Origin of the sequence: Lentzea miocenica (assembly GCF_033949945.1) — a bacterium.
GTDB lineage: Bacteria > Actinomycetota > Actinomycetes > Mycobacteriales > Pseudonocardiaceae > Lentzea > Lentzea miocenica.
Genome location: NZ_JAXAVW010000005.1, coordinates 1 through 114,059 on the forward strand (window position 1 = coordinate 1; position 114,059 = coordinate 114,059).

Genomic DNA, 114,059 nt, shown 5'->3' on the forward strand with positions numbered 1-114,059 from the left:
GGCCTGTGTCGAAGTCCGGCCCTAGAGCGTCCAGTCGATGTCGGCGTAGATGGCGGCGTGGTCGCTGGCCGCGTGCACCTCGTTGGTCATGGTTTCGTAGACGTCCCAACGGTTCTTGGTCCGCGGCCCGCGCCACACGCCCTTGCGGAAGATGCCGCCGCCGATCGCCTTGGCGAACAGCTCCGGGGTGAGCAGGACGTAGTCGATCTTGCCCTTCTCGTTCACGCCGCGGTACGTGCCGAGGCGGTTGTCCCAGTCGAAGTTCGAGTGCTCGCTGATGTCACGCAGGCCGGTGCGCTGGAACAACGGCCGGAGGGCCTCGCTGTCCGCGGTGTCGTTGAGGTCGCCGACGACCGCGATGTGCTCGTGGCCCTCGTCCCGCAGCCGGTTGACGATGCGGGCGATGCGGACCGCCTGGCGGAACCGGCGGCGGGCGCCGATCGGGTCGCCGGGGGAGCCGTAACCCTTGGACTTCAGGTGGTTCACCAGCACGACGACCTCAGGGCCGGAGGGGGTGCGGACGTGGTACTCGGCGCAGTCGCGGGAGAAGATCACGCCCGAGCTGTCCTTGGCGTACACGTGTGTGCGGATGGTGATGACCTCGTGCGAGTCGCGCGTCAGCAGGCCGACGTTGATGCCGCGCTCGTCGTTGCCGTCGATGAGGTGCACTTCTTCGTAAGGGGTCCAGCCGACGTGTTTGAGCATGCTGGCGGAGAACATGTGCAGCAGCTCGCGGGATTCCGCCTCCACGACGCCGAGCACGCTGGCGCCGACGTCGCGCATCACCTGGGCGGTGTGACGCGTGGCGAGTTCGCTGATGGGTTCGGTGGTGAGCTCGACCCAGCCGACCCACGACTCGCGACCGCTTGCCACGACGGTGGTTTCGCCGGTGCGGTGCCGTGCGAGGAACCTGCCGCGGATGCGCCGGAGGATCGCGAACTTGCTCCGGTCACTTCGCAGCAGTTCCAGCGTTGCCAGGTGTTCCTTGAGCTCTTCCTTGACTTCCGGGGTGTAGGTCTCGGCGGCGATCAGTTCGTTGAACCGGGCGTGGGCGGCCAGAATCGGGGCCGCGTGCTTGGTCGCGATGCGGCCCATCACTTTTGGGCGCTCGAACATGTTCTCCACGTTGAACGACCCGATTCGCGTGATGCTCATCAGTTCCAGGGTCGCATGTGGATATACGCGTGCCCTGGTCTGGTCGGGTGATCTTTCGCGGCGGAAGAGTGTGGGGAAGGCCCCTTGGGCTGGGCTGCCGGTGTCAGTGGTGACCGGGGCCTTCCTGCCAGGACGACCTTGCCCGTTTGATCAAGGATGAACCTAGGATGAACCTTGAATCCGCTGCTGAGGGGTGAACGTGGAGTTCGGGCTGCTCGGTGCCGTGGAGGTGCGCGACCGGGGCGCGTTGGTCGAGATCGGGCACGTCCGGCAACGGTCTGTGCTGGTCGCGCTGCTGGTGGAGGAAGGAAGGCCGGTACCGGTCGACCGGCTGCTGGACCGCGTCTGGGGCGAACGGGCGCCGCTGCGGGCCCGCGAGACGCTCTACGGGTACGTGTCAAAGCTTCGTAAGCTGCTCGAACTCGACATCGAGCGCACGCCCGCGGGCTACCGGCTGACCGTCGCACCTGAGCAGGTCGACCTGTTCCGCTTCCGCGCACTCGTGCGGCAGGGCGCGCTCGACGACGCGCTCGGGCTGTGGCGGGGGCAGGCGCTGGAAGGGCTCGAGTCGGAGTGGTTCGACGCGCTGCGGGAGAGCCTGCACGCCGAACGCGTCGCCGCCGAACTGGATCGCAACGACCTGGCGCTCGCGGGCGGCCGGCACGCCGCGCTGCTGCCGGCGCTGCGGCAGTCGGCTGACGACCGGCCACACGACGAACGCCTTGCCGCGCAACTGATGCTGGCGCTGCACCGGTCGGGCAACGACGCGGAGGCGTTGCGGCACTACGACACCATGCGACGGCGCCTGGCCGATGAACTCGGCGCGGACCCGAGCAAGCCGTTGCAGGACGTGCACCAGCGGATCCTGGCCGGCGAACGGCACGGTACGGGTCCACGGCAGTTGCCCGCGCCGCACCCGTGGTTCACCGGTCGCGCGGACGAACTGGCCGCGCTGGACACGTCCGGCACCGTCGTGATCACCGCGATCGGCGGCACGGGCGGCATCGGCAAGACCGCACTGGCGCTGCACTGGGCGCACCAGCACTTCGACGCGTTCCCGGACGGCCAGCTCTACGTGAACCTGCGCGGCTTCGACCCGTCCGCCGAGCCGACACCGCCGGAAACGGTGCTGCGCGAGTTCCTGGAGGCGCTGGGCGAGGACACGATCCCCGCCGGACTGGACGCCCGCGCCGCCCGGTACCGCGGCCTGGTCGCGGGCAGGCGGATGCTCGTGCTGCTCGACAACGCCCGTTCCACCGAGCAGGTCGTGCCGCTGCTGCCGGGTTCGGACGTGACGGTGCTGGTCACGAGCCGCCTCAAGCTCGCGGGACTGGTGGCGGGCCACGGCGCCAGGTCGGTGTCGCTGGACGTGCTGCACCCGGCCGACGCCCACGAGTTCCTCACGGCACGGCTGGGATCGGCGCGGGTCGCCGCCGAACCAGGGGTGGTCGCGGACCTGGTCAGCTGGTGCGGCGGGTTGCCGCTGGCGTTGTCGATCGTCGCCGCGCGGGCCGCAATGGAACCGGACTTCCCGCTCGCGGTGTTCGCGGAGGAACTGCGGGAGCAACCGCTCGACGCGCTGGACGCGGGAGAGATCGGCACGAACCTGCGGGCGGTGTTCTCGTGGTCCGTCGCGGCACTGTCGGACGAGGCGGCGCGCGCGTTCGGGCTGCTGGGGACCGTGGGCACGGCGGACGTGAGCCTCGCCGCGGTGGCGGCACTGCTGGACCTGCCGGTCGCGAAGGCACGCATGGTGGTGCGGGAGCTGGAGAACGCGCATCTGGTGCAGCAACACGTGCCTGGCCGGTATCGGATGCACGACCTGGTCGGGCTGTACGCGGCGGATCTGCCGGTGGACGCCGGCTCGCGGCTGGCCGACTTCTACGCGGCCGCGGTGCGGGCCGCGGCGATGGCGCTGGAGCCGTTCAAGGCGTTGCCCGAGCACGAAAGCAGCCACGTGCTGGCGTTCTCCGGAAGTGCCGCGGCCATGGCCTGGTTCGACGCGGAGCACGCCTGCCTGCTGACCGAGCAACGGCAGGCGTTGGAGCGCGGCGCGTTCGACGTGGCGTGGCTGCTCGGCCGCGCGCTCAACCCCTACCACCTCCGTCGCGGGCGCACCTCCGACGACATCGATGCCTGGCTGATGGCGTTGCGGGCCGCGGAAGCGCTGGGAGACGAGACCAAGCAGGCGACCGCGCACATGTGCCTCGGCGCGGACTACGTCGAGATGGGCGAGTCGGCGTTGGGGCACAGCCACTTCGAACGCAGCCTGGAGCTGTTCGCGCGCACCGACGACCACGCGGCCCACGGCGCCGCACACCGGTCGATGGCGTGGGCGGCCGAGTTCGAGGGCGACCTGGAGAAGGCGCTGGAGCACTCGTTGCGGGGGCTGGAGAAGTTCCGCGCGGCCGGTTCGGAGATCCGCGAAGCCGAGGCGTTGAACGAGGCCGGGTGGCGATACGCGTGCCTGGGTCGCTACACCGAGGCTCGTACGTTCTGTGAAGACGCCTTGCTGCTCAACAACAAACTCGGCCACTCCGAAGGCACAGCGGCCACTTTGGACAGTCTCGCGCACATCGCCCACCACGACGGCCGGCACGCCGACGCCGTCGCGCATTACCGCGAGGCGCTGGCGTTGTACCGGGAGCTGGACAACTCGGCGGAGCAGGCGACCGTGCTGGAGCACCTCGGTGACGTGCACGCGGCCGCGGGGGACGGCGCTGAGGCACGCGAGCAGTGGGAGCGAGCGCTGGAGCTGTACGAGAAGCAGGGCCGCACCACGGAGGCGACGGCCCTGGCCGCTCGTCTCTAGACCTTGCTCATCTGACGTCCGCTCTCGATCAGTTCGTCCGTGAACGAGTCGAGGGCCTGGGCGAAGTCGCGCTGGTCCGGCTCGTGCCAGTCCTCCAGCTGGTCGAGCAGCCACCGCCGCCACGCCTGCACGAGCTGCGCGAACACGTCCGCGCCCTCGTTGGTGAAGCGGTAGCCGTCGTCGTTGAACGTCAGGTGCCCGGACCGCACCAGCTCGCGCGCGGTGGGCTCGAAGATGCCGCCGGGAACCTTGGTCATCTCGGCGATCTCGTCGAGCGTGGCCACGCCGTCGTCCGTCGACGCCCGATACACGCGGCCGAGCAGCCAAGCCTGTTCCAGCGGCAGATCAACGCCCGAACGCCGCAGCACGGCCAAACCGGGGTCGTCCTTGGACTTCGACACCACCGTCGAGACGAGCTTGCGCAGTTCGTCGTAGGAGTTCGAGGGCGGCGCGGCGAAGCTCTCGCCCACACCGCTGTTGCCGGCCGCGGCGGCACGACTCGTGTCCCGCAACTGGACCTGCGGCAGGAAGAACGCGACGAGCAGCGCGACCAGACCGATCGGCGCGGCGATCAGGAACATCATCTGGATGGTCTCGGCGTACCCTGCGACGATCGGCGCCTTGATGGCCTCGGGCAGCGCGTGCACCGCGGCGGGGCTCGCGATCGCGCGCGGGTCGACGCCCTGCGGGATCACCAGGTGCTTGGGCAGCTGGTTGGCGTAGATCGTGCCGAAGATCGCGACGCCGAACGAGCTGCCCATGGTGCGCAGGAAGCTGATGCCCGAGGTGGCGACGCCGAGGTCGGAGTAGTTCGTGGTGCTCTGCACGACGATCACCGGCACCTGCATCACCAGGCCGATGCCCGCGCCGAGCACGACCATGAACGCGCCCATGACCCAGTAGCTGGTGCCCGCGTCCAAATAGGACAGCAGGAAGATGCCGACGGTGAGCCCGGCCGACCCGGCGATCGGGAACGCCCGGTACCTGCCGGTGCGGCTGATCGTGTTGCCGGTGAGCAGCGCCGTGGACATCAGCCCGGCGATCAGCGGCAACATCCACAGCCCGGACGCCGTCGCCGACTCGCCGCGCACGTACTGCAGGTAGATCGGCAGGTAGGTGATGCCGCCGAGCATCGCGAACCCGACGACGAAGCTCAGGATGCCCGAGACCGTGAACACCCGGCTGCGGAACAACCTCATCGGCAACATCGGCTCGGCCGCACGCTGCTCCACCAACACGAACGCCACCAGCAGCACGATCGACCCGGCGGCCATCCACAGGATCGTCGGCGACGTCCACGCGTACTCGGTACCGCCCCAGCTCGTGACCAGCGTCAACCCGGTCGCCGCGAGCGCGATCAGCGCGATGCCCGCGTAGTCGATCCTCGGACGCCCCTCCGCCTTGATCGTGGGCAGCGCCGCGATCGCCACCAGCACCACGGCGATGCCGAGCGGGATGTTCACGTAGAACGCCCACCGCCAGCTCAGGTGGTCCACGAACAGCCCGCCGAGCAACGGCCCGGCCACCGTCGCGATGCCGAACACCGCCCCGGCGAACCCCTGGAACTTGCCGCGTTCCTTCAACGGCACGACGTCCGCGATGATCGCCGTCGAGGTGACCATCAGCCCGCCCGCGCCAAGACCCTGGACCGCGCGGAACGCGATCAGCATGCCCATCGACTCCGACCAGCCCGCGAAGAACGACCCGATCAGGAACAGCGCGACGCTGATCACGAACGTCTTCTTGCGCCCGTACAGGTCACCGAACTTGCCGATGAGCACCGTCATGATGGTCTCGGCGAGCAGGTACGACGTCACCACCCACGACAGGTGCGCGCCGCCACCCAGGTCGGCCACCATCGTGGGCAGCGCGGTGGACACGATGGTCTGGTCGAGTGCGGCCAGCAGCATGGCGAGCAGGACGGCCGCGACGACGAGGTTCCGCCTGCGAGTGTCGATCATCTCGGGCACCGGGCGATGATCGCGCAGGATCGGCGACCTCGCAGAGCGGGAGATGCCAGCACCGGCCGCACGCAATAGGGTTGACGGCGATCACGTGAAGGAGGCCGTCTTGATCTTCATCACCGCCAAGTTCCGCGTCCTGCCCGAGCACGCGGACGCCTGGCCCGAGATCTCCAGGAACTTCACCGAGGCAACGCGCGCCGAGCCCGGCTGCCTGTGGTTCGACTGGTCGCGCAGCCTTGACGACGCCAACGAGTACGTGCTGGTCGAGGCGTTCCGGGACGGGGACGCGGGTGGCGCGCACGTGCGGTCGGAGCACTTCAAGAACGCGCAGAAGGAGTTGCCGCCGTACCTCGCGGAGACGCCGCGCATCGTCAGCCAGGCCGTGGAGCAGGACGACTGGTCGCTGCTGGGCGAGATGGAGGTTGCGCCACGCGGGTGAGCATTGCTCAGATCGTTTGGCGCAAGACCTTTCCTCCGTTGAGGATGTCCCGATGGACGCCTTCGTGGAGTTGTCCGCCGAGCTGACCGGGTTCTCGGTGGAGGAGCTGAGGTCGACCGGACTGGTCGAGCAGTATCGCGCGCTGGCGCGGGACGCGTCGCACGCCGAGATCATCGAGCTCTGGTACACCGGCGTCTGGCGCGGGGTGATTCCCAGCTCCCGCGCCTACGCAGAAGGACTGGCGTGGAAGGCCGTCGGGGTCGCCCCACCGGGTACGAGGGCACCGGGCTTCGGCAGCTGGGAGCACAGACCCAGAAGCAGCGTCCGGTGAGGGCCGTCGTCGTCGGTGCCGGGTTCGCCGGCTCGCTGATCGCGAAGGTGCTGGGGGACAACGGGTTCCAGGTGCTCGTGCTCGAAGCGGGAGCGCAGACCGACCACGACGAGGCGCTCCGGAGGTTCCAGACCGCACTGGTCAAGACACCGCTCGCGCCGTACCGGAGCACCGTCGCCGCGCCGTCGAGCGAGTACGTGATCAACACCGGGCCGTACGCGTACTCGAGCCCGTACCTGCGGATGAACGGCGGCACCGGCACCGCGTGGACCGGGATCACGCCCCGGATGCATCCCGAGGACTTCCACGCCGCCGACCTCGGCCACGGTCGCAACTGGCCCATCTCCTACGACGACCTGGAGCCGTACTACCGCGCCGCTGAGTGGGAGATCGGGATCTCGGCCGACGCCGACGAGCAACGCCAGCACCTCCCCGTCGCGGACGGCTACCGCTATCCCATGCACGCCTTGCCCCGCACGTACCTCGACCACGCGATCGCGTCCGTTGTGGACGGTGCGAGCATCGACGGGCACGAGCTGCTGGTCGTGGGCACACCGCAGGCGCGCAACGGCAAACCGACGGCCGGCTACCGGCCGGACGGCAACCTGTGCGCCGGGTACGCGAGCTGTGTGCCGATCTGCCCGGAGCAAGCCAAGTACACGCCGCACCGCACCCAGAAACGCTGGCCTCCCAACGTCGAACTGCGCACCAGGTGCGTCGTGAACCGGGTCCACGCCGACGAGTTCGGGCGCATCACCAAGGTCAGCTACCAGCGATACGAGGACGACACGACCGGCAGGCACACGCGGCACGAGGAAGAAGCGGACGTGGTCATCCTCGCCGCGCACGCCATCGAGAACGCCAAGCTGCTGCTGATGTCCGGGCTCGCGAACAGCAGCGACCAGGTCGGCCGCAACCTGATGGACCACCCCGCGCTGCTCACGTGGGCACTCATGCCACACCAGATCGGCCCGTTCCGCGGACCCGGCTCGACCACGGGCATCGAGGCCTTCCGAACCGGTCCGCAACGCTGCACGCGGGCGCCGTTCCGCGTCGAGATCGGCAACTGGGGCTGGGGCTGGTCGGCCGGCAGCCCCGACTCCGACACGGCCGAGTTCGTCGCGGCGGGCCTGCGCGGCAAGGCACTCCGGCAGGCCGTGGCAGACCGGGTCGGCCGCCAGTTCGCGCTCCAGTTCGAGATCGAGCAGGAAGCCGACCCCGCGAACCGCGTCACGCTCGCAGCGGACCGCGACGCACTGGGCAACCCGCGGCCGAGCATCCACTACGGACTGTCGGACTACGTGAAGGACGGCCTGCTGGCCGCGAAGCGGGCCTCGGACCAGATCTTCGAACTGCTCGGGGCCGACGACCACACGTCGTACAAACCGGACGACGACCAGTACTTCGAGCACAACGGCGAACCGCTGCGCTACTGGGGCGCCGGGCACGGCGGCGGCACGCACGTGATGGGTGCTTCGAGGCGGGACTCGGTGGTGGACCAGTGGCAACGGTGCTGGGACCACCCGAACCTGTACGCGGTGGGCTGCGGCAGCATGCCGTCGCTCGGCACGTCCAACCCGTCGATCACGATGGCCGCGCTGGTGTTGCGAACGGCCGACCACCTCGTGTCACGCCGCGTTCAGCTGAGCCAGGCGGCGCACCTCGCGCACCACAGGGGAGCGGGTGAAGGCTGACGACACGTCATCGCTGCAAGACCGATGTCGCGGGAGATCGGCAGGAGAACCCGTGGACGTGGTCCCTGGAGCCGGGCTTGCCGCAGGTGTGCTGACCGTGGCGGCGAGCGCCGGTATCAGCCAGCACGAACGCGACCAGCCTGGAAAAGTTCACCTGGCCATGATGGCGGAAATGTCGAAAGCTCCGTGACGCCGATCGACGCAGGGGTGGCAGTGGTCGAACGCTGCCAGTCGACACCGAGGAGAGAACATGCGGTTCATGCTCATGCACCGGGTCCAGGAAGACGATCCGGCTTCGTGGGAGCCGAACGCCGAGCTGATCGAGCGGATGAACGGGTTCATCGACAAGCTGACCGCGAACGGCGTCCTGCTCGGCGCTGAAGGCGTGCAGAAGGTCGGCTCGGTCGTGCGCAGGCGCGGCACCGCGGTCAAGTCCATCGACGGGCCGTTCGCCGAGGCCAAGGAGGTCGTCGGCGGGTTCGTGCTGATCAACGCGAAGGACCTCGCCGAGGCCACGGCCGTGGCGGAGGAGTACATCACCTGCTTCGCCGGCGTCGAGGAGATGTCGGTCGAGGTGCGTCAGGTCGCCGAGATGGAAGACATCGAGCCCTACCTGAACAAGTAGCGCAGTTCGACGACGAACCACTCGCCGTCGAGCGAGCACGGTCCGCCGGGGTGGAGCCGCACGTCCTCGGTGTCGAGGGCGGCGAGGACGTGCGGCCCCTCCAGGTCGAGCGAGGAGTCCGCGACGGTCCACACGGTGACGTCGTCAGCCAAGATGTCCAGCGGCGCCGAGACGTCGAGCGGCTCCGGCAGGTTCTCGCCCAGGTCCTTCAGTTCGACGAGCCGGTTGCGGTAGAAGGACGTGCCGATGTTGGTCAGCCGGTGGACGGGCGACACGGGCCGGTAGACCGAGCCGCCGCGGTGCTCCGAGATGAACCTGGGCTCGCTGCCGTCGAGCCAGTCCATGCGGCCTTCCGAGCCGCCGATGCTCAGCACGACGTACGGGTTGTGGTGCAGGTGCCACGGGTGGGTCTCGCCCGGTTCGAGCTGGACCTCCCACACCCTGACCACCGGGTCGTCGTACAGCACGCGCTGGCCGACGTCGACGAGCACGATCTCCTCACCCGACGGCGACACCACCACGTCACCCCTCAAGGCCCACCTCCCGCAGGTACCGGTCCTGGACGTGCCGCCACGAGTCGGCGGTCCAGGGTTCGACGAATGCCACGTGCCCGTCGGGCCTCACCAGCACCACCGCGTCGCCGAGGCCGAAGCGATCACGGACGACCGAACCGGGATCGAAGTAGGCGCGATCTCGCAGGCCCGAGTCGTGCGGCGCGTCCCACCGGCTCACCAAGACCTGACGCAGACCGGGCAGATCGCCGGCCACCGGCGGTCGGCGGCGCGCGTCGGTGAGATGCAGGGCCACGAACGAGTCGCGGCACAGCTCGTGCAGGTGAACGGGGCCGCGCAGGGCGAAAACCCGCAGGTCCGGGACGCGATCTCCGACCCGCAACGGGCCTGCTGAGCGGACCAGCGACCAGTCCTCGCCCAGCCGCACGCCGAGCAACGTGCGGGTCATCGCGTCGCTCCAGCCCGCCACCGAGTCCAGCCGCCGGTCCATCACCGCCCGCGCCGCCTCGGCCATCGCCCCGGAACCGTTGATCGCCACGGGTGCCTGTTCGCGTTCATAGCCACCGAGCAGGTCCGGTGAGGCCCACCCGCGACACACCCACGCGATCCGCCACGGCAGGTTGGACGCGTCGAGCACGCCGGTGTTCAGGCCCAACGCCCACATCGGAGTGATCAGGTGCGCGGCGTCGCCCATCAGGAACGCCCGGCCGCGCTGCCACGACGACGCCACGCGGTGGTGCACCGTGTAGACGTTGCTGCCGAGCACTTTCAGCTCGTCGACCTCGCCGATGAAGTGAAGTGCCTTGTCGCGCAGCTCGTCGGACGTCGGCTCCGGGCGTCCGGGCGCCAGTGGGAACACGAACCGCCAGCAGTGCGGCTGTCGCACGAGGACCATCCACTCCTCGCGGTCGCCGAAGTAGGCCAGGTACGGGTAGTCGCGCGGATTGCCGATGTCCAGATCGCACACCAGGTCGACCAGCATGTACCGCTGCTCCAGCGTGTGCCCGTCGACGTCCACCCCGAGCCGTTCGCGCACGGTCGAGCGCCCGCCGTCGCAGCCCAGCACGTACGCCGCCGCGAACTCCACCAGGCCGTCCGGCGTCTCCAGATGCAGCGTCACGCCACCGTCGTGTTGAGAGAAGTCCACCAACCGGTGCCGCAGTCGCAACGCTCCGGGAGCGCGCTCTTCCAGCACCTCCGCGAGCACTGGCTCCAGCTCGTGCTGCGGAATGTTGATGACGAACGGAAACCGCGTCTCGTCCGCCAGAGCAGCGGTGAACACGCTTCCGGTCGAAATCCCGGTCGCCCGGTCCAGCTCGCCGATCTCGTCGATCCGCAGCGACGCCTCCAGCACCGGCCCTAGCGCGTCGTAGCGGTCGAGAACTTCCAGCGTGCGCGTCAGAATCGTGCCCGCTTTGGTCTCGCCGGACAGGTCGTTCCCCGCCTCGAAAACCATCACCGGCACCCCGTGCGAGACCAGCCCCAGCGCGGTGATCAAACCGATCGGGCCCGCGCCGATCACGGCCACGGGCAGATTGGTCGTGTTCATCCGTCCTCCCCGACCTCTATGTTCGACCGTGAGGGCGCCTTCGGGGGAGGGGATCATGAGGAAAGCGGTTTCAGCTGTCCTGCTCGCGATCACACTGGCCGTCGCGGCCTGCGGTGGATCGCCGGAGCCGGCGGCGGCGAAGACCAAGGTCAGCTATCTGACGTCGTTCAGCACGTTCGGCCGGGACGCGTACGCGTACGTCGCGCAGGAGAAGGGTTTCTTCGAGCAGGCCGGTCTCGACGTCACGATCACGCCGGGCACCGGCAGCGTCGACGTGCTCAAACTCGTCGCGGGCGGACGCGCGGACTTCGGCATCGCGGACTTCACCGCCACCGCGATCACCATCGCGAAGGAGAAGCTGCCGGTCACCACGGTCGCGGCCATCCACCAGCGCTCGCTCGCCGCGATCGTCGCGCTGGAGGGCAGCGGGATCTCCAAGCCCGCCGACCTGGTGGGCAAGAAGATCGGCGACCAGCCCGGCTCCACGAACCAGGTGATGTTCCCGGTCTACGCCAAGGCGGCGGGCATCGATCCGGCGAAGGTCCAGTTCGTGCCGTCCGCACCGCCCGCGCTTCCGCAGCTGCTGGCGGCCGGGCAGGTCGACGGGATCGGGCAGTTCGTCGTCGGCAAACCACTGATCGAGGCCGCGGCGAAGGGCAGGAAGGCGGTCGTGCTGCCGTACGGCGACCTGGTTCCGGACCTCTACGGCAACGCGCTGGTGACGTCGAAGGAGATCGCGGCGAACAAGGCCGACCTGGTGCCCAAGTTCAGGGACGCACTGCTCAAGGGCCTGGAGTACGCGATCGAACACCCGGACGAGCTCGGCCGGATCCTCAAGAAGCACCAACCGGCCCAGGACGCGGGCGTGGCCAGCGCCGAGGCCGGGCTGATGGCGTCCTACGTGAAGCCGTCCGGGTTCAGCGGACCCACCGGCGAACTGACCCAGCCGCGGGTGGAGAAGATCATCAGCACGCTCGTGGACGCGGGCGCGATCCCCGCGGGTTCGGTGCGTCCCGACGACCTGGCGTCGTTCGGACTGGCACCGAAGTGATCGGTCTGCACGGCGTCTCGCACACCTTCGGCAGCGTCGCCGCGTTGGCAGGGATCGGCCTGGAGGTGGGCGAGCACGAGTTCGTCGCGGTGATCGGGCGTTCCGGCTGCGGCAAGTCGACCTTGCTGCGCCTGATCGCCGGTCTGCTCAAGCCTTCGGAGGGCCACGTCCTCGTGGCCGGGGAGCGGGTGGAGAAGCCTCGGCGTGACGTCTCGTTCATGTTCCAGCGCCCGGCGTTGCTGCCGTGGCGGTCGGTGCTGTCGAACGTGCTGCTGCCGATCGAGATCTTCGGCCTGGCGCAACGGAAGTACCGGGACCGGGCGCACGAGCTGCTGGACCTCACCGGGCTCGGCGGGTTCGAGGAACGGCTGCCGCACGAGCTGTCCGGCGGTATGCGGCAACGGGTGTCGCTGTGCCGGTCGCTGATCCAGAGCCCGCGGGTGATGCTGATGGACGAACCGTTCTCGGCGCTGGACGCGATCACCCGGACCGAGCTTTCCGAGGAGCTGCAACGGGTTCAGCTGGAACTGCCGCGCACGGTCGTGTTCGTGACGCACTCGATCGACGAGGCCGTGCTGCTCGCCGACCGGATCGTGGTCCTCAGCCCGCGTCCCGGCCGAATCCACCGGATCGTCGACGTCGACCTGCCCCGGCCACGCGCGCTGGGGCAGGTCGAACTGGACGAGGTGAGCCGGGAGTTGCGCGAGCTGCTGGCGGAGGTGACGGCGTGAAGGTCGTGCTGCCGGTGCTGGGCCTGCTGGCGATCATCGGCGCCTGGTGGCTCGCGACGATCGTGTTCGGGATCGAGCCGTTCCTGGTGCCGTCGCCGGCGGACGTCGTCGCCGAGTTCCTGGAGGTGCCCGGCTACCTGCTGGAACAGTCGCTGATCACGTTGTGGGAGGCCGTGTCCGGCTTCGGGCTGTCCATCGTGATCGGTGTGCCGCTGGCGTTGCTGATCGTCGGCTCGACGGTCCTGGAGCGGATGTTCTACCCGCTGCTGGTCGCGCTCAACGCCGTGCCGAAGGTCGCCATCGCGCCGATCGTGGTGGTGTGGTTCGGGTTCGGCATCTCCTCGAAGGTGCTCATGGTGGTGCTGGTGTGCATCTTCCCGATCGTCATTTCGACCGCGTCCGGCATGAAGTCCACGCCGGGCGAGCTGGTCGAGCTGTTCCGGTCGCTGGACGCCTCTCGCCACCACGAGTTCTTCAAGCTGCGGCTGCGGCACGCGGTGCCGCAGATCTTCGTCGGGCTGAAGGTGTCGATCACGCTGGCCGTCATCGGGGCGGTGATCGGCGAGTTCGTCGGCTCCAGCGCCGGACTGGGGTACGTGATCAGCCTGTCCGGCGGCAGCGCCAACACCTCGCTGGCCTTCGCGGCGATGGCGCTGCTCGCGATCATGAGCGTCGCGCTGTTCTACGGCCTGAGCTACGCCGAACGAAAGCTGGTGCCCTGGTCGGAGGAGCACCGCGTGGTCTAGCGGGCCAGCCGGTCCAGCAGTTCGCCGAGCAACGCGCGCTCGCCCGGCGTGAGGTCGCCGGGGTCGACGTCGACCAGTGCGCGCAGGGTGAGCGCGGTGCTCGCCCGGTCATGAGTCTCCGCCCCGGTCGCGTGCAGCACGCCGGCGAGTGCCGCCTCGCGGACGCCCGCGGACAGCTCTGAGTCCGGTTCGGCCTGCGTGATCAGGGTCAGCGTCACGCCGACGTTGGCGGCGAGCACCTGTTCCGCGGCGGTGTCCGCGGGCACCTTCAGCAGGCCCTGGGCGGCGGCTTCGGTGAACCTGTCTCGAAGGGCGGCGTGCGCGGGAGCGGTGACGGCACAGGGCTTTCCCGGCTCGGCCCGGCCGTAGAGCAGTCCGTAGAACGACGGGTGCTCCAGCCCGAACCGCACGTGCCGGTCCCAGCCCTCGCGCAGGTCACCGAGCGGGTCGCCGGAGCTCTCCACCGCGACGTACTGGGTGAAACCATGGTTGAGCACGGCGTCGATCAGGCCCTGTTTGCTGCCGAAGTGGTGGTACAGCGTCGGTGCCTGCACCCCGGCGCGTTCGCACACGGCCCTCGTGGACACCTTGCCGCCGCTCTCCAGCATCTCCGCCGCGGCGAGCAGGAGCCGATCCCGTGCGTTCTGCATGTCGCTATAGTAGCTTATGTAGCGCTACATGAATCGCTATAGCGGAAGGTGAAGTCTGATGAAGACCTGGTTCATCACGGGAGGGACGCCCGGCGGGTTCGGGATGGCCTACGCCGAGGCCGCCCTGGAGCGGGGAGATCGGGTGGTGCTGACCGTTCGTCGCCCCGATGAGCTGCGCGAATGGGCTTCGCGGTACGGCGACCGGGTGCTCGTCCTGAGCCTCGACGTCACCGACGCCGACCAGGTTCGCGCGGCGGTCGCGGTGGCGGAGGAGCGGTTCGGCGGGATCGACGTGCTGGTCAACAACGCGGGCCGCGGCTGGTACGGCTCGGTCGAGGGCACCCAGGACGACACGGTTCGGCTCAGCTTCGACCTGAACCTGTTCGCCGTGGTCACGCTGGTGCGGGCGGTGTTGCCGGGCATGCGGGCGCGGGGCGGCGGCTGGATCGTGAACATGTCGTCGCTGGCCGGTCTCGTCGGTGTGCAGGGGTTCGGCTACTACTCGGCGGCGAAGTTCGCGCTCGAAGGCCTGTCGGAGACGTTGCGCCAGGAGGTCGAGCCGTTCGGCGTGCGGGTGCTGGTCGTCGAGCCGGGATCGTTTCGCACCAAGGCGTATGCAGGCTTCCAGAACGCGCCCGTGCACGAGACCGTCGACGCCTATCTGGGGTTGGTGGACGGCATCCGTGCGGCGTTCGTGGACCAGGACGGCAAACAGCCGGGCGATCCCGAACGCGGAGTGCGCGCCGTGCTCAGTGCGATGGACGCACCCCAACCGCCGCAACGGCTGGTGCTCGGCGGCGCCGCGTACGACGCCGCCGTTGCCATGCACGAAAATGCACTCGTTGAGCTCCGCGCGCACGAAAAGCTCTCGCGCGGCGCCGACTTCTAGTTGGCTGCGCCACCCGCGGCGAGCCGCATCAGGTCCGAGTCGAAGTCGATCGACAGCTCGGTGCCGCCCGCGCTGCCGAACTCGTGCTGGTAGCTGCCCCACGACTCGTCGCGCACCTGCTTCTCGAACCCGGAGGCCATGAGCACCACCAGTTCGAGGGCCGCGCGGTCGATGCGCTTGTTCAGCCCGGGGTCCGTCCAGTCCTCGGTCGCGGCGAACAGCGACGTCGGCACCACGACGGTCCGCAGGTAGGCGAACAGGCCGCGCATCTGGTCGTCGACCACGAGCGCGTGCCGGGCCGTGCCGGCGGTCGCGGCGAGCACGACGGGCTTGGCGATCAGCAGGTCGTTGTCCAGGATCTGGAAGAACGACGTGAACAGCCCGCTCGCGCCCGCCTTGTAGACCGGGGTGCTGGCGACGATGCCGTCCGCGTGCTGCAGGGCCGTGATCGCCTTCTGCAGCTTCGCGCCGATGTGGTTGGACACCAGGGCGTTCGCGATCTCGCTCGCCAGCTCGCGCAGTTCGACGGTCTGGATCTCGACGGTGAGCTGCTTCTGCTGCCCGAGCGTGGCCACGCGCTGGGCGACGCGGTCGGCGAGCAGGCGCGTGGACGACGGGTCGCTCGTGCCGGCCGACACCATGACGAGCTGCAACTGTGTCGAAGACTGCGGCTGTGCTGTCATCTCTCCTCGTTCTCCGCCAGCTTGCGAGTGATCGCGGCGAGCTGGTCGAGTTCTTCCGGCGTGAGCACGCTCAGGGCGCGCGTGACGCTGCGGGCGTGCGGGCGGCCGATCTCCTGCTGGGTCTTCCGGCCGGCCGGGGTGAGCGACAGGCGCACACCCCGGCGGTCACCGGGATCTGGGCAGCGGTCCACCAGCCCGCGGTCGACCAGGCGGTCGACCATGCGGGACAGGGCGGGCTGACTCAGCAGCACGTGGCGGTTCAGCTCACTCATCCTGAGTGGACTGCCGCACTTGGACAACGTGTAGAGGACGTCGTACTCGCGCATCGTCAGGTCGCCCCAGACGTCCTCCGCGTTGAACTGCTTCATCAGCACGGCGTAGGCCCTCATCAGGGACTCCCACGCCTCGTTCGCCCGGGTCATTCGGTGTCCTGGTAGGGCGAGCCACCCGTGACGTTGTCACCCCGGTTGGCGTTCGGCTTGGGCTGACGGGCCGGCTGGTCGCCGTACTTCTCCTTGAGGCGCACCGCGTGCGTCGGCGGCTTGGCGGTCTCCGGGTCCTGCCGCGCCTCGATCTCCTTGCGCAGCACCGGAACCACTTCCTCGCCCAGCAGGTCGAGCTGGTTGAGCACCATCTTCAACGGCAGACCGGCGTGGTCCATCAGGAACATTTGGCGCTGGTAGTCGCCGAAGTGCTCGCGGAAGGTCAGCGTCTTGTCGATGACCTGCTGCGGGCTGCCGACCGACAGAGGCGTCATCTCCATGAAGTCCTCCATCTTCGGCCCGTGCCCGTAGACCGGCGCCTCGTTGAAGTACGGCCGGAACTCCTTCAGCGCGTCCTGCGACCGCTTCGCGATGTACGCCTGACCGCCGAGACCGACGATGGCCTGCTTCTCCGTGCCGTGGCCGTAGTGCGCGTACCGCTGCCGGTAGAACTTGATCAGCCGCATGTAGTGCTCTTTCGGCCAGAAGATGTTGTTCGCGAAGAAGCCGTCACCGTAGAAGGCGGCCTGCTCGGCGATCTCCGGCGTGCGGATCGAGCCGTGCCACACGAACGGCGGCAGGTCGTCCAGCGGCCGCGGCGTGGAGGTGAAGCCCTGCAACGGGGTGCGGAACTTCCCTTCCCAGTCCACGACGTCCTCGCGCCACAACCGGTGCAGGAGGTTGTAGTTCTCCAGCGCCAGCGGCAGGCTCTGCCGGATGTCCGCGCCGAACCACGGGTAGACCGGTGCGGTGTTGCCACGGCCCAGCATCAGGTCCATGCGGCCCTTCGACAGGTGCTGCAACATCGCGTACTCCTCCGCGATGCGCACCGGGTCGTTGGTGGTGATCAGCGTCGTCGCGGTGCTGACGATCAGCCTCTCGGTCCTCGCCGCGATGTGGGCGAGCAGCGTGCTGGGCGCGGACGAGAAGAACGGCGGGTTGTGGTGCTCGCCGATCGCGAACACGTCCAATCCAACTTCCTCGGCCTTCTCGGCGATCTGCACGATCGCGTCGATCCGCTCGGCCTCGCTGGGGGTCTCGCCGCTCACCGGGTCCCTGGTGATGTCGCTCACCGAGAAGATTCCGAACTGCACGGCACCCGCCTCCTTCTGTCCTCAAGTTCCATGCGTTTGCATCTACCTTAACGCACGGGTGCCCGAGCTATTCCCATTACCCTGATCACATGCTTGAGGTGCGGGACGTCCGCAAGAGCTACGGCGACGACCCCGTGTTCACCGGCCTCCGCTTCACCGTCGCGGCGGGAGAGGCCGTGGCGATCGAGGGCCGCAACGGTTCCGGCAAGTCCACGCTGCTCAAGTGCCTGGTCGGCGCCGAGACCCACGACGCGGGCGAGGTGCTGGTCGGCGGAGCGGTGCGCGACGAGGCCTCCGCGTCGTTCCGCGCGCTGACCGCCGCCCTGCTGGACGACGCCGACTACTTCCCGGACGTGTCCGTCGTGGAGCACCTGCGGCTGGTCGCCTGGCTGCACGGCACGCCGGAACCCGAACGCGAAGTGCTCGACGTGCTGGGTGAGCTGGGCCTGTCCGAGGTGCGTGACCAGTTGCCGCCCACGTTGTCGAGCGGGCAGCGGCACCGGCTGGGCCTCGCCTCGTGCTTCGTGCGGCCACGCGGCCTGCTGATCCTGGACGAGCCGGAGCAGCGGCTCGACGTGCAGGGACGCACGTGGCTGCGCGAGCGGCTGAAGGCGGAGAAGGCGGCCGGGGTCGCCGTCGTGTTCGCCTCGCACGACCGGGATCTCGTCGACGCGGTCGCCGACAGCTCCGTGCTCCTGTGATCCCGTCGGCGGGCGAGGTCCGGCACCGGCTGAGGCGTCCGCCGCCACCGTGGCGGTTCCGGCTCGCCCGCCTCTACGAACGGCTCGTCACCACGGCGATCTTCGGCGCGATCGCCTGGGGTGTCGCGTTCAAAGGGCTGGAGAAGACCGGGCAGCAGGGCGCGAGCGAGTGGACCGCGCTGTGGTTGTCCGTGCTGGCGGCGGTGGTGCTGCTCAAGGTGCTGCTGGCGTTCGGGCCGGTGTTCGCGGGCCGTGACCGGATGTTCTGGGTGCTGGCCTCGCCGGTGGACCGGGCCGCGCTGCTGATGCCCCGTTTCCTCGGCCTGCTCGGGCTCGGCGCGGCGGGTGGCGCGGTGTGGCCCGCCGCTGTCTTCGGTGTGGTGGGGGCGACCGCGCCGCCAGGGCCGTTGCTGTTCACCGGTGCCGCCGCGGTCGGGATCGCGGTGGTGGCGAGTGCCGTTGTCCTGCAACGGTTCCGGGTGCGCCCGCAGACCTGGCTGAGCGTGCTGGCCGGGGTGGCCGTGCTCGCGTTGTTCCTGCGGCCGGACTTCGCTGCCGTCGAGGCGGTCTGGCTGACTCCGGTCGCGCTGGCACTGGTGGTGGTCGCGGGTTTGTCGTTGCGGCGGCTGAACCGCGCGGACCTGGCCGCCGGAGCGTCGCTCGCCGCCGCGGTGCGGGTGTCGGTGGCGTGGCTCGACCTGGCGTTGCTGGGCGGGATCCTCGCCGAACGCCGGGCGCGCGCACTCGGCCGGGTCCGTTCGTCCCGGCTAAGGGGATCCCGGCTGACCGTGCTCGTGTGGACAGACGTGCTGCGTGCCCGCAGAGCACCGTCGAGGTCACCGGCACGATCCTGCTGGCCGCGAACCAGGAGCTGTCACTGGCCTGGAAGCTCCAGTGGCTCGCGACCGACATGTACCCGCAGGCCAAGGACCTCTACGACGCCGCCCTGCTCGCCGGGCACACCACCGTGGACACAGGGCTCGTCATCGACCTGCTGCGGCCGGAGATGGCGGACGAGGCTCTCGACTTCGACCGGAAGTCCGTGCTGGGGCTGGACGGCGTCGACTGGGACAACGCGCCGAACGAGCTGCCGGTCACCAAGGCCGACGAACAGGCCCTGCTGCAACGGATCGCGGCAGCGCTGCGCTAGCTCATTCCTGGGCTAGATCAGCGCGGCGACCTGAGTCGCGGTGGCCACAGTGGACTGCGGGTTCTGACCCGTCACGAACCTGCCGTCCACCACCACCGTGTTCGACCACGGCTCACCCGGCGTGACGCGCGCGCCCAGTTCGGCCAGCCGTCCGGCGACCAGGTAGGGGACGTCCAGGCCGCCGATGCGCTCCTCCTCGTCGCTGAACACCGTCAGCTCCTTGCCGGCGAACACGAACGTGCCGTCGGCCCTGACCGCGCTGAGCAGCCCGGCCGGCCCGTGGCACAGTGCCGCGACGAGCTTGCCGCTGTCGTGGAAGTCCGCCAGCAGCGTGCCCAGGTCCTGGTCGAACGCCAGGTCCGTCATGGGGCCGTGGCCGCCGGGCAGGTAGATCGCGTCGAAGTCGGCCGCCTTCATCGACGCCAGCGTCGCGGGCGCGCGCAGGTCCTCGAGCGACGCGACGGCGTCGTCGAACCTGCCGTCCAGGCTCGCCTTGTCGACGGTCGGCACGACACCGCCTGGTGTCGCCACGGTGACCTCGACGCCGGCCTCGCGGAGCACGCGCACCGACTCGACCACTTCCTCGGCCCAGAACCCCGTGGGGTGGTTCGTGCCGTCCGCCAGCGTCAGCGAGTCGGCTCCGGTCACGACCATCAGTAGCTTCTTCATGCGGCCAATACCATCACGAATCCTTCAAGCGTGTCGGATGAGCTATAAGCTGCCTTATGGCCGAGAAGTTGACAGACCTGGATCTCCTGGCCACGTTCCTGGAGATCTACCGCGGCGGGTCGATCACGGCCGCCGCGACCAGGCGCGGGCTCACCCAGCCCGCGGTGAGCGGCCAGCTCGCCAGACTGGAGAGGGACCTCGGCGAACCCCTGTTCATCAGGGGCGGTCGCGGCGTCACCGCCACGCACCGGGCCGACGAACTCGCTCGACGCGCAGGCCCGCACGTCGACCAGCTCCGAAGCGCTCTCGACCCCGCGCCCGCCCTCGAAGGCACGGTCAGGATCGGGGGAGCGGCCGAGTTCATGACCACCCGCGGCATGTCCGCCCTCACCCCGCTGACCCAGCGGGGGATCCGGGTGGAGATCACCCTCGGCCTGGCGAACGACCTGCTCAACGCGCTCAAAGCCGGACAGCTCGACATCGTGCTGTCCGCGGTCCGCCCCGGTGCGGGACTGACCGCGAGCCCGCTGACCGATGAGGAGTTCCTGCTGGTCGGGCCGCCTCTGCTGGCCAGAACCGTGGATCGTGAGCTGCTCGCCGAGGACCCGGCGCGCGCACTCGAACACCTGCCGCTGGTCGCCTACTCGGACGAGCTGCCGATCATCAGGAGGTACTGGCGCAGCGAGTTCGGCAAACGCCCGAAGAACCCCACGGCGATCGTCGTGCCGGACCTGCGCGCGGTGCTGGCCGCGGTGATCGCCGGTGCGGGCGTGTCCGCGCTGCCTCGCTACCTGGCCGAACCCGCCATCACCGCCGGATCCGTCGAACAGCTGCACCACCCGGAAGTGCCGCCGCTCAACACCCTCTACCTGGTGACCCGCGGAGCTCCCGCCCCGGCCGTGCGAGCGGTGGCCGAGCACCTGAAGGAACGCGACTGGGGCGTTCTCTAGACGCTGCGGAGAACCGAGACCACGATGCCGAGGATCACGGCCTTGTCGCCGTCGATCACCGGGTAGTCGGGGTTGCGCGGCTCCAGGAACACGTGACCGTTGCGGCGCTGGTAGACCTTGACCGTCGCCTCTTCCTCGATCATCGCGGCGACGATCTGCCCGCTGTACGCCTCGTGCGTCTGCCGGACCACGACCATGTCGCCGTCGCAGATCGCGGCCTCGATCATCGAGTCACCGCGCACGCGCAGCGCGAACACGTTGCTGCCGCGCCCGACCAGCCCGCGCGGCAGGTTGAGCACGTCGTCCACGTGTTCGACGGCCGAGATCGGCGTACCGGCGGCGATGTCACCGACGACGGGCACGGAGATCGAGTCCTCCGAGACCCGCGCGGGCGACGGGGTCTCACTCAGGAAGACCCGCACGTCCATCGGCCGCGTCACCGAGCTGCCGCGGCGCAGGAAACCCTTGTCCTCCAACGCGGACAGGTGCTTGGAGACGCTCGACGACGACTTCAGGCCGACCGCCTCGCCGATTTCACGCGTGCTGGGGGAGTAGCCGTGCTCCACCACCCAGTCGCGGATGGCGACCAGGATGTTCTGCTGGCGTTCCGGCAGCACTGTCGTGTCGAGCTCGAGGTCGTCGTAGGCGGTCACCAGGACGATCTTAGTAGTCACCCGATCGTGTTCCTGAAACGAGTTGCCTCTGGGCGAGCCGGGCGGATTCGATCTCCGGATGACCAACGTCTGGACCGGACGGCTCGTTCGCCTGCGCGCGGTGGAACCCGAGGACTGGGAGTCCTTCCAGAAGTTCGACCAGGACTCCGCCACCCAGCGGGCCGCCGACATGATCCACCCGCCGTCGTCGGCCGCCCGGCAACGCGAGTGGGCGCAGAAGGCCGCGCTCCGGCAGGCGGAACGCGACCAGTTCCAGCTGGCGATCGAGTCGTGTGAGGACGGTGCGCTCGTCGGGTCGACGTCGACGCACTCGGTGGACCACAGGGCCGGCCGGTTCTCCTACGGCATCGCGCTCGGCCGGGACCACTGGCGGCGCGGCTACGCGTCCGAGGCGGTGACGTTGCTGCTGGGCTTCATGTTCGGCGAGCGCAGGTTCCACAAGTGCGAGGCGAGCGTGTGGGGCTTCAACGAACCGTCGATGGCGCTGCAGCGCAGGCTCGGTTTCCACGAGGAGGGCAGGCTGCGCGACCACGAGTTCTTCGCCGGGCGCCATCACGACGTGGTGCTGTTCGGGATGACCGCGGCCGAGTTCACGGCACGGCACCCGTACCCGAGCGAGATCTGATCGGACACCCCACGATGTGGCGGTGAGCACACGCCGGGAACGCTCGTGGGGGCTGCGGCCAGGTAGTCATGTGCGAAGCGACGTGGCGCCCGTGGCGCTGACCATCGAAGACGAGGCGCCCGGCGTGCTGGACGAGGCCGCGCTGCTGACTCTCTACGAATCGACGGCCGAGCGGTTGCACCGCTACGTGGCCAGGCGGGTCGGCACCGACACCGCGCAGGACGTTGTCTCTGAGGCCTTCTTGGTGCTCTGGGACCAACGGCAAGGGCAGGCTTACGAGGCCGACGCGGTGCGTGCGTGGCTCTACGGCGTGGCGACGAACCTGCTGCGCGGTCACGTGCGTGCGGAGGAACGCAAGCTGCGTGCGTGGAGCAAGGAGTACGCGGCCCGCACCGACGAAGCCGACATCGGTGACCGGGTGAGCGCCGCGGCGGACGCGGACGTGCTCGCCGGACCGCTGACCGCCTGGCTCGCCGAACTGCGCGTCGAGGAACGCGAGGTGCTGCTGCTCAACGCGTGGGCGGACTTCTCGCCGACCGAGATCGCTGTGGCGCTCGACGTCCCGGTGGCCACCGTGCGCACCAGACTGCACCGCGGGCGTGCCCGGCTGCGCACCAGCCTCGCCGCGACCGACCACGACTTCACCGAGGACAGCCATGTCTGAGCCGACCAAGCCCGAGACCCTCGACCGAGTGCTCGACGCCGCGCTTTCCCGTGCCGGCGACGAGCCCGTCCAGTTCGACGTCGCCGCCGGCAAGGTCGCGCTGGCGGCCGCTCTCAAGACGCGCGCCGAAGTCGCCGAGCCGATCGCCGTCGGTGCCGAGCACCGGCCGCGCCGCCGCACCCGCTGGCTCGCCGCGGCGGCCGCCGTCACCGTGCTGGCCGGTGCCGGCCTGGCCGCGTCGACCGTCGACCTGACCGGCGTCGGCAGCAACCCGGCGTCCGCCGCCGAGGAGCTGATCAAGGCCGCGGACCTCGCCTCCCGCGTCGTCGACCGGCCGGTCGGCCCCGGTCAGTACCGCTATGTGCGCAGCCACTACACCGGCATCACCGGGGAGTGGGGCTCCGACAAGGCGTGGACCACCGACTCGGCCACCGAGGAGTGGATTCCCGCCGACCGCCGCGACGAGTGGATGTTGCGGAACAGGATCTACTCGGTGAAGTGGGTCGACGGCCACGAGGGTGAGGGCGATCCGGAGGCCGGCACCGCGTTCAAGGACGGCGAGGAGTTCCGCGCCAAGTGCGGCATGTACTCCTACTTCGCCGAGGGCTACCCGGACCGCTGCACCGTCGGCTCGTTCCACAACCCGACGCCCGAGTTCATCGCCTCGCTGCCGAAGGACCCGGCGGCGCTGCTGGCCAAGCTCAGGGAGGAGGGCCACGCCGAGGACGCGGGTGCGTTCATGTCGGCTCTGGAAGCGTTGCGGTCGGGTCAGTTCCCCGCCGAGGTGCGCGCGAACATCTTCCGCGCGCTCGCCCAGTTGCCGGGCCTGGTCGTCACGGACAAGCGGGCGAACCTCGACGGCAAGGAAGGCGTCGCGCTCGGCAAGAGGTACTACGACGACTTCACCGAGATCATCATCGACCCGGACAACGGTGACTTCATCGGCACCAGGGAGGTCATCGCCGAGGACCAGTCCGGGGACAAGGGCACCTTGGAGAAGGGCACGGTCCGCAGCTCCTCCGCAGTGACCTCGGTGATCGTGAACTCGATCGGCGCCCGCCCGTAGAACATCTCCCGCGTTCGGGTGCGGGAGGGACATGCAACCCTGGAGTTGCGCATCCTCGGGGGATGTGCAACTCTGGGGTTGCACTTGTTGGCGGACTTCAGGAGTTGTCGTGACCGTGGACCGGATCGAACGCGAGACCGTGATCGAGGCACCGCTGGAGCGGGTCTGGCAGTTGGTGACCGAGCCGGGGTGGTGGGTGGCCTCGACGCCCTCCGGTGTGGCTGTCGAGGGCGAGACGACCCTGTGCAAGAACGAGCGGTACGGCGACTTCCCGGTGCGTGCCGAGGCCGTGAAGCCGCGGAGCTTCGTGTCGTACCGCTGGGCCAGCGCGTTCGAGGGCGAGGAGCTGACCTCTGACAACACGACGCTGGTCGAGTTCACCCTCACGCCGGAGGGTGCCGGCACGCGGCTGCGCGTTGTGGAGAGCGGGTTCGAGGCGCTGGCCGGCTCCGGCGAGCTGCGCGCGAAGGCTCACGAGGACAACGCGAGTGGCTGGGCCGAGGTGCTCGACGCGTTCAAGAAGAGGGCCGAAAGCTAATCTTGGGCGCGTGCCCAAGTCTGCCGATCGTGGTCGCCGCACCCGTGAACAACTTCTCGACGCCGCCGCTCAGTTGGTGGGTGAGGTCGGCTGGGGTGCGGTGACCACGCGGCTGGTCGCCGAACGGGCGGGTGTCAACGCGGCTCTCGTGCACTACCACTTCTCGTCGGTGCCGGAACTGCTGTCGACGGCCGCGCTGCGGTTCGCGTCGAAGATGCTGACCGAGTCCGCGGACGTGCTGCGCGCCGCTGATCCGGCTGCCGGCATCGAGCGGATGCTGGAAGAGCTTTCCCGCTACACCGGCACGGACCCGGAGTCGTTGCTGCTGGCCGAGGCGTTCCTGGCCGCGCACCGGCTGCCCGAGCTGCGGTCGTCGCTGGCCGCGCTGGTCGCCGACTTCCGTTCGAGGGTTGCCGCGTGGCTGCACGACTCCGGGGTGAAAGACGCCGACGCGGTCGCGTTGTTGTTGGGCGCGGCCATCGACGGGTTGGTGCTGCACCGCGCGTTGGACGAGTCAGTCGACTTCCGCGTGGTCGCGGGCCCGTTCCGGCGACTCGTCACGGGCTGACCAGCGGGGTTCGCCGCCGGCCTCGGTGAACGCGGTCAGCGCCTCGACCAGGCCGTGCCGCAGGTGCTCCGGCATGCGCGCCACGATCCTGCTGATCTCGGCCCGCCGGCGTGCCATCACCTCGCCCACGACCCGGCGGCCCTGCTCGGTGACCGCGACGACGATCTCGCGTTTCGTGGCCGGGTTCGGTTCGCGGCCGACCATGTCCGAGGTGATCAGCCGGTCGATCATGCGCTTCGCGGTCGAGGGGTTGACCTCGAGCAGATCGGCGAGCGCCGTGAGCTTCATCGGGCCGCGGCTGTCGAGCAGCACGACCATCCTGAGCTGCGGCAGCGTGAGCGTTTCCTCGACCGCCGCCAGCGAGCGCGCCGACACGGCGATCAGCAGGCGGGACGCGGTGAGGACCGCGTCGGTCAGATCGTCGACATCGCTCACTCCGCAAGTTCTACAGGGCTCGATCAAGATAACGAAACGATAAACATTGCACTGTGCAACGGTCAGCGTGTGGCGGTCTGTCCGTACCTCCCGGCATGCGGACACTCCTCGTCTCCCTGCTGATCCTGTTGCTCGGTGCCCCGCCCGCGTTCGCCCAGCAGGACCTCGGCCCCGACTACGTGCAGACCCGGTTCGGACCGATGGGGCCGGCCGGGCGCGACCTGTTGCAGAAGGTGGCACTCGCCGGGTTGTGGGAGGGCCCCGCCGGGAGGATGGGGCTGGAGAAGTCGGCCAACCCGCTGGTGCAGGAGGCCGGCCGGCACCTGATCGACGGCCACGCCGACCTGGACCGGCGGACCGTCGAACTCGCCCGCACGCTGAACGTGCAGCTGCCGACGCAGCCCAACGAGGCGCAGCAGGGCTGGCTGAACGAGATGGCGGCCGCGCCCGCCCGCAGCCCCGAGTTCGACCGCGTGTTCGCGAACCGGCTTCGCGCGGCGCACGGCGTGGTCTACAAGTTCCTCGCCACCGTGCGCACCGGCACGCGCAACACGGCGATCCGCGACTACGCCAAGGTCTGCATGGACACCGTGCTCGACCACATGACGGTGCTGGAGGCGACCGGGATGGTCGACTTCGCCGACACCGACGCGATCCCGCTGGCCCTGGTCGCACAGCCTTCGTCGGCCGCGCCCACGCCTCCCGCTGCTCGCGCGCCGCAGGTCGTCACGCAGCAACAACAGGAGTCCGGCGGCGTTCCCGACGGCCTCATCGCCTTTGGCGTGCTGGTGGCCGTGGTGGCCGCGCTGTGGTTGTGGAGCGGTGGCCGGAGCAGTCGCAGGATGCACCCCTGATCGCTGGCACGTGTTAAATTGGGCATATGCCTAAGTCGAGTGCCCAACAAGCGTTGGTCGTGGGAGCGGGGATCGCCGGCCTTGCCTCGGCGTGGTGGCTGGAGCGCGCGGGGTGGGACGTGCTCGTCGTCGAACGGGCGCCGTCGTTCCGCGCTGGCGGTTACATGATCGATTTCTTCGGGCCGGGTCACGAGGTGGCGCGGCGGATGGGCCTGCTGCCGGCGCTGGAGGCCCGTCGCGCGCCGATCTCGTCGGTGACCAGCGTGGATTCGCGGGGGAGACGGCGGAGTGAGATCTCCACGTCGGCCTACGAGTCCGTTGCTTCCGGCGTGATCAGCCTGCTGAGGGGCGATCTCGCCGAGGTGATCCGTGCCGATGTGCGTTGTTCGTTCCGTTATGGGGTAACGGTTTCTGCCATCGACGACGGCCGTGTGACGTTCTCCGACGGTTCGGCCGGCTCGTTCGACCTGATCGTGGGTGCGGACGGTGTGCACTCGCGGGTCCGGGAGCTGGTGTTCGGCCCTTCGTCATCGTTCGTGCGGTATCTGGGGCACCACACGGCGGCGTTCTCGGTGCGGGACGCGTCGCTCGCTGCGGAGATCGGTTACCGCTACCAGATGTTGACGGTGCCGGAGCGGATGATCGGCTGCTACGCGGTGCGGGACGGCTCGATGGCCGCGTTGATGTTGTACCGCTCTGCCTCGCAGGAGTTGCCTGCTGATCCAGCGGCCGCCTTGCGCTCTCAGTTCGGTGACCTGGGCTGGGTCGCTCCTTCATTGCTTTCCGCGGTACCACAGGACATCTACTACGACGAGGTGTCCCAAGTGGACATGCCGTCGTGGCATCGCGGCAAGGTCGTGCTGGTCGGCGACGCGTGCGGGGCGGTGTCGCTGTTCGCCGGCCACGGCGCGTCTCTCGCGATGACCGGCGCTTGTGTGCTGGCAGAAGAGCTTTCGGCGGGTTTCGAGGGTGCGTTCGACCGCTACCAGGCCCGGATGAAGCCCGCCGTCGAGCACACCCAATCGTTCGGGCGGCGGTTCATCGGCTGGATGGCACCCTCCTCGCGGTGGCGGATCTCGTTGCGGGACATGGCTTTCCGGCTTTCGGGCCTGCCCGTCGTCCGCAACCTGATCCGCGGCTCGGTGATGCCGGACGTGGACGGCGTCCTCACTCCCGCGGCGCCCGCGAGCCTCCACTAGCGAGCGTCGTACATCTCGCGGTTCACGATCACCTCGGCGATGTGCTTCTCCGCCCACCGGCACAACACCAGCAACGGCTCGTGCAATGTGAAACCGAGCTCCGTCAACTCGTACTCAACCCGCGGCGGCACCTCCGCGAACACCTGCCGCGTGACGATCCCGTCGCGCTCGAGGTCCCTGAGCGTCTCGGTCAGCACCTTGCCGCTGATCCCGTCGATGCTCGTCCGCAAGTCCCCGAACCGCATACGTCCGTTGCCCAGCACCGTAACCACCATCGCGGTCCACTTGTTGGCAATGCGCGCCAAACTGGTCCGCGAAGGACAGGTAGCCGCGAGCACGCTCCAGTCCGGCACCGTCTGTGACATGGCGCACACCCGCCCATTAGTTACGTTGAGGTAATTGGTTACTTCTAGTGAGCATAGGGCAACACCAGCACAAAGGAGAAACCATGACCACCCCGCTCACCGTGGCCACCACCTACTTCGACGCCCTCGAAGCAGGCGACTTCGCCACCGTCGCCGCCCAGTTCGCCGCCGACGTCGTGTGGCACCAGCCAGGCGCGAACCAGTTCTCCGGCACCCACCACGGCCCCGAAGCCGTGGGCGCGATGATCGGCGGCATGATGACCGTCTCCGAGGGCACCTTCACCCTGCGCCGCAACGCCCCGCTGATGGTCAACGGCTCCACCGTCGCCGCCCCGGTCCACTGGACCGCCAAGCGCTCGGGCGCCGAGATGGACGGCGTGGGCGTGGACCTGATGCGGGTGGCCGACGGCAAGGTGGCCGAGGTGTGGCTGTTCACCGCCGACCCGGCCCAGGAAGACGCCTTCTGGGGCAAGGCCTGACCCTTTCGGGCCGTAACGACGTCGGGCCGTGGCGCGAGATCTTTACATGTCCGCGCCACGGCAATACCCCGATGTGATGGTGTCGTCGACCTTCGCCGACCTGCGCGAACACCGCGCCGCCCTGATGAGCGCGCTGCAGGGGCAGGAAATGTTTCCCGTGGCCATGGAGTCCGACTCGGCCCTGCCGGCCGGCACCGTCCTCGACTCGTCCCTGCGGAAGGTTCGCGAGGCCGCCGGTTACGTCGGCATCGTCAGCCATCGCTACGGCCAGATCCCGGTGTGCGACGCCAATCCGGACGGGATGTCGCTCACTCACCTGGAATACCGCGAGGCGGTTCGCCTGGGGCGTCCGATCCTGATCTTCATCATGGGTGACGACCACCCGGTGAGAGTCGCGGACATCGAGCGGGATCAGGTCAAGCAGGCGAAGCTGGACCAGTTCCGCGAGGAGGTCAAGCTCGCGGACGGCGAACTGCATCGCGTCTACCGCGTGTTCACCAGCCTCGAAGACTTCACCTCCGGCGCCACTCAATCCGTGTCCGAACTCCGCAGACTGCTGGAATCCGAGCCGGCCTCAGTCACTCCGTCCGCGCCTGATGGCATCTCCGCCGCACCGGAGCTGTACGCGCGCCCCCGGTACCTGGGCTCGCATTCGTTCGTGGGCAGGCAGGAGCAGCTCACGACGTTGAGCGAATGGGCGAGTGCGGCGGAGTCCCGGACCGTGCTGCTGTTCGAGGCGATCGGCGGCACCGGCAAGAGCATCCTCACGTGGGAGTGGATCAACCACTACGCGCCCGGCGTGCGCGACTGGGCAGGCCGCTTCTGGTACTCGTTCTACGAGGCCGGCGCGGTGATGGCCGACTTCTGCCAGCACGCCCTTTCGTACATGACCGGCCGGCCGCTGGAGGAATTCACCGGCGAAGCGCAGGACGAACTCGGTGAACAACTGCTTCGTCAGCTGGAGTCCAAGCCGTGGTTGCTGGTGCTGGACGGTCTGGAACGCGTCCTCGTCGCCTACCACCGCTACGACGCCGCGCGGCTGCTCGACGAGGAGGCCGGTGCCACCGACGAGATCGGTGACCGGCACCCGTGCGAGGCGATCCGGCCTGAGGACGAAGACCTGCTGCGCAGGCTGGCCGCCGCGGCGCCGTCCAAGATCTTGATCAGCTCGCGGTTGGTGCCCAAGGTGCTGCTGAATCACGCGTCCCAGGCGATTCCCGGTGTCCTGCACCAACAGCTGCCCGGCCTGCGTCCTGCCGACGCCGAGGCCTTGTTGCGTGCCTGCGGCGTGACGGGTGACAGCAGGGCGATGCGCACCTACCTCCAACGGCATTGCGACTGCCACCCGTTGGTCACCGGAATCGTGGCGGGCCTGGTCAGCGACTACCTGCCCGCGCGCGGCGACTTCGACGAGTGGGCCGGCGACGCCGATGCCGGAGGCAGCCTCGACGTCGGCGAGCTCAACCTGGTGCAAAAGCGCAATCACATTCTCCGCGCGGCGGTGTCCGCGTTGCCGGAACCAAGTCGCCGGCTGCTGTGCACACTGGCGATCCTGTCCGAGGCCGTCGAGTACGAGACGCTGCGCGCGGTGAGCCCGCTGCCGTCGTCCGCCAAACTCGGCCGTGCTGTGTCGGACCTGGAGCAGCGCGGCTTGTTGCAGTACGACTGGTCGACGCGGCACTACGATCTGCACCCGGTGGTGCGCGCGGTGTCCGCGAGCACCCTGCGCCCCACGGATCTTCGGATTCTCGGCCAGCGAGTGGTGGACCACTTCTCTGTGGGCGCGCATGGAACGTACCTGCATCTGAGAAGCGTTGACGAACTACGCAGTCACATCACCGTTGTCCGCACTCTGCTGCAGATGGGGAAGCTGCACACCGCGTTCGGCTCCTACATCAACGGACTGGGCCCGGCGTTGCTCTTCAAGCTCGAGGCAGCTCCGGAAGCCCTGTCATTGCTTCGGCCGTTCTTCGAACACGGCTGGACCAGAGCAGCATTGGTGGACAAAGAGTTGACACGGCTCCAGCGTGCTCGGCTCTGCAACGATGCGGGAGCGGCGTTCAACAAGCTCGGAGATCATGATCAGGCGCTGGCCCTGTACCAGGTCGCTGTGGAGGAGCGACTGGACTATGAGGACTGGTCGAACAGCGCTATCAGCCTGACGAACGTTTCGATCGCGCTGCACCGGCAGAACCGTCGGGCGCGCGGACATTTCGTGGCGGAGCTTGCTCTGCAGCTGGCTGAGCTGTCAGGCATCCCTGGAGCGTTGTTCATGGCCCAACTGCAGTTTTTCGTGTCACTAGGGGCGCTTGGCGATACTGATGCGGCGATAGCTGTGTGGCCGGCGCTCGACCTGAGGCGAACGTGGGATGTACAGGGCACCAACGCGGGAGACGCAGAGCTCGCTTACGCCGAGTTGATGTTCGACCAGGGTGTCCACTCCGATCTGAGGCTGGATGAGATCGAAGCCGTCGGTCGGCTGCACGGAAAAAGATTTGTCGTCCGGGGCGCGCGACGGCTACGAGGCCACCTTCACCTGAAACGTGCGGAGTGGGCGGCCGCCGCCGCCGAGTTCGAGGCGGCTGTCAGCTCGGCCCGGCACTGCGGACTGCCCTGTTCCGACGACGAAGGCCTGCGCGCGCTGGCACGTGTTCACCTGGGCCAGCTACCGGACGCGCGAGCAGAAGTCGAAAACCTCACCAGCAGCCATTTCGTGCTCGCTCAGCTGTGGCAGGCGATCGGCGATCGGGAGCGGGCGATCGATCACGCACTCGCGGCACATCGGTTCGCCTGGGCCGATGGCGAGCCGTACGTCCGCCGGTTCGTCCTGGACGAGGTCATCCTGATGCTGAAGGAACTGGAAGTGGCGATTCCCGTCCTGCCGCCCTACGACGCCGCGAAAGACCCACAGCTGCCGTTGGAGAAACGGGTTGAGGAAGTCATCGCAAAGCTACGTGCCAAGAAGTCACGATGATGACGCCGCGGCAGTACTTCGGTGTCGTCGTGTCCAGCACGTACGAGGACCTGCGCGAACACCGGGCAGCGCTGATGAGCGCCATCCAGGGCCAGCAACTCCACGCCGTGGCAATGGAATCCGACTCCGCGCGCCCCATCACCGTGATCGAGTCGTCGTTGCAGAAGGTGCGGGACGCGGCGGCCTACATCGCGATCATCGGCCGCCGCTACGGCTCGATCACCGCGTGCCCGGAGAACCCGGACGGGCTTTCGCTGACACACCTGGAGTTTCGCGAGGCCGTGCGGCTCGGGCGGCCGATCCTCGTGTTCATCATGGGCGCCGATCACCTCGTCACCGAGGACGGCATCGAGCTGGACCCGGACAAGCGCGCGAAGCTGGCGGCCTTCCGCGAGGAGGCCAAGTTCGCGGGCGGCGAGGTGCACCAGGTCTACAAGGAGTTCAACGACCTGGCCTCGTTCGCGATGGCGGCCACGCAGTCGATCGCCGAGCTGTGCCGCATGCTCGACGCGCCCGCTCCCGAACCGCCGGCTGTGAACGAGGACCACATCCCGGTAGCGCCGGCTCTGTACGCCAGGCCGCGCTACCTCGGCTCGCACGAGTTCGTCGGCCGTGAGGCACAGCTGACGACGTTGAACGACTGGGCGCGGCCTGCCGGGCAGCACTCCGTGCTCCTGTTCGAGGCGATCGGCGGTTCCGGCAAGAGCATCCTCACGTGGGAGTGGACGACCCGGCACGCGCCGGCTGTGCGCGGGGACTGGGCCGGTTGCTTCTGGTACTCCTTCTACGAGGCCGGCGCGGTGATGGCGGACTTCTGCCGGCACGCCCTCGCGTACATGACCGGGAAACCGCTGAAGACGTTCGAGGTCAAGAAGCAGCTGGAGCTCACCGAACTGCTGCTGCACGAACTGGAGTCGCGGCCGTGGCTGCTGGTGCTGGACGGGCTGGAACGCGTCCTGGTCGCCTACCACCGGCTGGACGCCGCCCAGGTGCTCGACGAGGAGGCGGGCGGCTCCGACGAGATCGCGCATCGCGACCCCACGACCGCCATCCGGCCGGAGGACGACGACCTGGTGCGGCACCTGGCCGACGCGGCACCGTCACGGATCCTGATCACCTCCCGGCTCGTCCCGAGAGTGCTGCTCAACCAGTCCAGCCAGCCGATCCCCGGGGTGCTGCACGAACGCCTGCCCGGTTTGCGGCCGGCGGATGCCGAGGCGCTCATGCGCAACTGCAGGGTGCGGGGCGACTCGGCGGCGATGCGGTCGTTCCTGCAACGCCACTGCGACTGTCATCCGCTCGTCACCGGCATCGTGGCGGGACTGGTGAACGACTACCTGCTCGCCCGCGGCGATTTCGACAGGTGGTCGACCGATCTGAACCACGGCGGGAGCCTGGAGATCGGCGAGCTCGATCTGGTGCAGAAGCGCAACCACATCCTGAGGAAGGCCGTCGACACCCTGCCGAGGGTCGCCCGGAAGCTGTTGTCCACCTTGGCATTGCTGCCGGGCGCGGTCGACTACGCGAGGCTCGACGCGTTGAACCGGCGCCGGTCCAGCGAGAAGGCGGTGTCGGATCTGGAACGGAGAGGACTGCTCCAGTACGACCTGCAGACCGGGCAGTACGACCTGCACCCGGTCGTTCGCGCGGTGGTGGCGGACGGCCTGGGCGCGTGGGATCGGAGGCGGCTCGGCAATCGGGTGATCGACTACTTCTCCGCCCGCAGGGCCACCCGATACGAGGCCGTCAGCAGCCTGGAAGAACTTCGCGACGACATGACTCTGGTCCAGACGCTGGTGCGCAGGGGCCGGTTGAACGCGGCCGCCGATGTCTACTTCGGAGGGCTGGACGAGGTGCTGAGGTACCAGTTCGAATCCGTTCCGGAGATGTCGGCGTTGCTCCGTCCCTTCTTCGGTGCGGAGTGGTCGTCCCCGTCGCCCAAGTTGTCCGCCAGAACTGCTTCGCCCCTGGCGAATGACGCGGCCAGCACGTTGAGCCGGCACGGAGATTTCGAGCAGGCGCGAAAGGTGTGGGAGGTGGCGTACCGCCTGGCTGTCAAAGGCGGTGACCACTACGAGGCCGTGGTGATCCTTTCGAACATCGCCCTCGCACTGCACTCGGTGAACCGGCTGGCGGCATCGTGGCGCATCAGGCGGTTGAACCTGAACGTGGCGGAACGCGTAGCGGACGTGAGGGCCGTGCACTGCGCCCGTTCGGATGTCTTCGAGTGGCTCGCCTCGGTCGGCCGGGTCGAGGAGGCGGAAGAGATGTGGCGCATCCTGCTCACGGGAGGCGACGATGATGATGACCGCTTCCTGCGGAGACAGAAGTGTGAAGCCGCACTTGTGCATGCCTCTCTGCAGTTCGAGCGTGGCCTCCTGACTGACGACGAGTTGGCGAAGGTCGAGGCAGCAGGCAGACGCACCAACTACCGATACATGATTCGAAGTGTGCATCTGCTGCGCGGATGGTTGTGCGCGCAGGGCGGCGATTGGCCTGGTTCCGCTGCCGCGCTGAGCGAGGCGGTGCGGATGGCACGTGAAGTCGGTCTCCACGCCTCGACGTCGGAAACCAGGCTCGCTCTGGCACAGACCCACCTGGACCAGCTGTCCGATCCGGCACAGGTGGCCGACCAACTGGCCGCGCACAGAGATCCGGACGATCAGGCGCTGGCCGAGCTGTGGCTCGTGATCGGTGATGCCGACAAGGCCCGCGACCACGCGCTCGCCGCGTACCGGTGGGCGTGGGCGGAGGGCGAGCCCTATGTGCGGGCCCTCGACCTGGAACGAGCGAAGCGACTGCTCGCGAAGCTGGACGTCCCGGTCCCGGTTCTTCCGCCTTACGACCCCGCCAACGACCCTGAGCTACCGGTGGAGGCCGTGGTTCGTGCGTTCCTGAAGTCGCTGCGGAGGTGAAAACGGCGGGTCTGCCACCCGTTCGGGCTAGATCACGACAGACTGTGCGGCGTGGAACGGGAACGCAGGTGGGCGGACAAGGGTGAGGCCATCGGCCACGGCGTGAGCTGGCTCGCGCGGTGGAGTCTGCGGGTGGCGCTGGCGGCGCTCGGCTTCTGGATGGTCGTGTGGGTCATCGGGCAGCTGTGGGTGGTCGTGATGCCTGTGCTGCTGGGGCTGCTGATCACGACGGTGCTGTGGCCGCCGGCCAGGTGGTTGATGTCGAAGGGGCTCAACTCGGCGTTGTCGGCGACGATCGTGCTGGTCGTCGGGCTGGCGGTGCTGGGTGGTGTCATCGCGGCGATCTCCACTTCGATCGCGTCCGGTGTGCCGGAGATCGCGCAGAGCGCGCAGAAGGCCGTCACCCAGCTGCAGGACTGGGCCTCGGGGCCGCCGTTCAACCTCAAGGACACCGACCTCGACCGGTTGATCGCTCAGGGCGTCGACCAGGTCAAGTCGAGCATCGGGTCGATCGCGAACGGGCTGCTGACCGGCGCCGGCGCGGTGACGTCCGGTGTCGTGACCGGGTTGGTGGCGCTGTTGCTGGCGTTCTTCTTCGTGAAGGACGGCATGCGGTTCACGCCTTGGGTGCGCGGGCTGATCGGTGAGCGCGCGGGCGGGCACGTGACGACGGTGCTCGAGCGGGTGTGGGTGACGCTCGGGTCGTTCATCCGCAGCCAGGCGATCGTGTCGCTGATCGACGCCGTGTTCATCGGGCTCGGGCTGGTGATCCTGGGCGTGCCGCTGGCGATTCCGCTGGCCGCGCTGACGTTCCTCGGCGGCTTCATCCCGATCATCGGCGCGTTCATCGCCGGTGCGCTGGCGGTGCTGGTGGCGCTCGTCAGCAACGGGCTGACCACGGCGATCATCATGCTCGTCATCGTCATCGTGGTGCAGCAGGTCGAGGGCAACGTGCTCCAGCCCATCCTGCAGTCGCGCAGCCTGCGTCTGCACGCGGCGGTGGTGTTGCTCGTGGTCACCGCGGGTACCAGCATCTATGGCATCGCGGGCGCGTTCTTCTCGGTGCCGGTCGCCGCGGCGGTGGCGGTCGTCATGCGCTACCTGGGCGAGGTCATCGAGGCGAGGTCGGTCCCCGTAATGGACACGTCACATCCTGACGGGGATGAACCGGCCGAGACCGAACGTTCTCCGGAGTGAACACCGAGCAGAGGAGCATCACTGTGACGGAGAAGGCTGTTCTCGCGGGCGGCTGTTTCTGGGGCATGCAGGACCTGTTCCGCCGCCACCCCGGCGTCGTCTCCACGCGCGTCGGCTACACCGGCGACCCCAGCACGCCGAACGCCACCTACCGCCGCCACGGCAACCACGCCGAGGCCATCGAGATCGTGTTCGACCCCGAGCAGTTGAGCTACCGGCAGGTCCTGGAGTTCTTCTTCCAGATCCACGACCCGTCGACCCGCAACCGCCAGGGCAACGACATCGGCGCGGGCTACCGCTCCGCGATCTTCTACACCGACGACTCGCAGAAGCAGATCGCCGAGGCGACGATCGCGGACGTCGACGCCTCCGGGAAGTGGCCGGCCAAGGTCGTCACCGAGGTCACCCAGGAGTCGGACTTCTGGGAGGCCGAGCCAGAGCACCAGGACTACCTGGAGCGCTACCCGAACGGCTACACGTGCCACTACGTGCGGCCGGAGTGGCAGCTCGGCGAGCGTTGATCGAGATCGTCGCGCTGCACGTCTCACCCGTGCACGCCTACGAGGGCCGTCCGTCGGACGGCCCTCGTCCCGATCCAGGGCCTGTTTCCCGCGACCACGTGGTGGTGCGGGCCGGGCTCGGGATCGTTGGCGACCGCTACTTCAACCACCCCGCGCACCGCAACGCCGCCGTCACGCTGATCGCCGCCGAGTCGCTCGACCCGTGGCCGGTGGACCCGTTGGTGGCGCGGCGGAACATCGTCGTGCGCGGGTTCGATGTGGACTCACTGCCCCGCGGCACCGTGTTCAGCCTCGACACCGGTGATGGGCCGGTGCGGTTCGAGGTCCATCGACCGGCCAACCCGTGCGCGTGGATGGATTCGGTCATCGCGCCGGGTGCGTTCAAGGCGTTGCGCGGCAAAGGCGGCATCCGGACCGTGCCGCTCGACGACGGGGTGCTGCGAGCAGGGAAAGCCGCATTGGCCATAGTGGGCGCATGAAGTGGTTGCGCCGCAAGCCGACGATCATCACCGCCGGCAGCCTCGTCGTGGTGCTCGCCGCCGCGGCGACCCTCTGGAACATCAGCAGCTCCCGCACGTTCCAGTTCTTCGGCGAGCTGGTCGACCGCGTCGAAACCACCGACAAGGTGGTGGCGCTCACCTTCGACGACGGCCCGGACCCTGCCGGCGCGCAACAGGTCCTCGACGCACTCGACGAAGAACAGATCAAAGCCACGTTCTTCCTCATGGGCCGCGACCTCCAGAGCCACCCCGACCTGGGCAGGAAGATCGCCGAGGCCGGCCACGAGATCGGCAACCACACGTACAACCACGAACGAATGGTCGGCGTGCTGCCCAGCACCGTGGCCAGGGAGATCGAAGACACCGACGCGCAGATCCGCAGAACCGGCTATCAGGGCGACATCCACTTCCGCCCGCCCAACGGCAAGAAGCTCTTCGCCCTGCCGCACTACCTCCAGGAACACAACCGCAAGACGATCATGTGGGACGTCGAACCGGACTCCGCGGGCACGCCCACCGCACAGCAGATCGAGCAGGAAACCCTGAGTCGAACCAAACCGGGCTCGATCATCCTGCTCCACCCCATGTACGGAGGCCGCGACCAGACCCGGCAGGCCCTCAAGCCGATCATTCGCGAGCTAAAGGAGCGCGGCTACCGGTTCGTCACCGTCTCCGCGCTCCTCAACCAAGCGTGACGATCAGATCAGGTCGGCCAGCTCCACCCGCCGCAGGAACTCGCTCCGCACCCGGTCCGCCACCGCGTTCACGACCTCCGCGCCGTCGGACGAAGGATCGATGTGGACCCGGAACGGCGGCTTCGAAGCGCCCACCACCGAGACGATCGCGTCGGCGACAGCGGTAACAGAAGCCCACGAAGGTTCCAGCTCGGCCAGGCGAGCGCCCACCTGGTCCATCAGGCCGGGGTAGAACTCCTCGTACGCCGTGGCGACGTCCTCATCGGCGGGGGAGCCGCTGTGCGCGAAGTGGTTGGTGCCGTGGGTGAACGCGCCCGGCACGACGATCGTGGTCTCGATGCCGAACCGCAGCAGTTCGGCGCGGTACGACACGGCTACCGCGTCCATCGCCGCCTTGGCCGCGAAGTACGGCGCCAGGTACGGAGGAGTGCCGCCACGCGTGGAGCTGGAACCCACCCACACGACGTGGCCGGAGTGCTGGCTCCGCAGGAACGGCAGCGCGGCGCGGTTGACCCGTTGTGTGCCAAGGACGTTGATGTCGTAGAGAGCGGCATACTGCTCCGGTGTGAACGCCTCGGCCGGGCCGGTGACCATGTGGCCGGCGTTGTGCACCACCACGTCCAGGCGGCCCTGCTCGGAAATGATCAGCTGAACAGCCGCGTCTGCCGACTCCTGGGACTGCACGTCGAGCTCCACGGCGTGCACGTCGACGCCGTTCTCGGCACCGAACGCGCCGAGGTCGGCGACTGCGGGAGCGTTGCGGCCCAACGTTTCCCGCATGCCCGCGTAGACGGTGTGGCCCGCGCGAGCCAGGGAACGAACCGCGAGAGCGCCGAAACCGCTGGACGCCCCGGTGACCACGATGACCTTGCCCATCAGATGATGCCTCCGTTCGCACGAATGGTCTGGCCGTTGACCCAGCGGGCGGGGCCGGCCAGGAAGGAGATGACCTCGGAGATGTCCTCGGGCGTGCCGATGCGCTCGAGCGGCGCCGCTTTGGCGAGGTTGTCGATCGTCGCCTCGTCCTTGCCGTCCAGGAACAGCGCTGTGGCGGTGGGGCCGGGGGCTACGACGTTCACGGTGATGTCGCGGCCGCGCAGCTCGCGGGCCAGGACCAGGGTCAGCGCCTCGACGCCGCCCTTGGACATGGCGTAGGCGCCGTACTGGGGGAACCGCAGGCCCACGACCGACGACGAGACGTTGACGATCGCGCCTCCGTTGCGCAACCGGCGTGCGGCCTGCTGGGCCACGACGAAGGTGCCACGGGCGTTGGTGCGCATGATGCGGTCGAAGACTTCGAGGTCCATGTCCGCGACCGTGCCCAACGGCATGATGCCCGCCGAGTTCACGACGACGTCGACGCCGCCAAAGGTCTCGGTCGCCAGGTCGAACGCGGCCGAGAGAGCCACCTCGTCGGCCACGTCGGCCTGGGCGGCGATGGCCTGTCCACCGGTCGCCTTGATCTCCTCGACGGCCTTGTCGGCCTCTGTCTTGTTGCTGGCGTAGACGATGACGACGGCCATTCCGTCGGCGGCGAGGCGCTCGGCGGCTGCCCGCCCGATACCCCTCGATCCGCCGGTGACGATCGCAACGCGAGTCATTTCGGTACTCCTAGCTGGTGTTTCCGTCGCTAACACAATCAACGTATCACCGGTATCGAATCGGCGCTACCCCAGATGTGTTATCGTCGTTACATGGACACGAGAGAGCGTCTGGTGAAGGCTGCGGCCGACCTGCTGATCGAGGGCGGCAAGGAAGCCGTCTCCACGCGCGCGGTGGCAACGGCCGCGGGTGTGCAGGCGCCGACGCTCTACCGGTTGTTCGGGGACAAGGACGGCCTGCTGGACGCCGTCGCGGCCTTCGGCTTCTCGGACTACCTCGCGACCAAGCACGCGATGGGCGCCAGCGACAACCCGGTCGACGACCTGCGTCGCGGGTGGGAACTGCACATCGGGTTCGGCCTGGCGCGGCCCGCGTTCTACCTGCTGATGTACGGCGAGCCGCGCAAGCGTGCGGCGCGGCTGGAGGCGGACGCGATGCTCCGCGAGATCATCAGCCGCATCGCGACGGCGGGACGGTTGACGGTCCCGGTCGAACAGGCGGCGCAGTTCGTGCACGCGGCGGGCATGGGCGTCGTGCTGTCGCTGATCGCGACGCCGGAGCAGGACCGCGACCTGGAGCTGATCACGTTCTCCCGGGAACAGGTGATCAGGGCGATCACGACGGACGCCTCACCGGACGAGCCGACGGACATCCCGAGCCGTGCGATCGCACTCCGGGAGGCACTGGAAGAGGACCCGCCCCTGATGCTGTCTCCAGCGGAACGGGCCCTCCTGGCCGAGTGGCTTGATCGCGTGGCTAAGTGACTACGCGTTCGGGTCGAACGGGATCCCGGCCGGCTTGGCCTGGCCGAGGTTGTAGTTGAACGCGCTGTCCTTGATGCCGAGACCGGCACTGCCGAAGTTCGCGTTCACCAGGATGTCGCGCACCCCGGCCGGGAACCGGTCCCAGCTGACCAGGTCCGGGTACTGGTAGACCCCGTAGTGGTTCTCCGCCTGCTCGTTGTAGCCCGCGAGCCGGAAGCAGTGCGTGCTGGCGCCGTCCTTGTGGTAGATGATCTTCGCGTGGGTGCCTTCCCACTGCACCTTGTCACGCGAGTAGGTGCTGTACTTGCCGTGCGCCGACGTCGAGACGTACTGGGCGACGTCGTTCTGCACCCAGATCACCACGTGCTCGATGTCGTGGCGGTGGCCGCAGCAGTCCCAGCCCGGCACGGCCTGGTCCTTCTCGAAGTACAGGTCGTACAGGTAGGCACACCAGCCGTTGTTGCACTTGGAGCGGCTGTAGGAGTTCGTGTTGTCCAGATCGGACCGGTCGTGGCAGTTGCCGTTCAGCGCGCCCGAGTTCTTCAGGCCCGGTGCCACCTGCCCGGTCGGCGAGATCGCCGGGGTCGGGTAGCAGCCGTCACCGTCGTAGTCGAACGCCGGCTGCCACTTGCCGTCGGCCTCCGCGTAGTTGGCAGGGATGGCTTGAGGCGGGTCGGCGAGCGCGATGCCGGGGAGCAGCGCGGTGATCAGGAGCGCTCCGGCGAGCGCGGGTAGGAGTTTCCTCAACAGAGGCCTCGATTCCGGGGGAGCAGGGGAAACGGAGAGGCGTGCGAGGCAGAAGGTGGTACATGAACCACCTTCACGTCTAGGTAGTTGGCCAAATCTTTGCCGTACCGGGAATTTGACAACCCCGCGACGGAATCGATCACGTCCCGGGGTCGCGCTCTCATCAGCCCAGCTGAGCCCTCGTGCGGGGGTCGTCGCAACCGGATTTCGCAACGCGGGCTCCACCTCCGCGTAACCGCGAGTTCTGAGGCTTCACATCCGGGCGGAGCCGACTTTCCAGTAGCCGCTGAACATGATCGCCTTCCGGTCCACCCCGCGGTCCTTCACCAGATGCCGCCGCACCCCGGTCGCGAGCCCGGACTCACCGCAGGCCCACCCGTACTCCACAGTGGACAGAGCCTTGTCCTGGATCGCCCTCACCACCGCGGAACCGGGTTCGTCGGTACCGCGGAACACCCACTCCGCGTCGAGGTCGATCCGGTACGACTCGTCCGGCACCTCGACGAAGACGTGCATCGGCCGCGTCTCCACCTCGAGGATCGCGGAGAGCGCCGGCAACGCGGTCTCGTCAGCCACCAGCAGCACGGCGCCGGACGACGGCGGCCGATAGGCAGAGCCGCCCGCCCGGAAGCCCGCCTTGTCGCCCGCGATGGCACGCCGGGTCCAGCGCGTGCCGGGGCCCGCGTCGCCGTGCACCACGAAGTCGACGTCGATCTCGGCGGCGTCGGGCCGGTGTGCGCGGATCGTGTACCAGCGCAGATCAGGTCGGTCGTCCTCGGGCATGGCGCGCAACGAGGAGCGGACGTTGATGCGGTCGTCGGCCGGCATGACGAGTTCGCGGCCGGTCGCCATCAGCAGGCCGAAGTACTCGTCGGGGCCCGTTAGTGCGAACGAGGCGAGTTCCGGCGCGTGGAAGGTGATCCGGCGCATGTGCTCGCTGAGCTCGGTCACCGCCGTGACGGTCATGACGAACTGGTCGAAGACCTCGCGGCGGTTCGCGGGGGCCATCAGCAGTTCGGCGGCCTTGGTGGCGGCCTTGAGCGTGAACCTGTCGAGGGCGGAGTAGCGCGACATGCCGAGCAACCTACACCTTTGGTTAGCCTTACCTAAGCCCTCAGGCGAAATCGGCCGGCCGGATGCACACTGCGTGACATGTTTCCCAGGACCGCGCGGGAACGGTGGTGGTGCGCCGAGCCTGAGCAGAAGAACCGCAGCCAGGCGATCGGCCTGCGGCTCGCCATCGCCTATCACGAGAAGGACGCCGAGAGCGTCGAGCGGCTGCTGCCCGCGGACGACGACGAGATCGGACTCGTGATGGGCTCGCTGGAGAACGGGCTGCTCGCGCTCAACCAGATCTACCCGCCCGGCCCGCCGGACGAGGTCTGGGAACGCGTCACCCCGATCATCGACGCCGCCGCACCCAAGGGTGTCGCACCGCGCACACGGGCGATGCTCGCGGCGATGTCGCACGCCATGTACAACGCCACGCTCGGTGAGGTCTACGAGCGCAAGGAGCAGGATCCGTACACGGGTGCCCACTTGTTCGCCGCGATCACGGCGATGCGGGCGAGCGAGCGGGAGGGCAGCGTCGAGCGGATGCAGGCCAAGGCCGACGAACTCGACCCTTCGTAGCGTCTACCTGCGACGACACGGTTGAGGTGCAACTAACAGCCACCCCGACGTGCATGCCCATACATCGTCGTGCATAATTCTCAACGTGTCCAAGGTGCTCACTTCACTTCCCGCCGGCGAACGCGTCGGCATCGCCTTCTCCGGTGGTCTCGACACCTCTGTCGCGGTCGCGTGGATGCGTGAGAAGGGCGCTGTGCCCTGCACGTACACCGCGGACATCGGTCAGTACGACGAGCCGGAGATCGAGACGGTCCCCGGTCGCGCCGGCACGTACGGTGCCGAGATCGCGCGGCTCGTCGACTGCCGCGCGGCGCTCGTCGAGGAGGGGCTCGCGGCGCTGGCCTGCGGCGCGTTCCACATCCGTTCCGGCGGCCGCGCGTACTTCAACACGACCCCGCTCGGGCGCGCGGTCACGGGCACCATGCTCGTGCGCGCCATGCTCGACGACGACGTCCAGATCTGGGGCGACGGCTCCACCTACAAGGGCAACGACATCGAGCGGTTCTACCGCTACGGCCTGCTCGCGAACCCGTCGCTGCGGATCTACAAGCCGTGGCTCGACGCGGCGTTCGTGACCGAGCTCGGTGGCCGCAAGGAGATGTCCGAGTGGCTGCAGGAGCGTGACCTCCCGTACCGCTCCAGCACCGAGAAGGCCTACTCGACCGACGCGAACATCTGGGGCGCGACGCACGAGGCCAAGTCGCTCGAGCTGCTCAACGAGGGCATCGAGATCGTCGAGCCGATCATGGGCGTCAAGTTCTGGGACCCGTCGGTCGAGATCGCGACCGAGGACGTGACCATCGGTTTCGACCAGGGCCGCCCGACCACGATCAACGGCAAGGAGTTCGGCGACGCCGTCGACCTCGTGCTGGAGGCGAACGCCATCGGTGGCCGCCACGGTCTCGGCATGTCCGACCAGATCGAGAACCGCATCATCGAGGCCAAGAGCCGCGGCATCTACGAGGCGCCCGGCATGGCGTTGCTCTACATCGCCTACGACCGCCTCGTGAACGCGATCCACAACGAGGACACCGTCGCCCAGTACCACAGCGAAGGCCGCAAGCTGGGCCGGCTGCTGTACGAGGGCCGCTGGCTCGACCCGCAGTCGCTGATGATCCGCGAGTCGCTGCAGCGCTGGGTCGGCTCCGCGGTCACCGGCGAGGTCACGCTGCGGCTGCGCAGGGGCGACGACTACTCGATCCTCGACACGGCGGGCCCGGCGTTCAGCTACCACCCGGACAAGCTGTCGATGGAGCGCACCGAGGACTCGGCGTTCGGCCCGGTCGACCGCATCGGCCAGCTCACGATGCGCAACCTCGACATCGCGGACTCGCGCGCCAAGCTGGAGCTCTTCGCGGGCCTCGGCATGGTCGGCACCCGCCAGTCGGCGCTCATCTCGGCCCAGGTCGAGCCGACGCAGCTGATCGGCGAGGTGCCCGACGGCGGCGCGGAGGCCATCGCCTCGCGCGGTGAGGTGTCGGCGGCCGACGAGCTGCTCGACTCGGCGGCCATGGAGTCGGGAACGGACTGAACCCGGCGGGTGGGCGGGGTGATCACCTCGCCCACCCGGTCCGCGTCAGGTCTGCGGCCACATCGAGTAGACGACGTTCTCCCCGTCGGCGCACACGACCTGGGGCATGATGCCCTCGGTGACCTGGTTGCACGACAGCGATCCGATCTCGACCGGTGGCAAGCCCTGCTTCGGTTCCTGGCGTCCGGCGTAGTAGTCGAACAGCACCGCCGCGGCCTGGTCGCAGTTCAGCCTCCCCTGCGGGGTCTCCACCACGACTGCCAGCATCGGTTTGCCGAGGGCGCCGGTGAAGGGCCGATCGCAGAACTGCGAGGGCAGGCTCTCGTACTGCTCGGGCGGCACCCCGTTCAGGGCTGTGGTCCTCGTGGTGGCCGACGGCTGAGCGGTCTCCTCCTGACCGGTTGGCGGAGCAGTGGACGACGCGGTGCCCGATCCGGAACCGGAGCCGGTGATCTCCGAGGAGCAGCCCGCCGCGAGTACGGCGAGGAACACAGGCGCGATCAAGAACCTCATGCCTGCGGGTCGTCTCCTGCTTCGCCATCGTTACCCCGGTCCAGATGCCCGACGGCTAGTCTTGCGCTCGTGTCGATCAAGGCGGAGTGGGCGCGGCCCGCTGTACTGCTGAACCCGCTCGAGGGCGAACCGACGGACGCCGACAGCCACATCGGCGGCCCGATGCTGTGGCCGATCGACGAGCCGTGGCCGTGGTGCGACGGCAGCCGGCACGACCCGCGGTCGCCAGGCGTCCCCGGCCAGGACATCGCCGATGTGGGCATGCCGTTCGTCGGCGCGGTGCAGCTGTACCAGCGCGACTTCCCGGAGCTGCCGTTCCCCGACGGAACCGACGTGCTCCAGGTGTTCCTGTGCACCCTGCACCACGACCTCGACGACATCTACGGCCCGGACGTGCGCCTGGTGTGGCGTGACTCCGCCAAGGTGGTCGAGCTGATCGAGGAGGAACCGGAGCCGCCGGTCCAGGAGGAGATCTACACCCCCACGATCAACGTGCTCGAGCCGATCCGCTTCACCGAGTACGCGCACTCGTACGACCGCCCGGAACACCTGCGCGACGCGGACTGGCCCGAGACGTCGAGCGGCACGAAGATCGGCGGCTGGACGTGCTGGTGGCAGACCGGCCCGATGGAGTTCCAGTGCCGGGAGTGCGGCACGGCCCAACGGCAGATGCTGTCGCTCGGCACCAGCGAACCGTCCGGTGACAACGTCGAGTGGTCGTTCGGGCGGGACGGGAACCTGAACATCTTCACGTGCCCTCAGGACGTGCACCACCCGGTCACGCTGCACATTGACTGACCTGAACGAGCTGGCCGCCGAGCTCGGTCTGTGCCCCGTCGAGTTCGCCGACACCGGCGCGGACTTCCTGGTGCTGCACGCGGAAGACGACGACGGCGCACGGTGGATCCTGCGCGCACCTCGCCGTGAGTGGCCGTCGAAGCGCATGGGGGCGGAACGGGCCCTGCTCGACCTCATCGCGGATCGGCTGCCGGTGGCGGTGCCGCGATGGCTGCCGGAGGTCGAGCACGTCGCGGTCTACCGCACGCTGCCCGGCGCCGTCTCCGACCCGCCGCCCGAGCGGTACTTCGAGGACATCGCACGGTTTCTCGCCGTGCTGCACGCCATCCCGCAGGACGAGGCCGCGCGGACCGGCATCGACGTGCGCGAGCCGGACGCGATCCGCGAGACCATCGCGGGCAAGATCCACCGTGCCCGCGCCGAGCTGGGCCTGTCGGACGCGTTGTGGCACCACTGGCAGGAGTGGCTCGCCGACGACGAACCGTGGCCGCCGCGGTCGGTGCTCGTGCACGCCGACATCAAGCCGGCGAACACGTTGGTGGACAACGGAAGGCTGTCCGGCGTCATCGACTGGACGGACTCGCTGGTGGGCGATCCCGGCGCCGACTTCCGCAGGCTCGTCGCGCGGTTCGGGCGGCTCGACGAACTGCTCGACGCCTACGCGCGGCACGGCGGTGTCACCTGGCCCGGAATGCGGCGGCACATCGAGGAACGCGTCCGGATGGCGCCGGTCGACACCGGGCTGTACGGCATCGTCTCGGGCCAGGACCACTACGTCAGGACCGCTTTGGAACGGCTAGCGCAAGTCCGCCCAGCAGGATGAGCAGGATTCCGGCGAACCACGTCATCACCGTGGTGGGAGCGAGGAACCGGGTGGCGAGACCGATCGACAGCGACGGCACGCTCAACCCGAGGTAGGCGATGAAGAACAGGCCCGCCAACGCCTCCCCGCGCTTCGCCGGTGCCGCCATCGCCGCGACCGCGCCGATCGACGCCTTGAACTGCACGCCCGCGCCCACACCGGCGATCGCGCCGCCGACGAGGAACAGCGCGAAGCTCGTCGCGTACATCCCTGCCACCACGAGCAGCACGCCGATCGCTTGTGCGCCAAGGCCGATCGTCCGCAAAGCGCTCAACGGAAGGCCGCCCAGCACGGTCTGTGCGACTGCGGCGCCGCCGAACACGATGAAGACCACCAGGCCGGCGAGCAGGCGGGACGGGTGGTGCAGCTCACCCGCCACGAAGCCCGGTGAGACGGAACGGGCGCAGGCGATCCACGAGACCCTGACGGGCGTGGTGCTGGAGGGAGGCACGCCGGACGACGTCGCGCAGCTCCTCGCCGGTCAGCTCGGCGGGAGCGTGACCGTGCTCGACAGGGCCGCCGGACATCACTCCGGCCGCGTCACGACCTCGGTCGACGCCGAGGGAGTCGCGCACAGCGTGGCTCCGATCCGGGCGGGTGACAGCTACCTCGGCGCGTTGTCGTGGAGTCGCGAAGCGGTGCAGGGCCGCGGTGTCTCGGACGACATGGACCTGCGCACACTCGAACGGGCCACGCACATCCTCGGCCTGCTGATCCTCAAGGAACGCGCCGTCGCCGACGCGAGCGAACGGCTCAGCGGCGAACTGCTGACCGAGCTGATGGTCGGCAGCCCCGGAATCAGCCCGTCCCAGCGCTCACGCGCCCAGGCCCGTCAGATCGACGCCGACCGGCTGAACCTGGTCCTCGTCGCGGACTCGCCGGCGTCCTCCACCGACCTCGTGCGCCACCTGCACGACATCGCCAGGGACCGTTCCGGACTGGCGGGCGAGCACCTCGGCCGGGCCACGATGATCGTGCCCAGCGCGGACCACGACCACACCGTCGAGGAGGTCCACCGACGGCTGCGGCGCGCGTCGGGCGCTCCCGTCATCGTCGTGGGGGAGCGGGCGGTCAACCACGACTGGTCGCGCGCGTTCACCCTGGCCGGCCGGTGCGGCGCGGTCATGCGGGCGCTCGGGCACACCGATCGCGGCGTCACGACAGGCAGGTACGCCCTCTACGCGTTGATCTTCGACGTGGACCGGGCCGCCGAACTCGACCGCTTCCTCGACACCTCCGTGGGTCCGCTCGTCGACTACGACCAACGGCGCGGTACCGATCTCGTCGGAACCCTCGGCGCCTACTACGACCACCGTGCGAACGTCGCGGCGACCGCACGCGCGTTGCACGTGCACGTCAACACGCTCCTCAAGCGACTGGACCGGGTCAGCGACGTCCTCGGTGCCGACTGGCGCACCGAGAACGACCTGGGGCTCCAACTCGGGCTTCAGCTGTACCGGTTGCGAAACCTCACGTAGTGGCGCGCAGGGCGCTCTTCGACAGCTTCCCGGTGCCCGTCTTGGGCAGCGCGGCCCTGAAGATGACCTCGTCGGGCAACCACCAGACGGCGACCATCGGCGTGATGTGCCGCAGGAGTTCCTCACCCGTCGCGGCGCTGCCGTCGCGCAGGACGACGTAGGCGACGGGACGTTCCACCCACCGCGGGTCCGGGCGGGCGACCACGGCGACCTCGACCACGTCGGCGTGCGAGGCGATGGCGCTCTCCAGTTCGACCGAGGAGATCCACTCGCCACCGGACTTGATCAGGTCCTTCATCCGGTCCACGAGCCGCAGGTAGCCGTCGGCGTCGATGGTGGCGAGGTCGCCGGTTCGCAGCCAGCCGTCGGCGGTGAAGCTGTCACCGGAGTCCACGAGGAAGTAGGCACTCGACACCCAGGGGCCCGCCACCTGGAGCTCTCCGACCGCTTTGCCGTCGCGCGGCAGCTCCGCGCCGGTCTCGACGTCGGCGATCCGCAGGCGCACGAGCGGCAGCGGCTGGCCCTGGGAGGCGCGCACCGCCACCTGTTCCTGCGTTGTCGCGTCCCGGTGCCGGGTGCGGGTGCCGCCGATCGTCCCGACCGGACTGATCTCCGTCATTCCCCAGGAATGCGTGATGGGCACGCCGAGCGCGTCGCGGTAGGCCTCGGACAGCGCAGGGGCGATCGCGGAGCCGCCGCCGAGCAGGAACCGCGTGGCGCTCAGGTCGTGCGACCGCAGTCCGGGAACCAGGCTCGTCCACACCGTCGGCACGGCACCGGCGACGGTGACCCGTTCGGTCTCCATCAACCGCAGCAGGTGGGCCGGATCCGAAGAAGGACCGGGGAGGACCAGTGAGGCGCCTGTCATCATCGCGCCGTAGGGGAGACCCCAGGCGTTGGCGTGGAACATGGGCACGATCGGCATCACGACGTCGCTCTCGCACAGGCCGATGAACCCGGCCGCGAGCGTTCCCAGGCAGTGCAGGATCGTCGAACGATGGCTGTAGAGCACGCCCTTGGGTGGCCCGGTCGTCCCGGACGTGTAGCAGAGCCCGGCGGCCAGGTTCTCGTCCGCGAGCGTGAACGAGTCCTCGAACGAGCCCTCGAGCGGATCGGCTCCCGCGACCAGTTCGTCGTAGTCCAGGACGCGGGGATCGGCCGGGATCACCGCGTCGCTGCCGTCGGGCAGCACCACCCAGTGCCGCACCTTCCGCATGCGGTCGGCGCTGGGCCAGATCCGCGGCAGCAGCGCCCGATCGACGAACACCACGTCGTCCTCGGCGTGGTTCACGATGTACTCGAGGTGCTCCGCCGAAAGCCGGATGTTGATCGAGTGCAGCACCCGCTTCGTGATCGGCACCGCGAGGTACAGCTCAAGATGACGCCGCGTGTTGCTGGCGAACGTGCCGACGCGGGCGCCGGCCGGGACGCCGAGGGAGTTCAGCGCCGTGGCGAGGCGCCGGGTCTGCTCGGCCACCTCGGCGTACGTGACCCGCTCTGTTCCGGCCGTGACGACCAGCTTGTGCGCGTGGAGACGCTCGGCCCGCTCCAGGATGTGCGCGATGGTGAGCGGCCGAGGTTGCATCAGCCCGTCCATGAGAAGTCACCCTAAGTGCGCATTCCGGCGGACAAGAGGGGAGAACCTTCCACTCATTCGCCTGTCCTGGCAGCGACTTCTCACACTCGACAGGCGTCGCACGCCAGGGTGATCAGGTCGGTCAGGTGCTGCGGCGGCTGGTCCTTCCACCACGCCAGCCACACCGGGATCGGCGGCGCGTCCACCACCGCTCGATACGCCACACCCGGCCGTGGGTTCAGGCTCGCGGTGGCCTCGGACGTCATGCCCACGGCCTGCCCGGCGGCGATCAACGTCAGCCACTCGTCGACGCTGTGCGTGTTGCGCACGACCGCGGGTGCCTTGCCCGGCTGCCACAGGTCCAAAGTGGTCGTTCCGGTCCGGTCGTCGACCGCGATGCCGTACCGCGCCAGGTCCGCCAGCTTCAGCGAACGCTTGCGTGCCAACGGGTTGTCCGTCGCGACGACGCCGTAGCGCCGTTCGGTGCCGAGCAACGCCGTCTCGAACCGCGGATCGTCGAGGGCCTTCCGCACGACCGCGACGTCGGCGGTGCCCTCGGCGAGCCCCGCGGTCAGCGAGTTCGACTGGACGAACACCAGCGGCAGGCCGGGATGTGCCGCGGCCCAGGCCTTCTGCACGCGCCGGGTGTGCTTGCCCAGCGCCGACCAGGCATAACCGATCCGCAGCTCCGTCGACGACTGCGACGCGATCCGGTGCAGGTGCGCGACCTCGTCCAGCACCCGCCGCGCCCCGGCGAGCACCTGGGTGCCGGTCGACGTCAGCGCGACGTGCCGGGTCGAGCGTTGCAGCAGCCGCACACCCAGCGATGCCTCCAGCGCGGCGATCGCGCGGGACACCGACGCCTGGGTGAGGTCGAGTTCCCTTGCCGCGTCGGTGAACGTGCCCGCGTCGACCACCGCGACGAACGCTCGGAGCTGCCGCAGATCCATGCGCCCAGCGTATAGGTGACACGGCTCATGCATTTCCCGCATCGATGCCGCGACCGCAGGCTGAGCGGCATGAAGAGCATCGGTGGATTCGCGACGATGACCGCGAGCGCGGCCAGCAACCAGCTCGGCGCCGCCGTGGGCGCCCACGCGTTCGCCACGATCGGCCCGGCCGGTGTCGTGGCGGTGCGCCAGTTCGTGGCGGCCGCCGTGCTGCTCCCGATGGCTCGGCCGGACCTGCGAAGATTCACCTGGGCGCAGTGGTGGCCGACGATCGCGCTCGGCCTGGTGTTCGCCACCATGAACCTCAGTCTCTACCTGGCGATCGACCGCATCGGCCTCGGTCTCGCCGTCACGCTGGAGGTGCTCGGGCCGCTCGGCGTCGCGCTGGCCGGTTCGCGCACCCGTCAGGACTTCCTGTTCGTGCTGATCGCGGCGGCCGGTGTGTACGTGCTGGTGCTGCCCGGCCCGAGCAGCGACTACCTCGGGGTCGGGCTCGGCCTGCTCGCGGCGGGCTGCTGGGCCGCGTACATCCTGCTCAACCGCCTGGTCGGGGCCCGGTTGCCCGGTCTGCAGGCGCCCGCCGTCGCGACCGCGATGTCGGCGACGCTGTACGTCCCGGTCGCGGTGCTGCTGGTGGTGCAGGGGAAGCTGACCGGGGTGTCGATCCTCTACGCGGTCGGCGCGGGCGTGTTCTGCAGCGTCGTGCCCTACGCGGTCGACGTGATCGCGCTCAGGAAGGTGCCCGCGCGCCTGTTCGGGCTGGCGATGAGCGTGCACCCGGTGCTGGCGGCGCTGGCGGGGCTCGTGGTGCTGGGGGAGACGCTCGAACTCCACCATTGGGCTGGAATCTTGCTCGTCGTCACCGCCAACGCACTCGCGGTGACTTGCTCGAAGTGGTCTGGATCACCTACCGTTCAACCTGAAATGTGAATCCCATTCACTTAGCGGGGTGCTCATGCGGACCAAAGTCTTGACGGTCGTCGCCGCACTGACCGGTGCGGTGCTGGTCAGCGGCCCGTTCGCGTGGGCGGAACCCGAGCCCTACCTCGTCGGCCGGGGCATCTCCGACGTCACCGGCCCGGCCGCCGAGAACGGCATGATGGGCTACTCCAAGTTCGACCAGAAGACGACGGGCATCTCCCAGCGGCTGCGGTCGCGGGCGTACGTCGTGGTCGACCGGACCACCGGCAAACGGGTCGCGTACGTCAACGCCGACCTCGCGATGATCTTCCGCGCGGTGCAGGAGGGCGTGCTCGGCAAGCTCCAGGCCAAGTACGGCAACACCTACACGCGCGAGAACCTGCTGCTGTCCGCCACGCACACGCACTCCGGGCCCGGCGGCCAGTCGCACAACCTCGCCTACAACCTGTCGATCCTCGGCATGCAGCCGCAGGCGCTCGCGGCCGTGGTCGACGGCATCGCCGAGTCGGTCGTCGAGGCGCACGAGGACCTCAAGCCCGGTTCGATCAGCCTCGGGTTCGGCGAGCTCACGAACGCGTCGGTGAACCGCTCGCGCGTCGCGTTCGACAAGAACCCGGACAAGGGCGCGTTCCCCGCCGGGATCGACCCGCAGATGACCGTGCTGAAGTTCAAGCAGTCCGGTGACGACGTCGGCGCGATCAGCTGGTTCGCCACGCACAACACGTCGATCACCAATGCGAACACGCTGATCAGCCCGGACAACAAGGGTTACGCGGCGTACCAGTGGGAGCACGACGACGAAGGTGTGCGGTACCTGGACAACACCGCGGGCTTCGTGGCGGCGTTCCCGAACACCAACGCCGGCGACATGTCGCCGAACCTCAACCTCAAGCCCGGTTCCGGCCCCACCGAGAACGAGTGGGAGAACACGCGGATCATCGGCGAGCGCCAGAACCGCAAGGCGCAGGAGGTCTACCACGGCCCGCAGGCCGCGGTGTCCGGTGGCGTCGACTCGCGGATGCGGTTCGTGGACATGTCGACCGTGCAGGTCGACGGCCGCTTCACCTCGAACGGTCAGCCCGGCTCCACGTGCTCTGGAGTCGTTGGTGCGTCGACGATCGCGGGCAGCGTCGAGGACGGCCCGGCGATCCCCGGCTTCTCCGAGGGCATGCAGTCGCCGTGGAAGAAGCTGTTCGAGCCGTTGCAGATGGAGGTTCCGCAGTGGTTGCGGGACTGCCAGTTCCCCAAGGCCTCTTTGGTGCCAACGGGTCTGATCGGCGCGACGCCGAACATCGTGCCGCTGCAGCTCGTCCGCATCGGCCAGCTGCACCTCGTCGCGATGCCGGGTGAGGTCACGATCACCGCGGGTCTGCGCATCCGCAAGGCGGTGGCTGCCGAGCTGGGTGTGCCGCTGCAGAACGTGCTGATCCAGGGCTATGCCAACGACTACAGCCAGTACGTCACCACTCCGGAGGAGTACGACTCGCAGCAGTACGAGGGCGGCTCGACGCTGTTCGGCCGCAACACCACACCTGCGTACCAGCAGGAGTTCGGCAAGCTCGCGGCGTCGATGAAGGCCGGTTCCACTTTGCCCGCCGGCCCGAACCCGGGCAAGCCGCCGTTCACCGACATCAACCTGCAGACCGGTGTCGTGCTCGACGACAAGCCCGCGGACAAGAAGTACGGCGACGTCCTGATCGCGCCGAAGCCGTCCTATGGGCGCGGCGAGACCGTGACGTCCGTGTTCGTCACCGGGCACCCGAAGAACAACCTGCACCGCAACCACACGTTCCTCGAAGTGCAGCGACAGGTGAACGGCCAGTGGGTGCGCGTCGCCGACGACGGTGACTGGTCCACGCGCTACAAGTGGGAACGGGTCGGCATCGCGTTCTCGAACGCCACGATCACCTGGCAGATCCCGGCGGACACGCCCGCCGGCACCTACCGGATCGTGCACCACGGCGACGAGAAGAGCGGCTGGACCGGCAAGATCACCGGCTTCACCGGTGCGACCACGGGCTTCACGGTCGCCTGAGCGACGTGAGCGTTCGGCCCCCGTCGGATTCGGCGGGGGCCGAACATATTCCCGGTCGCGATGAGGCGACAGTTACGTTGTGCACGATTTAATCGTGCAATAGCTTTATGGCATCCGATCCGAAGGAGCAGCCATGAAGCGCCCAGTCCTCGAGCCCGCCGCCGCCGAGTTCGCCGCCGCCACCGCCCAGCCGCCGTTCCTGTTCGAGATCGCCCCGGAAGAGGGCCGCAAGGCCGTCGACGAGGTGCAGTCGGGTTCCGTCGAGAAGCCCGAGGTCGACGAGCAGTGGGTGGAGCTGGACGGCTTCAAGGTCCGCGTGATCAAGCCTGCCGGTGTCGCGGGCGAGCTCCCCGTCGTCCTCTACATCCACGGCGCCGGCTGGGTGTTCGGCAACGCCCACACCCACGACCGCCTGGTCCGCGAACTCGCGGTCGGCGCGGGCGCGGCGGTCGTGTTCCCGGACTACTCGCTCTCGCCGGAGGCCCGCTACCCGGTCGCGATCAACCAGAACTACGCCACCGCCCAGTGGATCCAGAGCGACGGCGCCGCGTACGGCCTCGACGCCTCCCGCGTCGCGGTCGCCGGTGACTCGGTCGGCGGCAACATGGCGGCGGCGTTGACGTTGCAGGCCAAGGAACGCGGCGACGTCGCGCTGTTGGCCCAGGTGCTGTTCTACCCGGTGACCGACGCCTCCTTCGACACCGACTCGTACCTGCAGTTCGCCGAGGGCTACTTCCTGCGGCGCGACGGCATGCAGTGGTTCTGGGACCAGTACACGACGAACCCGCTGGAGCGCGCCGAGATCACCGCGTCCCCGTTGCGCGCCACGACCGAACAGCTCGCGGGTCTGCCGCAGGCACTGGTGATCACCGCCGAGGCCGACGTGCTGCGCGACGAGGGCGAGGCCTACGCGGACAAGCTGCGCGAGGCTGGCGTGCCCGTCACCGCCGTCCGGTACGCGGGGGTCATCCACGACTTCGTGATGCTCAACGCGCTGCGCGGCACGCACGCCGCCGAGGCCGCGATCAACCAGGCCGCGGCGTTCCTGCGCAAGGCCCTGACGAGCTGACCGTCACCCGAGGTGGTCGTTCGCTCCGCTGACCCAGGCGATGTAGCGGTCGGCGGAGCGGCGCACCGCACCCTTGGCGTCGACCAGCACCGAGCCGCCCAGCAGTGAGTACAGGCGTTCGAACGGATGCGGTTCGAGCCGGTCGACGATCCGCCGCACCAGCCCGGCGGACAGCGGGATCCGGTTCGGATAGCTCCGCATGAACGTCACCCAGCCCGTGTCCGGCACCGGCACGATGGTGTCCCCGACGAGCAGGGTGCCCTTTCCGTCAGAGCCGGCGGCGACGTGGGCGACCGCGGCGCCGGGGAAGTGCCCGCCCGCTTCGACCAGGGTGATGCCGGGCAGCACCTCCTCGACGCCTGACCACTCACCGATCACCGGGTCCTCCCGCCGCACCCACCGCCGGTCGGCGGCGTGCACCAGGACCGGGACGTTGCCGAGCCGGTGACTGAGGCTCACCTGCGAGCCGTACATGTGCGGATGGCTCGCCACGATCACCGCGGCACCGCCCAGTTCGGTGATCTTGTCGAGCAACGGCTGGTCGACGTGGTTGGGCGGGTCCCACAGCAGGTTGCCGTGCGGCGTCTGAACCACGAACGTCCACTGGCCGATGCCGAACTCGGGTTCCCGGTGCAGCCGGTGGACGCCCGGCTCGACCTCCTGGTGCACCAGTTCGTGACCGTCAGCGGCCAGTTCGTCCAGCGTCGTCCACACCTGGCCGGACTCGGGCACGTATTGCCGTTCGTCGGCGCAGATCTCGCAGACACCCGCCGGGGGTTGGGCGCTGTCGGGGTGTTCGACCCCGCACGTCCCGCAGATCCAGATCGTCATGATCCAAGTCTTCAACCTCCAGCGAGGTCGAGGTCAAGCACATCGCTCAGGGGTTGATCCGCAGCGTCTTCTGGACGGTGAACGGCGTGCCCTGCTGGCAGGTGGTCATCGCCCCCGGCTCGGCCCGTCCCGTCACCTCGATCTCGGCGCCGGCCACCGCGATCGCGGGGTCGGCGCCGAGCAGCAGGTACTGCGCGGTGCCGGTGTTCAGGACGAGACAGCCCAACTCGACGCCGGCGGACACTGTTCCCCGCACGGTCATTCCCGGCTCCAACGCCCGTGACGGCGTCGTGGTCAGCGGCGCGGACGAGGGCGGCAGCGGAGCCGGGATGCTCGGTGTGGACGTGTCGGAGGTCGGAGTGCTCGATCCCGGTGTCAGCGGTGGCGGGTTCTGAGCTCCGCAGGCCGACAGCACCAAGCACATCACCAGCACGGGCAAGCCGCGCATGACGTCACCTCCGATGGACCACGGCGACCGGGCACGGCGCGTGGTGGAGCACAGCGTGGCTCACTGAACCCAGAATTGCACGCTTCACCGCGCCACGGCCGTGGCTGCCCACGGCAACGAGCGCGGCGCCATCGGCCGCCTGGAGCAACGCCCGTGCGGGTGCGTTGAACGCGACTTCCTGCGCCACGTGCACCTCGGGGTGGCGGGCGACGTGGGGCGCCAGCTGTTCTTCGAGCAGTTTCGCGAGGTCCGCGCGGACGTGGTCGACGTCCCCCTCCGGCAGTTCGGCCCAGGCGACGTCGTTGAAAGCGTGGACGGCGAGCAGTTCGCGTCCGTGCCGCGCGGCGAACGCGAAGGCGAACTCGATGGCGTCCGTGGAAGTCTCGGAGCCGTCGATGCCCACGACGACACGACCGTCCACGGGCCCAGAGCGCGTGACGACGACTGGACGTCCGCCGATCGACACGAGTTCGGCGGCGGTGGAGCCGAGGACCATCTCGGCGATGCCGGTGCGGCCCGACGAACCGAGCACGAGCAGGTCGCCGGGTTCCGCGGCGAGCACGTCGACGGCGCGGCCGAGTCGCACGTTCGTGGTGACCTGGAGATCCGGCCAGCCCTGCCTGATCTCGGCCGCGAGCTCGGCCAGGTGGTCCTCGGCGGCCTTGCTCATCGTCTCCTCGGTGACGAACTCCGGGATCGGGGTGGACATGGGGGTGAAGACGGGCTCGGGCAGCGGCGCGCGAACGGCGTGCACGACCTGCAGGTCCGATCCGCAGCGTGAGGCCTCTTCCGCGCCCCAGAACGCGGCTCGCTTGGCGAGATCGGAACCGTCGAACCCGACCACGACAGTGGACATGAGAAACCACCTCCAGCCAGGGCATACCCAGCTGGAGGTGGCTTCAAATGTGACCTACCGATCTAGTTGATGACGAACTGCGTCCCCGGCTCCCTGACGATGTCGCCGTCGGCGGAGTTGGTGATCGTGACGTTCGTCAGCCGCGCCGAACCCCTGGCCTGGGCCATCGCCAGGATGCCCGCGCCGTTGTTCGACCTGTCGATGCGCACGTTGGTGATCTGCACGTCCGGCATGCCGCTGCCGCCGCCCTTGAACTGGATCCCGTCGAAGGTGGAGTCGAGGATCTCGGTGTCGCGGATGACGACACCGGGGATCGCCAGGTTCTGGGAGAACAGCGTGATGGCGCCGAACTCCTGCGCCTCACCCCAGAACGCGCCACCGGTGCGGTAGAGGGCGTTGTTGGCGAGCAACGTCGTGCCCCCGAACGGCAACGGGTCGTGGTCGGTCGCCAGCATGATGCCCGGGTAGTTGGCCGTGTCGGAGATGATGTTGTTCTCCGCGCGGTTGTTCGAACCTCCGTAGATCGCGATTCCGTTGGCGCGCCACGGCAACGCGATGGTGTTGTTGAGGAACGCGTTGCCGCTGCCGACATCCACGTTCTGGTCCTTCACGTACTTCGACGCCCACACCGCCAGCGCGTCGTCGCCCGTGGTGCGGAACGACGAGTTGAACACCGTGGAGTTGCGCGTGCCGTTGGTGAAGTTGATGCCGTCGGCATAGGTGTCGCGGATGCGCATGCCGTTGAACTGCAGGCCGTCGCCGGGATTCCAGCGATCCGGCAGGTTGGTGTAGTCGCGGCCGACCCAGACACCGACGTTGGCGTGCTCGATCCACACGTTGGAGATCTTCGTGTTCTTGCCGAACCGCCCGTTGAGGCCGACGCCACCCTCCGCGCCGCCGTCACCGCCGCGGATCCGGCCGGAGCCGAAGATCGCGATGTCGGAGATCTGCGTGTTGTCGTCGATGTCGAACCCGAAGTTGCCCTCGTGCGGGTGGTTGATCGTGTCGGCGTCCTGCGGCTGGATCAGCGAGAACAGCTGCGAGTGCCACATGCCGGCGCCGCGGATCGCGACGTTGCGGATGCCGACCTGGTTGTCCCCGCCGCTGTTGAACACGGTCAGGATCTTCTTCTCCTGGCGGAACTTGCCCTCCGGGATCCAGACGCAGGGGATCTCCCCGTTCTGGTCGGCCGTCACGGCACGCTGCAGGGCGTCCGTGTCGTCCGTCTGGTCGTTGGGCGTGGCCCCGTACTGCGTGATGGACGCGCACTCGGCGGGCTTCTGCGCGGCCGGCGCGACCTGCTCCAGGTCGATCAGGTCGATGACGTAGAACTGCGCGCTGTCACCGGCGTCGCGCTGGAGCTTGAACCGGGTACCGGCCGGGTAGGAGTTCGCGAGCAGCTGTGAGGTCTCGTCGAACAACCTGCGGGCGTCGCCACCCGGCCGGTTCGTGAGGCCCTCGGGGTCGTCGGTGGTGCCGTAGAGCCAGCTGTGGCGTGACGACAGGGTCAGCTTCTGCACGAACTGGTCGTTCGCGTACAGGCTGATCGTCGCCTCCTGGCCACCGCCCGCGGCGGCGTCCGGGATCGAGTTGCGGACGACGATCGAGTTCGTGCTGACCGTCGAGGTGACCTCGACGAACTGGCCCTGGCTGTCGAGGCGCACCGACTTGCGGCCCGAGGACTCGGAGCCGAAGTTGGTGTGCCCGAACGTGCGCTTCGCGTCGGCCTGCAGCAGCGTGCCCTGGTAGCGGCCGCTTTCGGCTTCGTAGCTGGTGAACGGAACCGAGGCGCCGCGTCCGACCACAATGGACTGGGTCGCGGTGTTGTTGGTCTCGTTGGTCTCCGCGACCTGACCGGTCGCGTCGGCGGTCGCGGTGGCCGTGGCCCCACCGTTCGTGGCGGTCCACGTGCCGACGTTGACCGTCACGGTCTGGCCGGCGTTGATGGCGGAGGTGTTGGCGGTCAACGTGCTGCCGCCGACGGCCACGCGCGTCACCGAAGCGCCTGCCGCCGACGTGCCGCGGTTGTTGACCTGCACCGCGAACGTCACCTGCTGGCCTGCCGCCGGCGACGACGGGTTCGGCGTGATGCCGGTGATCTGCAGGTCCGGTCCGGGCGCCTGGCCGACGACCAGGGGAGTGCCGGAGGTGAAGGTGTTGTTGCCCTCGTTGGTCTCCGCGACCTGGTTGGCCGGGTCCACCGCGGCCGCGGCCGCGTAGGACCCGGCACCCCGCCGACCCGCGTCGACGCTGACGCCGGCGGTGGCTCCAGGAGCGAGCCCGGCGACCTGTGCGGTGCCCGCGACGGTGCCGCCGAGCGTGACGTTGACGGTCGTCGCGCCGGACGCCACGGTGCCACCGTTGCGCACGGTGGCGGTGAGCCGGATCGCGTCCGCCTCGCTCGGGCTGGCCGGCGTCCACGTCAGGTTCGTGACGGTCAGGTCAGGAGCCGGCGCGGCGGCACCGAACACCTCGAACTCGGCGACCTGGCCGCCGGGCGCGCCGGTGTTCGAGTAGAAGTGCAGCCGCACGTCCGCCGCGCGACCGCTCACCGGGATGGTGACGGTGTTGCCGGTGGCCGGGTCGAACCGGTAGTCCGCCCGTGCCTTCAGGGTCGCGAACGCCGTGGCGCTCGACTCCCGGCCCAGCACCTCGAAGTTCTGCGTGCGGGCACCCCACACGCCGTCCGGGTTGAGCTTGACGACGACCGAGGTCACGTCCGCGTTCGAGCCCAGCTTCGCGGTCAGGTGACCGGGGAAGCCGTTGGACTCCCAGTACGTGCCGGTGTTGCCGTCGACGGCGTTGCCGGGCACGAAGTCGTGCACGTGACCGGACTCCTCGACCGGCTTGCCCGCCGCGAGGTTGTCGCCGGTGGGCGGCGGGTCGACGGGCCCGGACTCGCCGTGCACCTCGAACTCGCTGAGCTGACCCGCGGGCCACGCGGTGTTCGCGGTGATCGTGACGCGCACGTACCTGACGCTGGTCGCCGCGAAGTCCAGCGTCACCGTGTTGTTCGAGCCTGGCGCGAACGTCCGCCCGCCGGAGCCCACGATGTCGGTGAACTGCGAACCGTTCGAACTCCCTTGCACGGCAAGGGTCTGCGTGCGCTGCTCCCAGTTCGAGGGCAGCCGCAGCACCACCTTGCTGACGTCCTTCGCGGCACCCAGATCGGCCTGGATCCACTGCGGGAACACGGCGTTCGTGCTCTCCCAGTAGCTGCCCTGGTTGCCGTCACCGGCGTTGCCGGCGCCGTACGGGCCGTTGCTGCTCGACGCGGTCAGGTTGGCCGACAGCCGGACGACTGCTGCTCCTGCCGTTGGGGTGAGACCGAAGAGGGCCAGTGCGGTGACGAGCGCAGGAATGAACGCAGCACTCACCGCACGCCTCAATAGCGTGTTTTTCATTGAATTGTCCTTCACGGCAGGGAAATCAGTTGATGTTGATCGTGAAAGTGGAGGTCGTGTTCCTGATGTCCTGGAAGTTGTTGCTGAACCGCAGGCCGTTGAACGTCACCGAACCCACGGCGGGACCCTGGCCCGGTTCGGGCATCTCGTTGGCCCACAGGCCGAACCCGGACTTGGCGTCGAACTGGTCGCCGCTCTTGCGCGCGCCCGAGATGCTCACGTTGGACAGCACCGTGTCCTGGAAGATGTTCTCGGCCGCACCGTTGTACTTGGTCTGGAACATGATTCCGCTGTACGTCGGATCGATGATCTCGACGTCACTCACCCGGATCCCGGTGTACTTCTTGGAAGCCGAGAACATCCAGATCGCGCCGAACGTCTGCGCGCCCCAGAAATGCCCACCGGAACGCACCAGCGTGAGCCCGCTGAACGTCGTCGGTTCCGGCCCGAAGTCCTCCATCGGATAGCCGAAGTCGAGCGAGCTGATCGTCACGGCGGAGTAGGTGAGCGTGTCCGCCACGTAGATGTTGCGGAACGTGTTGAGCTTGCCGCCGTAGACCGCGAGACCTGCCGCGCGCCAAGGAGTCGTCACCGAGAGGTTCTCGAAGACGTTGTTCTGCTGGCCGCTGCCACCGCTGTCGGTCGCGGCGAACAGCGCGAAGGCGTCGTCACCGGTCGAGCGGGCCTCGATGTTGGAGATCCGGTTGCCCGCTGAGCCGTTCGTCATGTTGAGGCCGTCCGCGTACATGTCGCGGATGCGGCTGTCCCTGATGACGTTGTTGTCGACGTTGTTGCCCCAGAACAGGCACATCATGTGCTCGACCCAGATGTTCTCGATGGTCATGTTCTGCACGCCGGCGAAGTTGAACACCTTGCCCGGCCCGTCGTTGCGCTGCGTGTAGTTGCCGAACACGGCGAACCCGCTGAACGTCGACCCGCTCGCGGACGACTGCGCGTCGAACCCGATGTCGGTGTTCTCCTGCGTGAGCGGGGCCTGGAACCTGGTGAACCAGGGCCCGGCGCCGATCACCCGGATCGCCTTGCCGTAGACGTTGAACTTCTGCTGCGTCTGGTAGGTGCCCGCGGGCAGGTAGACGCCGATCAGGTTGCCGGTCGTGTCCATCCGGACGCGGTCGAGCGCGTTCTGCACGTCCTGGTGGGAGAACCCGGCGGGCACGGCATAGCGTGCGGCGTCAGGATTTCCGGCCGCCGACACCTGTTCGAAGTTCACGAAGTCGATCGCGTAGTTCGTGGTGTTGGCCGCGTCCTTCTGCAGCTTGATCTTCGTGCCCGCCGGGAACGTCGAGTTGAGCATGACGTTCGCCTCGTCGTAGATGTGGCGCGGGCCGCCCGCTCCCGGCGAGTTGCCGGGGCTGGCTTCGTTGCCGTAGAGCCACATGTACTTCGACGTCAGGTCGATGGCCTTGTGGAACTGGCCGTTGACGTAGACGTTGAGGTTCGAGGTGATGCCACCGCCGCCCGAGCTGTCCGGGATCGAGAACCGGGTGACCAGGGTGTTCGTCGGTCCACTCGTCGTGAACTCGACCGACTGGCCGTTGCCGTTCAGCGTGACGGCACGGCGGCCGGACGCCTCACCGGCGAGGTCGCCGATCGTCCTGTTGGGACTGAGAACCTGCGCGCCACCACCGATCGTGGCGTCCTCGGCCTCGACGTGCTGCCACGGAACGCTGGCACCGCGGCCGATGAACAACGACTGCTCGCTGGTGTTGTTGCCCTGCTTGGCCGGGATCTCGTTGCCGTCGTTCGCGATCACCGTGCGGACCGTGTACCGGCCGTCGGCGGCCGGCCAGGTGCCGAGGTTGACCGCCGCGGACGTGGCACCGGCGTTGATCGTGCCGTTGTGGCTGCCGGTCAGCGTGCGAACGGTCTGGCCGCTGCTGTTGAGGATCGTGACCGTGATGCCGTGCGCCCCGGCGGCACTGTTGAGGGTGCCCTGGTTCTTGATCGCGACGGTGAACGTGGTGTTCTGGCCGTTGCTGGGGTTGCTCGGCGACCAGGTCGGCACCGCGACCAGGTCGGAACTCGGGACCGGCGTGACCACGAGCGCGTCCGGGTGCAGCCGCGAGTTGTTGGTCTCGTCCTGCTCCGCCACCTTCTTGGTCTCGTCGACCTTGGCGGTGTACTGGTACGAACCCTCCGGACGCGCCGGGATGGTGGTGCTGACGCCTCCTTGCGTACCCGCCGCGAGCGCGCCGACCTGAGCCGTGCCGACCGCGGTCGTGCCGAGGAAGAACGTCACGTCGGTGGCAACGCTGGCCGCTGTGCCCGCGTTGCGGACGGTGGCGTTCAGCGTGATCTGGTCGGTCTCGACCGGGCTGACCGGCGTGAACGACGTACCCGTGACGGTGAGGTCGGGGTTCGGGGCAGGGGTGCCGAACACCTGGATCTCCGCCACCTGGGCGCCGGGCGCGCCGGTGTTGGACGTGAACCGCAGCTGGACGTCGGCGACCCTGGCGGAGACGCCGATCGTGACGCTGTTGCCGCCGGCCGGATCCCAGCGGTAGTCGCGACCCGCGACGAGGCTCGTGAAGCCGGTGGCGTTCTGCTCGCGACCGAGGACCTCGACGTTCTGCGTGCGCGCGCCCCACACCGAGTCCGGGTTGAGCTTGACCGCGAGCGAGCTCAGGTCCGCGTTCGATCCCAGTTGGACGGTCAGCGTGCCGGGGAACCCGTTGGACTCCCAGTAGGTCTGCACGTTGCCGTCGTTGGCGTTGGCCGCGACGAAGTTGTGCACGTTGTGGTTCGCCGTGACGGGCTTGCCCTGGGCCAGGTTCGTACCGGTGGCACCCTCACGCGTCACCGAGTTGCTGGCGGGGGACTGGTTGCCCGCCGCGTCCTTCGCGATCACGTGGTAGGTCACTCGCAGCCCGTCGGGCTGGCTGTCGGTGTAGGTCGTACCGGTGACCGTGGTGCGCAGGCTGCCGTTGGCGAAGACGTCGTAGCCGGTGACGCCGACGTTGTCCGTGCTGGCGTTCCAGGTCAGCCTGATCTGCCCGGACTGCGGCTGCGTGAAGGCGAGGCCCGCCGGCGCGCTTGGTGCCTGCGTGTCACCCGTCGTGGGCCCGTGCACCTCGAACTCGCTGAGCTGACCAGCGGGCCACCCGGTGTTCCCGGTGATCCGCAGCCGTACGTACCGCGCGGTGGCGGCGGTGAAGTCGACGGTGACGGTGTTGCTCGCCGCCGGGTTGAACTCATAACCCTTGGCCGCCACCAGATCCGTGAAGTTCTGGCCGTCCGTGCTGCCCTGCACCGCGAACGTCTGGGTGCGTGCGCCCCAGTCCGCGGCCGGCAGCTTCAGCACGACCCGGTCGGCCCTGATCGCGGACCCGAGATCGGCCTGGATCCACTGCGGGAACGCGTTGTTCGCGCTCTCCCAGTACGTGCCCTGGTTGCCGTCACCCACGTTGTTGGGGGTGTAGCCCTGGTTGACACTGCTGGCGCTGTAGCTCGCCTGCAACTTGGCGCTGGCGGCGGCTTCCTGGACTTCCAGTTCGGCCGTGGTCCTGGTGGCGCGCACGTGCCGGGCGAGCGTCGGGTCGACCTGGAACGTCACCTTGCCGTTCTTGAAGGTGTGCGGCTGTTCCGCGACGAGTGTCGACCAGCCTCTGCCGTCGAGACTCGTCTGCACGGCGAACGTCTCCGTGCCGTCGCGGGACGCCTTGAGCGTGACCTGGCCGATGCGGGTCTGCTTCCGCAGGTCCACGCTGACCGCCGCGGCATGTGCGGCAGGGGAGACGGTCAACGTGGCCGCGGTGGTGATCAGTACGACTAAGGGGGCTAGCAGGGAGCGAGCGCGTGTCGTCGATGACATGGCGTGCTTGGCCCTTCTCGGTGGGGACGCGAGGGGGTGTGGCGCGCCTCACCGTAGAAGTGACTAGCAGATTACCGCAATATCTCGACGTGATTGCGCAAATTTGCGACATCGCCCTCTGAACAGGAAAGACGTGTCCCGGTTCGGGTACCTGAACCCGGTGGTGGGTGGCACAGGGGCGATCACCAGCGGCGGCTCTTCGTGCCGTGTCGTCGGTTCGAACCCGAACGTGCCTGATAAATTGATTTGATCTCGATACGCCCGCTTGCGCCGGCTTGCTGCGGGTTTGCGGATCTTTCGCAAGGCTTGCGCAAACCTCAGAGCTTCGCGAACAACCTTCTGGTTCGGTTCAGCGGATCCAGCCTGTGCTCACGCCGCCGTGCACGATCATCAGTCCTTCGCTTCGCGGACGTCCGCTCCCAGCTCGGCGAACGCCTTGAAGTCCTGCATGTGCTGTCGCGACTGCTTGCGGAAGGCGCCGGGCATCAGGACCCCCACCAGCCGCATCAGCAGGCCGCTGAACCGGTACTCGTTCTCGCTCACCCAGAGCGTCGTCTCCGGACCTGCTTCGGTCAGCCGCTCGCGCGCGGCGCTCCACATGCCCTCGCCGAGGATCTCGCGGTCGAAGTGGACGACGCTCCCTGCCGGGATCTCGCGCAGGTCTGCCGGTTCCCTGCGCGTGATGGTCTCGGTGCCCTCGAACTTCTGCTGCCCCATCTGCATCACGACCCGCGACTTGGTGCCGACCTGCCCGTGCGCCCCGCTCAGCGGCTCGTGCAGCACCAGACCCCGCAGCCACTTCGGCATGTGTGCCGGGTCGGCGAGCAGCTGGACCACCCGCTCCAGCGGCAGCGCGATCTCGATCGAGACGGTGTACTTCATGGCGGTGCGCTCCAGGGTTCCGGAGTGGACGGGCGTCGCCAGCATCCTCGCCCAGTCGACGACGGAAGTGGAAGGAGGTACGCCAGCCGTCCCTTCGCTCAGAGGTGCACGGTCATGCCGACGGTGGAGGACGTGCCGGGAGGCCCGCGCGCTCGTTCGTCTTGTGGGCTCGGGAGCGCGCGGGCCGGTTCATCAGCGGAGCAGGTACGCGTTGACGATCGTCTGCTCCACGGTCTGGCCGTTGCCGGACGCCTTGGCGCGCAAGGAGACCGACTTGGCGTCCTTCGGGTGGGCCAGGAGTACCCGGCCCAGGGTGACGGGGGTGCGGCGCCATGTCTTGCCGTTGTCGTAGGAGACCTCGACGGACGTGACCTGCACCGGGTCGGTTTGCGACTGGGTCGAGATCGGCACGGCGAGCATCTGGCCGGCGCGAGCGGTGCCGTTGTCGTCGAGTTGTGGGGTGAAGCGGATTACGGACAGCGGCAGCGCGGTTTGCTTGGGGGTGGTGTCGCTGCGGAACGTCCAGGTGCCGGACACCGTGGTGCTCAACGGGGTGTCGCGGGTGGCGGTTGTCTCTACGCGGTAGTTCGCGGCGCCTGGTTCTACGTCGAACAGGCCCCAGCCCGCTTCGGCGGTTTCGCCGGCCTTGGTGCCGTCGCGGTACAGGGTGGTTTTGGCCTCGGTGACTGGGCCGTAGCCCTCGTTGCCCGCGTTGTCGCCGTACAGGGAGACGGTGATCCGCATGAGGTTGCCGGTGCGGAACGTGTGCGGGATGCCGCGGGCCTCGGGTAGTGCGGGGCCGAACACCGCGCGGTTGAACGGTTCGGCGTAGGACCTGCCTGGGCGGTAGTGCTTGAGCGGGCCGACCAGTGCGCCGGCGAAGCCGTTCTCGTTGAACAGGGTGAACCGGCGTGACCAGTCGCCGCCTTCGCCGCCGTAGTACTCGGTGCGCGGGCCGGCTGCCAGGTTGTCGAGTGAGCCGTAGCCCCAGTCGGCGCGGCCTTCCGGGGCCGAGGTGTGGCCGATGGTGGCGTTCTGGCCTTGCTGGAGAGCGGGCATGTCGACCTTGACGGACGCGAGGTCCTTCTTCGCGACGGTCTTGGTCAGGCCCTTCGGCGCGGATCCCTTTTCGTACCAGGCGAGTCCGTAGAAGTCCGGGCCCGCGTTCCAGAAGGTCGCGGTCTTGCCGGTGACCTCGTTCGAGTCGGGGCCGAGGCTCGCGACGCCGAGGTGGTCGATCACGCCGCCGACCGAGAAGTTGCCGATGGTGTAGGCGGTGCCGTTGACGACCCGTTCGAAACCGGTCTGCAGCAACGAGAGTTGCGCGGCGACCGGGAGCTTCACCTGGACCGGCTTGGCCTGCCGGGCGTCGAGGTTGATCGTGGTGGCGCCGGTGACGGTCAGGTTCGGGTAGTTGATCACGTCGTGGGTGTAGCCGACGCTCGACGACATGACGCTGCCGTTGAGGATGTAGCGGCCCTTGGCGAGGCGGGCCACGCCGGTCGTGCTGTTCGGCCAGACGCGGGCGCCGGTGTCGACGTTGATCAGGAACGCGAAGGTCGAGGTCGTCGCGACGCCGGAGCGTTCGGTTCCGGTGATCTTGACGTCGTAGCTCTCGGTTTCCAGGTCGACGACCACTGCGGTGCGCAGGCCGTTCGCGACGACCGCGCCGCCGATCACCCCGCCGTTGGGCTGCTTGGCGATGTCCGCGGTGACCGTGGCGGTCGCGGAGCCGCCCGCGGGCACGGTGAGCTTGGCGGGGGAGACGCTGAACAGCGAGCCGTTCGTGTCGGTGGTGAGGTCGAGCGTGACGGGCTCGGAGCCCGCGTTGCTGTAGGTGATCTCCTTGGTCAGCGCGGGTTTGCCGGTGTGCGGCCACTGGTGCGCGCCGAAGCTGAGGCTGGTCGGGTTCGAGGTCACGTTCTGCTTGATCAGCTTGGCGACGTCGACGCGGCCGGAGCCCTGTTCGAACGGCGTCAGCTTCGCGGTGGGAGTGGTGCTGCCGGTGAGGCGGGCCTTGAGCTGGGCGCCGGTCAGGTCCGGGTGCTGCTGGCGCAGGAGGGCCGCCGCGCCCGCGACGTGCGGGGTCGCCATCGAGGTGCCGTCGAGCGAGGTGTAGCCGTCGACGACCGGCGAGCCGATCCGGCCGTCGGAGTGCAGGGCGGCGACGATGCCGACGCCCGGCGCGGTGAGGTCGGGCTTGAGCGTGCCGGCCTGGGTCGGGCCGCGGCTCGAGAACTCCGCGATCTCGTTCTGGTCGTCGACGGCGCCGACGGTGAGGGCCGCGTCGGCGGTGCCGGGCGAGCCGATGGTCCTGGTGTTCGGGCCGCTGTTGCCGGCGGCGATCACGAACAGCGTGCCCTTGTCGGCGCTGAGGCGGTTGACGGCCTCTTCGAGGGGCTCGATCTCGGGGGTGTCGTAGCCGCCGAGGCTCATGTTGACGATCTGGGCGCCCTGCTCGGTCGCCCACTCCATGCCGGCGATGATCCCGCTGTCCTGGCCGGAACCGTTGTCGCCCAGCACTTTCACGTCGAGGATGCGCGCGTCCGGTGCGACGCCGCGGTACTTGCCGCCGCTCTTCGCGCCGGTTCCCGCGATGATCGACGCGACGTGTGTGCCGTGGCCGTAGTGGTCGCCCGCGTCGGGCGAGTTCGTGAAGTTGCGCTCGCCGATCTCGCGGTCGGCCAGGTCGGGGTGGGACTGGTCGACGCCGGTGTCGAGGACGGCGACCGTGATGTCCTTGCCGGTGAAGCCCGCCTCGTAGGCGGCGGGGGCGTTGATCTGGGCGACGCTGCGGTCCAGGTTCGCCTTGCGCTTGGCGTCGAGCCAGATCTTCTTGATGCCGGATGTCGACATGTCGAATGTTGACATTCCGCTTGTTGACAAGCTGCTTGTTGACATTCCGGCAATCGGCGTCCTGGCCGCGTCGAAGGCGACCCCGTTGATGCTGGGCAGCTGGAGGCCTGCGCTTTGGGCGCGAGCGGTGCCCTCGGGGTAGGTGACGATCACGGGGAGGGCGCCGCCGTAGGTGGCGAGCTCGGTGACGTCGAACAGGCGCTCGTCGAGGCGGCCGGCCGCGATCATCGGCATGGCGTCGTCCGGCACCACGTACTCGTGGCCCTGCGTGGTGTAGGTGGTGAACGTGGCGTGCTCACGGCCGGGTGCCGGTCTGACTGCCCGTTGGCCGGTGAGCACCTGATCGCCCGTGATCAGGGTGACCGTTGGTGCGGTTGCTGCTGCTCGTGTGGGAGCGGCATGCGCCTGGCCGGCGGTGAGCACGGCACCGGCCAGTACGACGACTCCGAGTAAGCGCACCCGGTCCTCCGTAGGTCTGTGAGAGCGTTCTCACGGAAGGTAGTGGCGTGCTCACATGAGTGACAAGGTCTATACCAATTTCCGGTACGCTTTAATCTTTCCGCCATGACGGGCCTGCGTGAACGCAAGAAGGCTGCGACCAGGGTGGCGCTGGGTGATGCCGCGTGGAGCCTCTGCGTCGAACACGGCTACGACCGGGTGACGGTCGAGCAGATCGCGCGGACGGCCGGGGTCTCGTTGCGGACGTTCTTCAACTACTTCTCCTCGAAAGAGGAAGCCGTCATGGCCGGCGACACGCTGATGGCCGAGACGTTGGTGCGTGAGTTCACCGCGCGGCCCCTGAACGAGTCCGTGCTGGTCGCCTTGAGCGAAGCGCTCAACTCGGTCTATCCGCGGCACGTCGATCTCGAACGGCTGCGCGGACTGCGCGAACTGCGCCGGCACCCCGCGCTGCTGCCGTACGTGTTCGCCGCCTACTCGGCACGTGAGCAGGAGCTGACCGCGGCGATCGCGGTGCGGTGCGGCGTTGATCCTGGTCAGGATCCGTATCCGGCGGTGACGGCGTCGGCGATCCTCGCGACGTTGCGCGCCGTGGTGCAGTGGTGGCTCGACACGCCGTCCGCGTCCGAGCGGTACACGGCCGCCGAGCTGGTCAAGCGGATGATCGACCAGCTCGGCTCCGGTTTCACCAGGTGAGCGCGTTCACCAGGTGACGGGCAGGGAGTGCACGCCGTAGATCGACATGTCGGTCCGCAGCGGCACCTCGTCCGCGGGCACGGCGAGCTTGAGCGTCGGCAACCGGCGCAGCAGCTCGGTGAACCCGACGGCCATCTCCACGCGCGCGAGCTGCTGGCCGAGGCACTGGTGGATGCCGTGCCCGAACGCGACGTGGTGGCCGCGCGGCCGGTCGATCCTCAGCTCGTGCGGGTCGTCGTACTGGCTCTCGTCGCGGTTGACCGCTGGCACCGACACCACGACCGTCTCACCGGCCTTGATGATGGCGCCGCCGATCACGACGTCCTCCGTCGCGTGCCGTGCGACGCCCATGCTGATGATCGACAGGTAGCGCAGCAGCTCCTCGACGGCGTTGTCGATCAGCTCGGGGTGCTCCCGCAGCTTGGTGAACTCCTCCGGGTGTTCGAGCAGCGCGAACGTGCCGAGCGCCAGCATGTTCGCCGTCGTCTCGTGGCCCGCGATGAGCAGCAGGTTCGCGATGCCGACCAGCTCGTCCTCGTTGAGGTCGGTGTCGCGCACCAGCCCGGACAACAGGTCGTCGCCGGGGTTCGCCTGCTTGGCGCGGACCAGCGTCTGCATGAAGCGGCGCAGCTCGGTGGTGTTCTTGATCTGCTCGTCGACCGTCGTGTTGAGACTGAGCAGCTTGGACGTGCGGCGCTGGAACTCCTCGCGGTCGCCGTAGTCGACCCCCAGCAGCTCGCAGATCACCAGGGACGGCACCGGTAGCGCGAAGTCGTGCACGAGATCGGCCGGCGCCCCCTTCTCGATCATGGCGTCGAGCTGGGCGGTGACGATCTCGATCACGCGCGGCGCCAGGTCCCGCATCCTGCGCACGGTGAACTGCCCGGTCAGCAGCTTGCGGTAGCGGGTGTGCTCGGGGGCGTCCATGAAGATGAACGACCCGGCGCGGCGTTCCGGCGGGAACAGCTCGGCGTGCAGCTCCGGCGAGATGAGCCTGCGCGCCCGCGGGCTGTTGATCCGGTCCGAGCTCATCTTCGGCTCGGCCAGCACCGCCCGTGCCTCGTCGTGCCCGGTGACGAGCCAGACGGTGTCGCCGTTGTGCTCGATCCGGTGAACGTGCCCGTGCCCGCTCAACTCGGTCAGCCCGGTGGCCGGGTCGAACGGGCACCCGGCGCGCTTCTCGGTGAGTTCTGCCGGCAGCTGCGGACGGATGAGCTCCTGAGCGCTGCGCTGCCGCTCGGCCGTGGTCATGGCCTCTCCCTGTCTGACCTGGCGTGACCAAGTCGTGGCTCGGCGTCACCTCCACGCTACAGAAACTTGCGCGTCGTGCAAGATTTTTTGGTGTTCTTCACCCGGCCTCGTTCAGACCGCGAACACCTGGGAGTCGTCCGCGAAGGCCTTGAACTCCAGCGCGTTGCCCGCCGGGTCCAGCAGGAACATCGTCCACTGCTCGCCGGGCTCGCCCTTGAACCGCACGTACGGCTCGATGACGAACTTCGTGCCGGCGTCCGTGAGCTTGCCCGCGAGCGTGTGGAAGTCGTCGACGGTCAGCACCAGGCCGAAGTGGGGGACCGGCACGTCGTGGCCGTCGACGGGGTTGCTGACCCGCTCGGTCTTCGGCGCGAGGTGCGTGACGAACTGGTGGCCGTGCAGGTTCCAGTCGATCCACGTGTCGGAGCTGCGGCCCTGCTCCAGGCCGAGCGTCTCGCCGTAGAAGTGGCGGGCGGCGTTCAGGTCGTCGACGGGCATGGCGAGGTGGAAGCGTGGGATGTTCGGCATGTAGGAATGTTAACATTGCTACAAGATGTTGCTTTGTGTGCTTGTTAACATTGCACCGTGACTCTGGGACCGGCCCGCCGCAGGGGCCTGAGCAGCGAAGTCGCGGACGTGATCCGTGAGGCGATCTTCGACGGCCGCTACCCGCCGGGCACCGCCCTGCGCGAGGTGGAGCTGTCGGAGGCCCTGGAGGTCAGCCGCGGCCCGGTTCGAGAAGCCATCCGGTCGCTGGAAGGCGAGGGACTCGTCCGCGCCGAGTGGCACCGCGGCGCCACCGTGGCCGTGCTGTCGCTCCAGGACGTCGCCGAGCTGGACAGCCTGCGGGGCGCCCTGGAGGCCTTGGCCGTCCGCAGGGTCGTGGCCGTCGGCGGCTCCCTGGACGAGATCGAGAAGGCCGCCGCCGAGATGGACCGTGCCGCGACAGCACACGAGATGGTGCGGTGCGACATCGCGTTCCACGACGCGGTGTACGCGGCCGCCGCCCACTCACGGCTGGCGCAGGCGTGGGAGGCGATTCGGTCGCAGGTGCACCTGTTCCTGATCACGCGGGTGAACGTGAGCACGGACGGGTATCTGGAGCAGATCCGGTCGGAGCACCGCGACCTGGTGGCGGCGCTGCGGCTCGGGAACGTGGAGGGTGCGCTGAAGTTGTTCGCGGAGCACCGAAAGCACGCGTTCGACGTGCTCACTTCGCCCGACAGCGCGAACTGAGCAGCTTCACGTGCGGTCCACCACCACGCGGGTGCGAGGGCCCATCACCGCTCCCAGCCCAGCCACGAACTCGTCCCGCAGCGGCGGCCAGTTGTGGAAGACCACAGCCAGGTCCCCGATGTGGAACGACCACTGTCCGCGAAGGTCGCCAACGAGCGATGAACGTCCACAGGCGACACAGCGCACCGCGGCCTCGACCCGCTCGTACAGCCAAGGTTCGACCAACGCGTGGTGGTCGGACTCGCTGATGGCCGCGCACGCACAATGCGGGCACAGCGGCGGTTCGTAGTTCCCGAACGCGTGGTGCACCTGCCGCTCGGACACCACGTCCACACCGGTGTGACCGCCACCGACCCAGCGGTCCGCCTCAGCCGCGGCAGCTGAGCGGTGCGGGCCGGCGCGGAACTCACTCGGCGCCATGACCGCGTCCCGGACCGGGTTCCTGGTGATCACCCCGCGTTCCAGCAGCCACGTCCGGACCACGTCGGCGCGCCGTGACGCCTGCGCCGCGGTCAGGGAGATCTCCACCAGCCTGATGGCGTGCTCGCTCACGACGTCCCCCGTTGAGAATCACCACGACGCGTCGTTCCTACCCCACCGGGCAACCAGAACGTGTGGAATCACTGGGCCGAAGAGGTGATCAACAGGATCAGGCCCGCGAACGCGCCCCTACGCTCGCCCGGTGGACCTGCACGCGCTGAAGTACGAGGGCGACCCGCTCGCCGACGCCGTGATCGCGGACCTGGTCGAGAGCGGCAGCCTGAACGAGGTCAACCGGGTGCTGCAGGAGTTCCGCGGCAACGACGAGCCGATCCCGGAGAACCTCCCGGACAGCGTCCGGGAGTACCTGATCGCCACGGACGAACCGCCCGCGTGGATGGACGAGGAACGCGTTGCCCGCGCGCACGAGTTCTTCATCGACGACGGCGTGCACGTGGCGTCGGTGCTGTCGTTCGGCGCGATGGTCAACTGCTACGCGCAGCCGCGGCCGTCCAGGGTCCTCACCCTCACGCACCGGCTGAACCAGCCGCACCGAAGGCTGTCGGAGACTTCGCAGTTCGTGCTGAACATGATGGAGCCCAACGCTTTCGGCACAGGTGGATCGTTCGTGCCGACCATCCAGAAGACCCGGCTGATCCACGCGGCGGTCCGCTACTTCGTCGGCCGGTCGCCGGAGTGGGACCACGACGAGGACGGCGTTCCGGTGTGCCAGCAGGACCTGCTCGGCGCGCTGCTGATCTTCTCCGTCCAGGTGATCGACGGCATGCGCCGGATCGGCGTCTCCGTCACCGGAACCGAGGCGGAGGACTACTACCACGTCTGGCGCGTCGCGGGCGCGGTGCTCGGCATCCGGCCGGACGTCATGCCGGAGACGTTGCGACAGGCGGAAGAGCTCAGCGCGAGCATGGTGCGCGCCTCGTACGCGCCGTCGGAGGAAGGCGTCGAGCTCACCAGGAACCTGATCGAGCTGTACGAGAAGTTCGTGCCCGGCAGGGCGTTCGACGGCGTCGTGGCGGCGATGGTGCGCCAGGTCGTCGACGAGGAGGTCGCGGACTGGCTGGAGGTGCCGCGATCGAAGGCCTGGACGAAGGCGGTCGGCACGGGAACCCGGATCATGCGCGTGCTCGAACGCGGCGAGGACCGGAGCCGGGTCGCCAGGGCCGTGCTGGACAGGGCGGGTGACCTGCTGCTCGGCGCGAGCGTCCGCACGTTGACGGACGGACGGCCGACGACGCTGACCGTGCCGGCCTGCCTGCGTCGCTAGTGCCGTGACCGCCACGCCACTAGAGCCACCCGTGCTCGTGCGCGAGCTGGAACGCCTCGGCACGGTTCGCCGCACCGAGTTTGGCGACCACGGCGGACAGGTGGTTGCGCACGGTCCCGGCCGACAGCGAGGTGCGGGAGGCGATCTCCGCGACGGGAGTGCCGAACTCGCTCAACCGCAACACTTCCAGCTCCCGCTGCGTCAGCGGGCACGGCGGCGCGGCGAGGGCGTCGGCGGCCAGGGCCGGGTCCACCCAGCGCGAGCCGGCGTGCACGCGGCGGATCACGTCGGCCAGGGTGCCGCCGGGGGATCCCTTGGGCAGGAAGCCTTTCGCACCCGCGTGCAGGGCCTGCTGCAGGTGCGGCGGGCGGCCGCGGCCGGTCAGGATCACCACCGCGCACGCCGGCAGCACGCGCGCCAGTTCCTCGGTCACCTCCAAGCCGTCCAGCTCCGGCATCTGCAGGTCGACCACGGCCACGTCCGGGCGGTGGGCTCGCGCGGCCTCGACGGCGGCCCGGCCGTCGCCCGCGCGGGCCACCACCTCGAGATCCGGTTCCAGGTCCAGCAACGCGGCCAGGGCGTCGCGGATCAGTTCCTCGTCGTCGGCCAGCAGCACTCTGATCACGCGGGCACCACGACCTGCAGGGTGAACTCGTCGGCGGCCCGTTCGACGGTGACCTGGCCGCCGACCGCGGCCAGTCGTTCGGTCATGCCGCGGAGGCCGTTGCCCTCGCGGGAAGGGCCCGGACCGGCGCCGTCGTTCGTGACGGTCATCCGCACCTCCCCGGTCTCCTCAGCGACAGCGACGTCGATCATGCACCACGTCGCGTGGCTGTGCCGCAGCACGTTGGTGCAGGCCTCGCGCAGCGCCAGGGCGAGCTGCGTGGCGCCTTCTCCGTGCACCGGGACGTCCGAGACGGTGTACCGGATGCCTGCTTCCTGCATGACGTTCCGGACGGCCTCCAGTTGTTCGGGCAGGTTCACCGCGCGGTAGCCGTGCACCGCGTCACGCACCTCTTCCAGCGCCGACGACGCCAGCCGCTGCGCTTCGAACGCCTCCGACGACGAGCGCTCGGGGTCGGTCGCCGCCAGCCGCCCTGCCAGCTCGGACTTCAGCGCGATCACGGTCAGCCGGTGGCCCAGCAGGTCGTGCACGTCACGGGCGAACCGCAGTCGTTCCTCGCTCACCGCCAGCTCCGCCTGTGCCTCGCGCCCGGCCCGCGCCTGCGCCAGCAACCCGGCGAACCACATCGGCAGCCCGGCCATGGCGACGATCGTGGTGCCGACCGCGATCGCGATCCACTGGTAGGTCTGCTGGTCACGGGTCACGAAGAAGCCGACCAGCCCGGACACGGTGACCGCGCCGATCGCCGCCATCCAGCGCCAGACGCCGCTCAGGAGCAGGGGAGCGAACCCGGCCGCACCGCCACCGATCCACGCCCACGTCGACAGCTCGTCCGGACCGAACGGCGCGACCAGCGGAATCGAGAGCGCGACAGCGGCCACCAGCACCCAGAGCTTGGCCTCCCGCAACGCCACGGCGTACGCGACGGCCAGCACCAGCAGGCCGAGGATCCCGAGCCAGCGCATCGGCGACGGGTCGCGCAGCACCGCCAGCAGCGGCACGACCAGGGACCCCACCCACAGCACGTGCAGCGTTCCGCGCAGCGCGGCGTGCGGCAGATCGTTCATCGCCATCAGCCTAGAGCCACCTGAGCAGGATCGTGACCGCTATGACCAGGTCGAACACCCCGCAGAACTCCGACCACCAGCGCGGCACGACAGCGTTGCGGATGTGGTGCACGAGATCCCACACGGCGTGCGCGCCCCACCCGAGGGCGATCAGCAGAACGCCGGTGTCCGGTGACACCAAGATCACCGCGGCGGCCAGCAGCAGGTACAGGCCGAACACCACGAGCTGCACGCGCGGCGCCCGCCAGCCCCAGAGCAGGTATGCCGCGTGGATCGCCAGCAGTGCCCAGACGGGAGGCACCAGCGGCACCTGCCAGAAGTCGAACGAGATCACCAGTGCGATCACGATCGGCCAGCGGTCGACCACGGCCCGGACCACCGGGCGGCGCACCAGCTGCCGTACTGCGGAGTGAGTTGTCATGCATTGAGAGTCGAGGCAACTCGTCGCAAGACCCATCCGCGCGGTGTCATGACTTCTCTGTGCGAAACGCACAGACGATCTATGCGTTCACCTCGGCCCAGACGGTCTTGCCGCCGGTGAACTCGCGTGTGCCCCAGCAACGAGAGAGATTCGCGATCAGGATCAGACCTCGTCCGCGGGTGTCACCGAGCCGTGACCGGCCGAGCTGCGGAAGCTCTGCCGGTGTGTGGTCATCGACCTCGACCCGGATGAAGTCGGTATGTCGTTGGACCCGCACGGCGCGTGGTCCGCCGGCGTGTTCATAGGAGTTGCTGGCGAGCTCCGTACACACGAGCAAGATGTCGAGCCGCACGTCCTCAGTCAGGTCCCGCAACAGAGTGTTGAGCCACGAGCGCATCGTCGAGAGGTCCGGCTCGTCCTCCGGCAGGGTGTACAGGGTCCTCGCGGAGGCGCTCAGCACCTCGGGGGTGTCCATCTCTCTCCCCACCTCGTTCGGCACGGGCCCTCCTGGCTGCTCAAGATGGCCGTCAGGGTGCGAATTACCACTACGCGTGCTACCCCAAACTCGTGGATGGTTATGGCTTCAACCTCGCGCTGGTCGCGGTACTGGTTTTGCTCAACGCGGCATTCGCCGGCAGCGAGATGGCATTGGTGTCGTTGCGCGAAGGTCAACTACGGTCGTTGGAACGCGAAGGGCACCGCACGCTCGTGCGCCTCGCACGTGATCCGAACAGGTATTTCGCGACCATCCAGATCGGCATCACGCTGTCCGGATTCCTGGCTTCCGCGACAGCGGCCGTCTCTCTCGCGCAGCCGCTCGTGCCGTTGCTGGGATTCCTCGGTGGAGCGGCGAACAGTGTCGCGATCGCATTGGTGACCGTTGTTCTCACGTTTGTCACGCTGGTGTTCGGGGAACTGGCGCCGAAACGCCTGGCGATGCAGTACGCGGTGCGCTGGTCGAAGATCATCGCTCGCCCACTGGACCTGCTGTCGGCCGTGTCGCGGCCGGTGGTGTGGTTGCTCAGCAAGGCGACCGACCTGGTGGTGCGGATCTTCGGCGGCAACCCGAACGTCGAAGAGGAACAGATGTCGCCGGAGGAGCTGCGTGATCTCGTTGAGGTGCAACAGCACCTGAACCCGGAACAGCGCGAGATCATGACCGGCGCACTGGAGATCCACGAACGACGGCTGCGCGAGGTGCTGGTGCCGCGTCGTCTGGTGACGATCCTCGAATCAGGTTTGGACACCGCCACCGCGCGGGAAGTCTTGGCCAGGTCGGGACATTCACGAGCGCCGGTGACGAAGGACGGTCACCTGGACGACGTGGTCGGCGTGGTGCACCTGCGCGATCTGCTCGACGACGCGGTGGCACTGGCGGACGTGGCGCGCCCGCCGATGGTGCTGCCGGACTCGGTGCGGGTCGCGGACGCGTTGCGGCGCATGAAGGCCGAGCACGAGCAGATGGCGCTCGTGGTCGATGAGCACGGCGCGGTCGACGGCATCGTGACGCTGGAGGACCTGCTCGAGGAGATCGTCGGCGAGATCTACGACGAGACCGACCCGGACGTGGTCGCGATCAAGGCCGACCCGGACGGTTCGATCGAGTTGCCCGGCACGTTCCCGGTGCACGACCTGGTGGACGTCGGTGTCGAGCTGCGGGAGGCGCCGCCCGGTCCGTACTCGACCATCGCCGGTCTGGTGCTCGTGCTCCTCGGCCGCATCCCGGACGAACCCGGTGACGTGGTGGAGGTGTCCGGCTGGACGATCGAGGTGCTGGAGGTCGAGCACCACGCGATCACGCAGGTGAGGCTGAGGTCACAGCCAAAACCGCGGAATGAAGTGGACCTCTGAACCGTTACACACGAGGCAGCGGTGTTCGACTGCCGCTGCTCCGCAGACGGCGGCGAGTTTCGTCGAGGAGTCGGCCATCCGGCCACCGCTTCAGGCCGAATCGCCTGCGGCGGTTGACCTGAAGAGGCGACCGGACGACCGACACGAAACTCGCATCCGGCCGTCACACCTACCTGCCAACGGAAACGGGGGGATTTGTCATGCCTGCAGATCTGAAGAACCGCGCGTCCGGCCAGCAGGACGCGGACCTGGTCGGCCAGTACCTGCGCGATGTGGGCGGCACGCCGTTGCTCACCGCGGCGGAGGAGGTCGACCTGTCCAGGCGCATCGAGGCCGGGGTCTACGCCGCGCACCTGCTGCTGAGCGGGGACACGACGCGCGACCCGCGGCTGCTGCGCCGGATCGTCGCCGAGGGCGAGCGCGCCAAGGACCACATGATCCGCGCGAACCTGCGCCTGGTCGTGTCGGTCGCGAAGAAGCACTCGTTCCGCGGCCTGCCGTTCCTGGACGTGGTCCAGGAGGGCAACCTGGGGCTGATCCGCGCGGTCGAGAAGTTCGACTACGCCAAGGGCTACAAGTTCTCCACCTACGCCATGTGGTGGATCCGTCAGGCGATCGAACGCGGTCTCGCCGAGCAGACCCGCACGGTCCGCCTCCCGGTGCACGTGGTGGAGGAGGTCAACAAGCTCAAGAAGATCGGGCAGAAGCTGTCCGCGGCACTCGGGCGTGAGGCCACGATCGACGAGATCGCCGCCGAGGCCAAGTGCTCGCCGACGCGCGTGCAGGACCTGCGCGACGCGGCCCGCTCGTGCGTGTCGCTGGAGACGCCGGTCGGCGACGAGGGCGACTCGGTGCTGGGCGACCTGATCCAGGACACCGACGGCGTGTCCGCGCCGGAACTCGTGGAACAGCAGGAGTTCACCGAAGGTGTTCGGTCACTGTTGGACGTCCTTCCGGAACGGCAGGGCCGGATCATGCGCCTGCGGTACGGCTTGGAGGACGGGCGTGCGCGCACGCTCCAGGAAGTCGCCGAGGAGCTCGGCCTGACCCGTGAGCGGATCCGCCAGCTGGAGAAGCAGTCCCTGTCCCAGTTGAAGCAGTCGGGTCAGCCTGGGGATCTTTTCGCGCTCGCCGGCTGACAACCGTACGAAAGTCGAAGGGCGACCTGATCGTCAACCTGGTCGCGCCGGACGGGTAGCTCTACCTGCTGCACAGCCGTACGGGCGGTAGCGCGGACAACATCGACCAGACCTACACGGTCAACCTGCTGTGTGACACGGCGTCCGTCGAGCCATCGGTCCTGATGGCACGATGGGCGCCGTGAACGTTCCGGCTGTCCTGCGCACCCTCGCCCGCTTGAGCGCCGCCGAGCAGCCGCAGAAGGTCCAGCTCGACCTCAGCAAGGCCGCGGGTCTGCTGTGGCTCGGCGACCACGGGCCGTGGTGGCAGGCGATCACCGCGACGCGAGACCTGGCGCCGATCACCTGGAACGCTCCCCGGCACGCGCGTGCCGAGGTGCAGCACCTCGCCGCGTTCGACGCGTTGCACCAGGAGGACCGGTTGCTGCGCCTGGGCTGGGCGTTTCTGGCCGGGCCCGCGGTGGTCGCCGGTCAACGCCGGCGGGTGTGCCTGCCGCTGGTGTCACGGCCCGTGCGGTTGCATCGCGGCACGGGGGCGAACTACGCCTTTCACGCCGCCGGTGACGCCGGGGTGTTCCCGCTGCTCGACGACTGGGCGAAGGCCGCGGAACGGGAGGCGGCGCTCGAGCCCACCGAGGAGTGGATCACCGAGACCCTGCGGGTGGCGGGGTTCGGAGACGTGCCGATCGTGCACGGCGACCCCAAGGCGTCGATCTCCGGCCAGGAACTGGTGGTCGCGATGGGGGTGGGGCTGCACGCCGGTGAGCCCGTCGTGACCACCCAGCACGGGACGGCGCTGGTCGAGTGGGCGAGCGCGGTCGAGGTCGACCAGACGGCGTTCGCGGCGCTCTACGGATGGGGTGAGCGAGCGGACGAGCGTGAGGAACCGGTCGGCTCCGCGTTGCCGTTGAGCCACAGTCAGGAACGCGCCGTTGAGCACGCGCGGCGTGCGCGGATCACCGTTGTCGGCGGGCCTCCTGGGTCCGGCAAGACACACACTCTCGCCGCGTTGGCGTTGGACGCCGTGGCAGCGGGAAAGTCCGTGTTGCTCGCGAGCCGCACACGCAACGCCGCCGACGTGCTCGGTGCCGCGTTGCGCCGCGCCGGTGGGCCGGTGCCCGCGCTGTTCGGTGACTCGGAGCTGCGGCAGGAGATGGCACGGGAGCTGAGCGACGGCCTCGACGCCACCAGCGAGCCCGACCGGCTGAAGGAACTCGATCGAGCCCGGCGCGCCGCGGCCGCTGCTGTCACGCGGGTCGAACGCACGGTTGCGGCGGCTTTGAACGACGAACTGCTGGCCGCCGAGGCTCGCCGGCATCAGGCGTTGATGCCCGCACATCGAGCGGTGGCTCCTCGGGCGTTCGACGCCGGTGTGGATTTCGTCGGGCTGCATGGACTGTTGCAGCCGCGCACCGGATTCCTCGGTGGACTGAGGACCGGCTGGGCGTTGAAGAAGGCACGAAAGCTGACCGGAGCCGGTGAGGTCTCCACGGAAGACCTGGCGGCCGCGATCGACGCCGCCGAACAGACCGCGGCCCTGGTGCGCGCGGAAACGAACGGCACGACGTTCCGCGAGCTGCGGCCGTTGCTGGCGGAGCAGGACATCGCGGGCCGTCAGGCGACGTCCTCGTGGCTCAAGGAGTTCGCGGTCAGCAGCCGCGGATCGGGTGCGCGCAGGGCGGTGGCCGCGCTGGCCAAGGCGTTGCGATCGGGCCGGGCGGCCCGGCGGCGCGGGCTGGCCGAGATCGACAGCCGGGACCTCGTGGCGGCACTGCCGTTGTGGGTCGGGACGCTGTCCGATGTGGAGGACATCCTGCCGGCCGTGCCCGGCATGTTCGACCTGGTGATCATCGACGAGGCGAGCCACGTCGACCAGCCGCTGGCCGCGCCCGCGTTGCTGCGCGGGCGTTCCGCGGTGATCGGCGGCGATCCCCGGCAGTTGCGGCACGTGTCGTTCGTGAGCGATCAGGCCGTGCAGGCGGCGGTCGACGCGGAGGGCACCCAGGACCTGCGCGACCGGCTGGACGTGCCGAAGGTCAGCCTGTTCGACGCGGCGGCCGCGACCGCCGGCGTGCACTGGCTCGACGAGCACCACCGCTGCGCTCCGCACCTGATCGGCTTCGCGGCGGCGAAGTTCTACGACGGCAAGATCGCACTGCTGACCACGCACCCGGCGATCGCGGACGTCGACTGCATCGACACCGAACTCGTGCCAGGGGAGCGCACCGCGAAGGGCGTCAACCAGGCCGAGGTCGACGCCGTGCTGGCCCACGTGCGCAAACGGGTCGCCGCGGGCGTGCGGTCGATCGGCGTCGTGACACCGTTCCGCGCGCAGGCCGACGCCCTGGAGGAGGCGCTGCTGGGCGAGCTGACGCTGGACGAGATCACGACCGGCGGCGTCCGCGCCGGCACGGTGCACGGCGTGCAGGGAGGCGAGTTCGACGAGGTCGTGATCAGCCTCGCCGCAGACGACAAACCGGGCGCGTGGCGGTTCGTGAACGACCGCAACCTGCTCGCGGTGCTGACGACCCGTGCCCGCGGCCAGGTGCACGTGATCACGTCCGTCGCGGAACCGCCCGGCCTGATCGGCGAATACCTGCGGCACGCGGGCATCGCGCCCACGGAGACCGCGGAGGCCGAACCGGACGACGCCTGGACGGCGCGGCTGGCGCAGGAACTGAGGACCGCGGGACTGACCGTGCGGACGGGTTATCCGGTGGGGCAGTGGCGGGTGGATCTCGTCGTGGGCGAGAAGGAAGACGCGGTGGCGGTGGAGACGCGCCCGCACCCCGACGGGGCACGGGCGCATCTCGCTCGCTGGCGTGCGCTCACCCACGCGGGATGGCGCGTGCACGACGCGTTCGGCAGCCGGTTCGGCCACGACCCGGCCCGCGCCGCCGTCGAACTGGCCCAGGAACTGGCGCCGGGGCGCTGACGCGTCTGCAAGTACCACCAACGCCTTGGTTGGTGGTACTTGCAGACGTCGTTACCGGCGGGTGGGCTGGAACAGCGGTTCCGGGGCCGCTGCGGCCGAAGGCAGGAACGGGTTCGGGTTCGCCGGGCAGACGGTCCCGACCGGGGGCAGCGTGCCGTTGAGCAGGTACGCGTTCGTGTGGTCGGTCGCGCACTTGCTGACCTGGTACGCCGTGTGTCCCCAACCCGCGTAGGAGAGCAGTCGGCTACCGGCGAGCTGCCGGTTCACGGCCTGAGCGCCCCGGTAGTCCGTTACGCCGTCGAAGTAGTTGCCCACCACGAGAACCGGCGCGTTCGTGCGGGTGCGCCACGGTCCGGCGTAACGGTCCTGGTTCACCGGCCAGTTCGCGCACGCCGCGTTGCCCCACCACCACGCCGGTCCGAACTCCGAACCCGCTGCGGCGTAACGGGAAGTCGCCCGGTACGAGTTGAAGTCGCGCGGGAACTCGATGTCCGCGCACACGTTGCCGTTGTAGGCGTCGAACCCGTTGGCGTAGTCGGGTTCCGCCGCAACGGGAAGCCCCGCCGAACCAGCACTTCCAGCCGCGTCGGACAGCTGGTCGAACAGCGCCGCGGCGTCCGGCCAGTCGCTCGGCGAGTACATCGCGCCGATCGCGGCGTTGATCACCGCGTCGTAGGTGAACAGCTGGTCGCCGAGCTGGATCGGCTTGGCCTTCACCGACTTCAGCAACGCGTCCCAGCGCTTCTCCGACTGGGGCCCGAAGACGCACGCGGCCTCGTCGCAGTTGCGCAGGAGCTCGCGGAACTCCTCCTTGGTCGCGATCCGGTCGGACTCGATCTGCCGGCCGCTCGACCACAGCTCCGGGTTGAGCACGCCGTCGACGACGAGCGCGCGGATGTTGTTCGGGAACATGTTCGCGTAGGTCGCGCCGAGGAACGAGCCGTACGAGAAGCCCAGGTAGGAGATCTTGCGGTCACCGACGGCGCGGCGCAGCAGGTCCATGTCCCGCGCGACGTCCGCGGTGCTCATGTGCCGCGCGATCTTCTGGTCGTCACGGCATTCCGGGCCGAGCGAGCGGTAGCGGTCGTAGTACGGCCGTTCCTGCGCCGCCTGGTACGGGAAGCCGGGCACGCCCTCGAAGAACTTCTCGAGGTCCGCCTCACTGGCGAAGCAGTGCAACGGGTCCGACTTGCCGATGCCGCGCGGGTCGAAGCCGACGATGTCGAACCGGCCCCGCAGGTTCGCCGACAGGGTGTTGCCGGCCCCGAGCGCGAAGTTCACGCCGGACCCGCCCGGCCCACCGGGGTTGAGGAACAACGACCCGATCCGGTGGGCCTTGTCCGTCGCGGGTTTGCGCGCCAGCGCCACGGTCGTGGTCGCGCCGCGCGGGTTGTCGTAGTCCAGCGGCACCTTGACCGAGGCGCACTCGAAACCGGGGTGTTCCGGTCCGCACGCCTGCCAGTCGATCCGCGGCACCCCGTTGTCGGCCAGCGCGACGGGCGCACCGGTGATCATGAGCGCGGCTGCCGCGGCGAGCACGGTGAATCGCATCGACAAGCTCCCCTCTTGTCCGCAGAGGGGCCATTCCTACCTGCTCGCGACAGGCCCCGTCGACCGACGAAAGTCGCGTTCGGCCAACTGGGACGCCGCGTCCAGGAACGGGTTCGGGTTCGCCGCGCACACCGTCCCGACTGCGGGTAACGACCCGTCGAGCAGATACGCGTGGATGTAATCGATCGCGCACTGATTGCGCCGGTACGCGATGTGTCCCCAACCCGCGTACGCCAGCAAACGGCTGTTCGGTAGCTGCTCGGCAACGGCCTGTGCGCCGGCGAAGTCCGTCGAACCGTCGTAGTAGGTGCCCACCACCAGAACGGGCGCGGACGTGCGGGCGCGCCACGGTCCCGTGTAGCGGTCCTCGTTCACCGGCCAGTCCGAACACGCGCTCGTGCTCCACCACCAGTACGGTCCGAACTCCGAACCCGCTGCGGCATAACGGGAAACCGCGCGGTACGCGTCGAACGTGCGCGGGAACTCGATGTCCGCGCACATGTTGCCGAGGTTCGCGTCGAAGAAGTTGTCGTAAACCGGCTCAGAAGCAGCCGGCGCCGCAGAAGACGCGTCGGACAGCTGGTCCAGCAGGGCCGCGACGTCCGTCCAGCTCTCGGAAGCGAACCCGGCGAAGAGCCCCCACTCGATCACACGGTCGTAGGTCCACACCTCGCCGTTGAGCGTGATCGGCTTGGCGCGCACCGACGCCAGCAGCGTCTGCCACCGTTGCTTCGACTGGGGCCCGAACGCGCAGGCGGCCTCGTCGCAGAGCCGGAAGAACTCGTCGAGCACCTTGCGCGCGGCCACCCGGTCCGACTCGATCTGCCGCCCGCTCGACCAGAGCTCGGGGTTGAGCACGCCGTCGATCACGAGCGCGCGGATGTTGTTCGGGAACATGTTCGCGTACGTCGTGCCGAGGTAGGAGCCGTACGAATGGCCGAAGTAGGTGATCTTGCGGTCGCCCAGTGCGCGGCGCAGCAGATCCAGGTCGCGGGCCACGTCGGCGGTGCTCATGTGCCGTGCGATCGGCTTGTCGCACTTGGAGGCCAGCGAGCGGTACCGGTCGAAGAACGGCCGTTCCCGCGCCGGTTCGTACGGGAAGACCGGCCCGGCCGCCAGGAACGCCGCCCGCTCCTGGTCGTTCGCGAAGCAGCGCAACGGATCCGACCTGCCGATGCCGCGCGGGTCGAAGCCCACGACGTCGAACCGGCCCTGCGTGCCGGCGGACATCCTGTTGCCCCAGGCCCAGGTGTACTCGACACCGGACGCGCCGGGCCCGCCGGGGTTGAACAGCAACGAGCCGATGCGCCGCGCCTGGTCGGTGGCGGGCTTGCGGGTCAGCGCGATCGAGGTGGTCGCCCCACGCGGACGGTCGTGGTCGAGCGGCACGGTGAACGTGGCGCACTCGAAGCCGGGACGCTCCGGTCCGCACGTCGCCCATTCGATCGACGGGACCGCGTGAGCGACCGGAACGGGCACGAGGACGAGGGCCACCACGGCGCCGAGCGATGCGAGACGCATGCGCCGTTCATATCCGCCGTCAGTCCGGCCGTCGATGCTTTTGGCGAACTCCCAGCCTGTCCGCGAGCTGGTCGTGGATGGGCGTGCTCATCACGATCGGGCTCGATGGCGGTGCGGCCGAAGGTGTCGGTCCGGGCGAGTCCTGCTCTTCGGGCATGCGAGGAGGGTAGGCATGGTCATTGACCCCTCAAGCACGCTGATCAAGAAATCACCATGGTCATACCCCATGAGGTGAATCCGGATCAGCCGATCTATACCCAGTGTGCGACTCCGCACCTGTTACGTGACTACCTGTGGGTGTGCCCGATAGGAGTACGCACATTTCCTCCGCAACGTGGAATCTCACCGGCCGGACACGACATTGCAGGAAGTCGTCGCAATGCTGAACGATCGGGTTCATCGCCGGACGAACCAGGAGCGTGACGATGGTCAGCGGCAAACGGGGCGTCGCCAAGCGGCAGCTCATCCTGCTCTCCGGCCGGGCGCACCCGGACCTGGCGGAGGCCGTGGCCAAGCACCTCGGCGTCGCCATCACCCCGCAGGCGGCCTACAACTTCGCGAGCGGCGAGATCTTCGTCAGGTTCGAGGAGTCGGTGCGCGGCGCGGACGCGTTCGTGCTGCAGAGCCACACCGCGCCGGTCAACGACTGGCTGATGGAACAGCTGCTGATGGTCGACGCCCTCAAACGCGCCTCGGCCAAGCGGATCACCGCGGTCGTGCCGTCCTATCCGTACGCGCGGCAGGACCGCAAGTACGCCGGACGCGAACCCGTGTCGGCCCGGCTGGTCGCGGACATGTTCAAGACCGCCGGCGCGGACCGGATCGTCACCGTCGACCTGCACACCGCGCAGGCGCAGGGCTTCTTCGACGGCCCCGTCGACCACCTGCACGCGATGTGGCTGCTCAGCGACCACGTCCGCGCCAACTACCGGGGCGAGAACCTCGCGGTCGTGTCGCCGGACGCCGGTCGCACCAGGCTCGCCGAGAAGTGGGCGGACGTGCTCGGCGGGTGCCCGATCGCGTTCATCCACAAGACGCGCGATCCGTTGCGCCCCAACGAGGTTATGGCCAACCGCGTGGTCGGTGACGTCGAGGGCCGCACCTGCATCGTGGTCGACGACATGATCGACACGGCGATGACGAGCACGACGGCGGCGCGGCAGCTGCTGGAACAGGGCGCGAAGGACGTCGTCCTCGTGGCCACGCACGGAGTGTTGTCCGGCGACGCGTACGAGCGGCTGATCGCCAGCAAGGCCCGCGAGGTGATCCTCACCGACACCCTGCCGATCCCGCACGAGAAGCGGTTCCAGGGCCTGACCGTGCTCGGCATCGCGCCGCTGCTCGCGCGGGCGATCCAGGAGGTCTTCGAGGACGGGTCTGTGACGAGCCTGTTCGACGGGAACGCCTGAGCGGGAAGCGTGCCCGGCTGTCCCGTGTTGGTATGGGACATGGGCAACGAGCAGCGTGGCCGGGTGCGCGTCGAGCACTCGGCGAAGCGGGTGCGTGCGTACTTCGGTGGCGAACTGGTCGCGGACGCGACCTCGCCGCGCCTGGTCTGGGAGATCCCTCACTACCCGGCCTACTACCTGCCGCTTTCGGCCGTGCGGGCCGAGCTGAAGCCGACGGGGGAGACCCGGCACTCGCCGAGCAGGGGCGACGGCGTCCTGCACGACGTCGTCACGGCCGGCGGCACGGCCGAGGGTGCGGCGCTGACCTACCCGGACTCGCCGATCGAGGAGCTGCGGGACCTCGTCCGGTTCGAGTTCGGGGCGATGGACGAGTGGCTCGAAGAGGACGAACCCATCTACGTGCACCCGCGTGACCCGTACAAGCGGGTCGACGTCCTGGGCAGCTCACGGCACGTGCGGGTGGCGCTCGACGGGGTGACGCTGGCCGCGTCGTCGCAGCCGCGGATCCTGTTCGAGACGAGCCTTCCACCGCGGTACTACCTGCCCTTGAGCGACGTTCGATTCGATCTGCTCAAACCCTCGAAGACGCGGACGCAGTGCCCGTACAAGGGGACCGCCGCCTACTGGTCCGTCGAGGTGAACGGTGTCGTCCACGAGGACCTCGTGTGGATCTACCGGGAGCCGCTGCCGGAGAGCCAGAAAATCGCTGGGCTGGCGTGCTTCTTCAGTGAGAAGGTCGACCTCTTCGTCGACGGCGAGCTCCAGGCGAAGCCCAAGACGCCCTGGTCATAGCTACTTTCAGCGAGGCGTACTTCACACACTGCAAACTTGCAGTGACTGCAAAAAGAGCTCTATCCTGGTCAGGTGAACCAGCCGGGGGAGAGCCTGCGCGACCGCAAGAAGCGCCGCACGCGTGCCGCGCTCGAGCGGGCGACCGTGCGACTCGCCGCCGAGAGGGGCTACGACCACGTCACCGTGGAGGAGATCGCCGCCGAGGCAGACGTCTCGATGCGCACCTTCTTCAACTACTTCGCGAGCAAGGACGAGGCGCTCATCGGCGCGGACCCCGAGGCGGGTCCGCGCATGGCCGAGCGCATCCTCGCCGCCGCGGACGAGGTCACGCCGTTCGAGGCGTACCGGCAGTCGGTGCTCGCTGAGATCACCGACGAGCTGAACAGCGCCCGCGACCTGTGGCTGCTGCGCAAGGAAGTGCTGATGCAGCGCCCGGACCTGCTGGTCCGCGCGTTCGCCAACAGCGCGGAGTCCGAGCAACTGCTCGCGAACGCGGTGGGGAAACGGGCAGGGCTGCCTGAGTCCCACCTGTACCCGCGCCTGCTGGTGGCCGCCGGCAGCACCGCGTTCCGTTGTGCGGTAACGCGCTGGGCGCTCGACGACAACGTCGCGTTGGGTGACCTGGTCAGCGAGGCACTGGACCTGTTCGGCACGGGGCTGGCTCACGTACCGCATCACCACGAAGGGGGATCATGACCACCGAAGCAGAAGTGACACCGGTCCACAGCAAACGCGACGTCGTCCAGGCCATGTGGGGCCTGATGCTCGGCATGTTCGTCTCGATCCTCGCGAGCACCATCGTGTCGAACGCGCTGCCGCGCATCGTCGCCGAGCTGAAGGGCTCGCAGTCGATCTTCGCCTGGATCGTGACGACCGAACTGCTGGCGATGACCGCGACCGTGCCGCTGTGGGGCAAGCTCGCCGACCTCTACAACCGCAAGCTGCTGATCCAGGCGTCGCTGGGCCTGTTCGTGGTCGGCTCGCTGATCGCGGGTTTCTCGCAGAACATCGAGATGCTCATCGTCAGTCGCGTGGTGCAGGGCGTGGGCGCCGGTGGCGTCACGGCGCTCGCGACGGTCGTGATGGCCGCGATGATCCCGCCGCGTGAGCTCGGCAAGTACTCCGGCATGTTCGGCGCGGTGTTCGGCGTCGGCACCGTGGCGGGCCCGCTGATCGGCGGCCTGCTGGTCGACACCTCGTGGCTGGGCTGGCGCTGGTGCTTCTTCATCGGCATCCCGTTCTCCCTCGCCGCGATCTACCTGCTCCAGCGCACGCTGCACCTGCCGGTCGTGCGGAAGAGGGACACGAAGATCGACTACCTGGGCGCGTTCCTGATCGTGTCCGGCGTCTCGACGCTGCTGATCTGGTCCTCGCTGGCCGGCCAGAAGTTCGAGTGGGCGTCGGGCTGGACCGCGGGCCTGGTGTCGCTGGGAGTGCTGCTGCTGGTCGCGGCCGTCCGCGTCGAGGCCACCGCGCACGACCCGATCGTGCCGCTGTCGATCTTCCGCAACCGCACGGTCTCGCTGGCGACCGTCGCGAGCGCCCTGGTCGGTGTCGCGATGTTCGGTGGCACGGTGTTCCTCTCGCAGTACTTCCAGCTGGCGCTCGGCAAGACGCCGACCCAGGCGGGCCTGCTCGGTCTGCCGCTGATCTTCGGCCTGCTGATCTCGTCCACGGTCGCCGGTCAGCTGATCACCAAGTACGGCAAGTGGAAGGCCTTCCTGGTCTCCGGTGGCGTGGTCATGGTCGGCGGCATGCTGCTGCTGTCCACGATCACCGCGACCACGACGGTGTTCATGGTCTCCGTGGACATGTTCGTGCTCGGCGTCGGCGTAGGCCTGATGATGCAGAACCTGGTTCTGGCGGCGCAGAACGACGTGCCTGCCAAGGACCTGGGCGCGACGACCTCGACGCTGACCTTCTTCCGCTCGCTGGGCGGCGCGATCGGCGTCTCGGCGCTGGGCGCGGTGCTGGCCAGCAAGGTCAGCTCGCTGGCCGCGGAGAAGTTCGGCCCGACGGGTGGCGGAGACGGTGGCAACAGCGTGCCGGACATCTCGGTGCTGCCGCCCGAGGTCAAGGCCGTGATCGCCGACATCTACGCGACGGCGACCGCGGAGATCTTCCTGGTGGGCGCGCCGTTCGCGGTGCTGGCGCTGCTGGCGGTGGTGTTCATCAAGGAGAAGCCGCTCAAGGAGCAGAGCGGTGACGACAGGCTGGCGGCGGAGATGGCCGCGAATCACTGATCGGCTGGTTGTCCTGACCGGACCCCTGACTTTCGTCGGGGGTCCGCTCTGTCTTTCGGGCCGGGTTTTCGCGGTCCGCGCTCTTTACGTTCTCTCCCATGAACATCTGGGGAGCAGCACTCACGCTCTTTGTGTCCACGTACCTGGGCGAGGCGTCGATTCCTGGCGTCGCGGTGGCGATCACCAAGGGGGATCAGGTGATCGCGGTCGAGGGCTACGGCCACGACTCGAGCGGCGCGCCGATCACGGCGGACACGAAGATGGCGATCGCGTCGGTCAGCAAGTCGTTCACGGCGCTGGCCGTCCGGCAGCTGGCCGACGCCGGCAGGATCGACCTGGACCGGCCGGTGTTCGACTCCCAGGTCACTACGCGGCAGCTGCTCAGTCACACGTCGGGGATCAGCGACCGCACGTTGGCGGAGAAGAGCCTGCCGCAGCCCTCGAGCCCGGCCGAGGCGGTGGAGCGCGCTCAGGAGGCCCTGCGCTCGGCCGTGCCCGACGGCCAGTTCCGCTACACGAACACCAACTACCACCTGGCCGCACGGCTGGTCGAGCTGGCTTCGGGCGAGAAGTTCGGTGAATACCTGCGGAAGCACGTTTTCGAGCCGTTGGGCATGCGGGACACGGTCGCGATCGACGTGACGCCGCGCGATCTGCCGCCGGACTACCGCCGTGGCTACGGGTACGCCTACGGGTTCTCTGTTGCGTTGACCGAGCCGGATCGGTTCGTCGCCGGCTCCGATGGTGTGATCACCACGGCCGCGGACATGGCGAAGTGGTTGGTGGCCCAAAAGACGTTGGCCCAGAAGACTTTGGCGCCGCAGGACGGGATGGGCTGGGAGGCCGACTCGCAGGGGCAGCTGCGGCACAGCGGGATCTGGTTCACCAGCACCGCTGGTCAGCTGCTGACTTCGTCCGGCTACGGGATCGTGGTGATGGCCAACAGCGGGATCACGCTCGGCAACGAGGGCACCTATGCGTTGGAGAACGGCATCGCCGAGATCCTCGACGGCAAGGCGCCTGCTGAGCCGTCGTCGTACCGGCTGCTGACGGATCTGGTGCTGGCCGCGCTGACGTTGTTGTCGTTGGGACTGGGGCTTCGTGCGTTGCGGCGGTCGCGGAGGTTCCACAAGGCGTGGCAGGTGTTGCGGTTCGTGCCGCTGGGTGTGCTGCTGGCGTTGCCCACGTTGCTGGGGTTGCTGTACGGCGGTGGGCGGGACATCACGTTCTTCCAACTGGCGCACTATTCTTTGCCGCTTGTGGTGTGGTTGGCCGTGTCCAGCGTGATGAACATCAGCGTTGCAGTGGTGAGGTGGCGGCGATGAGGACGGCTGCGCTCGCGGCATGCGTTGCTGCTGCTGTCGCCGTGTCCTTCTTCATGCAGAAGAACGTTCCGCCGTGGACGGTCGCGGTGTGGGTGCCCTTGTTCGTGGTCTCCTTCCTGCTCGGGCGCCGCACTGCTTCCTGGTGGCCCGCTCTGGTGTTCACGGCGGGAGTCTTCGGCGGGCTCATCGGCCTGTTCCTGGTGGGTCTCGCGGTGGCGCTGCCGTGGTTCCTCGGGCGCGTCGGGCATCAGCAGGCGGCGCTGGCCGCGGCGGGAGTCGAGGCCGCTCACCTGCGCGAACGCACTCGGATCGCGCACGAGGTCCACGACATCCTGGGGCACGAGCTGAGTTTGCTGGCGTTGCGGGCGGGGGCATTGGAGATGACGCTGCCCGCCGAGCACCAGGCGGCCGCGGCTCAGCTTCGCGTGTCGGCGGCCGGTGCGACGGAACGGCTCGCGGACCTGGTGTTCCTGCTCCGCGACGGCGATCCGCCTGCCGGGCCGGGTCTGCGGGACCTCGTCGATCGCGCGGTGGCGGCCGGGTTGCGTGTCGAGTTCGCTGTGGAGGGTGTGGTGCCGTCCACTGTGGAGCCGACCGTGCATCGGCTGGTGCAGGAGGCGTTGACCAACGCCGCCAAGCACGCACCGAAGTCTGTGGTGTCGTTGAAGGTGGCCACGGCTGATGCGACAACGGTGGTCGAGGCCGCCAACGACGTCGGGTTGCGGAGGGGCGCGGGGAGCCGGCTGGGCCTGGTCGCGTTGCGCGAACGGGTGCGGATCGCGGGAGGTACGCTGCGGGTCAGCCGTGGTGGCGGAAGGTTCGAGCTGGTCGCCACGCTGCCGCACTCGGGGGAGTCGTGATCCGCGTTCTGCTCGCTGACGACGAGGCGATGGTGCGTGCCGGGGTGCGCGCAATCCTCGGCTCGGATCCGTCGATCGAGGTCGTCGCGGAGGCGGCGGACGGGCGCGAGGCGATCGAGCTGGCGTTGAAGCACCGGCCGGACGTGGTGCTGCTGGACGTCCGGATGCCTCGCCTCGACGGGCTGGGTGCGGCGAAGGAGCTGGCGCGCCTGGGGTTCGGCGTGGCGATGCTGACGACGTTCAACGACGACGGCTACCTGGAGCAGGCGCTGGACGGCGGCGCGCGCGGATTCCTGCTGAAGTCAGGCGATCCGCGCGAACTGATCGCGGGCGTGCACGCGCTGGCCTCCGGTGGCGCCTACCTGGCGCCCAAGGTGGCGGCGCGGATGATCAGCCGGTTCCGCGGCGGGCGGGTCAGCGAGGCCAGGGCCCGCGTGGAGTCGCTGACCGCGCGGGAACGGGACGTGCTGGCGTTGCTGGGGAAAGGGCTGTCGAACGCGCAGATCGCGCGGCGGCTCGACCTGGTCGAGGGCACCGTCAAGGGGCACGTGAGCGCCATCCTGACCCGGCTCGGGGCGGAGAACCGGGTGCAGGCGGCGATCGTCGCGCACGAAGCGGGTCTAGCGGCGTGACCCGAAACGGTGGCGGTGAATTCACGCTCAGCAGGACGCCTCGCGGCAGTCTGACCACGAATTCGCACGGCACCATCGCCGGAGGCCACGCCACTAGAACGGGAAGTGGCCGTGGCCTCCGGCGATGGTGACCCACCTCGTCGCCGAGAAGGCCTCGAGCCCCCACCGGCCGCCGAACCTGCCGTAACCGCTGGACTTCACGCCACCGAAGGGCGCCTGCGGCTCGTCGTCCACCGTCTGGTTGCCGACGTGCACGATGCCGGTGCGGATGCGTTGCGCCAGCGCCAGGCCGCGGCGGGAGTCCTCGGTGAGGATGCCCGCGGTGAGTCCGTGCTCGGTGTCGTTGGCGACGGCCACGGCCTCGTCGTCGTCGGCGACCGGGACGACGATGACGGCCGGGCCGAAGATCTCCTCCTGGAAGATGCGCATCCGCGGGGTCACGCCGTCCAGCACGGTCGCGCTCCCGTTGCCGCCCGCCCTGACCTGCGCGCCCTCGCCGACCGCCTCGGCCACGAGCGCCGCCACGCGTTCGGCGGAGCGCGGGTTGATCACCGGGCCGATGACGGTGCCGGGGTCGGCGGGATCGCCGTGCGGCAGTGAGCCGACCTTGGCGGCGAGCTTCGCGGTGAACTCCTCGGCCACCGCCTGGTGCACCAGGATGCGATCGGTCGACATGCAGATCTGGCCGGCGTTGTGGAAGGCGCCGAACGTCGCCGCGTCGACCGCGTGGTCGAGGTCGGCGTCGTCGAGGACCAGCAGCGAGTTCTTGCCGCCGAGCTCCAGCACGGCGGGCTTGAGGTGTTGCGCGGCGAGCGTTCCGACGATCCTGCCGACCTCGGTGGAGCCGGTGAAGTTCACGGCGCGCACGCGCGGGTCGGTGATCAGCGCCTCCGCCACCACGGCGGCGTCCTCGGGTGCGTTCGTCACGACGTTGAGCACACCCGCCGGCAACCCGGCCTCGTGCAGCACGTCGGCGATGAACAGCCCGGCCGAGATCGGCGCGTCCTCACTCGACTTGAGCACCACCGTGTTGCCGGCGGCCAGCGGCGCGGCGACGGCTCGCGTGCTCAGGATGACCGGGGCGTTCCACGGCGCGAACGCCGCGACGACGCCGAGCGGTTCGCGGATCGCGAGCGACAGCTGACCCGGCGTTTCCGTCGTCAGCACCTCGCCGATGGGCTGGGTGACCGCCGCGGCCGCCTCGCGCAGGACGTTCGCCGCCAGCATGACGTTGAACCCCGCCCAGCCGCCGACGCCGCCGACCTCGTTCGCCATGAGGTTCACGACCTCGGACGTCCGGGTCTCCAGGTCGTCCGCGGCCTTGAGCAGGATGCCGCGCCGCTGCGACGGCGTGGTCGCCGACCACTGCGCGAACGCCTCCTGAGCCGCGTCGACGGCCCGTGTGACGTCCGCTGCGCTACCAGCGGCCACTACGGCATGGACCTCACCCGTGTACGGGTTGAGATCATCGGTGGTGCGGCCGTCCAGCGCGGGAACGCTTTCGCCGCCGATGAACAACTGACGCTTCTCGCTTGCCACGGTTGAGGATTCAATCGTTGTTCTCCGGAATCATCCAGGTCCGGGTTCCGGTGGATGGAAACCCGACTCCAGCGTCCGGCCGATGCCCCGCGCCGCCACCTGCAACGCCGCCACCAGCCGCGCGCGAATGTTGCGCAGGTCCGGTACCACGATCCCGAGCGCCGCCACCACGTGACCGTCCACCTCGACCGGCACCCCGACGCTGCACGCGCCGAGCGTCATCTCCTCGAACGTCTGCGCGTACCCGTCGCGCCGGATGCGATGCAACTGCGCCCGCATCCGCCCAGGCTCCGTGACCGTGTACGCCGTGACCCGCGTCAGCCCGTGCGTGAGCACCTCCTCCTGCACCTCCGCCGGCGCGTGCGCGAGCAACACCTTCCCGACCCCGGTCGAGTGCAACGGCAACCTGCTGCCGGTGGAACTCACGATCGGCACGGACGCATGCCCCGACACCCGGTCGAGGTAGAGCACCTCGGTCCCCTCCCGCACGGCCAGATGCACCACGGCCCGCGTAGCAGCGTGGATGTCGTGCAGAAACGGCTCCGCGACCCGGCTCAGATCCACCTCGCCGGCTGCCAGCAGGCCGAGCCGCCAGATCCGCCGCCCGATGACGTACTCCCCGGACTCCAGCCGCCGCACCGCACCCCACTCGAGCAGCTCGGCCAGCAACCGGTGCGCGGTGCTGATCGGCAACCCGCTGCGCCGCGCGATGCCGCTGAGCGTCTGGCGGCGGTGGCGGGTGTCGAAGGTGCCGAGCAACGACAGCAGCTTCGAGGAGACGGTGGCGGCCATCCACGAATTCTGCCCGCAGTCCCGCCGGTTCACCCGAGGGTGGCCGACGCGGGCGGGAGCGCGCTCGACCTGGGCCGTGCCGCACCTACTATCGGGCCGGTGGCCGCAACACAAGAGGGACGACTTCGTGCGCTGCACCGGGCACTCGCCGCGCACCCCAACCAGCCCGTGCTGTTCGCCGACCTGATCCGCGAGGTCTGGGGCGACACCCCACCGACAGGCCCGCTCCCGGCGCTGCGCACCCTGGTCAAGCGCCTCCGCAGGTCCATTCCGGACGAGATCGTCACCGACGCGTCCGGCTACCGCCTCAAGGTCCGCACACCGGGGCCGTGCCAGCTCCCGGCGGACCTGCCGGACTTCGTGGGCCGCGAGGACGAGCTGGAGCGCCTCGAACGTCAGGAAGGCGTCATCGCGATCACCGGCGCACCGGGCGTGGGCAAGACCGCGCTCGCGGTGAGGCTCGCGCATCGGTTGCGGGAGCGGTACTTCGACGGGCAGCTTTACGTGAACCTGCGAGCGTTCGCGGCTGGGTCACCCGTCACGCCGGAGCAGGCGCTGAGCAGGTTCCTCAAGGCGCTCGGGGTGCCGCAGGCCGCGATTCCGGCGAGCCTCGACGCCCAGGTCGACCTGTACCGGAAGAAGCTCGACGGCAAACGGGTGCTGGTCGTGCTCGACAACGTCGTCGAGGACATGGTCGAGCCGCTGGTGCCGAACCAGCCGGGGTGCCTCGCGATCCTCACCAGCCGGCACGACCTGCCCGGGCAGTTGCGGCTCGACGTGCTGGGCGACGACGCGGCGCACGAGCTGCTGGTCAGCATGCGTGTCGAGGGCACTGACGAGGAACGCACCGAGCTCGTACGGCTGTGCGCGCACCTGCCGCTCGCGTTGCGCATCGCGGGGGCGAACGTGGCGTACGGGCACATCGAGGACTACCTCGACGAGCTGCGCGGTGATCGCCTGACCGTGCTGGAGATCGACGGTGACACGGCTGTGCGGGCCACGTTCGAGCTGTCCTACCGGGCGTTGAGCAGTGCGGCGAAGCGGGTGTTCCGGCTGCTCGGGCTGCCTCCCGGCGCGGACATCGGGATCGACGCGGTCACGGCGCTCGCGGGGAGTGATCCCGACGCGCAGCTCGACGAGCTGGTGCGGGCCGGGCTCGTCGACCACGTTGGCGGACGCTATCAGCTGCACGACCTCATCAGGCTGTTTGCTGCTGACGCCGCGGACGACGACGACCGGGCCCGGTTGCTCCACGGTTACTCGTGGTACTTGACGACGGCCTACAACGCCATCGGCAAGGTGATCGCCGAGTTGGGCTTGATCACCGACCCCGACCTGAGCGGGGCATGCCTCGAGTTCGAGGGCAGGGAGGACGCCGCGGCGTGGCTGGAGGAGGAGCACGCCAACCTGGTCGCGGCCGTGCTCGCCGCGCCGTCGCCGTACGCGCAGCAGCTCGCCGACGTCGTGCGGATCTACCTGCACACCGGGCGGTTCGAGATCGAGAAGGCGCTGGTGTTCCAGGCCGGGCTGCGGGCGGCACGGGCGGCGGGTGACCGGGCGGGGCAGTGTGCGGCGTTGTTCGGGCTGGGCATGTCGGCGTGGGGGCGCGGCGAGTACCGCGACGCGCTGGACCACTACCGGGCGGCGCTGGAGCAGGCGGACGATCCCGGCCCGATCGCGACGATCAGGAACAACTTCGGGCTCGTGCACCTGGAGCTGGGCGAGGTCGCGCAGGCGCGTGCCCAGCTCATCGAGGCGCTCGCGCTGCGCCGGCAGATCGGTGACGAACGCGCGGCGGCCAGCACGCTGATGAACCTCGGCATCTCCCACGGCGCCAGGGGAGAGCTGCGCGAGGCGGCGCAGTACATCGAGCAGGCGTACGAGGTCTGCGCGCGACACGGCATGAGCAACCAGCGCGCGCTCGTCCTGGACAACCTGTCCGTCGCCTACTTCGAGCTGGGCGAGCTGGACAGGGCGCTGGACGCGAGTCTCGAGTCAGTCCGCCTGCACACCGAGGAGGACCATCCGCGAGCCCTCGCGAACGCACTGGCGAGCCTCGCCCGCATCCGTGCCGAACGCGGCGAGTTCGACGAGGGCCTGACCGCGGCCAGGCGCTGCTTCGAGGTCTCGCGCGACGCCGAGCACCCCAAGTCGCGGATCGACTGCCTGGTCGCGATGGCCGTGCTGGAGCCGGAGAAGGCGGGGCGACACGCGGGCGACGCGGTCGAGCTCGGGCGCAAGATCGGCTACGAACCCGGCGTGATCACCGCGTCGGTCCTGCTCGCCCAGGCCACGGGATCCGTCGAGCTGATCGACGAGGTGCTCACCACGATCCGCGAGACCGACAGCTTCATGGACCACTCACGCGCGTTGCTGGCCCGTGCGCGCATCACCCGTTCCGTTGACACGGCACGAGAAGCGCTGCGGGCGGCGGAGGACCGCGGCCAGGCGAAGGTCGCTTCGGACGCGCGATCGTTCCTGGCAACGCTGTGACGTACCTCGGTGAGGGCTGGGACAGCACGGCGGAGCTGGTCGACGGGTGGGTGGTGCGGCGTCCGCGCCGTCCGGAGATCGGCCCGCAGTTGCTGCGCGAGGCGGCGGTGATGCCCTGGCTCGCGCCCCGGTTGCCGTTGCCCGTGCCGGTTCCGGAGGTCGTGTCCGAGGAGCCTGTGGTCGTGCGGCACGCGCTGGTGCCGGGCGAACTCGCGTCGTTGACCGCGGTGCAGGGCCGGCAGCTGGGGGAGTTCCTGCGGGCACTGCACGCGGTGCCGGTCGCGGAGGCCGCTGAGCGAGGCGTCGGGCCGATGCCGTTGCCGATCGACAGGTTCCGCGCGGAGGTGCGGGTTCCTGGCGGTGACGCGCTGCTGGCCAAGATCGGCGGACTGCCCGCGGACACGCTCGTGCACGGCGATCTGGGACCGGAACACGTGCTCGGCCGTGACGGCGTGCTCACCGGCGTGATCGACTTCGGCGACCTGCACGTCGGGGACGCGGCGATCGATCTGGCCTGGGCGCTGAACTCCACCCCGCCCGTGTTCGCTCAAGCGCTCGCGTCGGCCTACGGGGTGACGGACGAGCTGCGGGAGCGGGCCTTGATCTGGCACCAGCTCGGACCGTGGCACGAAGTGCTGTACGGCAACGACATCGGTGACGCGGTGGTGGCGGCAGATGGGCTGAATGGAGTGCTTGAGCGCCTCAGGACCGGGTAATCCCGAGGTGACAGCCACTCTCGTCAGGAGGAGAAATGCCCTGGGTTCGCCGGCACCGCCGCAGCGCTCCGTACAGCTGGTTCCGCACCACCACGGTCCGCAGCCACTACCGCAGGCCGTCCGGTGGCTTCCTGATCCCGATCGTGGTCGCGATCGCCGTCATCGTGCTGCTCATCGCTCTGTTCTGAGGGTAATGTCGAGGACATGGGACAGTTGGGTGAGTTGTTCCCGGGACCCAAGGTCCGCCGCGAGGCGACGGACGCCGGCACCGGTGAGGACTACGAGGAGACCGGTCCGCTCGACCTGACCGCGGGCGCGGTTCGGTTGAGGCCGCGGCCGAAGCCCGCCGCCGAGCCGGTTCCGGAGTCCGACGGCGCGGAGTGATCACCGGTACTACCCTTGGCCGGTGCTCGCCGCCGTGCTGTTCCTCATCCCTGCTGTCTTCTTCGTTTACGGGATTGTTCGTGACCGCCGCAGGCTGAGCAACGCCGTCTGGCTCGGCATCGCGCTGGTGATGTTGCTGCTGTTGCTGGCGGAGGCCGGGCGGGACAACCCCGTGCTGAGCCTGCCGCTGCTGCTGGCGTTCATGCTGGCCGTGGTCGGCCTGTTGCTGCTCCCGCTGGCGTTGCTGGCCAACGGCATGGTGATGGTCCGCCGTGAGGGCAGGTCGCTGGGCAACCTCTTGTCGTTGCTCGCCGGTCTGGCGTTGCTCGGCGAGATGGTCTACTTCGCGTGGGGCATCAGCCAGCCCAACGACTGGGTCCGCGGCAGCGCGATCGGCCTGTTCCTGGTGTCGGCCTACATCGCGTTCTTGTTCGTGAGCCTGTTGCTGTACTCGGTGATCTACGGTCGCACCGGGCGCCGCCACGGGTTCGACGGCATTGTCGTGCTGGGCGCGGGATTGGTCGGTTCGCGGGTGCCGCCGCTGCTGGCCTCTCGGCTCGACCGCGCGCTGCGGCTCTACAAGCGGGATCTCGCCGCCGGACGGTCGCCGGTGATCGTCGTGTCGGGCGGGCAGGGCGCCGACGAGGACGTCTCCGAGGCCTTCGCGATGCGGCAGTACCTGCTCGAACGCGATGTGCCCGACGACGACGTGGTGCTGGAGGACCAGGCGACCACGACCGAGGAGAACCTCCGCTACAGCAAGGAGTTGCTCGCCGAACGCGGTCTCAACGGCCGGGTCGTCGCCGTCACGAACAACTACCACGTGTTCCGCACCGCCGTGCTGTCGCGCAAGCAGGGGTTGCGGTTGCAGGTCATCGGCGCGCCGACGGCCTGGTACTTCGTGCCGAGCGCGTTCCTGCGGGAGTTCGTGGCGCTGCTGGTTCGAAACCCCGTCGTGCACGGGCTGGCGTGCGCGGTGCTGATGGCCGGCGGGCTGGCGCTGACCCAGATCAGCTAGTGGTGGTGGGGAAGAGCCAGGACGGGCGGCCCCACTTCGCGATGAACGACTGAGCGTCCACTTCGGTCTGCGCGACCAGCGTCGGGTCCTCGTACGTGGAAACGTTGCTGTACAGGTGTTCCACGGTCACGCCGCCGACGCGGACCGTGCCGCCCGCCGCCTGCGCCTGCCACTCCAGGTCGTCGTCGCCGTACCACCAGCGGAACCGTTCGTCCGCGCGCAGGTTCGCCTCGCCGTCGACCACGAACGCGTACCCGGTCATCCGGTCGACCTTCAGCACCGGGCCCTGCTCGGTGTTGTGCCAGTCGGCGTTGTCACCGGACCGGTCCGGGTAGGCGATCGCGGCGCCGTAACGGTCCAGCGCGCCTACCATCGCGGCCAGGAAACCCGGTGGCAGCACCAGATCGTCGTTCAGCACGGCCACCGCGTACTTCTCGCCGGCGGCCTGCTCGTGCGCCCAGTTCAGGCCGATGTTCCACAACCGGCTGATGTTCGGCGGCTGTTCCTCGTCGCGAACGACGTGCGCGGCGACGTCGGCCACAGGTGGGGTGCTCGCGTTGTCGATCACCAGGACCCGCTCTGGCGGGAGAGCGAGACTTTCGATGGTCTGCCGCAGCTCGGCCGGGCGGTCGTGGGTGGGGATGACCGCGAACGTGAGCCTCATGTCGTAATGATGGCACGGGGCCGGATCGCGCCGGCCCCGTGCTTGATCATCATGTCCAGCCACCGGCGGTCGAACCCGGGCCCGCTGGAGCTCTCCAGCTTCGCCATGTCGTCGTCGCTCATCATCCCTGCCAGGTCGTGGCCTTCGTGGCTCTGCTTCGTGGTCGCACCCCACTGCTTGAGCCACTCGTTCATCTGAGTGATCTCCGGGTCCTGCGCCTTCTCGACGCGCTCGGCGAGGCCGCGGACCTTCTCGTTGGTGCTGCGGGACGGATGAGGGACTTCTTCAAGGGTTTGCTTCTCTCTGCGTTTGTGGACAGTGCTGAGTGGACTGACGAACTCAGTTCCGCAGCAGGCAGAGGGTCGTGAGGAGCGATCTTCCGCCCGGTGGTGGACGTTGAGGCGTGCTCAGCGGCGTATCGCTCGGGGGCGCCGCGACAGCGAAGACGAGCGCCCACAGCAACACCCACTGGGTGAGCCGGCGCCTCGTCATGTGGCACGCCATACCCGGAGCGCGGCTCGATACGAGTACCCCCTAGGGGTATAGTCGGCTCGACTCTGAAGGAGGGCGAGATGGACCACGCTCCCGCCGGTCTGACCCGGCAGGCGATCTCCGCGACGCTGCATGCCTCACCGGCTGCGCGATCGGCGAGGTGCTCGGCATGGTCATCGGCACGGCGCTGGGCTGGGGAAACCTCGCCACGATCGCGCTGGCCGTGGTGCTCGCGTTCGTGTTCGGCTACTCGCTGACCATCCGCCCGGTGCTGAGGTCGGGTCTCGCGTTCAAGGCGGCCCTGGGCGTGGCGCTGGCGGCGGACACGGTCTCGATCGCGGTGATGGAGATCGTCGACAACGCGGTGATGCTGCTCGTCCCCGGCGCGATGGAGGCGGGCCTCGCCAGCTGGCTGTTCTGGGCGGCGCTGGCGTTCTCGCTGGTCGTCGCGTTCGTGGTGACGGTGCCGGTGAACCGCTGGATGATCGGGCGCGGCAAGGGCCACGCGGTCGTCCACCAGCACCACCACTGACCCGAAAAGGGCCGGGGAGATCTCCCCGGCCCTTTCGCCTACTGATCCTTGGTCGCCTACTGGTCCTTGCCGTCGGGGGCCGCCACCAGCGTCGGCGGCTTCGTCGCCTCCGGCTGTTCCGAGGTCACGCGCGTCCCCTGGCCTTCGTCGTCACCCGTGGCCGCCGCTGCGGCGCCCACGCCCAGTACGAGTGCGGCCGCCGTGAGCCCCAGTGCGGCCGCGGTTTTCATTCTGAACAAAACAACCTCCCCAATTGGTTGATGAGTCCAGCGTGCCGCCGGCGGCTTGCAAGTTCCTTGTACGGTCAGCTCGCGGGGCTGAACCGCATGGTCCAGTTCTTCTCCCAGGTCTCGCCGCCGTCGTAGGAGAACGACTGCTCCCAGACCGGCTCCGCGCCCGGTGTCCAGTCGAACCGCACCTTCACCTCGTGCCCGCCGACCACGTCGTCGCCGAAGAACACCCCGTGCCCGTCGGTGAACCGGCCCTCCAGTGGCGGGTCGAGGTGGCCGGGAGCGCGGGTCGAGGCCCACCAGATGCGCCAGACGTCCGCGGCGGGGTCGTACTGACGCAGCGTCATGCCCTCCCATCCGTCGGCGAAGAAGCTGTCGATGATCGCCGCACCGCCCAGCAGTGGCCTGGCCTCGGCCGATGCCTCGAACTCGGTCCACGCGGTGCCGCGCCCGATGATGTCGTCGATCTTGCGGTTGGCCACTCGCCACTGTCCGTGCAGGAAATCGAAGTCGCTCGCGCTCATGCCGGTGACGCTAGATCGCTATCCCTGTCAACCGATGTCAGTGATCAAGGGATTGACGCAAAGGTCTGGACCATTTTACGGTTCCGGGCAGTGGCCGCCGCCCTAGCCAGGAGGTCCTTCCCTTGCGACTGCTCGCCAGAGTGGTCCCGGTGCTAGCACTGCTAGCCGGGACCGTGATAGCTGTGACCAACGCGCCCATCGCAGCCGCAGCCCACGAGGACTGCCGGCCGGACGGGCTGTACAAGACGCCGGGCGTCGACGTGCCCTACTGCACCGTCTACGACACGTCCGGCCGCGAGAACATGGGGTCCGACAAGTCCCGCCGCGTGATCGGGTACTTCACCAGCTGGCGGACCGGCAAGAACAACCAGCCGGCCTACCTCGCCAAGGACATCCCCTGGAACAAGGTCACGCACCTGAACTACGCGTTCGCGCACATCGACGCGCAGAACAAGATCTCGGTCGGTGCGAACGACGCCGGCAACTCGTCGATCGGGATGGAGTGGCCGGGCGTCCCTGGCGCCGAGATGGACCCGTCGCTGCCCTACAAGGGGCACTTCAACCAGCTCACGAAGTTCAAGAAGCAGAACCCGAACGTCAAGACGCTGATCTCCGTCGGCGGCTGGGCGGAGACCGGTGGCTTCTTCAACGCCGACGGCACGCGCAACGCGTCCGGCGGCTTCTACAAGCTCGGCCAGAACCAGGCCGCGATCGACACGTTCGCTGACAGCGTCGTCGGTTTCCTGCGCCAGTACGGCTTCAACGGCGCGGACATCGACTACGAGTACGCGACGTCGAACAACCACGCGGGCAACCCGGACGACTTCTGGATCTCCAACGCCAACCGCGGCTCCCTGTGGGCCGGCTACCAGGCGATCATGAAGACGCTGCGGGAGAAGCTCGACCGCGCCGGTGCCGCCGACGGCAAGCACTACATGTTGACCGCCGCCGTGCCCGCCTCGGGCTGGCTGCTGCGCGGCCAGGAGGCGTACCAGGTCGTCAAGTACCTCGACTACCTCAACGTCATGAGCTACGACCTGCACGGTTCGTGGAACCACTTCGTCGGCCCGAACGCCGCGCTCTACGACGACGGCAAGGACGGCGAGCTCTCGGCCGGTGGCGTGTACACGGCGCCGCAGTACGAGGGCATGGGTTACCTCAACACGGACTGGGCGTACCACTACTACCGCGGCGCCATGCAGGCCGGACGCATCAACATCGGTGTGCCGTTCTACTCGCGCGGCTGGCAGGGCGTCACCGGTGGCACGAACGGGTTGTGGGGCAAGGCGGCGCTGCCGAACCAGTCGCAGTGCCCGCCCGGCACCGGTTCCGCGGTCGGCTCGACCACGCCGTGCGGCAACGGCGCGGCCGGCATCGACAACATCTGGCACGACGTCACCGCCGGTGGCGCCGAGGTGCCGTCCGGCGTGAACCCGTTGTGGCACACCAAGAACCTCGAATCCAAGATCACCGGGTCGTACTCCTCGCAGTACGGCCTCGACCCGGTCAACGACCCGACGGACCGCCTGACCGGCACGTACACGCCGTACTACGACTCGACGCTGAAGTCGCCGTGGCTGTGGAACAACGACAAGAAGGTGTTCCTCTCCACCGAGACCGAGCAGTCGATCGCGGAGAAGGCCAAGTACGTCAAGGACAAGGGCCTCGGCGGCATCATGATCTGGGAGCTCGCCGGCGACTACCGGTACGACTCCGTCAAGAAGGAGTACTTCATCGGCGACACGCTGCTGTCGACCATCAACACCGGCCTGAACGGCGCCGCTCCCTACGGTGCCTTGAAGGCCTCGTCCCAGCAGACCCAGTCGCTGGCGGTCGACGTGGACGTCCACGGCTTCGCCTTGGGCGACAACAACTACCCGATCACGCCGAAGATCAAGTTCACGAACCGCTCGACCGTCACCATCCCCGGTGGCACGAAGATCGCGTTCGACTACGGCACCAGCGCGCCCGGCACCATGGCCGACCAGTCCGGGTTCGGGCTGAAGATCGTGTCGAAGGGCCACAGCGGCCCGAACGTCGGTGGCCTGAAGGGCGACTTCCAGAAGGCGGAGCTCACGCTGCCGTCGTGGCAGTCGCTGGCTCCCGGCGCGTCGATCGAGCTGACGGTCAGCTACCAGCTGCCGATCTCGACGCCGTCGAACTTCGTGTTCACGTTCGGCGGTCAGTCGTACGCCATCTCGGCCGACCACCCGCGGATCGGCGACGGCAACCCGCCGACGTCTTCGTCCACGACGACCACCACCACGACGACGACCACCTCGAACCCGCCGACCTGCGCGCTGCCCGCGTGGGAGACCGGCAAGATCTACAACGGTGGCAACGAGGTGTCGCACAAGGGCCGCAAGTGGAAGGCCCAGTGGTGGACGCAGAACGAGGAGCCCGGCACCACGGGTGAGTGGGGCGTCTGGCGCGACCAGGGCGCCTGCTAGTTCTAGTTGGATCCGTTGGTCAGGAAACTGTCAGGCGCGGGGCTTAGGCTGTCCGTCGTGACCGCCCAAGACCCGCGCCTGCAGGAGCTCGTCCTGCTCCGCAAGGTCCGCGACCGCATCGACCGCGAGTACCGCGAACCGCTCGACGTCGCGGCGCTGGCCCGCGGCGTGCACCTGTCCGCGGGCCATCTGAGCCGCGCCTTCCGCGCCGCGTTCGGCGAGTCGCCGTACAGCTACCTGATGACCCGCCGCATCGAACGGGCCATGACCCTGCTGCGGCGCGGCGACATGTCCGTCACCGACGTCTGCTTCGAGGTCGGCTGCACCTCGCTGGGCACGTTCAGCACGCGGTTCTCCGAGCTGGTCGGCATGTCGCCCAGCCAGTACAGGAAGGTCGCCGCCACCGACGGCCAGGGCATCCCGAACTGCCTGGCCAAGGCCGTCATGCGTCCGATCAGGAATCGAGAAGCGGCGGCCGGTTCGCCCGATTAGGTTGACCACCATGTCAGTCATCATCGCCGCGGCGTTCCTGCCGGCAGACGACCCCGAGAAGTCCCTCGGCTTCTTCCGCGACGCGCTCGGCTTCGAGGTCCGCCAGGACGTCGGCCAGGGCACCATGCGCTGGATCACCGTGGGCCCGCCCGACCAGCCGCAGACCGGCATCGTGCTGCACCCGCCCGCCGCCGACCCCGGCGTGAGCGAGGAGGAGCGCCGCACCATAGCCGTGCTCATGGCGAAGGGCGTCTACACGGCCATCTCGCTCGGCTCGGAGGACCTGCAGGACACGTTCGACCGCGCCAAGGCGTGGGTCGGGGAGTCGGGTGCGGGCGAGGTGCTGCAGGAGCCGGAGGACCAGCCTTGGGGAGTGCGGGACTGCGCGTTCCGCGACCCGGCCGGCAACCTGGTGCGCATCAACCAGCTGTGACCGTGGTGCCCGGCGCCGCCGGGCACCACACTCCGTGGCTAGCGGGCGCGCGTGCCCTTGAGCTTCACCAGCTCCGACTCGTAGAGGTTCTCCTCGACCTTCAGCGTGCCTGGCACCTTCGCGTCCGGCCGCGTCATGTACGACTGCGTGCTGGAAGGCCTTCCCACCAACGAGAACCGCAGCTCTCCCGTGAGGCTCTTGGTCTTGAGCGCGTTCGTGTCGTGGAACGCGCGCAACACTCCGTCGCGGGTCAGGTCCTTCTTGCCGCACGCCTTCTCCAGCACGGCCACGAAGGCCATCGCGACGGTGTAGCCGTGCACGGTGTTCAACGTGCCCTCCTCGCCGGAAAAGCGCTGGTGGTAAGCGTCGCGCAGCTCGCGGACGCCCTCCGCGTCGGCGCTCCACGGCGCGACCGGCGATGTGAGCAGTACCTGCTTGGCGAACACCGGGGCGACCGGCGACTGCATGATCGCCGGGTCGTAGCTGACGGCGCTGGACAGGACCGGCACGGTCCACCCGAGTTGTGCGGCGATGCCGACGGCGGCCGCGGTCTGCGGTGGGGTCAGGCTCAGGACCATCACCTTCGCGCCGGCCGCCTTCAAGGCGCTGACCTGCTCGGTGAGGTTCGCCGTGGTCTCGGTGACGGCTTGCTCGGCGATCTTCATGTCCCAGTTCTCGGCTACGAACCGGCTGCCTTCCAGCGCGTTGTCGCCGAAGCTGCCGCGCAGGTGGAGGTGTCCGATCGTGTCGCCGGCGGTGAGGACGCCCTTGCGCTTGTAGTAGTCGAGGCCGTTGATGATGTCGAGGTCGTATGTGGTGCCGACGATCATCATGTGCGGGTTGCCGAGCAGTGAGGCGGCCCATGAACCGGGCACGGTGAGCGCCCGCGTCTGCATCAGGTCGGGCTCGATGGCCGCGGTCATCGGCTGACCGGCCACGTCGATGAAACCCAGCACCTGGGGTTCGAGGTCGAAATAGCCGTCGAGCGCCTTCTGGACGTCGTAGGCGTGGTCCTTCTGCTTCAACTCGACGCGCCGGCCGCACACACCGCCGCGTTTGTTGACATCGTCCAGATAGAGCTCGTAGCCGCGGATGCGGAAAACCGACGACCCTTTGAACGGGCCTGTCATGTCTGTCAACACGCCGAGCGAGATCGATTCAGCAGTGACACCAGGACCTGATCGGACAGGTTGAGTCATCTGGTCATTCGACCCGCACGCGGTGAGCGCGCCGAGCAGTAGGGAAGAGGACAAGAAAAGGTGACGAATGGACATTTCACGCCTTGTCGCAGGAGAGGTTACTCGCAGGTAGCGGGAGTATTGGGTAACAGGTCCTCGCGCGTCCAATTTTGTGGTCCGAAACACCCCTGAGGGTGAATAGCTTCGATTACCGATGGAAAAAGCTCTCCGGGTACCGTGATCGGGTGGAAGAGCCCGTGTGGAACGAGTGGCGGCGGCCCGGTCCGACGCCCGCGCAACGGCGGCGCGACATCGGCATTGCCGTGCTGGTGCTGTTGTGCGCGATCGAGGTCACCACCCTGGTCAACAGCATGGGCGCCTACGTCTTCAGCGATCCGCCGGATCTGCCCGCGCAGCTCGCCTGGATGCTCGCGCTGTCCGTGCCCCTGGTCGTGCGCCGCCGCTATCCGCTGGCGGTCATGCTCGTGGTGTCGGCGTTGTTCATCGCCGCGCAGTGGTTCAAGGCCGGCGACACGCTGGTGCCGTCCGGGATCCTGTTCCTCGCGATCTTCACCGTCGGCGCGTGGGAGCAGAACCGCGTCGTGGCTCGTTGGTCTCGCATCGGCGTCATCGTCGCGATGTTCCTGTGGCTCGGCTTCAGCCTCGTGCGCGCTCTGCTCGGCCCCAGGGGTGAGTTCAAGGATGCCGCTGGGCCGATGGATCCGGTGCTCGCGTCGGTCCTCTACGGCCTTGAGTTCAACCTCTTCTTCTTCCTGTTCGCCTACGTGGTGGGCGAGATGGCGTGGTCGGCGGCCCGGCGGCAGGCTCAGCTCGAGTTCCAGGCGGAGGAGCTCCGGCGCTCGCAGGAGCAGAACACCCGCGGCGCCATCGCCGCCGAACGCATGCGCATCGCCCGCGACCTGCACGACGTGGTGGCGCACCACGTGTCCGTGATGGGCATCCAGGCCGGTGCCGCGCGCCGGGTCCTGGACTCCGATCCCGAGATGACGCGCGACGCGTTGCAGACCGTGGAACAGACCGCCCGGACCGCGATCAACGAACTGCGTGGCCTGCTCGGCGTGCTGCGGGCCGACTCTCAGGAGGAACTGCGGGCGGCGCCTGGCCTCGACGATCTGCCGGAGCTGTTCGACCACGCCCGTGCCGCAGGTCTGGACGTTTCGCACGGCGTGTACGGAGACCCTCGGGACGTGCCGTCTGGCGTGGCGTTGTCGGCATATCGGGTCGTGCAGGAAGCACTCACGAACGTGGTCAAGCACGCCGGTGCGCAACATGTCGACGTCCGGATGCGTTTCCTGGACAGCGCTTTGGAACTGGAGATCTCCGACGACGGCCGTGGCCGCGGCACGCCCGGTGCCGGCTTCGGGCTCGTGGGCATGCGCGAACGCGTCGCGGTACACGGCGGTTCGCTGGAAGCAGGACCACGGCGAGACGCGGGCTATCTGGTCCGTGCATCGCTGCCGACAGAGGAGAACGTGTGAGTCTGCGAGTCGTGCTGGCCGACGATCAGGACCTGGTCCGCGCGGGCTTTCGCGTCATCCTCGGCACCGAGCCCGGCATCGAGGTGGTCGGCGAGGCGGGCGACGGCGCCCAAGCCGTCGAACTGGTGGCGTCGCTGCGGCCGGACGTCGTGCTGATGGACGTCCAGATGCCGCGCATGGACGGCCTCCAAGCCACCCGCCAGATCCTTTCCGCCGGTCACGGCACCCGAGTGGTCATCCTGACGACGTTCGACCGCGAGGACTACCTGTTCGAGGCGCTGCAAGCAGGTGCGAGCGGGTTCCTGCTGAAGAACGCCTCCCCGGAGGACCTCGTCGAGTCCGTGCGGGTGGTGGCGCGCGGTGACGCGTTGCTGTCGCCCGAAGTGACACGGCGGGTGATCGCCCGGTTCAGCACCGCCCGCGAACGCACCAGGCCGCCGTCGCTGACCGACCGCGAGTTCGAGGTGCTGGTCGAGCTGGCCAAGGGCGCGTCCAACGCGGAGATCGCCGCCACGTTGTTCCTGGGCGAGACGACGGTGAAGACGCACGTCTCGCGGGTGCTGACGAAGCTCGGGCTACGCGATCGCACGCACGCCGTGGTGTTCGCCTACGAACAGGGCATCGTCACGCCGGGCGGCTGAGCTGGGCCTGCGCAACGCGGATGGCCCACGTTCGGGACGGGGCCCGCCTCACGGGCACGGCACCGTGAGGCCGTGCCCGTGGCTGGTCCGTGTTTGCTGAGTGACCGGTGTGAGAAGTGTTCGTCGCTGTGCGGATCAGGCGCCACGCGGGGCATCGAGGGTCAGAGGTAGATGGCCAGTGCGACGGTGGTGACCCAGGCCAGGCCGAGGGACTGCAGGACGCGGTCGGAGCGGGCCAGATCGTCCGGGGCGCCTGCCTTGCCGCTGTCGACGTCGACGGCGTAACGCAGGACGGCGATGACGAACGGGATCATGGACAGCGCCGCCCACGGGCTGCCGGTGCGCTGGCCCAGTTCGAACGCCCACAGGCCGTAGGTCATGTTCATGACCGCGGCCGAGGTGGCCCAGACGAACCGCAGGTAGGTCTCGGAGTACTTGGTCAGCGAGTGGCGGATCGCCGCGCCGGTGGCGTGGAAGAGCTTGATCTCCGCGTACCGCTTGCCCGCCACGATGAAAAGTGATCCGAAGGCCGTCACGAGCAGGAACCACTGGCTGGGCGCGATGTCCGCGCCCAGCCCGCCCGCGATGCTGCGGAGCAGGAATCCAGAGGCGACCACGCAGAGTTCGAGCACCGGCTGGTGTTTCAGGCCGAAGCAGTAGGCCAGCTGGACCGCCAGGTAGACGGCCATCAGCACGAGGAGTTTCCAGCCCGCCACCGCGCCGATCGTCAGTGACGCGGCCATCAGCACGCCGGCTGTGCCGAAGGCGAGTGGGACGGGCACGATGCCCGCCGCGATCGGCCGGTCGCGTTTCTTCGGGTGGGCGCGGTCGGCTTCCGCGTCTTTCGCGTCGTTGACCAGGTACACGGCCGATGCGGCGCAGCAGAAGGCCACGAAAGCGAGCCCCGCCGAGCGCAGCACGGCCGTTTCCGCGATTCTGCTCGACGCGAAGGGCGCGGCCAGCACGAGAACGTTCTTCACCCATTGGTGCGGGCGGGCGGTCCTGATCAGTCCACGAACGACTGACGGCCTGGTCTCGGTCGCCACGGTCATCGACGACCCCACACGATGCGGCGCACGCCACGTGCCACCACGGCACCCAGCACGGCGCCGGCCAGCACGTCGGTCGGGTAGTGCACGCCCAGCACCAGCCTGCTGATCACCATGGGCGGCACCAGGATCGGTACCAGCGGCTGGTTGGTCAGCGCGCCGTAGGCGACCGCCGCGGTCGTGGTGGAGGTCGCGTGCGACGACGGGAAGCTCAGCTTGCTCGGCGTGCCCGCGAGCACCAGGACGCCCGCGTGGTGCGGACGTCTGCGGCGCACCACGCGTTTCACCACGATGGACGTCGCGTGCGCGGCCACCACGGAGGTGGCCGCGACCGTCCATTCCGGACGGCGCCGGCGGTCGACGAGCCAGCCCGCGACGCCCAGCAACACCCAGCCGGCGCTGTGTTCGCCGAAGAACGACAGCATGCGGGCTGCGCGCACCACTGGCTTTTTGGCGAGCGCCGACTGCACGGCGATCAGTGCCGCCGCTTCACGATCGCTCATCGGATGCCTTCCCAACCCATGCGGGTCTGGCTGTCGTGGGTGAGGGTGTACTGACCGGTCTCGTGGAGCGGCTTGGTCTGGTACACCTGGATCGGGTAGGCGCCGGGGAAGTCCCGCATTCGCACCGGCAAGGCGGTGACCTCCTGGGTGGCGAGGACATCGCCGAACAACGCGCCGCGCACGGGTTGCCAGGTCGCGTCGGTCAGGCCGAGCCACTGCGTGTTGCCGTACTGCACGGCGTACGAGATCGGCTCGATCACGCCGTTCTGGACGCGCGGCTGGCGCTGGCAGGGGAACAGGAACGCGAACTGCCACGCCACGCCCACAGCCGATTCACGGGGCAGGAACTCCCGCAGCGGCAGGTACTTCTGCGCGGCGGGCGGGGTGAACTCGCCCTCGCCGGTCAGCCGCACCTGCGTCGCGCCCGCCGGTGCCGGTGGCAGCACGAGCGTGCGGCGAAGGGTGCTGTCCACGCCGTCGGTGAGCTTGCCGGTGCTGAGCACCTCGGCGTTCGACGTCGCGTACTCGTAGGTGACCGGTGCGGGCTTGCCGGTGACGACGGTGGCGAGCTGGTCGGTCTGGATCGCGAACCACCTGTCCGGCAACGGGACCAGCGGCCGCGGTGTCGCCACCTCGATCGCGTCCGCCGCGGCGCAGCGAGCGGCGAGCGGGTCCTGGACGCTCGCCGCCCACGGCGACCACGTGTCCAGCGTGCGCGCGGTCGCGACCGCGAACCCGCCCACCAGATACGTGATGTTGGCCGCGAAGAACATCACGACCACGACCGGTATCGCGATGACCGGGGCGTAGGAACCCTTGCCGCGGCGGTGCAGGACGAACGCCACGACGGCGATCAGCAGGAGCCACCAGTAGGGCTTGTCGAACTTGAGCACCGACACGTGCGGTGGGACGCCCGCGGACGGCAGGCCGAGGTGCCACGAGTACGGCCACAGGTTGGCGCCGTGCCCGGCCAGGCCGAGCATCGCGACGACGCTGACGACGCCGCCGAGCAGCACCGGTACCGGCACGCGGCGGTCGTTGGTCAGCTCACGGATCAACGGCACCGAGGACAGCAGCATCAGCGCGAGGAACACCGAGCCGATCCCGGCGAGGCTGCCGAAGTGGTGCGTCCACTTGCTCGGGGTGAACCACAGCAGGAAGAACGCGAACAGCGTCGACCAGCCTGCCAGTGCTAGCCGCGGCGGTACGTCGATCCGGCGTGCCCGAGCGGCCGTGACCAGCACGACGAACCAGACCAGCAGGACGACGCACACCAGCACCGGTGCCCGCTTGGCGTAGTTGGCCATGGCGTCGCCCTGGTTGAGCAGGAACATCCATCGGGCGAACTCCGTGTACCAGGTGTCGGAGCCGGCCATCTTCTTGAAGATCTCCTGTGCGTACAGGAAATCCCGCAGGGCGCCGTCGCTGAACGCCATGATCATCGCGACCGCGGCGGGGGAGAGCACCGCGAGTGTTCGAGCCACGATCGTGCGCCAGCCCGCGTCCTTCGTCAGGAGCTTCCACGCGAACGGCAGGCCGGCCAGCAGCGGCGCGAGGGTGGTGAAACCGGTGGGGTGCGCGAAGAACCCGATGGCCGCGATGCCGACGGCCGCGCCCAGCAACGCCAGTCGTTGCCGTTCGACCGCGACCGTCACCGCGAGCAGTGCGAGCATGCCGCACATCGTCACGACGCCCTCAGGCCGCACGCCCATGTCCAGCGGCAGCCACCACACCAGGAACGCCGCGCCCAGCACGACTCCGCTGAACCTTCCGGTGAACTTCCCTGTCACGTAATGACGTGCGGCGAACCAGGTCACGAGGCCGAACAGCAGTGCCGGGATGCGCAGCACCACCGGGGCGAAGCCGAACACCTGCCATTTGGCGAGGAAGTAGTAGAACCAGGAGAACGGGGTGAAGCCCTGGTTGAGGATCTGGTAGTAGTTGCCGACATAGCCCTCGAACGGCACGTTCTTGGCCATCGCGCTGTAGTAGCCGTCGTCGTCGGACATCGGCGCCAGGAACAGCCAGAGCAGCATGATCGCGGGCACGACCAGGTCGATCGGGCTCAGCCGCAAGCGGAACCCGCCCGGCTCGCGCCGCACCCGCCGGTCCAGCAGCACGAGACAGGCGAACGCGGTCGCCGCGGCCAGCGCGAGCAGCACCATCAGCAGGATCTTGAGCGGTGCGGGGCTGGTGCTGAACTGGTCGTCCACCCGGATCCGCACGGACAGGTCAGCACCGGCCAGGCTGGTGATCGAGGTGGCGAGCACGTGCACGTCCGGCATGGCCGCGGATCGGCCGATCTCCGTGCCGTCCCGCAGGATGCTCAGCCCGCCGCGGTCGCCGCGGATCTGGTAGGTGCAGTCGCCCGCGGGCACCGGCTCGTCCACCGTGGCGACGCCGCTGATCAGCAGACGGCCGTTCGCGGCCTGGACGACGAGACCGCGCTGCCCGGCGGCCGCGGGATCGATCGTCGCGAACACGACGCCACCACTGGCCTGCGCGGCCCGCACGGCTCCGCAGCCGAAGCGTGCGTCCATCTCGAATGGACGGTAGGCGCTGAGTGCGAGCATGGTGGAACGCGGCGCCGACGCGGTCGCCGGCCAGCTCACGGTCGGATCGTTGATCGTCACGGGCGCGAGCGGCATCAGCGCCGACAACAGCACGGTGAGAGCGCCCGACACGACCGCGACAGCCAGCAACCGTCTCTTCTTCGGCACGGGCGGAGCTGTGGTGGAGGGCGCCTCAGGCGTCTCGGGGGCGAGCGGAATCGTTTCTGTCGTCACGCGCCGTTGTCCTAGGGGGGTTCGGATGGGGCGAGGCGTCAGAAGCTAGCCACCGCCCGTTACGCGGAGAGACTGAGCGGACCACGCTTTGCTACATCTGCGTTGCCATGACCCGGATTCGTGTTACGGATGGGAAAACCGCCAAGTCGAGGCCGATATCGTCCGCGCATGGTTCGTGCGCTCAGCTTCGTCGGGGTGTGCGTCGTCCTGTCCGGACTGCTGGTCAACACCTACCTCGCGGTTGTAGCACGCAACGTCTCACCCGCGGAGTACAGCGACTTCGGCGCGTTCTGGTCTATCGCGCTGCTCGTCGGGTTCGGTGCTTTCCTTCCGGTGGAACAGGAACTGGCGCGCCTCGGTCCGCGCGCGCTGCGCTCGGCCGCCGTGGTCGCGCTCGCGATGGCGGCCGTCGAGTGCGCGTTCGCCGTCTTCGTGTCACCCGCCGTCGCGGTGCTCTGCTTCCTGTCCGCGGGGCAGTTCCTGGTGCGGGGAGCGCTGATCGGCAGCGGGAAGCTGGCCTGGCACGGCGGCCTGCTGGTGGTCGACACCGCTTTGCGCGTGGTGTTCGCGCTGCTCGCCGGGTGGCTGGGGGCCACGACGAGCGCGCAGTTCGAGTGGACACTCGTGGCGGCGGTCGCGGTGGCGCACCTCCCGGTGCTGGCCGCCATCTGGTGGCAGGAAGACAACGTGGTACCCGTGCGCGACATCGCGCGCGCGATCTCACCGTTGCTAGTCGGGTCTGTGTGCGCACAGCTGCTGCTCAACGGCATCCCGGTGCTGGTGACCGCGATCGCCGCTCCGGACGAACGCGCGAGAGCCGGCGTGTTCCTCGCGGCGTTCCTGCTCGCCAGGGTCCCGCTCTTCGTCGCGGTTCCGTTGCAGACAGCGCTGTTGCCGGTGATGACAGGACAGCCGATCCGCAAGATCGTGACGCGTCTGGCCGTGGTGCTCGCGCTCGTCGGTGCCGCGGGGGTTGCCCTGGCGTTCACGATCGGCCCGTGGCTGGTGCGGCTCGTGTTCGGTCCCGCCTACGTCGTGTCCTCGGTGGACATCGCGCTGATCGCACTCGGCGTCGTCGCCCACCTCGGGTTGATCGTCACCACCCAGGCCCTGGTCGCGGGCGCATTGCACAAGCGGGTCGCGTGGAGCTGGCTCTCGGGTGTCCTGGCGGCGGCGGTGACGTTCGCTCTCATCCCGGATCTGTTGCTGCGCGCGGAGATCGCGTTCCTCACCGGATCACTCGTCGGCTGGCTCGCCGGAGTCCGCCTGCTCATTCCCCCACGACAGGAGAGCGAACTGTGCTCGACGACCTCGTCATCGCCCTGACCTACTACACGCCGTACGTGTCGGGCCTGACCAACTTCGCGCGCGACGTCGCGGAGGGGCTCGCCGAGCGCGGGAAACGCGTCCGCGTGGTCACCACCCGGCACGACCCGTCACTGCCGCACGAGGAGACGATCAACGGTGTGCGGGTGAGCCGCGCGCCGGTGCTCGCCAGGCTCGGCAAGGGCGTGATCAGCCCTGCGTTCGCCACGATGGTGCGCGAGGCCTCGGCGAACGCCCGCGTGCTCAACCTCCACCTGCCCATGCTCGAGGCCGGCCCGGTGGCGGCGCTCGCGAAGTGCCCGGTCGTCGTGACCTACCACTGCGACGTCAGCCTGCCGCCCGGCCTGGTGAACACGCTGCAGGGCAGGGTGATCGACGCGTCCAGCCGGCTCGCGATGCGGCGCGCGGCCGCCGTGGCGGTGACCAGCGAGGACTACGCGCGCGAGAGCAGGCTGTGGCCGTCGATCCGCCCGCACATGGCGGCCGTGCCGCCGCCGTGCCGTCCGGTCCCCGAGGGTGCCCCGAAGTTCCGCGACGGCGACGGCCTGCACGTCGGGTTCCTCGGCCGGATCGTGGAGGAGAAGGGCGTCGAGCACCTGGTCGACGGCTTCCGCGCGCTGGACGACCCGTCCGCACGGCTGCTGATCGGCGGCGACTTCGGCAACGTCGCGGGCGGCAGCGTCATCGCCCGCGTGCGGGAGCACATCGCCGGCGACCCGCGGATCAAGCTGCTCGGGTTCGTGCCCGACGAGGACCTCGGCGACTTCTACGCCTCGCTGGACGTCTTCGCGCTGCCGTCGGTGAACGCGTTCGAAGCGTTCGGCATCGTGCAGGTCGTCGCCATGCTCGCGGGAGTACCGGTGCTGGCGAGCGACCTGCCCGGCGTGCGCATTCCGGTGCGGGAAACGGGTTTCGGGCTCATCGTGCCTCCCGGTGACGCGGCCGCCATCACCGCAGGGCTGCGGTCGCTGCGCGATCAGCCGCCGGTCTCCGACGGAACGGCGGCGGCGAAGTTCAGCGTTCCGGCCGTGCTCGACGCCTTCGAAGCGCTGTTCGAGAAACACGCTCTGCCGGCGGGGTGATCGAGCACCACCGGACGGCGAACCGAGCCATACTGTCCCGGCTTCACATCGCCGGGAGAGGTGGCTCAGGTGACGACGAACCAGCGCGTTCGCAGTGGTTTGGCCCCGGTCGTCCAGGCGCGGCTGGCGCTGTGGACGTTCGTCGTCGTCAACGTGGCGATCATCGAGTTCCTGTTCCTGACCGCGGGCAAGGGCAAGAACGAGGTTCTCACCGTCGCCAAGTTCTTCGGCCTGCACGCCGCGCTGATCATGATGTGTCAGTTGCTGCTGGTGGCCAGGCTGCCGTGGCTGGACCGGCGCATCGGCATGGACCGCCTCACGGTGTGGCACCGGTGGGTCGGTTTCACGCTGCTGTGGACGGTGCTTACGCACGCCACGATCGTCGTCCTCGGGTACGCGACGCTGGACAACGCGTCGATGGGGAAGACGTTCCTCGCTCTGGCGGGCGTTCCCGCCTCGCTGCTGGGCATGCTCGCGGCCACCACCATCGTGGTGATCGGGGTCGTCTCGACGCGGGCCGTCCGGCGACGTCTGCAGTACGAGACCTGGCACGGCCTGCACCTGTTGCTGTACGTGGCGCTGGGTCTGGCGTTCGTGCACCAGTTGATCGAGACCACGACGTTCAAGTCCTCGGTGTTCGCGATGGTCTACTGGTGGGCGCTGTGGCTGTTCGCCTTCGGTTCGCTGGTCGTCGGGCGGATCGTGAGGCCGCTGATCCTCAACTC

The 114,059-nt window shown here is 68.8% G+C and carries 107 protein-coding genes and 3 pseudogenes (1 of these 110 running past the window's edge); 64 read left to right on the plus strand and 46 right to left on the minus strand.

Annotated elements, in window-relative coordinates; all coding sequences use genetic code 11:
• Positions 1-21 precede the first annotated feature (21 nt).
• Positions 22-1,155 (minus strand): endonuclease/exonuclease/phosphatase family protein, encoded by a 1,134-nt coding sequence (locus SK803_RS07480; protein WP_319965051.1) that lies wholly within the window; start codon positions 1,153-1,155, stop codon positions 22-24.
• A 199-nt stretch (positions 1,156-1,354) separates the two neighbouring features.
• Here SK803_RS07480 and SK803_RS07485 point away from each other — a divergent pair, with 199 nt between their 5' ends.
• Positions 1,355-3,967 (plus strand): AfsR/SARP family transcriptional regulator, encoded by a 2,613-nt coding sequence (locus tag SK803_RS07485; RefSeq protein WP_319965052.1) that lies wholly within the window; start codon positions 1,355-1,357, stop codon positions 3,965-3,967.
• Here the strand turns inward: SK803_RS07485 and SK803_RS07490 are convergent.
• Positions 3,964-5,928: an MDR family MFS transporter gene (locus tag SK803_RS07490; protein ID WP_319965291.1), complete on the minus strand. Its 1,965-nt coding sequence runs from the start codon at positions 5,926-5,928 to the stop codon at positions 3,964-3,966. The two genes, SK803_RS07485 and SK803_RS07490, sit on opposite strands and share 4 nt — an antisense overlap.
• 109 nt (positions 5,929-6,037) lie before the next feature.
• Here SK803_RS07490 and SK803_RS07495 point away from each other — a divergent pair, with 109 nt between their 5' ends.
• Genes SK803_RS07495 through SK803_RS07515 form a run of 5 tightly spaced genes read left to right on the plus strand, consistent with a single transcriptional unit; the run spans position 6,038 to position 9,020 of the window.
• Complete coding sequence (locus tag SK803_RS07495) at positions 6,038-6,370, plus strand: putative quinol monooxygenase (RefSeq protein ID WP_319965053.1); 333 nt, start codon at positions 6,038-6,040, stop codon at positions 6,368-6,370.
• Between the two features lie 52 nt (positions 6,371-6,422).
• Positions 6,423-6,701, plus strand: coding sequence for a hypothetical protein (locus SK803_RS07500; protein ID WP_319965054.1), 279 nt, complete (start codon positions 6,423-6,425; stop codon positions 6,699-6,701).
• Positions 6,698-8,395, plus strand: a complete 1,698-nt coding sequence (locus SK803_RS07505; protein WP_319965055.1) for a GMC family oxidoreductase — start codon at positions 6,698-6,700, stop codon at positions 8,393-8,395. Before SK803_RS07500 ends, SK803_RS07505 begins: the two co-directional genes overlap by 4 nt.
• A 52-nt stretch (positions 8,396-8,447) precedes the next feature.
• Complete coding sequence (locus SK803_RS07510) at positions 8,448-8,585, plus strand: hypothetical protein (RefSeq protein WP_319965056.1); 138 nt, start codon at positions 8,448-8,450, stop codon at positions 8,583-8,585.
• 60 nt (positions 8,586-8,645) lie between these two features.
• Positions 8,646-9,020 carry a YciI family protein gene (locus tag SK803_RS07515; protein ID WP_319965057.1) on the plus strand — a complete coding sequence of 125 codons (375 nt, stop codon included), beginning with the start codon at positions 8,646-8,648 and terminating at the stop codon, positions 9,018-9,020.
• On the opposite strand, the gene SK803_RS07520 is transcribed toward SK803_RS07515, so the two are convergent.
• Both SK803_RS07520 and SK803_RS07525 read right to left on the minus strand, forming a co-directional pair.
• Complete coding sequence (locus tag SK803_RS07520) at positions 9,005-9,553, minus strand: hypothetical protein (protein WP_319965058.1); 549 nt, start codon at positions 9,551-9,553, stop codon at positions 9,005-9,007. The two genes, SK803_RS07515 and SK803_RS07520, sit on opposite strands and share 16 nt — an antisense overlap.
• Positions 9,543-11,081, minus strand: coding sequence for an FAD-dependent monooxygenase (locus SK803_RS07525; protein WP_319965059.1), 1,539 nt, complete (start codon positions 11,079-11,081; stop codon positions 9,543-9,545). The genes SK803_RS07520 and SK803_RS07525 overlap by 11 nt, the downstream gene beginning before the upstream one ends.
• Positions 11,082-11,136: 55 nt before the next feature.
• Between SK803_RS07525 and SK803_RS07530 the strand changes: the two genes are divergently transcribed.
• The 3 genes from SK803_RS07530 to SK803_RS07540 are packed head-to-tail and all read left to right on the plus strand — an operon-like array spanning position 11,137 to position 13,609.
• Positions 11,137-12,132 (plus strand): ABC transporter substrate-binding protein, encoded by a 996-nt coding sequence (locus SK803_RS07530; protein ID WP_319965060.1) that lies wholly within the window; start codon positions 11,137-11,139, stop codon positions 12,130-12,132.
• The gene (locus SK803_RS07535; protein WP_319965061.1) at positions 12,129-12,863 is read left to right on the plus strand and encodes an ABC transporter ATP-binding protein; all 735 of its coding nucleotides are present in this window, start codon (positions 12,129-12,131) and stop codon (positions 12,861-12,863) included. The genes SK803_RS07530 and SK803_RS07535 overlap by 4 nt, the downstream gene beginning before the upstream one ends.
• Positions 12,860-13,609 (plus strand): ABC transporter permease, encoded by a 750-nt coding sequence (locus SK803_RS07540; protein WP_319965062.1) that lies wholly within the window; start codon positions 12,860-12,862, stop codon positions 13,607-13,609. The genes SK803_RS07535 and SK803_RS07540 overlap by 4 nt, the downstream gene beginning before the upstream one ends.
• Here SK803_RS07540 and SK803_RS07545 read toward each other — a convergent pair.
• Entirely contained in the window at positions 13,606-14,259 is a 654-nt protein-coding gene (locus SK803_RS07545) for a TetR/AcrR family transcriptional regulator (RefSeq protein WP_319965063.1), read from the minus strand. The genes SK803_RS07540 and SK803_RS07545 overlap by 4 nt on opposite strands.
• Before the next feature lie 58 nt (positions 14,260-14,317).
• Between SK803_RS07545 and SK803_RS07550 the strand changes: the two genes are divergently transcribed.
• The gene (locus tag SK803_RS07550; RefSeq protein ID WP_319965064.1) at positions 14,318-15,148 is read left to right on the plus strand and encodes an SDR family NAD(P)-dependent oxidoreductase; all 831 of its coding nucleotides are present in this window, start codon (positions 14,318-14,320) and stop codon (positions 15,146-15,148) included.
• Here the strand turns inward: SK803_RS07550 and SK803_RS07555 are convergent.
• From SK803_RS07555 to SK803_RS07565, 3 genes are read right to left on the minus strand one after another with little or no spacing between them, the layout of a single operon-like run.
• A complete protein-coding gene (locus SK803_RS07555) occupies positions 15,145-15,831 on the minus strand; it encodes a CE1759 family FMN reductase (protein ID WP_319965066.1) in 687 nt (228 codons plus the stop codon). The genes SK803_RS07550 and SK803_RS07555 overlap by 4 nt on opposite strands.
• The gene (locus SK803_RS07560; RefSeq protein ID WP_319965067.1) at positions 15,828-16,253 is read right to left on the minus strand and encodes a MarR family winged helix-turn-helix transcriptional regulator; all 426 of its coding nucleotides are present in this window, start codon (positions 16,251-16,253) and stop codon (positions 15,828-15,830) included. Before SK803_RS07560 ends, SK803_RS07555 begins: the two co-directional genes overlap by 4 nt.
• Entirely contained in the window at positions 16,250-17,407 is a 1,158-nt protein-coding gene (locus SK803_RS07565) for an LLM class flavin-dependent oxidoreductase (RefSeq protein ID WP_319965068.1), read from the minus strand. The genes SK803_RS07560 and SK803_RS07565 overlap by 4 nt, the downstream gene beginning before the upstream one ends.
• 89 nt (positions 17,408-17,496) lie before the next feature.
• Between SK803_RS07565 and SK803_RS07570 the strand changes: the two genes are divergently transcribed.
• The 3 genes and pseudogenes from SK803_RS07570 to SK803_RS07580 all read left to right on the plus strand — a co-directional run bounded on the left by SK803_RS07570 (position 17,497) and on the right by SK803_RS07580 (position 19,258).
• Positions 17,497-18,108, plus strand: coding sequence for an ABC transporter ATP-binding protein (locus SK803_RS07570; RefSeq protein WP_319965069.1), 612 nt, complete (start codon positions 17,497-17,499; stop codon positions 18,106-18,108).
• 218 nt (positions 18,109-18,326) lie between these two features.
• A pseudogene (locus SK803_RS46485) lies at positions 18,327-18,884 on the plus strand (DUF6297 family protein); the annotation flags it as partial.
• 20 nt (positions 18,885-18,904) lie between these two features.
• Positions 18,905-19,258 carry a hypothetical protein gene (locus tag SK803_RS07580; RefSeq protein ID WP_319965071.1) on the plus strand — a complete coding sequence of 118 codons (354 nt, stop codon included), beginning with the start codon at positions 18,905-18,907 and terminating at the stop codon, positions 19,256-19,258.
• Positions 19,259-19,270: 12 nt separating this feature from the next.
• On the opposite strand, the gene SK803_RS07585 is transcribed toward SK803_RS07580, so the two are convergent.
• A complete protein-coding gene (locus tag SK803_RS07585; RefSeq protein WP_319965072.1) occupies positions 19,271-19,927 on the minus strand; it encodes a type 1 glutamine amidotransferase domain-containing protein in 657 nt (218 codons plus the stop codon).
• A 56-nt stretch (positions 19,928-19,983) separates the two neighbouring features.
• Here SK803_RS07585 and SK803_RS07590 point away from each other — a divergent pair, with 56 nt between their 5' ends.
• Entirely contained in the window at positions 19,984-20,877 is an 894-nt protein-coding gene (locus tag SK803_RS07590) for a LysR family transcriptional regulator (RefSeq protein ID WP_319965073.1), read from the plus strand.
• Here the strand turns inward: SK803_RS07590 and lexA are convergent.
• On the minus strand, positions 20,874-21,530 hold the full coding sequence (lexA, locus tag SK803_RS07595) for a transcriptional repressor LexA (RefSeq protein WP_319965074.1): 657 nt from the start codon (positions 21,528-21,530) through the stop codon (positions 20,874-20,876). The two genes, SK803_RS07590 and lexA, sit on opposite strands and share 4 nt — an antisense overlap.
• A gap of 79 nt (positions 21,531-21,609) precedes the next feature.
• Between lexA and SK803_RS07600 the strand changes: the two genes are divergently transcribed.
• The 5 genes from SK803_RS07600 to SK803_RS07620 all read left to right on the plus strand — a co-directional run bounded on the left by SK803_RS07600 (position 21,610) and on the right by SK803_RS07620 (position 25,012).
• On the plus strand, positions 21,610-22,176 hold the full coding sequence (locus tag SK803_RS07600; protein WP_319965075.1) for a GNAT family N-acetyltransferase: 567 nt from the start codon (positions 21,610-21,612) through the stop codon (positions 22,174-22,176).
• A gap of 22 nt (positions 22,177-22,198) precedes the next feature.
• On the plus strand, positions 22,199-22,840 hold the full coding sequence (locus SK803_RS07605) for an RNA polymerase sigma factor (protein ID WP_319965076.1): 642 nt from the start codon (positions 22,199-22,201) through the stop codon (positions 22,838-22,840).
• Complete coding sequence (locus SK803_RS07610) at positions 22,833-23,906, plus strand: CU044_5270 family protein (protein WP_319965077.1); 1,074 nt, start codon at positions 22,833-22,835, stop codon at positions 23,904-23,906. Before SK803_RS07605 ends, SK803_RS07610 begins: the two co-directional genes overlap by 8 nt.
• Positions 23,907-24,015: 109 nt before the next feature.
• A complete protein-coding gene (locus SK803_RS07615) occupies positions 24,016-24,444 on the plus strand; it encodes an SRPBCC domain-containing protein (RefSeq protein ID WP_319965078.1) in 429 nt (142 codons plus the stop codon).
• Between the two features lie 10 nt (positions 24,445-24,454).
• Positions 24,455-25,012, plus strand: a complete 558-nt coding sequence (locus tag SK803_RS07620) for a TetR/AcrR family transcriptional regulator (RefSeq protein ID WP_319965079.1) — start codon at positions 24,455-24,457, stop codon at positions 25,010-25,012.
• On the opposite strand, the gene SK803_RS07625 is transcribed toward SK803_RS07620, so the two are convergent.
• Positions 24,959-25,447: a MarR family winged helix-turn-helix transcriptional regulator gene (locus SK803_RS07625; protein WP_319965080.1), complete on the minus strand. Its 489-nt coding sequence runs from the start codon at positions 25,445-25,447 to the stop codon at positions 24,959-24,961. The two genes, SK803_RS07620 and SK803_RS07625, sit on opposite strands and share 54 nt — an antisense overlap.
• Positions 25,448-25,542: 95 nt before the next feature.
• Here SK803_RS07625 and SK803_RS07630 point away from each other — a divergent pair, with 95 nt between their 5' ends.
• Both SK803_RS07630 and SK803_RS07635 read left to right on the plus strand, forming a co-directional pair.
• On the plus strand, positions 25,543-26,301 hold the full coding sequence (locus SK803_RS07630; protein WP_319965081.1) for a DUF4142 domain-containing protein: 759 nt from the start codon (positions 25,543-25,545) through the stop codon (positions 26,299-26,301).
• 26 nt (positions 26,302-26,327) lie between these two features.
• Positions 26,328-27,500 carry an FAD-dependent oxidoreductase gene (locus SK803_RS07635; RefSeq protein WP_319965082.1) on the plus strand — a complete coding sequence of 391 codons (1,173 nt, stop codon included), beginning with the start codon at positions 26,328-26,330 and terminating at the stop codon, positions 27,498-27,500.
• Here the strand turns inward: SK803_RS07635 and SK803_RS07640 are convergent.
• Positions 27,497-27,865 carry a winged helix-turn-helix transcriptional regulator gene (locus SK803_RS07640; RefSeq protein ID WP_319965083.1) on the minus strand — a complete coding sequence of 123 codons (369 nt, stop codon included), beginning with the start codon at positions 27,863-27,865 and terminating at the stop codon, positions 27,497-27,499. The genes SK803_RS07635 and SK803_RS07640 overlap by 4 nt on opposite strands.
• 83 nt (positions 27,866-27,948) lie before the next feature.
• Between SK803_RS07640 and SK803_RS07645 the strand changes: the two genes are divergently transcribed.
• From SK803_RS07645 to SK803_RS07675, 7 genes are read left to right on the plus strand one after another with little or no spacing between them, the layout of a single operon-like run.
• Positions 27,949-28,344, plus strand: a complete 396-nt coding sequence (locus SK803_RS07645; protein WP_319965084.1) for a nuclear transport factor 2 family protein — start codon at positions 27,949-27,951, stop codon at positions 28,342-28,344.
• 46 nt (positions 28,345-28,390) lie between these two features.
• Positions 28,391-31,318 (plus strand): DUF4062 domain-containing protein, encoded by a 2,928-nt coding sequence (locus tag SK803_RS07650; protein ID WP_319965085.1) that lies wholly within the window; start codon positions 28,391-28,393, stop codon positions 31,316-31,318.
• Complete coding sequence (locus tag SK803_RS07655; RefSeq protein ID WP_319965086.1) at positions 31,315-34,233, plus strand: DUF4062 domain-containing protein; 2,919 nt, start codon at positions 31,315-31,317, stop codon at positions 34,231-34,233. Before SK803_RS07650 ends, SK803_RS07655 begins: the two co-directional genes overlap by 4 nt.
• A 51-nt stretch (positions 34,234-34,284) precedes the next feature.
• Positions 34,285-35,430 carry an AI-2E family transporter gene (locus tag SK803_RS07660; RefSeq protein WP_319965087.1) on the plus strand — a complete coding sequence of 382 codons (1,146 nt, stop codon included), beginning with the start codon at positions 34,285-34,287 and terminating at the stop codon, positions 35,428-35,430.
• 23 nt (positions 35,431-35,453) lie between these two features.
• Positions 35,454-35,951 (plus strand): peptide-methionine (S)-S-oxide reductase MsrA, encoded by a 498-nt coding sequence (gene msrA / locus SK803_RS07665; RefSeq protein ID WP_319965088.1) that lies wholly within the window; start codon positions 35,454-35,456, stop codon positions 35,949-35,951.
• Positions 35,930-36,430: an MOSC domain-containing protein gene (locus SK803_RS07670; protein ID WP_319965089.1), complete on the plus strand. Its 501-nt coding sequence runs from the start codon at positions 35,930-35,932 to the stop codon at positions 36,428-36,430. Before msrA ends, SK803_RS07670 begins: the two co-directional genes overlap by 22 nt.
• On the plus strand, positions 36,427-37,146 hold the full coding sequence (locus tag SK803_RS07675) for a polysaccharide deacetylase family protein (protein ID WP_319965090.1): 720 nt from the start codon (positions 36,427-36,429) through the stop codon (positions 37,144-37,146). Before SK803_RS07670 ends, SK803_RS07675 begins: the two co-directional genes overlap by 4 nt.
• Positions 37,147-37,149: 3 nt before the next feature.
• Here SK803_RS07675 and SK803_RS07680 read toward each other — a convergent pair whose 3' ends face one another.
• Positions 37,150-38,022, minus strand: coding sequence for an SDR family oxidoreductase (locus tag SK803_RS07680; protein WP_319965091.1), 873 nt, complete (start codon positions 38,020-38,022; stop codon positions 37,150-37,152).
• Positions 38,022-38,747, minus strand: a complete 726-nt coding sequence (locus tag SK803_RS07685; RefSeq protein WP_319965092.1) for an SDR family oxidoreductase — start codon at positions 38,745-38,747, stop codon at positions 38,022-38,024. The genes SK803_RS07680 and SK803_RS07685 overlap by 1 nt, the downstream gene beginning before the upstream one ends.
• Before the next feature lie 93 nt (positions 38,748-38,840).
• Here SK803_RS07685 and SK803_RS07690 point away from each other — a divergent pair, with 93 nt between their 5' ends.
• Positions 38,841-39,512 carry a TetR/AcrR family transcriptional regulator gene (locus SK803_RS07690; RefSeq protein WP_319965093.1) on the plus strand — a complete coding sequence of 224 codons (672 nt, stop codon included), beginning with the start codon at positions 38,841-38,843 and terminating at the stop codon, positions 39,510-39,512.
• Here the strand turns inward: SK803_RS07690 and SK803_RS07695 are convergent, their stop codons facing one another.
• On the minus strand, positions 39,513-40,259 hold the full coding sequence (locus SK803_RS07695) for an NPP1 family protein (protein WP_319965094.1): 747 nt from the start codon (positions 40,257-40,259) through the stop codon (positions 39,513-39,515).
• A 252-nt stretch (positions 40,260-40,511) separates the two neighbouring features.
• Positions 40,512-41,333: a siderophore-interacting protein gene (locus SK803_RS07700; RefSeq protein ID WP_319965095.1), complete on the minus strand. Its 822-nt coding sequence runs from the start codon at positions 41,331-41,333 to the stop codon at positions 40,512-40,514.
• Positions 41,334-41,411: 78 nt separating this feature from the next.
• On the opposite strand from SK803_RS07700, the gene SK803_RS07705 reads away from it, so the two are divergent.
• Complete coding sequence (locus SK803_RS07705; protein WP_319965096.1) at positions 41,412-41,891, plus strand: hypothetical protein; 480 nt, start codon at positions 41,412-41,414, stop codon at positions 41,889-41,891.
• 85 nt (positions 41,892-41,976) lie between these two features.
• The gene (gene argG, locus SK803_RS07710) at positions 41,977-43,422 is read left to right on the plus strand and encodes an argininosuccinate synthase (protein ID WP_319965097.1); all 1,446 of its coding nucleotides are present in this window, start codon (positions 41,977-41,979) and stop codon (positions 43,420-43,422) included.
• Between the two features lie 45 nt (positions 43,423-43,467).
• Here argG and SK803_RS07715 read toward each other — a convergent pair whose 3' ends face one another.
• A complete protein-coding gene (locus SK803_RS07715; RefSeq protein WP_319965098.1) occupies positions 43,468-43,935 on the minus strand; it encodes a hypothetical protein in 468 nt (155 codons plus the stop codon).
• A 69-nt stretch (positions 43,936-44,004) separates the two neighbouring features.
• Here SK803_RS07715 and SK803_RS07720 point away from each other — a divergent pair, with 69 nt between their 5' ends.
• Both SK803_RS07720 and SK803_RS07725 read left to right on the plus strand, forming a co-directional pair.
• Positions 44,005-44,733, plus strand: coding sequence for a DUF1963 domain-containing protein (locus tag SK803_RS07720; RefSeq protein WP_319965099.1), 729 nt, complete (start codon positions 44,005-44,007; stop codon positions 44,731-44,733).
• Positions 44,726-45,556 carry a phosphotransferase gene (locus SK803_RS07725; RefSeq protein ID WP_319965100.1) on the plus strand — a complete coding sequence of 277 codons (831 nt, stop codon included), beginning with the start codon at positions 44,726-44,728 and terminating at the stop codon, positions 45,554-45,556. Before SK803_RS07720 ends, SK803_RS07725 begins: the two co-directional genes overlap by 8 nt.
• On the opposite strand, the gene SK803_RS07730 is transcribed toward SK803_RS07725, so the two are convergent.
• The gene (locus SK803_RS07730; protein WP_319965101.1) at positions 45,510-46,046 is read right to left on the minus strand and encodes a hypothetical protein; all 537 of its coding nucleotides are present in this window, start codon (positions 46,044-46,046) and stop codon (positions 45,510-45,512) included. The two genes, SK803_RS07725 and SK803_RS07730, sit on opposite strands and share 47 nt — an antisense overlap.
• On the opposite strand from SK803_RS07730, the gene SK803_RS07735 reads away from it, so the two are divergent.
• On the plus strand, positions 46,027-47,073 hold the full coding sequence (locus tag SK803_RS07735) for a PucR family transcriptional regulator (RefSeq protein WP_319965103.1): 1,047 nt from the start codon (positions 46,027-46,029) through the stop codon (positions 47,071-47,073). The genes SK803_RS07730 and SK803_RS07735 overlap by 20 nt on opposite strands.
• Here SK803_RS07735 and SK803_RS07740 read toward each other — a convergent pair.
• Complete coding sequence (locus SK803_RS07740) at positions 47,066-48,670, minus strand: long-chain fatty acid--CoA ligase (RefSeq protein ID WP_319965104.1); 1,605 nt, start codon at positions 48,668-48,670, stop codon at positions 47,066-47,068. The genes SK803_RS07735 and SK803_RS07740 overlap by 8 nt on opposite strands.
• Positions 48,671-48,750: 80 nt before the next feature.
• Entirely contained in the window at positions 48,751-49,599 is an 849-nt protein-coding gene (locus SK803_RS07745) for a LysR family transcriptional regulator (RefSeq protein WP_319965105.1), read from the minus strand.
• 69 nt (positions 49,600-49,668) lie between these two features.
• Between SK803_RS07745 and SK803_RS07750 the strand changes: the two genes are divergently transcribed.
• From SK803_RS07750 to SK803_RS07760, 3 genes are all read left to right on the plus strand, one after another.
• Positions 49,669-50,529 (plus strand): EamA family transporter, encoded by an 861-nt coding sequence (locus tag SK803_RS07750; RefSeq protein ID WP_319965106.1) that lies wholly within the window; start codon positions 49,669-49,671, stop codon positions 50,527-50,529.
• Between the two features lie 25 nt (positions 50,530-50,554).
• Positions 50,555-52,555, plus strand: a complete 2,001-nt coding sequence (locus SK803_RS07755; RefSeq protein WP_319965107.1) for a neutral/alkaline ceramidase — start codon at positions 50,555-50,557, stop codon at positions 52,553-52,555.
• A 133-nt stretch (positions 52,556-52,688) separates the two neighbouring features.
• Positions 52,689-53,624, plus strand: coding sequence for an alpha/beta hydrolase (locus SK803_RS07760; protein WP_319965108.1), 936 nt, complete (start codon positions 52,689-52,691; stop codon positions 53,622-53,624).
• A gap of 3 nt (positions 53,625-53,627) precedes the next feature.
• Here SK803_RS07760 and SK803_RS07765 read toward each other — a convergent pair whose 3' ends face one another.
• From SK803_RS07765 to SK803_RS07795, 7 genes are all read right to left on the minus strand, one after another.
• A complete protein-coding gene (locus SK803_RS07765) occupies positions 53,628-54,455 on the minus strand; it encodes an MBL fold metallo-hydrolase (RefSeq protein ID WP_319965109.1) in 828 nt (275 codons plus the stop codon).
• 46 nt (positions 54,456-54,501) lie between these two features.
• Complete coding sequence (locus tag SK803_RS07770) at positions 54,502-54,903, minus strand: hypothetical protein (protein ID WP_319965110.1); 402 nt, start codon at positions 54,901-54,903, stop codon at positions 54,502-54,504.
• 4 nt (positions 54,904-54,907) lie between these two features.
• Positions 54,908-55,759 carry a universal stress protein gene (locus SK803_RS07775; RefSeq protein ID WP_319965111.1) on the minus strand — a complete coding sequence of 284 codons (852 nt, stop codon included), beginning with the start codon at positions 55,757-55,759 and terminating at the stop codon, positions 54,908-54,910.
• Between the two features lie 62 nt (positions 55,760-55,821).
• Positions 55,822-59,136 carry a CARDB domain-containing protein gene (locus SK803_RS07780; RefSeq protein ID WP_319965112.1) on the minus strand — a complete coding sequence of 1,105 codons (3,315 nt, stop codon included), beginning with the start codon at positions 59,134-59,136 and terminating at the stop codon, positions 55,822-55,824.
• A 52-nt stretch (positions 59,137-59,188) separates the two neighbouring features.
• Positions 59,189-62,926 (minus strand): discoidin domain-containing protein, encoded by a 3,738-nt coding sequence (locus SK803_RS07785; protein ID WP_319965113.1) that lies wholly within the window; start codon positions 62,924-62,926, stop codon positions 59,189-59,191.
• Positions 62,927-63,385: 459 nt separating this feature from the next.
• The gene (locus SK803_RS07790; protein WP_319965114.1) at positions 63,386-63,922 is read right to left on the minus strand and encodes an SRPBCC family protein; all 537 of its coding nucleotides are present in this window, start codon (positions 63,920-63,922) and stop codon (positions 63,386-63,388) included.
• A 147-nt stretch (positions 63,923-64,069) separates the two neighbouring features.
• Entirely contained in the window at positions 64,070-67,192 is a 3,123-nt protein-coding gene (locus tag SK803_RS07795; protein ID WP_319965115.1) for a S8 family peptidase, read from the minus strand.
• Between the two features lie 105 nt (positions 67,193-67,297).
• Here SK803_RS07795 and SK803_RS07800 point away from each other — a divergent pair, with 105 nt between their 5' ends.
• Positions 67,298-67,888 (plus strand): TetR/AcrR family transcriptional regulator, encoded by a 591-nt coding sequence (locus SK803_RS07800; RefSeq protein ID WP_319965117.1) that lies wholly within the window; start codon positions 67,298-67,300, stop codon positions 67,886-67,888.
• A gap of 6 nt (positions 67,889-67,894) precedes the next feature.
• Here SK803_RS07800 and SK803_RS07805 read toward each other — a convergent pair whose 3' ends face one another.
• Together SK803_RS07805 and SK803_RS07810 are read right to left on the minus strand one after the other, a co-directional pair.
• Positions 67,895-69,139 carry a cytochrome P450 gene (locus tag SK803_RS07805; RefSeq protein ID WP_319965118.1) on the minus strand — a complete coding sequence of 415 codons (1,245 nt, stop codon included), beginning with the start codon at positions 69,137-69,139 and terminating at the stop codon, positions 67,895-67,897.
• Between the two features lie 111 nt (positions 69,140-69,250).
• Positions 69,251-69,667, minus strand: a complete 417-nt coding sequence (locus tag SK803_RS07810) for a VOC family protein (protein ID WP_319965119.1) — start codon at positions 69,665-69,667, stop codon at positions 69,251-69,253.
• Between the two features lie 63 nt (positions 69,668-69,730).
• Here SK803_RS07810 and SK803_RS07815 point away from each other — a divergent pair, with 63 nt between their 5' ends.
• The gene (locus tag SK803_RS07815; protein ID WP_406601499.1) at positions 69,731-70,375 is read left to right on the plus strand and encodes a GntR family transcriptional regulator; all 645 of its coding nucleotides are present in this window, start codon (positions 69,731-69,733) and stop codon (positions 70,373-70,375) included.
• A 6-nt stretch (positions 70,376-70,381) separates the two neighbouring features.
• On the opposite strand, the gene SK803_RS07820 is transcribed toward SK803_RS07815, so the two are convergent.
• Positions 70,382-70,927 (minus strand): hypothetical protein, encoded by a 546-nt coding sequence (locus SK803_RS07820; RefSeq protein ID WP_319965122.1) that lies wholly within the window; start codon positions 70,925-70,927, stop codon positions 70,382-70,384.
• A 130-nt stretch (positions 70,928-71,057) separates the two neighbouring features.
• Between SK803_RS07820 and SK803_RS07825 the strand changes: the two genes are divergently transcribed.
• Positions 71,058-72,140, plus strand: a complete 1,083-nt coding sequence (locus SK803_RS07825) for an oxygenase MpaB family protein (protein ID WP_319965124.1) — start codon at positions 71,058-71,060, stop codon at positions 72,138-72,140.
• A 19-nt stretch (positions 72,141-72,159) separates the two neighbouring features.
• On the opposite strand, the gene SK803_RS07830 is transcribed toward SK803_RS07825, so the two are convergent.
• The 4 genes from SK803_RS07830 to SK803_RS07845 form a co-directional block, all read right to left on the minus strand.
• Positions 72,160-72,765, minus strand: coding sequence for a response regulator transcription factor (locus SK803_RS07830; protein ID WP_319965125.1), 606 nt, complete (start codon positions 72,763-72,765; stop codon positions 72,160-72,162).
• On the minus strand, positions 72,762-73,832 hold the full coding sequence (locus tag SK803_RS07835) for a sensor histidine kinase (RefSeq protein WP_319965126.1): 1,071 nt from the start codon (positions 73,830-73,832) through the stop codon (positions 72,762-72,764). Before SK803_RS07835 ends, SK803_RS07830 begins: the two co-directional genes overlap by 4 nt.
• A 10-nt stretch (positions 73,833-73,842) precedes the next feature.
• The gene (locus SK803_RS07840) at positions 73,843-74,253 is read right to left on the minus strand and encodes a hypothetical protein (protein WP_319965127.1); all 411 of its coding nucleotides are present in this window, start codon (positions 74,251-74,253) and stop codon (positions 73,843-73,845) included.
• Positions 74,254-74,332: 79 nt separating this feature from the next.
• Positions 74,333-74,728, minus strand: coding sequence for an ATP-binding protein (locus SK803_RS07845; RefSeq protein ID WP_319965128.1), 396 nt, complete (start codon positions 74,726-74,728; stop codon positions 74,333-74,335).
• Positions 74,729-74,820: 92 nt separating this feature from the next.
• Here SK803_RS07845 and SK803_RS07850 point away from each other — a divergent pair, with 92 nt between their 5' ends.
• From SK803_RS07850 to SK803_RS07860, 3 genes are all read left to right on the plus strand, one after another.
• On the plus strand, positions 74,821-76,104 hold the full coding sequence (locus SK803_RS07850; protein ID WP_319965129.1) for a hemolysin family protein: 1,284 nt from the start codon (positions 74,821-74,823) through the stop codon (positions 76,102-76,104).
• 200 nt (positions 76,105-76,304) lie between these two features.
• Positions 76,305-77,243 carry a sigma-70 family RNA polymerase sigma factor gene (locus tag SK803_RS07855; RefSeq protein WP_319965130.1) on the plus strand — a complete coding sequence of 313 codons (939 nt, stop codon included), beginning with the start codon at positions 76,305-76,307 and terminating at the stop codon, positions 77,241-77,243.
• Between the two features lie 181 nt (positions 77,244-77,424).
• Positions 77,425-80,178: an AAA domain-containing protein gene (locus SK803_RS07860; RefSeq protein ID WP_319965132.1), complete on the plus strand. Its 2,754-nt coding sequence runs from the start codon at positions 77,425-77,427 to the stop codon at positions 80,176-80,178.
• A gap of 51 nt (positions 80,179-80,229) precedes the next feature.
• Here SK803_RS07860 and SK803_RS07865 read toward each other — a convergent pair whose 3' ends face one another.
• Both SK803_RS07865 and SK803_RS07870 read right to left on the minus strand, forming a co-directional pair.
• Entirely contained in the window at positions 80,230-81,729 is a 1,500-nt protein-coding gene (locus SK803_RS07865; protein WP_319965133.1) for an alpha/beta hydrolase, read from the minus strand.
• A 36-nt stretch (positions 81,730-81,765) separates the two neighbouring features.
• Entirely contained in the window at positions 81,766-83,250 is a 1,485-nt protein-coding gene (locus tag SK803_RS07870; RefSeq protein WP_319965134.1) for an alpha/beta hydrolase, read from the minus strand.
• 425 nt (positions 83,251-83,675) lie between these two features.
• Here SK803_RS07870 and SK803_RS07875 point away from each other — a divergent pair, with 425 nt between their 5' ends.
• The 7 genes from SK803_RS07875 (at position 83,676) to SK803_RS07905 (ending at position 90,511) form a co-directional block, all read left to right on the plus strand.
• Complete coding sequence (locus SK803_RS07875; RefSeq protein WP_319965135.1) at positions 83,676-84,659, plus strand: ribose-phosphate diphosphokinase; 984 nt, start codon at positions 83,676-83,678, stop codon at positions 84,657-84,659.
• 39 nt (positions 84,660-84,698) lie between these two features.
• Positions 84,699-85,451 carry a DUF427 domain-containing protein gene (locus SK803_RS07880; protein WP_319965136.1) on the plus strand — a complete coding sequence of 251 codons (753 nt, stop codon included), beginning with the start codon at positions 84,699-84,701 and terminating at the stop codon, positions 85,449-85,451.
• Positions 85,452-85,523: 72 nt separating this feature from the next.
• Positions 85,524-86,147: a TetR/AcrR family transcriptional regulator gene (locus SK803_RS07885; protein ID WP_319965137.1), complete on the plus strand. Its 624-nt coding sequence runs from the start codon at positions 85,524-85,526 to the stop codon at positions 86,145-86,147.
• Positions 86,144-87,694 carry an MFS transporter gene (locus SK803_RS07890; protein WP_319965138.1) on the plus strand — a complete coding sequence of 517 codons (1,551 nt, stop codon included), beginning with the start codon at positions 86,144-86,146 and terminating at the stop codon, positions 87,692-87,694. The genes SK803_RS07885 and SK803_RS07890 overlap by 4 nt, the downstream gene beginning before the upstream one ends.
• Positions 87,695-87,792: 98 nt before the next feature.
• Complete coding sequence (locus tag SK803_RS07895) at positions 87,793-89,019, plus strand: serine hydrolase domain-containing protein (RefSeq protein WP_319965139.1); 1,227 nt, start codon at positions 87,793-87,795, stop codon at positions 89,017-89,019.
• Positions 89,016-89,879 (plus strand): sensor histidine kinase, encoded by an 864-nt coding sequence (locus tag SK803_RS07900; RefSeq protein WP_319965140.1) that lies wholly within the window; start codon positions 89,016-89,018, stop codon positions 89,877-89,879. The genes SK803_RS07895 and SK803_RS07900 overlap by 4 nt, the downstream gene beginning before the upstream one ends.
• Complete coding sequence (locus SK803_RS07905) at positions 89,876-90,511, plus strand: response regulator transcription factor (protein WP_319965141.1); 636 nt, start codon at positions 89,876-89,878, stop codon at positions 90,509-90,511. The genes SK803_RS07900 and SK803_RS07905 overlap by 4 nt, the downstream gene beginning before the upstream one ends.
• A gap of 93 nt (positions 90,512-90,604) precedes the next feature.
• Here the strand turns inward: SK803_RS07905 and SK803_RS07910 are convergent, their stop codons facing one another.
• Together SK803_RS07910 and SK803_RS07915 are read right to left on the minus strand one after the other, a co-directional pair.
• Positions 90,605-92,050, minus strand: a complete 1,446-nt coding sequence (locus SK803_RS07910; protein ID WP_319965142.1) for an aldehyde dehydrogenase family protein — start codon at positions 92,048-92,050, stop codon at positions 90,605-90,607.
• A gap of 30 nt (positions 92,051-92,080) precedes the next feature.
• Positions 92,081-92,842, minus strand: coding sequence for an IclR family transcriptional regulator (locus SK803_RS07915; protein ID WP_319965143.1), 762 nt, complete (start codon positions 92,840-92,842; stop codon positions 92,081-92,083).
• Positions 92,843-92,941: 99 nt separating this feature from the next.
• Between SK803_RS07915 and SK803_RS07920 the strand changes: the two genes are divergently transcribed.
• From SK803_RS07920 to SK803_RS07940, 5 genes are read left to right on the plus strand one after another with little or no spacing between them, the layout of a single operon-like run.
• Complete coding sequence (locus SK803_RS07920; RefSeq protein WP_319965145.1) at positions 92,942-95,335, plus strand: tetratricopeptide repeat protein; 2,394 nt, start codon at positions 92,942-92,944, stop codon at positions 95,333-95,335.
• Positions 95,332-96,051 (plus strand): aminoglycoside phosphotransferase family protein, encoded by a 720-nt coding sequence (locus SK803_RS07925; RefSeq protein ID WP_319965146.1) that lies wholly within the window; start codon positions 95,332-95,334, stop codon positions 96,049-96,051. Before SK803_RS07920 ends, SK803_RS07925 begins: the two co-directional genes overlap by 4 nt.
• Positions 96,052-96,086: 35 nt before the next feature.
• The gene (locus SK803_RS07930; RefSeq protein ID WP_319965147.1) at positions 96,087-96,239 is read left to right on the plus strand and encodes a hypothetical protein; all 153 of its coding nucleotides are present in this window, start codon (positions 96,087-96,089) and stop codon (positions 96,237-96,239) included.
• Positions 96,240-96,255: 16 nt separating this feature from the next.
• Positions 96,256-96,435: a hypothetical protein gene (locus SK803_RS07935; protein WP_319965148.1), complete on the plus strand. Its 180-nt coding sequence runs from the start codon at positions 96,256-96,258 to the stop codon at positions 96,433-96,435.
• A 22-nt stretch (positions 96,436-96,457) separates the two neighbouring features.
• Entirely contained in the window at positions 96,458-97,453 is a 996-nt protein-coding gene (locus SK803_RS07940) for a YdcF family protein (protein ID WP_319965149.1), read from the plus strand.
• Here SK803_RS07940 and SK803_RS07945 read toward each other — a convergent pair.
• Together SK803_RS07945 and SK803_RS07950 are read right to left on the minus strand one after the other, a co-directional pair.
• Positions 97,446-98,117 carry a glycosyltransferase family 2 protein gene (locus tag SK803_RS07945; protein WP_319965150.1) on the minus strand — a complete coding sequence of 224 codons (672 nt, stop codon included), beginning with the start codon at positions 98,115-98,117 and terminating at the stop codon, positions 97,446-97,448. The genes SK803_RS07940 and SK803_RS07945 overlap by 8 nt on opposite strands.
• Positions 98,114-98,374: pseudogene (locus SK803_RS07950) on the minus strand (DUF305 domain-containing protein); the annotation flags it as partial. The gene SK803_RS07945 and the pseudogene SK803_RS07950, both read right to left, overlap by 4 nt.
• A 315-nt stretch (positions 98,375-98,689) precedes the next feature.
• Between SK803_RS07950 and SK803_RS07955 the strand changes: the two are divergent.
• Positions 98,690-99,141 (plus strand): annotated as a pseudogene (locus SK803_RS07955) (DUF4396 domain-containing protein).
• Positions 99,142-99,197: 56 nt separating this feature from the next.
• Here SK803_RS07955 and SK803_RS07960 read toward each other — a convergent pair.
• Complete coding sequence (locus SK803_RS07960) at positions 99,198-99,380, minus strand: hypothetical protein (RefSeq protein WP_319965151.1); 183 nt, start codon at positions 99,378-99,380, stop codon at positions 99,198-99,200.
• A gap of 65 nt (positions 99,381-99,445) precedes the next feature.
• Positions 99,446-99,895: a hypothetical protein gene (locus tag SK803_RS07965; protein WP_319965152.1), complete on the minus strand. Its 450-nt coding sequence runs from the start codon at positions 99,893-99,895 to the stop codon at positions 99,446-99,448.
• 173 nt (positions 99,896-100,068) lie between these two features.
• Between SK803_RS07965 and SK803_RS07970 the strand changes: the two genes are divergently transcribed.
• From SK803_RS07970 to SK803_RS07980, 3 genes are read left to right on the plus strand one after another with little or no spacing between them, the layout of a single operon-like run.
• On the plus strand, positions 100,069-102,345 hold the full coding sequence (locus tag SK803_RS07970; protein ID WP_406601500.1) for a glycosyl hydrolase family 18 protein: 2,277 nt from the start codon (positions 100,069-100,071) through the stop codon (positions 102,343-102,345).
• A gap of 57 nt (positions 102,346-102,402) precedes the next feature.
• Positions 102,403-102,837, plus strand: coding sequence for a helix-turn-helix transcriptional regulator (locus SK803_RS07975; RefSeq protein WP_406601497.1), 435 nt, complete (start codon positions 102,403-102,405; stop codon positions 102,835-102,837).
• A gap of 10 nt (positions 102,838-102,847) precedes the next feature.
• On the plus strand, positions 102,848-103,270 hold the full coding sequence (locus tag SK803_RS07980) for a VOC family protein (RefSeq protein ID WP_319965154.1): 423 nt from the start codon (positions 102,848-102,850) through the stop codon (positions 103,268-103,270).
• Positions 103,271-103,308: 38 nt separating this feature from the next.
• On the opposite strand, the gene SK803_RS07985 is transcribed toward SK803_RS07980, so the two are convergent.
• Positions 103,309-104,544, minus strand: coding sequence for an ABC transporter substrate-binding protein (locus SK803_RS07985; protein ID WP_319965155.1), 1,236 nt, complete (start codon positions 104,542-104,544; stop codon positions 103,309-103,311).
• A gap of 149 nt (positions 104,545-104,693) precedes the next feature.
• On the opposite strand from SK803_RS07985, the gene SK803_RS07990 reads away from it, so the two are divergent.
• Together SK803_RS07990 and SK803_RS07995 are read left to right on the plus strand one after the other, a co-directional pair.
• Complete coding sequence (locus SK803_RS07990) at positions 104,694-105,947, plus strand: sensor histidine kinase (protein WP_319965156.1); 1,254 nt, start codon at positions 104,694-104,696, stop codon at positions 105,945-105,947.
• Positions 105,944-106,588, plus strand: a complete 645-nt coding sequence (locus tag SK803_RS07995) for a response regulator transcription factor (RefSeq protein ID WP_319965157.1) — start codon at positions 105,944-105,946, stop codon at positions 106,586-106,588. The genes SK803_RS07990 and SK803_RS07995 overlap by 4 nt, the downstream gene beginning before the upstream one ends.
• 161 nt (positions 106,589-106,749) lie before the next feature.
• Here the strand turns inward: SK803_RS07995 and SK803_RS08000 are convergent, their stop codons facing one another.
• The 3 genes from SK803_RS08000 to SK803_RS08010 are packed head-to-tail and all read right to left on the minus strand — an operon-like array spanning position 106,750 to position 110,860.
• Entirely contained in the window at positions 106,750-107,640 is an 891-nt protein-coding gene (locus SK803_RS08000; protein WP_319965158.1) for a decaprenyl-phosphate phosphoribosyltransferase, read from the minus strand.
• Positions 107,637-108,140: a phosphatase PAP2 family protein gene (locus SK803_RS08005; RefSeq protein WP_319965159.1), complete on the minus strand. Its 504-nt coding sequence runs from the start codon at positions 108,138-108,140 to the stop codon at positions 107,637-107,639. The genes SK803_RS08000 and SK803_RS08005 overlap by 4 nt, the downstream gene beginning before the upstream one ends.
• Positions 108,137-110,860, minus strand: coding sequence for an arabinosyltransferase domain-containing protein (locus SK803_RS08010; protein WP_319965160.1), 2,724 nt, complete (start codon positions 110,858-110,860; stop codon positions 108,137-108,139). Before SK803_RS08010 ends, SK803_RS08005 begins: the two co-directional genes overlap by 4 nt.
• 234 nt (positions 110,861-111,094) lie before the next feature.
• Here SK803_RS08010 and SK803_RS08015 point away from each other — a divergent pair, with 234 nt between their 5' ends.
• The 3 genes from SK803_RS08015 to SK803_RS08025 all read left to right on the plus strand — a co-directional run.
• Positions 111,095-112,252: a lipopolysaccharide biosynthesis protein gene (locus SK803_RS08015; RefSeq protein WP_319965161.1), complete on the plus strand. Its 1,158-nt coding sequence runs from the start codon at positions 111,095-111,097 to the stop codon at positions 112,250-112,252.
• Positions 112,225-113,334 carry a glycosyltransferase family 4 protein gene (locus SK803_RS08020; RefSeq protein WP_319965162.1) on the plus strand — a complete coding sequence of 370 codons (1,110 nt, stop codon included), beginning with the start codon at positions 112,225-112,227 and terminating at the stop codon, positions 113,332-113,334. Before SK803_RS08015 ends, SK803_RS08020 begins: the two co-directional genes overlap by 28 nt.
• Positions 113,335-113,403: 69 nt before the next feature.
• On the plus strand, positions 113,404-114,059 hold the 5' end (the start) of the coding sequence (locus SK803_RS08025) for a ferredoxin reductase family protein (RefSeq protein WP_319965163.1). Its footprint extends 676 nt past the window's final position; only the first 656 of its 1,332 coding nucleotides appear in the window; its start codon is at positions 113,404-113,406; its stop codon lies off the right edge, out of view.

What these genes read in the sequence shown, in the direction of transcription:
- SK803_RS07480 (WP_319965051.1), bottom strand. Translation starts at nt 1,155, where the DNA reads ATGAGCATCACGCGAATCGGGTCGTTCAACGTGGAGAACATGTTCGAG.
- SK803_RS07490 (WP_319965291.1), bottom strand. Translation starts at nt 5,928, where the DNA reads ATGATCGACACTCGCAGGCGGAACCTCGTCGTCGCGGCCGTCCTGCTC.
- SK803_RS07500 (WP_319965054.1), top strand. Translation starts at nt 6,423, where the DNA reads ATGGACGCCTTCGTGGAGTTGTCCGCCGAGCTGACCGGGTTCTCGGTG.
- SK803_RS07515 (WP_319965057.1), top strand. Translation starts at nt 8,646, where the DNA reads ATGCGGTTCATGCTCATGCACCGGGTCCAGGAAGACGATCCGGCTTCG.
- SK803_RS07525 (WP_319965059.1), bottom strand. Translation starts at nt 11,081, where the DNA reads ATGAACACGACCAATCTGCCCGTGGCCGTGATCGGCGCGGGCCCGATC.
- SK803_RS07530 (WP_319965060.1), top strand. Translation starts at nt 11,137, where the DNA reads ATGAGGAAAGCGGTTTCAGCTGTCCTGCTCGCGATCACACTGGCCGTC.
- SK803_RS07545 (WP_319965063.1), bottom strand. Translation starts at nt 14,259, where the DNA reads ATGCAGAACGCACGGGATCGGCTCCTGCTCGCCGCGGCGGAGATGCTG.
- SK803_RS07550 (WP_319965064.1), top strand. Translation starts at nt 14,318, where the DNA reads ATGAAGACCTGGTTCATCACGGGAGGGACGCCCGGCGGGTTCGGGATG.
- SK803_RS07555 (WP_319965066.1), bottom strand. Translation starts at nt 15,831, where the DNA reads ATGACAGCACAGCCGCAGTCTTCGACACAGTTGCAGCTCGTCATGGTG.
- SK803_RS07560 (WP_319965067.1), bottom strand. Translation starts at nt 16,253, where the DNA reads ATGACCCGGGCGAACGAGGCGTGGGAGTCCCTGATGAGGGCCTACGCC.
- SK803_RS07570 (WP_319965069.1), top strand. Translation starts at nt 17,497, where the DNA reads ATGCTTGAGGTGCGGGACGTCCGCAAGAGCTACGGCGACGACCCCGTG.
- SK803_RS07585 (WP_319965072.1), bottom strand. Translation starts at nt 19,927, where the DNA reads ATGAAGAAGCTACTGATGGTCGTGACCGGAGCCGACTCGCTGACGCTG.
- SK803_RS07590 (WP_319965073.1), top strand. Translation starts at nt 19,984, where the DNA reads ATGGCCGAGAAGTTGACAGACCTGGATCTCCTGGCCACGTTCCTGGAG.
- SK803_RS07600 (WP_319965075.1), top strand. Translation starts at nt 21,610, where the DNA reads ATGACCAACGTCTGGACCGGACGGCTCGTTCGCCTGCGCGCGGTGGAA.
- SK803_RS07610 (WP_319965077.1), top strand. Translation starts at nt 22,833, where the DNA reads ATGTCTGAGCCGACCAAGCCCGAGACCCTCGACCGAGTGCTCGACGCC.
- SK803_RS07630 (WP_319965081.1), top strand. Translation starts at nt 25,543, where the DNA reads ATGCGGACACTCCTCGTCTCCCTGCTGATCCTGTTGCTCGGTGCCCCG.
- SK803_RS07635 (WP_319965082.1), top strand. Translation starts at nt 26,328, where the DNA reads ATGCCTAAGTCGAGTGCCCAACAAGCGTTGGTCGTGGGAGCGGGGATC.
- SK803_RS07640 (WP_319965083.1), bottom strand. Translation starts at nt 27,865, where the DNA reads ATGTCACAGACGGTGCCGGACTGGAGCGTGCTCGCGGCTACCTGTCCT.
- SK803_RS07645 (WP_319965084.1), top strand. Translation starts at nt 27,949, where the DNA reads ATGACCACCCCGCTCACCGTGGCCACCACCTACTTCGACGCCCTCGAA.
- SK803_RS07650 (WP_319965085.1), top strand. Translation starts at nt 28,391, where the DNA reads ATGTCCGCGCCACGGCAATACCCCGATGTGATGGTGTCGTCGACCTTC.
- SK803_RS07655 (WP_319965086.1), top strand. Translation starts at nt 31,315, where the DNA reads ATGATGACGCCGCGGCAGTACTTCGGTGTCGTCGTGTCCAGCACGTAC.
- SK803_RS07675 (WP_319965090.1), top strand. Translation starts at nt 36,427, where the DNA reads ATGAAGTGGTTGCGCCGCAAGCCGACGATCATCACCGCCGGCAGCCTC.
- SK803_RS07680 (WP_319965091.1), bottom strand. Translation starts at nt 38,022, where the DNA reads ATGGGCAAGGTCATCGTGGTCACCGGGGCGTCCAGCGGTTTCGGCGCT.
- SK803_RS07685 (WP_319965092.1), bottom strand. Translation starts at nt 38,747, where the DNA reads ATGACTCGCGTTGCGATCGTCACCGGCGGATCGAGGGGTATCGGGCGG.
- SK803_RS07690 (WP_319965093.1), top strand. Translation starts at nt 38,841, where the DNA reads ATGGACACGAGAGAGCGTCTGGTGAAGGCTGCGGCCGACCTGCTGATC.
- SK803_RS07700 (WP_319965095.1), bottom strand. Translation starts at nt 41,333, where the DNA reads ATGTCGCGCTACTCCGCCCTCGACAGGTTCACGCTCAAGGCCGCCACC.
- SK803_RS07705 (WP_319965096.1), top strand. Translation starts at nt 41,412, where the DNA reads ATGTTTCCCAGGACCGCGCGGGAACGGTGGTGGTGCGCCGAGCCTGAG.
- SK803_RS07715 (WP_319965098.1), bottom strand. Translation starts at nt 43,935, where the DNA reads ATGAGGTTCTTGATCGCGCCTGTGTTCCTCGCCGTACTCGCGGCGGGC.
- SK803_RS07740 (WP_319965104.1), bottom strand. Translation starts at nt 48,670, where the DNA reads ATGGACGGGCTGATGCAACCTCGGCCGCTCACCATCGCGCACATCCTG.
- SK803_RS07745 (WP_319965105.1), bottom strand. Translation starts at nt 49,599, where the DNA reads ATGGATCTGCGGCAGCTCCGAGCGTTCGTCGCGGTGGTCGACGCGGGC.
- SK803_RS07750 (WP_319965106.1), top strand. Translation starts at nt 49,669, where the DNA reads ATGAAGAGCATCGGTGGATTCGCGACGATGACCGCGAGCGCGGCCAGC.
- SK803_RS07755 (WP_319965107.1), top strand. Translation starts at nt 50,555, where the DNA reads ATGCGGACCAAAGTCTTGACGGTCGTCGCCGCACTGACCGGTGCGGTG.
- SK803_RS07760 (WP_319965108.1), top strand. Translation starts at nt 52,689, where the DNA reads ATGAAGCGCCCAGTCCTCGAGCCCGCCGCCGCCGAGTTCGCCGCCGCC.
- SK803_RS07765 (WP_319965109.1), bottom strand. Translation starts at nt 54,455, where the DNA reads ATGACGATCTGGATCTGCGGGACGTGCGGGGTCGAACACCCCGACAGC.
- SK803_RS07770 (WP_319965110.1), bottom strand. Translation starts at nt 54,903, where the DNA reads ATGCGCGGCTTGCCCGTGCTGGTGATGTGCTTGGTGCTGTCGGCCTGC.
- SK803_RS07775 (WP_319965111.1), bottom strand. Translation starts at nt 55,759, where the DNA reads ATGTCCACTGTCGTGGTCGGGTTCGACGGTTCCGATCTCGCCAAGCGA.
- SK803_RS07790 (WP_319965114.1), bottom strand. Translation starts at nt 63,922, where the DNA reads ATGCTGGCGACGCCCGTCCACTCCGGAACCCTGGAGCGCACCGCCATG.
- SK803_RS07800 (WP_319965117.1), top strand. Translation starts at nt 67,298, where the DNA reads ATGACGGGCCTGCGTGAACGCAAGAAGGCTGCGACCAGGGTGGCGCTG.
- SK803_RS07805 (WP_319965118.1), bottom strand. Translation starts at nt 69,139, where the DNA reads ATGACCACGGCCGAGCGGCAGCGCAGCGCTCAGGAGCTCATCCGTCCG.
- SK803_RS07810 (WP_319965119.1), bottom strand. Translation starts at nt 69,667, where the DNA reads ATGCCGAACATCCCACGCTTCCACCTCGCCATGCCCGTCGACGACCTG.
- SK803_RS07835 (WP_319965126.1), bottom strand. Translation starts at nt 73,832, where the DNA reads ATGAACGATCTGCCGCACGCCGCGCTGCGCGGAACGCTGCACGTGCTG.
- SK803_RS07840 (WP_319965127.1), bottom strand. Translation starts at nt 74,253, where the DNA reads ATGACAACTCACTCCGCAGTACGGCAGCTGGTGCGCCGCCCGGTGGTC.
- SK803_RS07845 (WP_319965128.1), bottom strand. Translation starts at nt 74,728, where the DNA reads ATGGACACCCCCGAGGTGCTGAGCGCCTCCGCGAGGACCCTGTACACC.
- SK803_RS07855 (WP_319965130.1), top strand. Translation starts at nt 76,305, where the DNA reads ATGCCTGCAGATCTGAAGAACCGCGCGTCCGGCCAGCAGGACGCGGAC.
- SK803_RS07865 (WP_319965133.1), bottom strand. Translation starts at nt 81,729, where the DNA reads ATGCGATTCACCGTGCTCGCCGCGGCAGCCGCGCTCATGATCACCGGT.
- SK803_RS07870 (WP_319965134.1), bottom strand. Translation starts at nt 83,250, where the DNA reads ATGCGTCTCGCATCGCTCGGCGCCGTGGTGGCCCTCGTCCTCGTGCCC.
- SK803_RS07875 (WP_319965135.1), top strand. Translation starts at nt 83,676, where the DNA reads ATGGTCAGCGGCAAACGGGGCGTCGCCAAGCGGCAGCTCATCCTGCTC.
- SK803_RS07880 (WP_319965136.1), top strand. Translation starts at nt 84,699, where the DNA reads ATGGGCAACGAGCAGCGTGGCCGGGTGCGCGTCGAGCACTCGGCGAAG.
- SK803_RS07890 (WP_319965138.1), top strand. Translation starts at nt 86,144, where the DNA reads ATGACCACCGAAGCAGAAGTGACACCGGTCCACAGCAAACGCGACGTC.
- SK803_RS07895 (WP_319965139.1), top strand. Translation starts at nt 87,793, where the DNA reads ATGAACATCTGGGGAGCAGCACTCACGCTCTTTGTGTCCACGTACCTG.
- SK803_RS07900 (WP_319965140.1), top strand. Translation starts at nt 89,016, where the DNA reads ATGAGGACGGCTGCGCTCGCGGCATGCGTTGCTGCTGCTGTCGCCGTG.
- SK803_RS07915 (WP_319965143.1), bottom strand. Translation starts at nt 92,842, where the DNA reads ATGGCCGCCACCGTCTCCTCGAAGCTGCTGTCGTTGCTCGGCACCTTC.
- SK803_RS07930 (WP_319965147.1), top strand. Translation starts at nt 96,087, where the DNA reads ATGCCCTGGGTTCGCCGGCACCGCCGCAGCGCTCCGTACAGCTGGTTC.
- SK803_RS07935 (WP_319965148.1), top strand. Translation starts at nt 96,256, where the DNA reads ATGGGACAGTTGGGTGAGTTGTTCCCGGGACCCAAGGTCCGCCGCGAG.
- SK803_RS07945 (WP_319965150.1), bottom strand. Translation starts at nt 98,117, where the DNA reads ATGAGGCTCACGTTCGCGGTCATCCCCACCCACGACCGCCCGGCCGAG.
- SK803_RS07965 (WP_319965152.1), bottom strand. Translation starts at nt 99,895, where the DNA reads ATGAGCGCGAGCGACTTCGATTTCCTGCACGGACAGTGGCGAGTGGCC.
- SK803_RS07980 (WP_319965154.1), top strand. Translation starts at nt 102,848, where the DNA reads ATGTCAGTCATCATCGCCGCGGCGTTCCTGCCGGCAGACGACCCCGAG.
- SK803_RS07985 (WP_319965155.1), bottom strand. Translation starts at nt 104,544, where the DNA reads ATGTCCATTCGTCACCTTTTCTTGTCCTCTTCCCTACTGCTCGGCGCG.
- SK803_RS08000 (WP_319965158.1), bottom strand. Translation starts at nt 107,640, where the DNA reads ATGACCGTGGCGACCGAGACCAGGCCGTCAGTCGTTCGTGGACTGATC.
- SK803_RS08005 (WP_319965159.1), bottom strand. Translation starts at nt 108,140, where the DNA reads ATGAGCGATCGTGAAGCGGCGGCACTGATCGCCGTGCAGTCGGCGCTC.
- SK803_RS08015 (WP_319965161.1), top strand. Translation starts at nt 111,095, where the DNA reads ATGGTTCGTGCGCTCAGCTTCGTCGGGGTGTGCGTCGTCCTGTCCGGA.